The organism is Nesterenkonia sp. NBAIMH1, assembly GCF_007922635.1.
Taxonomy (GTDB): Bacteria; Actinomycetota; Actinomycetes; order Actinomycetales; family Micrococcaceae; genus Nesterenkonia; species Nesterenkonia pannonica.
Genome location: NZ_CP042335.1, coordinates 399,578 through 514,920, shown reverse-complemented (window position 1 = coordinate 514,920; position 115,343 = coordinate 399,578). Strand labels below are relative to the sequence as shown.

The following is a 115,343-nucleotide window of genomic DNA, read 5'->3' as shown; positions in this document are numbered from 1 at the left end:
CTGCGGTGGAGCTGCTGGAGGGCCGGCCGCTGCTGGTCGTGACCCGCACCATGTCCAAAGCATTCGCCATGGCTGGGGGCCGGTTGGGATACCTGGCCGCAGCCCCAGAGGTGACCGACGCGCTGAGGCTGGTGCGTCTGCCGTACCACCTGTCGGTCTACACCCAGGCTGCAGCGTCCGCCGCACTCGACCACGCCGAGAGCCTCATGGCCAACGTGGAGAAGATCAAAGTCCAGCGGGACCGCATCATGGAGGAGCTGCGTGCGATGGGGCTGGACCCCAGTCCCTCGGACGCGAACTTCGTGCTCTTCGGGGGCCTCACCGATGAGAAGGCAGCGTGGAAGCACCTGCTGGCCGACGAGGTGCTGATCCGTGATGTGGGAATCCCCGGCCACCTGCGTGTCACCGCCGGAACTGAGGAGGAGACGACCCTGTTCCTCGACTCACTGCGCACCTTCGTCGGCCGGTAGACTGGGAAGCCTATGGGAGCTGAACTGATTGAGGGCCGTGTTGCCCGTATGGAGCGCACCACCAGCGAATCGCAGGTGCAGGTGCGGATGGATCTGGACGGAACCGGAACCTCCAACATCTCGACGAGTGTGCCCTTCTATGACCACATGCTCACCGCGCTGAGCCGTCACTCACTGATCGACCTGGACATCCAGGCGCAGGGGGACACGCACATCGACGTGCACCACACCGTGGAGGACACCGCCATCGTTCTCGGCGAGGTCCTCCGGACTGCGCTCGGGGACAAGCGTGGGATCCGCAGGTTCGGCAATGCCATGGTCCCCCTGGACGAGGCCCTTGCGCAGGCGGTGGTCGACGTATCGGGGAGGCCCTACCTGGTGCACTCCGGCGAACCGGAGGGCCAGCAGTACCACCTCATCGGCGGTCACTTCACCGGGTCGATGACGCGCCACGTCTTCGAGGCCATCACCTACCACTCAGGAATCTGCCTGCACATGCAGCTGCTCGGCGGTCGGGACCCGCACCACATCGTGGAGGCGCAGTTCAAAGCTTTCGCGCGCGCTCTGCGGGAGGCCGTGGAGTCGGACCCGCGCACAGACGAGGTCCCCTCCACCAAGGGAGCCCTGTGAGCGACAGGCCCACCGTCGCCGTCCTCGACTACGGCTCCGGCAACGTCCACTCGGCCGTCCGCGCGCTCGAGAGCGCCGGCGCAGACGTGGAGCTGACCCAGGACCGCCAGAAGCTGCTCAGTGCCGACGGCCTCGTCGTACCGGGCGTGGGCGCATTCGCTGCGGTCATGGACGCTCTCAACGCCACCGAGGCCCCCCGCTGGATCGGGCAGCGCATCGCAGGAGGCCGGCCCGTGCTGGGCATCTGCGTGGGCCACCAGGTCCTCTTCGAGCGCGGCGTCGAGCACGGCATCGCGGCAGAGGGGCTGGGGGAGTGGCCCGGCGAGGTGACCGCCCTGCCCGAGGACGTGGTGGTCCCGCACATGGGATGGAACACCGTCACCCCTCCTGAGGGCAGCGTCCTCTTCGAAGGCATCGAGGACGAACGGTTCTATTTCGTGCATTCCTACGCGGTCCAGAAGTGGGACTTCGACCAGTCCATCCCGCAGATGCGCGCGCCCGCAGTCACGTGGGCGCACCACGGTGCCGACTTCGTCGCCGCCGTGGAGAACGGTCCGCTCTCCGCCACCCAGTTCCACCCCGAGAAGTCCGGGGAAGCCGGGCAGAAGCTGCTCCGCAACTGGGTCCGCTCCCTGAAAAACTGAACCAGCGGCCGCCCACACGGCCGTCGGCGCACAGACCTGTCCAGACGATGAAAGTGAGTTCCGATGCCTGCACCCCTCGAGCTTCTGCCTGCTGTTGATGTGGAGGGCGGCCACGCTGTTCGCCTCGTGCAGGGCGAGGCCGGTTCCGCCACCAGCTACGGGGACCCGCTGGAGGCGGCGATGAAGTGGCAGCAGGAGGGGGCCGAGTGGATCCACCTCGTGGACCTCGACGCTGCCTTCGGGCGAGGGCACAACCGCGATGTGCTCAAGCGCGTCGTCGAGCAGATGGATGTCCGGATCGAGCTGTCCGGCGGCATACGTGACGATGAGTCGCTGGAGCGCGCACTGGAGTTCGGCGCAGCACGGGTGAACCTCGGCACCGCGGCGCTGGAGGACCCCGAATGGACCGCGCGCGTCATTGAGAGGCACGGCGACGCGATCGCCGTGGGACTGGATGTACGCGGCGAGACGCTCGCCGCCCGCGGATGGACTCAGGAGGGCGGCAACCTGTGGGAGGTGCTCCAGCGCCTGGAGGACGCAGGCTGCCCGCGCTACGTGGTCACCGACGTGACCAAGGACGGCACGCTGCGCGGCCCGAACACCGACCTGCTCGCCGAGGTCTGCCGCCGCACGGAGAAGCCCGTCGTGGCCTCCGGGGGGATCTCCTCCCTTGAGGACATCGCCGCCCTGGCCAAGCTCGTCTCCACCGGTGTGGAGGGCGCGATCATGGGCAAGGCCCTGTACGCGGGCCGCTTTACGCTGCCGGAGGCGCTCGAGACCGCCCGCAGCAGCGCCTGATCGTTCGTATGGCTGAGCGTGCAGAGTCGAAGGAGCTGCCGGCGCACATTGCCAATCTTCTGGACAGCCGGCGTCGCAGCGCGGATGGGCGCCCCGCCGATTCTGCCGGCGTCCCGTGGGAGGGGCGGGACCTCTCCGGCGAGGACAACCCGCTGCACATGTTCGACGGAGACGACGGTCTCACCGCGCCCACCGTCGCGGAGGCGCGCGAGGCGCTGATCGCCGGTGCCGCTGATGAGGCCGGCTTCGTCCGTGCCCTGGCAGGCCAGCGGCTCTTCGCCCCGGTCATCGCGACCGGTCACGGTGACGCGGAGCATGGCGACAAGGAGGCGGACATCTCCCTGGTGACGCTCACGGCCTCCGACGGGCGCGCGGCCATGCCGGTGTTCACGTCGGTTCAGGCGCTCACGGCGTGGCACCCTGAGGCGCGGCCGGTCGCTGCGGAGACCGAGCGTGTGTTCCTGGCGGCACTGGCCGAGGGCGCGGAGCTGGTGGTTCTGGATCCCGGGCCCGCAGATCCGGCTGTGGGCGAGGCGCCTGCCCTGACCTTCGTGGTCCGTCGCCCTGCGGTGGAAGCGGTGGCGAGCGGGGAGGTGTGGCGTCCTGCCTATGAGGATCCGGAGCTCGCGGCTGAGCTGCAGGAGCTGGCCGACGGAGCGCCTGGGGTGGTTCAGCTTCTGATCCAGCCGGGTCCGGGCGTCGTCTCGTTCGCTGCTGATGGGACGCGGGTGCTCGGTGGAGGGCTGGGGCCGGAGCTGCGCATCGGTGTGGTGGTGGAGGCCGGAACCGACGATGTCGGCAGGCGGCTCGCCCTTGCGGCGGTGTCAGCGGGGCTCGAGGAGGCGGCTGTGCTGCGGCGCCGTGCGGATTCGGTGGAAGTCGTGGCGGCCGAGACTGAGTGAGTCCTGTCCTCAGGCGATGTCGAGGTGCGCTTTGAGCTTCTCGGCGATCAGGTGGAGCTGATCGGCCTCGGGGTCGTCCAGTGCGGGGTGGAAGAGCTCCCGGATGTGCTGGGCGTGGAATTTGGAGGCGGCGTCGAATGCCTCGTGACCTGCCGGGGTGAGTCGGGCTGTCATGCCCCGCTTGTCCTCGGAGCTGTTGGACCGCTCGACGAGTCCCTTCTCGCACAGGACCTTCACCTGGTAGGAGAGCCGTGAGGGGGAGAAGATCATCTGTTCGGCCAGCTCGCCCATGCGCAGCGACTGGTTGGGCGCTTCGGTGAGTGTGAGCAGCAGGTTGTAGTCAGTGAGTCTGAGGCCCGTGGCCGCGTGCAGGCGCTTCTCGATGTGCTGGGTCATGAGGGCCGAGGCTTCGAAGAATGACCGCCATGCTTTGGCTTTGGGCGAGTAGCCGGTGAGGCTGCGGCCGCGCTCCTGCTCGGGACGGCTCTCGGCGCTCACGGGCTCTCCTCATTCGTGCGAATCCTACGGACCGTCCAGTATATCGGCATGGTCGAGTGTGGGCCTGCCGGGGGAGGAGGGGCAGGCCCGCACGCAGGCGGCTGACGGGTCAGCTGTCAGTTTCGACGACGTCTCCGCTGGTGACATCGACGTAGACCTCGGTGCCGTCGACCAGTTCGATCTCCCAGACAATGGTGTCGTTGTGGTCGTCCAGTTCGGCGTCCTCAGGTTCGGCTCCGCCTTCGTCCTCTGCGGTGCGAAGTGCGTCGACGAAGTCGATCTCGACGGCCTCAGCCTTCTGCAGGTCGTCGGAATCGAGGTCGTCCTGCTCTTCGTTGGTCACCTCGTAGGTCTCTGGGTCCATCTCGAGCTCGAGCTCAGTGTTCGCCTGGGGGTCCAGGAGGTCCACTTCGATTTCGTCCTGCTCCACCTCGAACTGGCTGACGACGGCGGCGGGGTACTCCTCGGCGATGGCTTCCGCCGCCTGGTAGGCGGGGCGTCACCGTCGCTCTGCTCCTCGCCGTTTCCGTTGGCCTCATTGGCGGCACCGTCTGTGTCCGCGTCGGCGTCCTCAGCGTCGTCCATCGTTCCGTCGTCGTCGGTGGTCTCTGTCTCTTCGAACTCCGCTTCGCCGTTGCTGTCTGCGTCCTGCTCTTCGCCCGGGCCGGGGTTCTCCTCATCGGGGGCGCAGGCGGCCAGAACCAGGGTGGTGGCTGCGGCGGCAGACAGAATGCCGAAGGTTGTGTTCCTGATGTCCATGGGCACAATTCCTACGCGGCGTTTCTGCAGAGGCACCTGTGAATCCCTGAACAATTGCTTGGACCACATGCTCACTGCGTCTGCGAGTTCTTGAGGTGGGCCAGTTGTATGACGCGTGGTCCCTGGGGGCGGAGATGGACGGCGCGCCCAGGTATGGGTCTGGCCAGCAGCGGGACGCTCATGGCGAACGCGTCGGCTTCGGAGCGGTGGACGGGGCTGAGGAGAAGGTTGGCGCCCTGCGCTCTGGCCGTGTGCGCCCACGGCAGCCTGCTGAACACCGCCGGGCTGGGAAGAGCTGAGGCGATGATGCGGGTGCCCGCTGCGGCGGCCTGCTGCAGCAGCGCATGCTGCTCCGGTGTGCACCGGTCAGCATCGTCGACCACCAGGGTGCCTATGTCCACCTCCTCCGGGAGCTCCCATAGAGCTCCGCCCTGGAGATGTGTCGCGCCAGGGGCCAGAGCTGCGAGCAGGCGAAGGGCGGAGGACTTTCCAGTCCCAGCCGATCCGATGACGAGGTTCACCGCACCCAACTCGATATGGGCAGGAAGCAGGGTGAACTGCTCGATACCGATGGTGAGTGGGTCCTCAGCCGCCTCAGGGTTCCCCACCTCGTCGAGGCCGATCCTGTCGGGCAGCGGTCTGATCCTCACCCGGGGCTCACGACGCGGTGGTGACGCGTCGGGAATGTCGGAGACGTTGTTGACGAGCTGAATCTCCACGCCTGGTGACGGAGTGATCGGGTCGATGACGACCCCTTCCCGGCCGCGGGTCGACGCTGCGCAGTTTGGGCCAGAGGTAGCGCGTATCCTCACTGGCTCCGAACGGCAGATAGACCATCGTGGAAAGGCGTGCCCCCAGCTTCCCCATGACGAGTTCGCGTCCGCCCGACACCAGCACTGACAGTCCCGCAGCAGGACCCTCGCCGGCCAGGGTGAGAAGCTCGTGCTCCGCTCCGGTTGACTGGAGGAGAGGGTGCAGCTGGCGGTATCCGCTGATGATCAGTACCAGTGGGGGCCCGTTGGGATCGCTTTCCAGCCGCAGTGTGCTCATCAGTCCACGCAGCTCATGGATCAGGCGTTCCGTCTCCGGCATGGTCTCCGGTGTCGTGTAGGAGGCGACGGATGGGTTGCCCGCCAGATCAGCCAGAGAGCCGTCGCCGTCCACCAGGTGCAGCTCCGGTCCGGCGGGGTGATGGGCCAGCTGACGAGCGGCCGCAGCCAGGGCTCGACCCCCGCCCGCGTCGGGCTCACCGGTGATGCCGAATGTCTGCGCCTCGTGCGGGTCAAGCACCAAAGGCTGCTGCCGCTGCTGCAGAGGAAGGTCGACCAGGCCGAGCTGCGCGGCGGACCCGCCGTCTTCTGCCGCGAGAACGCACTGCAACGGGGGCAGCAGAGGGCTGTGCTGACGTCTCCGGCCCTGAGCGGCGAGCTGCGATGTCAGGTGCGACACGATGCTGCGGACGGGGGTTCCTCGGCTCTGCGCCGGCGAAGGCTGGGAGGCCGGTGCGGCCCGCATTCTCTCGTCGGGCGGGCTCACCTGGGCCGTCTGGAAGAGCTCAGCAGTCGCACCGCCGCGCCGCAGGACGGCCCTTCCCGGCAGGGAGGACGGAATGGCTGCCGCGTCCGGAGTGCCGATGAGTTCGCGCGACTCGTCATCGGTCCGAACCCTGAGGGCCATGGTCGTGCCGATGTTCGCCCGAATATCGGCTGTCACGACCCCCTGCGGACGCTGAGTGGAGAGAATCAGGTGAAGCCCCAGTGACCTGCCGAGTGTTGCGATCCGCATCAGCTCGTCCATCGTCTCCGGAAGTTCGTGCGCGAAGATCCGGAACTCATCGATCACCACCACGATCCGGGCCAGGGGCGGCTCTGGGCACAGACTCCGATACTCGCCGTAGTCTCCTGCGTCGGCATCCAGGAACAGCTTCTCCCGACGAATCAGCTCGCTCCGGATCGACTCTAGGGTCCGTTCTGCCTGAGCCTGCGACAGGTCGGTGACCAGCCCCAGTGAGTGCTCCAGCTGGTTGAGCTGGTGAAAGGTGGCGCCGCCTTTGAAGTCAAAGAGGATGCAGTTCAGCTCCTCGGGTCCATAGCGGCACGCGAGACTGAGCATGAGCGTCTTGACCAGCTCAGACTTTCCTGACCCGGTCGTGCCCCCGATGAGCAGGTGCGGTCCGTCTCCTACGAGGTCCAGCGTCGACGGTCCGCTGCGACCCTGGCCCAGCTCGGCCACCAGGTGCTCCTGCGCGCTCTCGGCGAACAGGTCAGGTGGGAGCTTGGTCCTGCACGTCTCGGGCAGCTCGCCCGCGCCTGCGCCTCCTGCCCACGAGTGGGGGAGGGCTCGGCGCAGCAGCGTCTGCAGGGTCTCGGGCGCCATGCCGTCGAACTCGAGGTTCCATACCTCTTTCGTGGTCTGCTCATTCTCCTGGCGGAGGATGGTGCGGGTGTTCAGATCTGCCTGTAGCCCCGGGGGTGCTGTGCCTGACGGCCTGCGCATGATGACGTGCCAGTCCGCTCTCAGAGCCGACTCCAGGTGTTCGGGGTCCATACCGTCAGCGAAGAGGATGCCCGGCGGTCCATTGCGGTCCAGGTTGAAGCCCTCGTGGCTGCGGAGCAGCGTCACGCCCCTGGCCCGGCCGGTCTCCTCCGGCAGAGCGGAGAACGCGTCCTGCGCAACAGCAATGGGGACGCGGTGAAAGCTGAGCAGCAGCTGAAGCAGAAGCCAGCGCATGCACCGCTCCGTGTCGCGCCGCTCGCCGACCAATGTCGTCACCTCGCCCGGAGTCAGGGGCACCGCCGCTATGCCCTGCGTCTCAAGCAGGACCTGAGGGGCCTCTGTGCTGGGCGAATCGAAATCGACGAGGGCGTGCATCCTGCCCATGCCTATTCGGACTGCTGGACACACATCTGACGTGAGAGCTGCTCGTCCGGTCGGCACGTCGTGCACCCCGCCTGCTTGAACCGTGTGGAGCTCCGGCTCCTCGGCAAGGAGCTCAGCAAGCCTGCCGGGCGAAGGGACACGCTCAGTGCGGCGCCCCCAATCCTCCGCCGAGTTCCGCACTGCAGCGCGGAACCTGCGTCCGCGGCGCCCGGCATGCAGCACGACGACCCCGGCCACGAGCGCACTTGCCGCAGAGAACAGCAGGAAGAACCACATCCCGGTCACCGCCACCATCACGATCCCGATCACCAGGGGGATGCACGCCATGGCAAGAAGCATTCTGTGCTTCCCCTCCGGCGGTCTCTCCTCCGTGCGCCCCGGGGCGGGAGGCCACGTGGTGCGTCCCGACGGTTCGGGCGCGGTACGCACCAGCCGCAGCGAGCTCGCCCCCAGACTCAGCGTGTCGTGCGTGCTGAGGGTGCTCTCGCCCTCATCCGTGAGGTAGCGCACGGAAGTCCTCCCGACGTCCAGGATCCCCTCGTGCCTCGAGACCGCAAGGTCAGCAACCCGCACACTGCTCTGCCCTCTTCCGACGGTGTATCGGCCTCGCCTGAGGGGCAGGATCCGGCCCGCATCCGGACCGGTGTCTACGCAGAGCGCCAACTCCCCGCGCGCCCCGCGGAGAACCGCGGGGACATCGCCCGCAACCACCACCATGCCCGGATGAATGTGGATGCTTCCCGCTTCGAGATCCTCGAGCCTGCGCCCAGCACACGAGAGTGCGCACGCATGGAGCTCCGGCAGGCTGCGCAGAGCTCCGGCGAGCTCCGTGCCCGAAGTGTCGGTCCCGCTTCCCGCTGCATCTACCTGCAGCAGCACCTCTTCAGGCGAAGTGCCCGGGGCGCGGCTGTGCAGAGAGCCCCATTCCTCAGGGCTGAGCGCATCCGGCGTTCGCACCAGGATCAGAGTGAGGCTCATGGGCAGGAAGACTAGGGGTGGCGTGACAAGAACGGACTGCGCGCGCTGCGGCCCTGTGGAGAACTGGCTCCCTGCGGCGTCGGCAGCGAAGTTCTCCACATAGCCGCTTCGGCGTCCTGCAGAATGGGCTACTGTATTCCCAGCGTCGGACTCTGTAACGGGCAGCCCGGCGCCGAATGGGATGGACGGAACGAATTTCAGTGCGCACTTTCTGCTGGGGCAGAAGTGTGCCCTGTGGGGGGAATCTATGGATGCTGCTGGCATTGTCGAGTCGGAAGTGCGCGACATCATTCGCGCACGAGGGATAGATCCGTCTTCGGATCCGGCCGAAGTGCGTCGGCTGGTGGAGAGCTCAGTCGCTGACTATGAGCGCAGATCTCTTCTCGCTCCTCTGCCGGTTCTCCACTCCGGCGAGCACATCGCGGCGGAGATCTACGACAGCGTGGCAGGATTCGGCGAGCTCCAGCCGCTCCTGGACGACCCGGAGGTGGAAGAGATCTGGGCCAATGGGCCCCATGAGATCTTCTGCAGCCGCGGCGGTCGATCGGAGCTGACCTCCGTCACCCTGTCGGACACCAGGATGCGTGATCTGGTGGAACGGATGCTGAAGACGAGCGGCCGCCGCCTGGATGTCTCGTCTCCCTTTGTGGATGCTGCCCTTCCAGACGGATCGCGGCTGCACGTGGTCATCCCGGACATCACGCGACGCCACTGGGCGGTCAATATTCGCAAGTTCATCTCGCGAGCCGCCAGTCTGGAGGACCTGGTCGCGTACGGCTCGCTGAGCCCGAAGGCAGCCGAGTTCCTCAGCCTCGCAGTAGGGGCCGGGATGAATGTCCTCGTATCCGGCGCGACTCAGGCCGGCAAGACGACGATGCTCAACTGCCTCAGCGCTGCGGCCGGGCCGCGGGAGCGCATCGTGAGCGTCGAGGAGATCTTCGAGCTGCAGATACCTCAGCGAGATGTGGTGGGGCTGCAGTGCCGCCAGTCCAGCCTTGAAGGCACTGGTGAGATACCGCTGCGCCGACTCGTCAAGGAGGCGCTGCGCATGCGCCCGGATCGCCTCATCGTAGGAGAGGTGAGGGAGGCGGAGAGCCTCGACATGCTCATAGCCCTCAACAGCGGCCTGCCGGGGGCCGCCACCGTCCACGCAAACTCTGCGCAGGATGCGCTCACCAAGATCTGCACTCTGCCCATGCTGGCTGGAGAGAACATCTCCTCAAGCTTCATCGTGCCGACCGTCGCCTCCTGCATCGACCTCGTCGTCCACTGCGCGCGCACGAGTTCGGGTCGTCGGCACGTTGAGGAGATTCTGGGTGTCTCCGGCCGCCTCGAAGGAGACACGATCGAGACGTGCAGCCTGTTTCTGCATGACGGTGACGATCTTCGCCCCAGCAGAACGGCGCTGTTCGACCACCCCCGGCTGCCCAAGGCAGCCGCCCAGCTCCTGAGAGAGGCGCACCGGTGATGCTCGCGCCGCTGCTCGGAGCTGCGCTGGCAGCCGGCCTTGTTCTCATTCTCTGCTCATTCTGGGTTCGTCCGCCGCGCACCGGTGCACGACCTCGCCGGGCGGGTCCTCTACGACGGCTGCTCGACGAGGCGGGGCACTCCCGGATTCAGCCCGCTGCGGTCGTTGTCGCCGCATTCGCTGGGGCGCTCGCGGTCTTCCTTCTGGTAGCGGGCATCACCGCAGCTCTTCCGCTGGCGGGCTGCTTCGCCCTGTTCGCCGCGGCCGTTCCCTGGGCTGCCCTCCGATGGCAGGCAGCCCGACGTCGGGCCCAGCTTCTCGACCTCTGGCCGGATGCCGTGGACCACATCAGAGCCGGAGTGCGGTCAGGGCTCAGCCTGCCGGAATCCCTGATGCGACTGGCCTCCGAGGGGCCGGATCCTCTGCGACCGCACTTCGAGGAGTTCGGCCGCGATTGGCGAGCTGGGCAGACGCTGCAGACTGCGCTCCTGCGCCTCAAGGGTCGGCTTGCCGACCCCGTTGCCGACAGAATCGTCGCCGCACTGCAGATCACCAGAGAAGTGGGAGGAAACGACCTGGGGCGTGTGCTCAGCACGCTGAGCGAATTCCTCCGCGACCAAGCCAGGACGCGCAACGAGCTGGAAGCGCGGCAATCGTGGACCGTCAATGGTGCTCGGCTGGCTGCAGCTGCGCCGTGGGCTGTCGTCCTGCTGCTCTCCACACAGCCGTCGGCCGCCGAAGCCTATGCAGGGGCTGCGGGCACCGCTGTCCTGCTGTCCGGTCTGGCTGTATCCGTCGTCTGCTACCGGCTCATGCTGCGTCTCGGGGCCCTGCCGCAGGAGAAGAGAGTTCTGGCATGACAGTGCCCCTCCTCATGGCCGTCGGAGCGGGCCTCGCGCTCAGCGCAGGCCTCATGCTCATCTTGGCAGGAAGTCCGGCGATGAATCAGCCGCAGCTGGTCGACCGCGTTGCGCCGTATCTGCGCAGTGCACACCCCGGTCCAGCAAGCCGTGGGGAGCTCTCGGCCCTGCGGGGCGCGGCGAGCATCTTCACACCTCTGCTGAGCGTCGCGACAGCTCAGCTGGAGCGCTTCAGCATCGGCACGAAGCAGCTGACCCAACGGCTTGACCAGGCGGCCTCGAACACCACCGTCAGTCAGTATCGGCTGCAGCAGGTGGCGGCGGCCGGCAGCGCAGGGGCAGCCGCGATGGCGGCCGCCGCGTTCCTGGCCCTATCCGGGGCCTTCGACGGGCTGCTGAGCGTGCTGCTCGTGGCCGGCGGGGCAGTCACGGGCGTCGCGCTGCGCGACCACATGCTGGTCAGCCGCATCAAGCGCCGAAAGGCCGCCATGCTCCGGGAGTTTCCCACCATCGCAGAGATGATGGCGCTCTCCGTAGGGGCTGGCGAATCGGCGCCCGCGGCCTTCGAACGAGTGGTGAAGCTGAGCCGAGGCGAACTGGCCGCAGAGTTCACACGAATGCTCCATCACACGCGATCCGGAGCGAGCTTCCCCCATGCGTGCCGAGAGCTGAGCCGTCGGCTGGATCTGCCGCCCCTCAAACGCTTCATCGACGGGATACTCGTGGCCGTCGAACGAGGCACGCCCCTGGCCGACGTCATGCGTGCACAGGCAGCTGACGTGCAGGAGCTGTCCAAGAGAGAGCTGCTGGAGTCCGCCGGACGCAAAGAGATCGGAATGCTGGCCCCCGTGGTCTTCGGCATCATGCCCCTCACCGTCCTCTTCGCCGTCTTCCCAGGGGCGGCCCTGCTTTCCTTCTGAGCCTGCCTGCTCCCAGACACTCACCGCACAAGATCACAGCCCAACAGCAACGAACGGAGAAAGATGATGAGCACCAACGCCGCACCAAGAGCACTGGCCGAGGACCTGTATCGGGACGAGCGAGGCGACATTCCCGGCTGGGTGATGATCGCGGCGATGTCAGCGATGCTCGTAGCCGGCCTGCTCGCCCTGGCGCAGCCCCTCCTGGGCGAGCTCTTCGAAAACGCGATCAGCCAAGTCCGCCCCTGACTCTCGATGCAAGCATCAGTCCGCCTGCGCGACGAGGAGGGATCCGCCCCGGTCGAGTTCACCATGATGGCTTCACTCGTCGTCATCGTGGTGCTGGCCGTAGTCCACCTGGGACTGGCCCTCCATGTGCGCAACACCATGATCGACGCGGCCAGCACTGGAGCGCGCTTCGGAGCCCTCGCAGACAGAACGCCCGAGGACGGAGCCGAACGAGCCCGTGACCTCCTGGGTTCGTCTGTGGCATCACAGTTCGTCCACGGGGTGACGTCAGAGTCCCTGCTCACGCCTCAGGGAGAGATTCTGCGGGTGCGCGTGGCCGTCGAGGTCCCTCTCATCAGCTGGGCTGTCGATGCTGAGGAATGGGAGGTGGTCGCCAGTGCCCGCATCATTGAGCCCTGATCGCCGCTCGACCGCGCAGTCGAACGCGGATGAGGGCTCGGCCCTCATCGAGTTCATAGCACTGGCTCTTCTGCTGCTGCTCCCAGTGGTGTGGCTGATCACAGCCGCGGCGTCGCTGCAGGCCTCTGCGTATGCAGCGACGGCAGCCGCTGATCAGGCGGCCAGGGTCTACGCTGCGGCAGGAGACCAGGCCCTGGCCGCGGAAGCGGCAGGCGCCGTGCTGCGGGACTTCGGGCTCTCCCCAGAGGCCGCCGACCTTCGACGCAGCTGCTCCGCATCCTGTGAGCCCGGGGCCGTGGTGCACTACACAGTTGACATTGCGGTGCCGCTTCCCGCCGCACCCGAATTCCTCGGCAGACACTCTCAGATGATGACCGTCTCCTCGTCGGCCGCACACGTGCTCAAGGAGCCCGGATGAGCCTCGCGCGTCCGCATGATGAGGGTCAGATCAGCATCCTGACCCTAGGATTCTTCGCCCTGCTGCTCATGGTCTGCGCCGTGGTGCTCGGTGCAACGGCCGTCAACCTGCAGGCACGCCACCTGTTGGCCGCTGCGGACGGGGCCGTGTCCGCTGCCGTGGAGCAGCACGCCGTCGCTCCCGGCTCAGCACCGAGCCTGTCCAGCCAGCAGATCAGAAGCAGTGCGGAGGAGCATTTGAGGCTGCAGGGGCGCACAGCCGCCACGACGGGCTCACGGTTGTGGCGGCGTGGTCGGGCGCTGACGGACAGACGGCGCACCTGCGTCTTGGAGCCCACGCACAGCTGCCGCTCGTGCACCGGATTCTTCCAGCCCGCGTGGAAATCGTTCAGGAGTCCCACGCGCGCATCGAGGTGGGCCGATGAGGCGCGGCGGCCGCACATTCGTTTTTCGTGTGTGTATTTTCTGCGGAATTACCTGTGAACGGCTGAACACTCGCTTGACTGCATGCTCACCCGGTTGCGAGTTCTAGAGGGGGCGATGTATGACGCGTGGCCGCTGAGGGTTCTGGGGCATGGCGCCCAGGTATGGATCTGGCCGTCAGCGGAACGGTCGCGCCGAAGGCGTCGGCCTCCGAGCGGTGGACGCGGCTGAGGGGAAGATTGGTGCCCTGGGCTCCGCTCACTCGCGGCTGGTGCTGGGCGACTTTGCTCTATATCTCTACTTTTCTAGGTTGCGGCCGGACACCCTTTGGCATCACCTGGCGTCTGGGATGAGGCTGATCTGATTGCCTTGGCCAAATCTGCGTACGCGATAGCAGGCCGGGCGTACCGCTCCAGAGTTGATAGCCCGATCGAGGAGCTGCGCCGGTGGATCGCTCAGCAGGAGATCGACCACGGTACCCGCCACGGAAAGGTCAGCCGGGCGCCCGAAGAGATCCGGGCGTTTAGAGCAGAGAACCGCAGATGGGAGGAAACCAGGGAGATCATGCGAAAGGCCCCGATTCTCTTCGCAGGCACAAAATCGCCCCCGACCCCCCTGATCTGCGAGTTCGTCGATCAGCTGCGCGCCGCCAGTTATGCCGACGAGTCGATCGGCGGCATCCTCACCGTTGGGGGCCTCTACGGGCGCCTGAAGATGACCGCCGCAGTATGCCGACGCCTGCCCAAGCCTTTGCTAGGCCCGTGAATATGGGCTCAGTCCCAAGGGCAAGCCTTTGATCCTGGGGTAAGGGTTCAGGGGTGGGATTGGACAGGTGGAGGGCGGGCCGGGACCGAAGGTGCCTTGCTTCAACCCCGGCCCGCTCTGTGCGAGTTCTAGCGCTGCATCAGAGCGAAGACTCCCCAGCCGAGATACTCACGCTGATACCGCGCGTAGCGAGCCGGCTCACTGGTCAGCTCGGCACGTACCTGAGCTGCCAACTCATCTTCGGGATTGCTGTCGAGCCACTGTCGCATGTTCAGCCACTGCGCGGCCTGATAGCGGTCCCAGCTGTCCTGACTTGCAAGCACCATTTCCACGACGTCATAGCCCAGATCCCCGAACTGTTCCATCAGCTCTGGCAACACCAGGAAATCTTCTGTGCGAGTAGCGCCGCTGCCCATAGCGGTTTGCTGATCCGGCACGCGCTGGCGCCAGTAGGGTTCACCGATCAAGATCAATCCGCCGGGGCGCAGGCTCCTCTTCAGCAGTTCAATAGTGCCGGCGACGCCGTCTCCGATCCAGGTCGCACCGATACAAGCGGCCACGTCAACAGGCTCCTCAGAGACGAACCCGGCGGCATCGCTATGGAGGAAGGTGACCTGGTCACTCACGCCGAGTTTGGCGGCGCGGGTGAGGGCGTCTCGGGTAAACACGCTGCTCATGTCTACCCCAGTGCCGGTAACACCATGGTCACGTGCCCACGTGCACAGCATTTCCCCGGAACCGCTGGCCAAGTCGAGTACCCGGATGCCTGGTTCGAGCTGAATGGCTTGACCCAGGGCGGCGAACTTGGCGGGTGTGAAGGGATTATGGATACGGTGATTGCTCTCGCGAATGGAATAGATGCGTGGAATGTCCACGGTCGGTTCTCCTTGAGGTTAATGACATTAAGGCATGGTCGAGACGCAGCCGATTTGAGTCGGCTGCAGCTGCCGGGAACGTCATCAATACACCTCGCTTAACCGCATGAACCTCACCTTGCGAGTATATAGTCTCTCAACGACCGTGCAGGTGAACAACCTTTATGAATCCAACTGGCTTGAGGGTCAGCGGCTTGGTGTCACGTCTAAGGCCCGTCCGCCCGGTAGTGTGGTGACGTTATGGCAGAGACAGACTTTCCCGCCGAGCTGGCCGACCTGCGCGACACCCTGCGCCGCATCACCGAGGTCATCGACCTCGAGGCGCTGCGCGCTGAGGTCGCAGACCTCGAGCAGCAGGCAGCGGACCCCAACCTGTGGGACAACCAGGAGAACGCCCAGCGAGTCAACTCCCAGCTGAGCCACAAACAGGCTCACCTTGACCGCGTCGACAGACTCGGCGGACGCATCGAAGACGTCGAGATCATGGCGCAGATGGCCGCCGAAGAAGCTGACGAAGACACCCGCGCGGAAGCCGTCAACGAACTCGCAGGCATCCGGAAAGCCCTCGAATCCCTCGAAGTCGTCACCCTCATGTCCGGTGAGTACGACGAGCGCGACGCCGTCGTCACCATCCGTTCCGGCGCCGGGGGAGTGGACGCGGCAGACTTCGCCGAAATGCTGCTGCGGATGTACACCCGCTGGGCCGAGACGCGAGAATGGGACGTCAAAGTCTTGGACACCTCCTACGCCGAAGAAGCCGGACTGAAGTCCGCCACCTTCGAAATCAAGGCGCCCTACGCCTTCGGCACCCTCTCCGTGGAAGCCGGCACCCACCGGCTCGTGCGCATCAGCCCCTTCGACAACCAAGGTCGACGGCAGACCAGCTTCGCCGCCGTGGAAGTCATCCCCCTGCTCGAAGGCACCGACTCCATCGACATCGATGAGAATGACCTCAAGATCGACGTCTACCGGTCCTCAGGCCCCGGCGGGCAGTCAGTCAACACCACCGACTCCGCCGTACGCATCACCTACCTGCCCACCGGCACCGTGGTCTCCATGCAGAACGAAAAGTCGCAGATCCAGAACCGCGCAGCCGCCATGCGCGTGCTCGAATCCCGCCTGCTCCTCCTCAAAAAGGCAGAAGAGGCAGCCGAGAAGAAAGAGCTCGCCGGCGACATCAAAGCGTCCTGGGGTGACCAGATCCGCTCCTACGTGCTGCACCCCTACCAAATGGTGAAGGACCTCCGAACCGGCCACGAAACCGGAAACGCCGACAAAGTGCTCAACGGCGAACTCGAAGGCTTCATCGAAGCAGGAATCCGCTGGCGCGGACAGGGCGGAGAGGACTCCTAGTCGAGTGATCCGGTTCGACCAGGTCACCCGCACCTACGGCTCCGGGGAGAAGCCCGCGCTCCACGACATCTCCGTCGAATTCCTGCGCGGAGACTTCGTCTTCCTCATCGGCGCCTCCGGCTCCGGCAAATCAACGCTCCTGCGCATGATCCTGCGCGAAGGCCTCCCCAGCCGCGGCAGAGTCACCGTCGCCGGCCAGAACCTCGCCATGATGCTCGAACGGCGCGTCCCCCAATACCGGCGCTCCATCGGCATGGTCTTCCAAGACTTCCGCCTCCTGCCCGACAGGACCATCTTCGAAAACGTCGCCTTCGCCATGCGCGTCACCGGCGCGAAGCGCACCCACATCCGCCCGCGCGTGACCAAAACCCTGCAACGAGTCGGGCTCGAGCACCTCGCCCGCCGCTATCCCCACGAAATCTCCGGAGGCGAACAGCAGCGCGCCGCCATCGCCCGCGCCGTCGTCAACAAACCCTCCATCCTCCTCGCCGACGAGCCCACCGGAAACCTCGACCCCCGGGCATCAGAGGAAGTCATGAACATCCTCCGGCGCATCAACGACGCCGGCACCACCGTCATCATGGCCACCCACGACCGCGCCATCGTCGACAGCATGTCCCGCCGCGTCGTCCAGCTCCACCGCGGCGAACTCGTCCGCGACGAGCAGCCCGGAACCTACGACCCGCCCGCAGGCTCCCGCGCCTGGAAAGCCCTCATCGCCGAAGAGTCCAGCTCCGGGCTGCGCGCCCAGGACCCCATCCCGCTGCGTACCGAAGCCGTCCCCACCGTCGCAGAGCAAGACCCCGCCGCCTCAGAGCCCAGTGCCACCAGCGCGCCCTCCGCCGAAGAGGCCGACCCCGCTGCCCGCCCCGAAGCGATCTACCGGGTCACCTGGCCCGGCGACGACACCGACGACGAGCACTTCCAAGAAAGAGTCCTTCCCGAAGAGGACGTCGAACCCGACACCGCGCCCAACCCCCGGGTGCCGACGCACACACCCGAAGAATCAGCGGCCCCAGCCGAGGAGCGTCCCCACGCACCGCGCCTCGGCTGGCTCAGCCGCGGAACCGACGAAACCCCCAAGCCGCGCCTCGGGGGAGCCGCCGCCGAATCCGAGGAATCCGAAAGATTCAGCTTCCGACGCGACCCCGGCGGGAGCAACGACGCATGAGCCAGCTCCCATACATGCTTCGCGAAACGGCCGGATCCCTGCGCAAGAACGTGGCCATGGTCGCCTCCCTCGTCCTCGTCACATTCATCTCCCTGAGCTTCGTCGGCGCAGCCGCCCTCATGCAGCTGCAGGTCAACCACATGACCGACGACTTCCACGACCGGCTCGAAGTCAGCCTCTTCCTCTGCACCGAAGAGTCAGCCGAAGCGAACTGCCCCACCGGCGCAGTCACCGACGAGCAGCGTGAGACCGTCGAAGAGATGCTCGAAGACGGAGCCGCTAGCCAATACGTCGACACCTGGCGCTACGAATCCCAGGAAGAAGCACTCGAGAGCTTCGTCGAAGGGCGTGAAGAGAGCGTCAGAGCAGCCGCGCTGACCCCCGAGGACATGCCCGAGTCCTACAGGATCAACCTCCTCGACGCCGAAGAGCATCCCATCGTCAGCGAACTCTTCGCCGGAGTCCCCGGAGTGGAGAACGTCGCAGACCAGCAGGAGGTGCTCGACCAGATCTTCGGCATACTCAACGGACTCACCGTCGTCGCACTGATCATCGCCGCCGTCATGATCCTCTGCACCATCCTGCTGATCTCCACCACCATCCGGCTCTCCGCCTTCAGCAGACGCAGAGAGACATCCATCATGCGCATGGTCGGCGCCTCCAAGTCCATGATCCGCACACCCTTCGTGTTCGAAGGCGTCATCGCAGCCATATTCGGGGCCCTCCTGGCATGCGCGGCCACCTGGGTGATCGCCGAATTCCTCCTCGGACAGTGGCTGCCCACCCAAGTCACCGGAGTCCTCTTCATCACAGGCCTGGACTCCTTCGTGCTCATGCCGGGCCTGCTGCTCATCGCCGTCGCGCTGGCCGGGCTGTCCTCCTGGCTCACTGTGCGCCGGTACCTCCGCGTCTGAGCATTGACGCGGCCGGTATAGTGAACTCCTGGCCTTTTGCCGATCCCGCACGCCCCAGGAGGTGACCAGTGGCTAAGAAGAGCAGCAACGTCAAGAAGAAGAAGCGCGGCGAACGCGATCCCAACAACCACATGGTCGCCCACAACAGGCGAGCACGGCACGACTACGAGATCCTCGACAAGTACGAGGCCGGTCTCGTGCTCACAGGCACCGAGGTCAAATCCCTGCGCGAAGGCCAAGCCTCACTCACCGACGGCTTCGCGGCCTTCGACAACAGTCACGAACTGTGGCTCGAACAGGTCCACATCCCCGAATACCTCAACGGCACGTGGACCAACCACTCCGCCCGCCGAAAGCGCAAACTGCTTCTCCACAGCAAAGAGCTCATCAAGATCTCGCGCCAGATCGAATCCCCGGGACTGACCATCGTCCCCCTCAGCCTCTACTTCAAAGACGGCCGAGCCAAAGCGGAGATCGGTATCGCGCGCGGCAAACGCGAATTCGACAAGCGGCAGACCCTGCGCGAGAAGCAGGACGCCCGCGACGCGCACCGCGAAATGCGCTACCGCAACCGCACCGCCGCCTGACCGCATCCACAGCGCATGAGTGAGGGGAGCCCCGACTGGGGGCTCCCCTCACTCATGCTCAGGCTCCTCGACGATCAGCCGAGGATGCCCACGATGTAGCCGATGAAGAACAGCAGCAGCAGGACCACCACCGCAGCCACCGCGGCGATCATGACCGCGTTCGACTTCGGAGGGGTGCTGGGAGCCTCATGCGGCGGAGTGGCCGTCGCCGAGTTCGAGTCAGGAGGAGTCTCCCCGGGAGCAAGGTCCGTTTCGATCGCAGGCTCGGCGCCCGGGTCCGGGTCCGCGTTGGGATTGCGGTCCGTCTCGTCGCGCCCGTAGCGGGCCTCGTCAGGTCCAGCATGCGCGGCCTGCTCCGTCGTCTCCTGCGGCGCGGGGGAGGGATTCTCCGTCCGGCTGCTGCCGTCGCCCTGCGTATCAGGAGAAAGCGGTCCGCCCGGTGCGTGCGGCTCCGGCTCCTGCTGGTGCTTCGGGGTGTCCTCTGGGTTGGTGCTCATCGCGTCCTTCACCTCTTCATGGTCAACGTGTCCCCATAGGGTAGGGACGAAAAACTGCAGGTCAGGTGCACAGATCCTTCATGCACCCTGGGAATCGCTCGAGAGCGCTCAGCGCGGTCCGCCGAACAGCTCCGCGATGCTGCGCTGCTGGGACTCCACGATCGACGCGGACGCCTGATCGAGCCGCTCGGAGGCCATGTCGGCCTGGTGCCAGAAGGGGTACGCCAAACCGGGACGGCCCACATCGTCGATCTCGCGCGTGTCCTGCTCCGTCAGCTCCACCGACGAGTAGCCCAGAAGATCCTCAAGCTGATTCATCGTCCGAGCGGCCACAGCCACGTTGTGCACTCCGGGCCGGCCCAGGAGCCAGGCGAGAATGACCTGCGGGATCGTCGCCCCACGGCGCCCCGCAACGGCCTCGAGCACATCGACGACGCTGTACAGCTTCTCCCGGTCGCCGACGCGCACCTCCACGCCCGGTCCGTCCTTCATCCGTGCAGGGGACTCCGGCTCCTGACCCCGACGGTACTTGCCGGTCAGTAGGCCCATGCTCAGCGGGGACCACGGCTGTGAGCCGATGCCTGCGTCGAGGCCAGAAGGAATGAGCTCATACTCGGCTTCGCGAGCATAGGGGGAGTAGTGAACCTGCTGGGAGACCGGCTTCACCAAGCCGTTGGCCTCACAGACGCGCAGAGCCTTCTGCAGCTGCCAGCCGGTGTAGTTCGAGACCCCGTAGTAGCGGATCGTACCCTCGCGGACCAAGGAGTCCATCGTCTCCAAGGTCTCCTCGAGCGGAGTCTCACCGTCCCAATGGTGCAGGTAATAGAGGTCTATATGGTCCCGACGCAGGCGCTTCAGCGACCGGTGCACCTCCCGCCGCAGGTGCCATCGTGAGGCGCCGCCGTCATTGGGGCCGTCGCCGATCACCAGACGCCCCTTTGTGGTCACCAGAAAGTTCTCGGGGCTCTCGATCCTCTGCAGTGCCTCGCCGACGACTTCCTCGGCCACCCCTGCGCCATAGAGGTTGGCGGTGTCGATGAGGTTGATCCCTGCATCACGGGCACGGCTGAGCTGGCGGGCCGCCCCGTCGGCGTCGAGATCGCCCATGTGGGTCAGCTCCTCGCCCCGGCCGAAGGTCAGCGTGCCCAGCGCCAGCGGACTCACCCGGAGGCCGCACGTGGGGGAGAGCGGGCGGTAGAAAGGTTCGGAAGCGGTCACAGAGTTCTCCTGATGCGAATCGGTGCATTCAACGTCACTGCACCACCACACACCCGCAGGCTTGGAGGAAGCTCCAGATCAGTCCGAGCCGTTTGATGGGGATCCCTCCGGGCGGTTCGCGTACTTCAGAAGCTGGAACCGGCCGCGGGCGGGCTTGTGCACGCTCTCGGGGTGGTCTTCGACCAGCTTCCAGACGATCCCGTTCGCGGTCTTGGGATGGATCTCCGGGCCCTCCGCCTGGATCGCGCGGAGCAGATCGGCCCACTGCATCCCGTCGGGATGGCGCTCCAGCTCATCGAAGACAATCTTGGTCACCCGCGCGCGGACGCTCACCGGCTTCAGCCTTCCAGGGCCTTCTCATGGTGCGCCGCCTGCTTGCCGGTCTTCTCCGACTCCACGATGTACACGGGATCGTCAGCTGAGGCACGGAACGTCTGATCGGCGAACGTGAGATCCTCAGTGTGCTTGGAGACGACGGTTCCGCAGGTCGTTCCCTGGCTGGTGCTCCAGCTGACCCTCTGGCCCTTCTTGAATGACATCGATGAGCCCTTCTGCTCGTGCGCGCGGCTGCCTACAGGTTCTTGAACTTCTCGCGGCTGACCCACTCCCGGCCTGGGTCTCCGCCCCAGGCGTCCCACGCCACGCGACCCGGGGTGGGGTAGCCCTGCTCGCCCTGGTTGAAGCCCTCAGCGTCGCTGTCCACGGCGTGGCGCTTGAAGTACTGCTGCATCTTCTTGATGTCGCCCTCGGGCACGGGCTCACGGTCGGCCAGCTGCTGGGCGCGCCGGCGGCCCGTGTCGGTGAAGCCTGAGCCAGCCTTGCCGTCATTGATCCAGTCGACTGCGCGCTGCGCCGCGTGCGCGACGTCCTGAGGCGGTTGGTGTCCCGACATGGGCTCAGTCTGCCAGATCACACTGAAGCACCGCCTGAGAGGAGTACACTCAGGGCAGCGAGGGAGTATCCCTGACGCGCTGCGGACGACAGCACGCGGATGCCATTCATCCGCCGGGCGCAGCGGCCGGCTCGGCTCAGGCCAGAGCACGGTGGAGAGACTCGCGACGATGCTCGGCGTCGTCGTGACCTCGAAAGGCGTACTCCATGGACATCCCGATCTGGGTATGGCTCCTCACCGGCACTGCTGTTGTCGGCCTGCTGATCTTCGACTTCTTCGCCCACGTGCGGCACTCCCACGAGCCGACGCTTCGTGAGGCGGCGATATGGAGCGGCGTCTACATCGGACTGGGCGTGCTCTTCGGCGTGCTGCTCATCCCGCTCCTGGGCCCCGACGCGGCAGCCACCTACTACGCCGGCTACATCACGGAGAAGGCGCTGTCGGTGGACAACCTCTTCGTGTTCCTCGTCATCATCTCCACCTTCAACGTGCCCCGCAGGCTCCAGCAGCGAGTGCTGCTGTTCGGCATCATCCTGGCGCTGATCGTCAGGAGCGTCTTCATCCTGCTGGGGGCGGGACTGATCGAGGCGTTCAGCGGCGTCTTCTACCTCTTCGGGGCAGTGCTCATCGTGACCGCAGCGAACATGCTGCGGCGGGAGGTCGGCCCCAAGTCCTCCCACGCCCCACCGAGCGAGAGGGCTGCGGTCAGGGCTCTGCGCCGCTGGGTGCCGATGACGGATCGCTTCGATGAGCACCGGCTGACCGTCCGCGAGGCCGGTAAGAGGGTCGCCACCCCGATGCTGATCGTCATGCTGGCCATCGGCGGCACTGATCTGCTCTTCGCCTTCGACTCGATCCCGGCGATCTATGGACTCACCCAGGAGCCCTTCATCGTCTTCGCCGCCACGGCGTTCTCACTGATGGGCCTGCGCCAGCTGTACTTTCTCATCGACGGGCTGGTGCAGCGTCTGGTCTTCCTCTCCTACGGGCTCACCGCCATCCTGGGCTTCATCGGTGTGAAGCTGGTGCTGCACGCGCTGGGGGAGAACACCCTTTCCTTCATCAACGGCGGTCAGCATGTGCCCGTCCCGCAGGTGAGCACGACGATGTCCCTGGTGGTCATCGTCGGGGTGCTGATCGTAACGGTGGCCGCATCCATCGTCGCCACTCGTTGGATGCCCCACGGTGGCAGAATGAAGGAGGCACAGGATTCGGACACCGATGCGCCTGCGCGCTCCCTGTGACAGCGCCGCAGGCCACAGCTTGAGGAGAGAGACATGAAGGCACTCCGCTACGTCGCCGTCGGCCAGGCCCCTGAGATCCATGAGGTGCCCACGCCTGATCCCGGGCCGGGGGAGGTGCGCGTGCGCATCACCGCCGCCGGAGCCTGCCACTCCGACAGCTTCGTCATGAGCCTCACCGAGGAGCAGTACCAGGCGTTCGGGTACCCGCTGCCGATGACTCTCGGCCACGAAGGTGTGGGCGTGGTGGACGCGCTGGGCGAGGGCACCACGGGCGTTCAGGTCGGCGAGTCCGTGGCCGTCTACGGACCCCGCGGCTGCGGCCGCTGCCATGCGTGCGCTGAGGGCCAGGAGAACTACTGCCCCCATGCGGCCGGTATGGGCATTGTGCCCCCGGGCCTGGGTGTGGACGGCTCAATGGCTGAGTACATGATCGTCTCCGATCCGCGTCTGCTCATTCCCCTGGGCGATCTCGATCCCGTCCAGAGCGTCGCGCTGACTGACGCCGGACTGACTCCATACCACGCGATCAAGGGGTCGCTGGATCTGCTCGTTCCAGGCAGCGTTGCTGTGGTCATCGGGGTCGGCGGGCTCGGGCACATCGCCGTGCAGCTGCTGCGTCGCCTGACCTCGGCCACTGTGGTGGCGCTGGACGTCACCGAGAGCAAGCTGGAGTTCGCCCGAGAGGTCGGGGCGCACTACGCCTACCTCTCCGACGAGAACGCTGCGGAGGCGCTGCGGCGCGACGTCACCAGTGAGCCCGTGACCGCAGTCTTCGACTTCGTCACCAATGAGCCGGTCATGAAGATCGTCGATGCCGTGAGCGGACCGCGGACTGACATTGTGCTGGTGGGCGCCGGCGCCGTCACCCGCCCGGTCGGCCTGCTCGGCCAGCCCTTCGGCTCACGCCTGCGCGCACCGTACTGGGGCTCGCGTCCTGAGCTGATGGAAGTCATCGAACTGGCTCGGACCGGCCAGCTGACCGTTGACACCGAACAGTTCAGCCTCGACGACGCTCCGGAGGCCTACCGCAAACTCCACGACGGTGAGCTGCGGGGCCGCGCGGTCATCGTTCCGTGATCACATGAGGGGCGAGGGCCAGAGGTGTGCTCGCAAGAATGCTGCGGTACGCCCTGCGGTCCGCGGCGCTCGCCCTCGCGGTGATGCTCGCACTCGTGATCTACGGGTTCGGCTGCTCGTGCTCCATGAGGGACTTTTAGTCCTATGGGTGACCTACAGTCGAGGTCTCGTCGCAATCCGGCCGACACTGTGCAACTGAGATGCCATTGAAGGAGGAAAGCGTCTACCGGCGGTGCGGCGAAGGTTCGAATCGATCTGCGCAACGTGGGGTGAAGTATGCTGACATTCGCCTGTAAATTACCTTTGTGTAGCCTGAGATTGTGAGTGTTGGCGCGTGACAAATAGTTCGTCTAAGGAATCCGCACCCTATGGTGCCGAGAGCCCTAAGGGCTTCGGTAATGCACCTGAACCTGCGAAACCGCGAAGCCGCTCTCTTTGTAGCGGCCTTCGCCTGCGGGTGGTCATCTTTCTGGGAGTGGGCGCTGGTCTCATCGCATTCGTGGCAGCGAATAGCGCCAAACTCGGGGACTTTGATAAGGCGCGCGAGGAAGTCGTCACCGCTCAGGTCTACGCGGAGGAACTCCTTAACCAAGCGGGCTCGCTGGAGCCCGAAATAGCAGCCGACCTGCAGGGACGTCTCGCTCACATGGAGGAGCTGCTGGGGCAAGGCGATCCGTCGCTGCTGAGCTTGGGCGTGGATCTCGGGCCTTTGGCCTCGCCAACAGTATGAGAGGGATGGACGTACCAACGGTCTCGCTGGAAGAAGCGGTTGCAAAACGCGAGTCATACGAAGCTCAAGCGGAGGACGCGCAAGATGAGCTTGCTGAGGCAGAGGAAACGCTGGAGTCGACGTCTGGTGAAGTCTCGGACGACGACGTGCACGTTGAGCTGTCCGCGCGGATCGAAGAGCTGAACGAGGCCTTGAACACTGAACCCGATGACACCAACGGAGAGTCTTTTGAGGCCTTGACACTTGAGGTCTCAGGGGCCGTGGACGAGGTGCTTGAAGCGCTAGAAAGCGTTTCGGAAAGCCACGACGCATGGACTCAAGCTGAGAGGGAACGTAAAGAAGCGGAGCGTCAAGCCGAAGAGGAGGAAGCGCAGACCGACCCGGCGAACTACGGATCGCCCTCTGACCGCGAGTGGGCCCTCGTCGAGCGTGACCCGGACTCCTACATGGGCGAGAAGTATGTACTTTATGGGCACGTGACCCAGGCGGACGCTGCGACGGGAAACATTAGCATCCGCGTGAACACGGGTCCGGCTCGAGAGTACCGACGCTACAACTACGACGTAAACACTGTCGTTGTCACCGGACGCGATGACGTCTTTTCTGACGTAGTCAAGGACGACCACGTCAAGATGCTTGTAGAGGTCGGAGGAGCATTTCGGTACGACACCGCAATCGGCGGCTCCACCACCGCCGTGATGGCGACGGCCTTCGATGTTGAGGTAATTGGCCAGTTCTGAAGAACGCGTCAATCCAATCGCGGCCGACGACTGCCTCCGGGAGGGAAGGTCCGGGTCTAGAGGCATCACGGGTGTGCGAACCGACTACTAGCGATCCACGATGCAAGGCGTCGGCTCACCAAGCCCGGGGAGGCTAACCGGCGACCCGCCGTGCTCCCAAATGACCGAGTGAGTGGCAGATGCGAAAGAACGCGAACGACACCTGGGCAGAGCATGACGCAGAATGGAGCGGTCAGCAGGGAAGGCGGTGTGCGTGGGGTCAATGGGTAAAGAGGAGGGCTACCCCTCCCTCGTTCCCCATTGATCTCAAGTCCTATTGGACAAACCCCTTCACAAGGGGACCGCGGGAAGTCCGCTCTACAAGCGCGCTGCCCTTCCATTGCATGGCAAAAACAGGGTGCGGTTAGATGATGCGTCCCTTCCGTAGAGGCTTTGGCTTCAGTGATCTTCGACGATTACGACCCATACGCGAAGTGAGGCCGCTAGGTTGGCAGTCCTCCACCACAAACCTTCACGCGCCTGTCGGGCACTGACGGCAAGGTGGCCTCTGCCCGAGTGGATTCGCCCCTAAGCCGACACTCGGGTACAGCCAGCTTCCGGGTGCTCACTTACTGCCTTCAGCTCCGCCTCAGGAGGCCTGGAGAGTCTTACCCGGGCGGTTCCTAAGTCTCGGACGCTTAGCTATCGCTCCATTCGGGCTCCCCGCTTCTACCACCGAAAGCGCGAGTGACTGATTGTAAGTGCCTCCAAATGTATGGTCGCGATGCAGTTAGTGGAGAAAATCCCTGCAATGACAGGGGATGGGAATCGACACAAAAAGCCCGACTAGGCGAACCTAGCCGGGCAATCTGTGGAGACGGCGGGAATCGAACCCGCGTCCGATCTGGCTTTGCATGGGCTTCTACGTGTAGTCAGCTCATCGCATCTCGACCTCAGGCGTCATACTGACAAGCGCCTGAGCAGGTCCAGCCGCATAAATTGTCGGAATCGGACCCTGCGGCCAGGTCCTCATCCCAGTGGCTATCTAGCTGATGCCAGGCACTGAGTCGATAGCAAACTCAGGCTGACAGACTCGCGGTCGCTGCTGTTATGCAGCGAGGGCGAAGCCAGTGCGCTTAGATTCGGCACTTATTAGGTTGCACAAACGGTTTTAACGTGGTCGCTTGGCATCCACGACACGCTTCCCCATGCTCAACTCAGATCGTCGAAACCGATCGTCCCCATATGCTGTTGCCAAACTGGCCCCGGTTCCCCGGAGACCGTCACTATAGGATAACCGCGAATCCGGGTGCAACATTCCCGCCGGCCGCTAAGCGGTGATCAGGACCCCGAGCACCGCCGCTCCCAGCCCGGCTCCAGCGTGAGCAGCCCACAAGCCGGCAGCCGCCCAGCGCCGCCCGTCCAGCCACACAGCAGCGCCGACCGCAGGGACACCGTCGCGAATGTCGTGAGAGCGCTGAAGACGCCCACTGCGAGCACCGTCGCCAGCTGCTCGTCCAGCCCGCTCCCGGAGACCAGCAGCCCGTACAGGATCCCCGCGCCGAAGCAGCCCAGAGCATTCGCTGCGAGCAGACCTGCGGGCAGGTACCGATCCAGCAGATAGCGGACGGCCGCGCCGAATGCGCCGCCCACAGCTATTCCCAGCACCACAGCAGCGGTCATTCGGAAGCCTCCCGACGCGCATCATCATCCAGCTCCGGCATCCCCTCGCCAGGGTCGATCACTTCGTTCTCATCAGTCGGCTCGGGGACGCTGTCGAAGATGGCTTGGCCTACGGTGATCCCGCACCCGGCGGCCGCCGTGCCGAACAGCACTGCGATGATGAGGTAGGCCATCATCTCCAGAGGGTCAGGGATCAGACTCGGGCCGCCCTCAGCGAAGCTCCCGCCCAGGAGCGACGGGCCAGCCACCACCATGACCGCCGAGAGGGTCGTGAAGGATCCCAGAAGCCCCGTGCCAAGCACCGGCATCACCCAGTCTCCTGGGCGACGGACACGAATCATGCCCACCAGCAGGCCCAATCCCGCCGAGCCTGCAATGTTCACGGCGAACGTCGTCCACGGGAATCGCATCTCAGCCTCGCCGACCAGCTGCCCGGCAGCCAGTCGCAGCAGCGTTCCGGCTGCCCCAGCGGCCGCCACCGCCAGGACCAGGGCTGCAGTCCTCATCGCACCGCTACGACTCATGCGGCAGTGCTCACCCGCACAGCGTGGGCCACGTCGTGGGAGAGGGAGAATCCGGATCCCGCTCCGCCCGCAAGCGTCACCTCACCATCGAGGGCCTCCAGCACCTGCACCGATGATCCGATCGTGACCTGCTGCTCGGCGAGGATCCGCAGGGCCTCGGGCACGGCGTCGTCGACCTGCTCCACCACGGCCTGCGTCCGGCCCGGCACCTGGCACAGGCGAGTCGTCGAGGGGTAGTGCATCTTGAGGTCCTTCGCGGGAATCGGATCGCCGTGTGGGTCCGAGGCAGGACGTCCGAGCCGCTCATCGAGCCTGTCCACAAATACTTCGGAGACGGCATGCTCCAGGCGCTCCGCCTCTTCGTGCACTTCGTCCCAGCCGTAGCCGAGCTCATTGACCAGCCAGGTCTCGATGAGTCGGTGGCGCCGGACCATCGCCAGCGCCAGCCGGTGCCCCGCGTGGGTCAGGCGAATGGGGGCATACGGCTGATGGTCCACCAGGCCCAGCTCCGCCATCTTCTTGACCATGAGAGTCACTGACGGGTTGGAGACCCCGAGCTTCTTGGCCAGTGCGCTGGCAGTGACGGCAGCCCCCTCCCACTCGGCGATGCCGTAGATCGTCTTCGCGTAGTCCTCGACGCTCGTGGTGGCTGCGGGGGCATGCGTGGACTGTCCCTGGGCAGAGGTTCGCGGCATGATGCCCAGTCTACGACGCCGGGGTCCGGCGGCTGCGGAGCCTGCGCACACTCGCCAGTCCGTAGGCGATGACGAACTGAGCGGAGGCGGCGAGCACGATCGAGGCGCCCGTGGCGACGTCCAGCCAGTAGCTCGCATACACACCCACCACCGCCGAGATGACGCCCACCGCCGTGGAGAGCATCAGCATGGTGGTGAACCGCCGGGCGACCAGGAAGCTCGCCGCCCCCGGAATCACCAGCATCGCAACCACCAGAATCACCCCGAGCGTCTGCAGGGACGTCACCGCTGTCAGGGCCAGCAGCACCAGCAGGACCCCATGCAGGACCCCCACCGGCAGGCCGACTGTCCGGGCGTAGGTCGGGTCGAAGGCCACCAGCGTGAAGTCGCGGCGCTTCAGGAGCAGCACCAGCACGGTCAGGGTCCCCAGTGCAGCGACTTGGTAGAGGTCGGTGCGGGACGTGCCCAGGACATTGCCGAAGAGGATGTGCTGCAGGTGGGTGGAGGTCGTCACCGTGGAGATCAGGACCAGGCCGGCGGCGAAGAGCGAGGTGAACACCACGCCGATCGTTGCGTCCTGCTTCAGCCGAGTGGTTCGGCCCAGCGCACCGATCAGCACCACCGCCAGCATCCCGAAGACGAAGGCGCCTGCCCCCAGGGGCACTCCGATGATGAAGGCGAGGACCACCCCAGGAAGGATCGAGTGAGCCACAGCCTCGCCGATGAGCGACCAGCCCATCAGTACCAGCCATGACGAAAGCATGCCGCAGACCGCGCAGGCGACGACGGCCACCAGCAGCGCATTCTGCATGAAGGGGTACTGCAGAGGGGTGAGAATGGCCTCCATCACTGCGCTGACCCGAGCTCTCCGCCGATGGCGGCGCCGAAGGCCAGCGCCAGGTTGGTCTCGGTCAGGACCTCCTCGGGCCGGCCCGAGGCCAGGATCCGGCGATGGAGCAGAAGCACCTCATCGGCCAGGGCCCGCACCCCCTCCAGATGGTGCGTGGACACCAGCACTGCGGCACCGCTGCTGCGCAGTCGCCGCAGCACGCGCGTGATGAGCTCCTCCGATCCGCGGTCGACCCCCGCGAACGGTTCGTCCAGCAGCATCAGAGGTGCCTCCTGCGCGAGGGCGCGCGCCACAAATGCCCGCTTGCGCTGCCCCCCGGAAAGCTGACCGATCCCGCGCTGACGAAGCTCCAGAAGGCTCACATCCGCCAGCGCCTGCTCCGCCGCGGCGCGGTCCGCCGCGGAGGGCCGACGGGTCAGGCCCTGATGGGCGAAACGACCCTGCATCACCACTTCCTCCACGGTGATGGGAAAAGCCATGTCCACCGCATCCTGCTGCGGCACATAGCTGACCCGGTTGTGCCGCCGCGCCGCCGCAGGGCGCTCGCCGAAGAGATGCACCTCCCCGGCAGAGGGAGTCACCAAGCCCAGCAGGACGCTGAAGAGCGTGGACTTGCCTGAGCCGTTGGCTCCGAGCAGTGCTGTGATGCTCCCCGGGCGGAGGCTGAAGGAGATGTCCTCGAGAGCGGTCACCCCCGAATAGCCGGCCGTCAGGGCAGACACCACCGCGGGGTCATGCCCAGGGCCGGCTGCAGAGGTCATTCAGCGGCCTCGAGGATGGTGGTCATGTTGTGCTCCAGCAGGTCGAGGTAGGTGGGTGCGACGCCGTCGGCCTCGGTGAGGGAGTCGACATAGAGGGTCTCGCCGAGCTGGGCTCCTGTGGCCTCAGCGACCTGTCTCTGCGGGCCGTCGTTGACCGTGGACTCGCAGAAGATCGTGTCGACGTCGTGGGTCTGGACGAACTCGATCTGAGCCTCCACCTGCTGGGGCGAGCCCTCATCCTCGGCATTCAGGGGCCACAGGTAGTGCTCCGTGAGCCCGAGATCCTCCGCGGCGTAGCTGAAGGCGCCCTCGCAGGAGACGACGAATATCTCTGAGCCGACGCTCTGGGCGCGCTCCTGGGCACTGGCGGACAGCTCCTCGAGCTGGCCCCGCAGTTCGTCCGCGTTGTCCTCAAAGAGTTCGGCCTCCTCGGGAACCAGATCCGCCAAAGCAGCTTCGATGTTGTCGACGTAGGTCAGGGCCTTCTCCGGAGAGAGCCACGCGTGAGGGTCAGTGGGCATCTCCGCTGAGTCGCCCTGATCATCGGGATGGCCGGGGACGCGCGTAATGGGGTGCGCGTCGATGCCGTCAGTGGCAGTGACCACGGGTGCGTCACCCTGAGCGATGAACTGATCGAACCATTCCTCGAGTCCCAAGCCGTTCTCGATGACCAGGTCGGCGTCGCTTGCCGCAGCCACATCTGAGGGGGAGGGGTCGTACTCATGCACCTCGGCCCCCACCGGGGTGATCGACTGCACCTGCACAGCGTCATCGGCGATGTGAGCGGTTATATCCTCCAGCACGCTGAAAGTCGTCAGCACCAAGGGGTTCTGGGAGTCGGCCTCGGAGCCGTCCTCACCGGCGCAGGAGGTGACAGTCAGGGCCGATGCGAGCAGAGCTGCTGGGACCGCTGCGCGTGGAGCGCATCGCGCGGGGCTCGTTGAGTGCAGCATAGAAAAAACTCTAGTTTAGTGGTGACTAAAAAGTCTACCGATCAGCTGTTCGGCTCAGGCGATGGGTGTGGCCGCGTCGGGTGCCAGCGCTGCCAGAGCCGCCTCGTGGAGGAGGCCATTGGTGGCCAGAGCATTCGCGCCGCTGCACCCAGGGTCTCCGTCCAACGAGGTGAAGCGCCCGCCCGCCTCCGTCACGATCGGCACCAGTGCCGCCATGTCGTAGAGCTCGAGCTCGGGCTCCGCCGCGATGTCCACCGCGCCCTCCGCGACCAGGCAGTAGGACCAGAAATCCCCATAGGCACGCGTTCGCCACACGGTCTCTGTGAACTCTAAGAAGTTGCGCGAGCGGCCAAGGTCTCTCCAGCCGTCCAGGGAGGAGTAGGAGAAGGATGCGTCCTGCGCAGCCGAGACCTTCGAGACGCTGAGCTGCTTGGCCTGCGCCAGCGATTTCCCCGTATATGCGCCGCCGCCCTGAGCAGCCCACCAGCGGCGCCCCAGCGCAGGCGCGGAGACCACACCGACCACAGGCTCACCATGATCCAGCAGGGCGATCAGCGTTGCCCAGACCGGGACTCCCCGGATGAAGTTCTTCGTTCCGTCGATCGGATCGAGCACCCAACGCCGGGGCCCGGACCCTGACTCGCCGAACTCCTCGCCGTAGACCGCGTCGCGTCCGCGCACCCGGCCGAGCTGGCTGCGGATGAGCTCCTCGGCCTGCCGGTCCGCGACCGTCACAGGAGACAGATCCGGCTTGGTCTCCACCTCAAAGTCCAGCGACCTGAAGTAGGACATATTCTGCGAATCCACAGAGTCGGCAATCATATGCGCCAGGCGCAGGTCATCGGTGTAGGGGCTGGAGGCGATGCTCATGAGCTCAGGCTACGTCGACACCTGCACCAGCCGGCATATTTGGGCCCCACGGCGGGCGATTCGCCTCCCTCAGGGCCAAAGTAGGGCAGCAGAGACTGTGTGATGCGGACCTGGCGCTCAGGCGCCGAGCCTCTTCTCCGCCGGGCCCTCCTCTGCGCCGGCGAGCGAACTCAGGAGACCCCGGAGGCTCGCCAGACGAGCGGGCCCATGCTCCCCGGCACCGCCCTGCTCCACATAGGCATCCAGGGCGCACCCCCCGGCGGGAGACTCATGCGTGCAGCCCGGCTCGCAGTCGACAGACCCCTCCACGAGATCCTCGAAGGCGGACAGCACATCGTCAGGGTCAACATGAGCCAGCCCGAAGCTGCGCACCCCGGGAGTGTCGATCACCAGGCCCGTGCTGCCCAGTGTGAGAGCCACCGCGCTTGAGCTCGTATGCCGGCCGCGCCCGGTGACGGCGTTGACGCCGCCGGTGGCCCGATCCGCCCCCGTCAGCTCATTCACCATCGTCGACTTGCCGACCCCCGAATGCCCGATCAGTGCGGTCACATGACCGCTCAGAAGCTCACGCAGAGACGCGACGGAGGCTGGGTCGAGCCCATCGCCCTCCGCCTCGTCAGCACCCGACCGGGCGGACACCACGATCTCCAGGTCCAGTCCCCCGTAGTGGCTCACCAGCCCTGCAGGATCCGAGGCGCTCTCCGCCAAGTCGCCCTTCGTGACGAGAAGGACCGGCCGAATGCCAGCCTCGAAGGCCGCCACCAGAGCGCGGTCGATGAAGCCGGTCCGCGGCTCCGGGTCAGCCGCAGCCACCACAATCAGAAGTTGGTCGGCGTTGGCCACGATGACTCGCTCCGCATCGTCGGTGTCGTCTGCGGAGCGGCGCAGCAGCGAGGACCGCTCCTCGATCCGGACCAGACGTGCCAGCGAGCCCTCGTTGCCCGAGGTGTCGCCGACCAACCCCACCACGTCACCCGCGACCACAGGCGTCCGGCCCTCCGCCGAGCGACGCATGGCCTTGCCTCGCATGGCCGTGACCGGGCGGGAGTCATCAAGCATCGACACGGTGTACCGGCCCCGATCCACCTGGACCACCCTGCCCAGCTCAGCATCGAGATGCGACGGGGCGTCCTTCGTGCGCGGGCGGGATCCCTTCTTATTGGGCCGAATCCTGGCCCGAGACTCATCCCAGCTGTCCCACTTGCTCATAGCGTCAGCTGACCAATGCCGCCCAGCGCGCGGGGAAATCCGGCATCGTCTTCGCTGTGGTGCCGATGTCGTCGACCTCCACACCATCGAGAACGAGTCCCATCATGGCGCCGAACGTCGCCATACGATGATCCGCGTAGGCACAGACCACGGTCCCATGCTGCGCGGGGGCCGTGACGCGGAATCCATCCTCAGTCTCCTCCGCGGATCCGCCCAGGCGACGGATCTCCGCCACGAGCGCCGCAAGCCGGTCTGTCTCGTGGCCTCGGAGGTGCTGCACCGAGGTGAACGTCGTCTCGCCGTCCGCCGCGGCGGCCAGAGCAGCCACCGTCGGGGTCAGCTCGGCGGTGCCGTCCACCGTTCCGGGGCTGACCAGCCTCTCGGGGCCGCGCACCGTCAGGGTGCCGGTGCTCTCCGAGGTAGGTGCAAGAGTCGTCTCACAGCCGAAATCCTCCAGCAGCCGGGGCCAGCGCCGGCCGATCTGCGTCGACTCCAGCGGCCAGCCCTCCATCGAGACCTCGCCCGCCGTCAGAGCTGCCGCGCAGAGGAAGGGGCCCGCGTTCGACAGGTCAGGCTCCACACGCACTGTAAAGCCGGTGATCTCGCCCGGCTCCACCCGCCAGGCGAACGGGGCCGGAGACGATGCGCGAGCACCCACCTCCTGAAGAACCGCCATCGTCATCTCCACGTGCTCGAGCGAGGGAACCTGCGCCCCCGAATGGCGCAGCGTGAGCCCCTCGCGGAACAGGGGCGCGGCCAGGAGCAGCCCGGAGACAAACTGGCTGGAGGCAGAGGCGTCGATGGTGACCTCGCCGCCGACGACGCCCCCTGCGGGGGGATGCACCGTGAAGGGCAGGAACCCGGGCTCTCCGTGCTCCTCGATCTCTGCCCCCAATGCGCGCAGGCCGTCGAGCACCGCTCCCATCGGGCGAACGCGCGCTTCAGGGTCACCGTCGAAGCGCACTGCCCGGCCCGTGAGAGCCGCAACCGCCGGAAGGAAGCGCATGACGGTGCCGGCGAGTCCGCAGTCGATCTCGGCCGGACTGCCATCATCGGGGGCGTCCCACACGATGGGGGAGACCCGCAGCGTCTCCTCACCCTCCGTGTCCGGCATGCGCTCGACCGAGGCGCCCAGCACCTCCAGCCCGGCGAGCATGAGATCCGAATCCCGCGACCTCAGCGGATTGATCACGGTGGCAGGGCCTCGGCCCAAGCCTGCGAGCAGAAGGAACCGGTTCGTCAGCGACTTCGACGCCGGAACAGACACCTGCCCACGCACCGGTGCCCCCGGCCTGGGAGCATTCCAGAACGGGGGCACCGGGGTGTGAGCAGCAGCCTTCAAATTCAGGAGACCCGCTTCTTCGTGGTATTCGCGGCCTTCTCGGCCTTCTTCGCCGCCGAGCGGGCCGTCTGAGAGGCCTTCTTCTCGGCCGCCTTGAACTGCTTCTTGGCGTCGTTCTCCAGGGACTTCAGCGCCTTGGAGGCATCGGCGCCCAGACCCTCAGCCCGCTTCACGGTCTTCTCGCCGAAGCGCGCGCCCTTCTTCTTGGAGCTCTTCGCGATGTGCTCGGCCCTCCATGCCAGGGAAGGCTTGCCGTTGAGATCCACGGAGGCCAGGCCCAGACCGCCCAGGATGCCCAGGTTCTTCACCAGAGACTTGCGCTGCGCGGTGACGTCGTCCGATGTCTCGAGCGAGGCCGTGCGGTACTCCGCGTAAGCCTCCAGGGCGTGGACCTTGGCGAGCGCGAGCGCGGACAGCCGTGGGAACTTGCCGATGGCAAGGGCCGTGCCGGCGGTGATCTCGACGCCTGCGATCACATAGTTGGCCATCTTGGGATTCTGCGCTGCGGCCTCCGCCTGCGGGACGATCGAAGCGACCTCCTCGGTGACGGGCTTCAGCTGCTCGGCCGCCTCGTCCGCGTTGCGCAGGCGGTCCACGCCGTTTGCTATGAAGACGGCTCCCAGCAGGGGGCGGGCAGCTTTGCGGACCAGGGACATCGGAATCCTCCTAGAATTCGACGGCGACAGTAGGTGATCTGTCCAACTCCGTCCCCAATCTACCCATAAGAGCACAGGAATGACATGCGGGGCGTCGTCGTTGTCCCCCATATGACAGTGGCCACCTTGGAGAAGCCTGACGGTGCGCTCGGGCCAGTAGACTCGGATGTGATGAGTGAGTCCAAAGCTGACGCCGCCCACGCCCGGACCGTCGAGATCGACTCCGAACCGCCGGAGAATGCGGAGCTCGACGTCGGAGCGGAGAGCGACCGTGCGCGGCGGGTGCGGTTCGAGCGCGACGCTATGCAGTACGTCGACCAGCTCTACTCCGCTGCCATGCGGATGACGCGCAATCCCCAGGATGCCGAGGATCTGGTCCAGGAGGCGTACACGAAGGCCTATTCGGCGTTCCACCAGTACAAGCCTGGAACGAACCTCAAGGCGTGGCTGTACCGCATTCTCACCAACACCTACATCAACATCTACCGCAAGAAGCAGCGCCAGCCGCACCAGGCCAACACGGACACCGTCGAGGACTGGCAGATGGCGCAGGCCGCCGAGCACACCAGCTCAGGGCTGCGCTCGGCGGAGGCCGAAGCGCTGGACCACCTCCCCGACAGCGACGTCAAAGAGGCCCTGCAGAAGATTCCGGAGGAGTTCCGCTTAGCGGTCTACTTCTCCGATGTCGAAGGATTCGCGTACAAGGAGATCGCGCAGATCATGGACATCCCGATCGGCACGGTCATGTCCAGGCTCCATCGCGGCCGCAAGCTGCTGCGCAGTCTGCTGGCCGACTACGCCCGTGAGCGCGGATTCAGCCGAAAGGAGGGCAAATGATGGGTGAGAGCATCGATCCCGAGAAGGCCGCCCGCGCTGCGGAGGCCATGACGGACTGCCTGAACTGTGACGACGACGAGGCCCAGCAGCGCTTGGAGCGCATCTACGAGTACCTCGACGGGGCGCTGTCCTACGACGACATCCGCGAGGTGCGGTCGCACCTGGAGGGCTGTCCTGAGTGCGCCTCCAACTACGACCTCGAGTGCGTCATCCGGGACACCGTTCGGCGCTGCTGCACCGAGGAGGCGCCGGAGACGCTGAAGGTCACCATCCTGCAGCGGATCAGCACCATCCGCATCGACTCCGGACACTGACCCGAACAGAGAGAAGCCCCGCAGGATCTTGCCCTGCGGGGCTTCTTCTTGGCTTGTTGCTCAGGTGTTTGGCCGCTTGCCGTTGTTGGCGTTCTTCTTGCGGCGGTCCCTGCGCTTGCGTCCTCGCTTGCTCATAGCAGACCTCCTTCAATAGACAGCCGCATCAGTCTAACTCAGTTCGGCAGGGGCTCCCGTATGCCCAGCCAGCGGTACCAGCCTCTGTGCATCACCAGCCACGCAATCAGGGAGTAGGCGGCCTGCCCAGGCTGCCCATCGTTGGCGGCGAGGTCCTCCCTCCACTGGCCGTGGCTGACCAGCGGCGTGAAGGCGTCCACGTAGGTGTGGGAGCGTCGTGTGGCGACATCCTGCCAGGCGCGATTCAGCTCGGCGATCTGCTGGTTCATAGCGTCGTCGAGCGTCGGCACAGGCCCGAGCACCAGGCACCGCACCTCCTCCTGGGCTGCGCGGTCCAATATGTTGGCCAGGTTCAGGCGTGCGCGCGCGGACGTGGTCGCCGAGCTCAGGTCGCGGGCGTTGAGCGTCACCAGAAGGTAATTCTCCGTCTGCTCGCCGAAGCGGCGGCTCGCCTCCTCCTGCCACCGCTGGGAGAGCGCCTCAACGCCCTCATCGGGCACAGCAAGGACGAAGTGCTGCAGATTCACGGACGACAGCGGGGTCTTCGATATGACCCGTCCGAACCATCCCAGGCCTCGTGGGTCTCCGGGGCCAGTCAGCTGCTCATCGCCCACGGCCACCAGACGCATCTGCCGGGTCTCGTGTACATCCTCCATATCGGAAACACTACAGCCCTCGCCTTCCGCAGAAGGCGAGGGCTGAAAGCGCTGCTTGAAGGGCCGGCGCAGGGCCCCTGAGCGGGCGGGGTCAGTCCAGGTGGCTGAACGCCTCACCGAGCAGATCCTCAAGCTCCTTGGCGTGACGCTTGGCCTGCCCGACTGACGTCGCCGCCCCGGACGGCCGCGAGATCAGGCGCACGTCGTGGTCCAGCTGCGGCACGAAGTTCATGCCGAAGAAGGGCCACGGCCCCTGGTTGGAGGGCTCGTCCTGCGTGTAGACGACCTCGGCCTCGGCGGGGTACCTGCCCAGCTCCTTCCTGAGCGCCTCGACCGGCATCGGGTAGAGCTGCTCCAGCCGCACAATGGCTGTGGTGCTGTCGTCCCGCTTGGTCCGAGTCGCCAGCAGGTCGTAGTACAGACGACCGGAGACCAGCAGCACGCGCTTGACCTTCGAGGGCTCGACCGCATCATCAGGGATGACCTCCTGGAACGTTCCCTGAGTGAAAGCATCCACCGAGTCGGCCGCGGCCTTCAGGCGCAGCAGCTGCTTGGGCGAGAACACGATCAGGGGACGCCGCGGTCGAGCAACAGCCTGCCGGCGCAGCAGGTGGAAGTAGTTGGCGCCGGAGGAGGGCATCACCACGGTCATGTTGTCCTCAGCGCAGAGCTGCAGGAACCTCTCCGGACGTCCCGAGGAGTGGTCCGGGCCCTGGCCCTCGTAGCCGTGAGGCAGCAGCATGACCAGCGAGGAGCGCTGGCCCCACTTCTGCTCCGCGGAGGAGATGAACTCATCGATGATGATCTGGCCGCCGTTGACGAAGTCGCCGAACTGTGCCTCCCAGAGGACCAGCGCGTTGGGGTTCTCCACGGAGTAGCCGTATTCGAAGCCGAGAGCTGCGTACTCTGAGAGCAGCGAGTCGTAGATGAAGAACCGTGCCTGGTCCTCCGTGAGGTTCTTCACGGGGTACCACTCATCACCGGTGTCGCGGTCGTGGAACACGGCGTGCCGCTGCACGAAGGTGCCGCGGCGGGAGTCCTGGCCGGACAGGCGCACCTCGGTGCCCTCCATCAGCAGGGAGCCGAAGGCGGCGATCTCCGCGAAGCCCCAGTCGATGCCTCCTTCGCGGGCCATCTTCGCCCGACGCTCCAGCAGAGCCTTGAGCTTCTGGTGCGCGGTGAAGCCCTCGGGGATGTTGGTGTGGACCTCCCCGATGTGTGCCAGCTGGTCCTCGGAGATTGCCGTGTCCGTCGAGCTTCTCTCCGGAGTGTCGGTCTCCTCCTGCGAAGCGGTGGGAGCGAGATCCGGGCTCGTCGACCGCTCGCCGCTCTCGACCGTCGTCACCGGCTGCGTCTGCGCCGCGTGAGTTTCGGTGAAGACGCGCTCCAGGCGCTGACGGTAGTCCTGCAGAGCCTGGTCCGCCTCTTCCTGGGTGATGTCACCGCGTCCCACCAGTGCCTCCGTGTAGAGACGACGGGTAGTGCGCTTGGCCTCGACCAGGTTGTACATCTTCGGCTGCGTCATCGACGGGTCGTCGCCTTCGTTGTGTCCGCGTCGGCGGTAGCAGACCAGGTCGATGACGACGTCCTTGTTGAACCGCTGACGGTAGCGGAAGGCCAGCTGGGCCACGCGCGCCACAGACTCTGGGTCATCAGCGTTGACGTGGAAGATCGGAGCCTGGATGGCCTTCGCCATGTCCGTGGAGTACGTCATGGACCGCGCTGCGGAGGGCGCTGTGGTGAAGCCGATCTGGTTGTTGACCACCACATGCACCGTGCCGCCTGTGCGGTAGCCGCGCAGCTGGGACATGTTCAGCGTCTCCGCCACTACGCCCTGGCCGGCGAAGGCTGCGTCGCCGTGGATGAGCAGGGGCATCACTGAGAAGCTGCTGAGGCTGTCGCTGCCCTGGTTCAGCCTGTCCTGCTGGGCGCGGACCACGCCTTCGAGGACGGGGTTCACGGCCTCCAGGTGGGAGGGGTTCGCAGCGAGGTAGACCCGGGTGGAGTTTCCGCGGTCGGAGGTGAACTCTCCGCGGGTGCCCAGGTGGTATTTCACATCGCCCGAGCCGGTCCCGGCCTCGCGGCCTTCGAACTCGCGGAAGACCTGAGCATAGGTCTTGCCCGCGATGTTGGTGAGCACGTTCAGGCGGCCGCGGTGGGCCATGCCGATGGCCACCTCGTCGAGGCCCTCGTCAGCGGCCTCGGAGAGCATGGTGTCGAGCAGCGGGATCAGCGATTCCCCGCCCTCGAGGGAGAAGCGCTTCTGGCCGACGAACTTGGTCTGGAGGAACGTCTCGAACGCCTCGGCCGCATTCAGCCGCCCCAGGATGCGGAACTGCTCCTCGCGGTTGGGCTTCGAGTAGGGGTGCTCGATCTCCTCCTGGAACCAGTCGCGCTCCTCGGGCGACTGAAGATGCATGTACTCGATGCCGGTGTTGCGGCAGTAGGTGTCCCGCAGCACGCCGAGGATGCGGCGCAGTGTCAGGGTGTCCTTGCCCCCGAATCCGCCGGTGGGCCATTCGCGGTCCAGGTCCCACAGGGTCAGGCCGTGGGTCTCGATCTCCAGGTCCGGGTGGGTGCGCATCTTGTACTCGAGCGGGTCGACCGAAGCCATCAGGTGCCCGCGGACGCGGAAGGCATGGATCAGCTGCTGGATCCGCGCGACCTTGTTGACCTCGTCCTCAGGGTTGACCTGCACATCCGAGGACCACTGGATGGGCTTGTACGGAATGCGCAGCGCTTCGAAGACCTCTTCGAAGAAGCCTTCCTTGCCCAGAAGCAGCTCGTGGATCGTCTTCAGGAACTCGCCGGAGCCGGCGCCCTGGATGACACGGTGGTCGTAGGTCGAGGTCAGTGTGATGATCTTGGAGACGGCGAGCTTGTTCAGGGTCTTCTCTGCCGCGCCCTGGAACTCTGCCGGATACTCAAGCGCGCCGACGCCCACGATGACCGCCTGCCCCTTGGAGAGCCGCGGAACGGAGTGAACAGTGCCGATGCCGCCGGGGTTGGTCAGCGAGACGGTGGTGCCGGCGTAGTCGCCGGGGGTGAGCTTGTTGTCGCGGGCGCGCTTGACCACATCGTCGTAGGCGGCCCACCACTCGGCGAATCCCATCTGCTCCGCACCCTTGATGTTCGGAACGACGAGGGCACGGGTGCCGTCCGGGCGAGGCATATCGATCGCGAGGCCGAAGTTCACGTGTGCCGGGGTGATCATGGTCGGCTTGCCGTCGACGACGTCGTAGGTGACGTTCATCTCAGGGTGCTTCCGCAGCGCCCTGATCATGGCGTAGCCGATCAGGTGGGTGAAGGAGACCTTGCCGCCGCGAGTCCGCTTGAGGTGGTTGTTGATCACGGTGCGGTTGTCGATCAGCAGCTTGGCCGGAACAGCCCTGACGGTGGTGGCCGTGGGAACCTCCAGAGAGGCATCCATGTTCGCGGCGATAGCTTTGGAGATGCCCTTCAGGGGGGTCTTCTTGTCCTCGGCGCCGCTGGACTTGTCGCCGGGGGCTGCCTGGCGCACCGGCTCAGAGGGAATCTGCGCGCCGGTCTCGGCCTTGCGGGTGGTGGGAGTCGGAGCGGTGGGCCGTCCCTGGCTCGACGTCTGCTGGGATACTTGGGCAGTGCGCTGAGCCGCTTCCGGCTCGGCAGGCTTGGCTGTGCTGGGCGTGGTCTCTGCCTTGGACGGTCGCTGGTTGGCGGCGTCCGGCTCAGTGTCGGCGGAGGATGACTTGGAAGAGGTCACCTCCTCCTTGGGAGCGGCCTTCGTGTCGGAGGCGCTCTCCTTCTGCGTGCCGGAGGAGCCGCTCGTCGAGGTCTGGGACTCTGCGCCCTCGCTCTCCAGCCGTTGGAAGATCGTGGCCCACTTGCGGTCCACCGACTCGGGGTTATCCCGGTACTTCTCGTAGATGTCGGCGACCAGCCACTCGTTCCCGGGGAACTCTTCTGCAAGTCGGCTGGAGGTCAGTTCTGGCACGTGGATACGCCTCTTCCCTATCGGCTCGGGGTGCTCCCGGCACGTCGCTGTGCTTAATCTGTGCGAGCGGGCCTTGGCCGCCCGTCTGAGGTGCGAGGTACAGCATAGTGAGTTTCGCCACCGGGATTCCACCGGCGCCGGTATCGTGTCCCGCGATGAAACTGCTCAATGCCCCCGCTCACGATCTCACCTACTCCGACGCGTTCCTCATTCCGTCGTTCTCCGACGCAGGCTCACGCTTCCAGGTGAACTTCGCCGCCGACGACGGCACTGGCTGCTCGACGCCTCTGGTGGCTTCGAATATGACAGCGGTGACCGGCGCGCGGATGCTGGAGACGATGGCTCGCCGAGGCGGGCTCGGGGTGCTGCCTCAGGATGTGCCCGTCGCTGAGGCGGCCGAGACCATCCGCTGGGTCAAGGCCCAGCACCCCATTCTTGAGAATCCGGCGAAGGCCGGAGCCGACGCAGCAGCGCTGACGCTCACGGAGGATGACGTCGCCGACCCGGACTCGCTGCAGCGCGCCTTCGAGCGCATGCACGAGGCAGATGCCCAGAGCGCCGCTGTGTCGCTCAGCGGCGGGGGCGAGGGTCTGCTCACTGCGGCCGGTGCTCTGCGTTCGACGATCTACACGCCCAACCTGGACTGGGACGGCAGGCTGAAGGCTGCCGCTGCAGTCGGTATCAACGGCGACGTCTCCGCACGGGCCGAGACGCTGCTCGCTGCGGGAGCAGATGTGCTGGTGGTGGACACTGCCCACGGTCACCAGCAGAAGACGCTGGATGCGGTCGCTGCGGTGCGCTCGGCGCTGCGCGCCTACCCCGATGTGCCCCTGGTGGCCGGGAACGTGGTGACCGGCGAGGGCGCTGCCGATCTGATCGAGTCGGGCGCAGACATCATCAAGGTGGGAGTCGGCCCCGGCGCCATGTGCACCACCCGCATGATGACGGCTGTGGGACGGCCCCAGCTGAGTGCCGTGATCGAGTGCGCCGAGGCTGCCCATGCCGCAGGTGCCCGGATCTGGGCCGACGGCGGCGTGCGCCACCCGCGCGACATCGCTCTTGCCCTGGCTGCGGGCGCCTCCGCTGTGATGATCGGCTCATGGTTCGCCGGCACCTATGAGGCGCCCGGCGAGCTGCGCACGGATGACGCCGGACGCCAGTACAAGGTCAATTTCGGCATGGCGTCGGCACGAGCCGTGCAGGCCCGAACTGAGGGGGAGGGCGCGTTCGCGCGGGCACGCAAGGCCCTGTTCGAGGAAGGGATATCCGATTCCCGGATGTATATAGATCCGGCCCGGCCCAGCGTCGAAGACCTGGTGGACCAGATCGCCGCGGGCGTGCGGTCGGCCTTCACATATGCCGGCGCCTCCACGCAGGCTGAGTTCCGGGAGAAGGCAACAGTCGGAGTCCAGTCCGCCGCCGGCTTCCACGAGGGCAAGCCTGTCGCGAGCAGCTGGTGAGCGCGGAGAACCATCGTCTTCGTCTCCTGCGCTAGAATCCTGATCCTTATGGAGTATCGACAACGCAGCTGGGGGTGCCTCCGCTAAGTGGAGTGGATACTCCTGGGCATAGGACTGCTGCTCATCCTCGGCAACGGCTTCTTCGTCGCCGTCGAGTTCTCATTGGTGGCTCTCGACCAACCCACCGTGCAGCACGCCATCGACACCGGCGACAAGCGCGCGGTGCCCCTGATGAGGTGTCTGAAGTCGCTGTCCACCCAGCTGAGCTCCTGCCAGCTGGGCATCACGCTGAACACCCTCCTGATCGGCTACGTCTTCGAACCGGCTCTGGGGAGCCTGCTGTCCGGCCCCATGGAAACGATCGGGGTTCCCGATGCAGCGGCGGGCGCCGTCTCCCTCGTCACAGCGATGCTCGTGGCCACGGCCATGACGATGCTGATCGGCGAGCTCATTCCCAAGAACCTCGCGGTGGCGGCGGCCTTCCCCGTCGGCCGGGCGCTGGCCAGGCCCCAGCTGGTCTTCACCATGATCTTCAAGCCGCTGATCATCGTCCTCAACGGATTCTCCAACAAGGTGCTCCACCGGGTCGGCCTGGAAGTCAAGGAGGAGCTCTCAGGAGCACGGACGCCCGAGGAGCTCTCGTCCATGGTGCGGCGCTCCGCGTCGCTCGGAACCCTCGACGAGGACACTGCGGCCTTCCTGGACCGGACGCTGCATTTCTCCGAGCAGACGGCCGCGGACGTCATGACCCCCCGGCCGCGCATGGTCACGGTCGACGCGCAGGCCCCCTTGGTCGAGCTGATCGACACTGCTCGCCGCACCGGCTACTCCAGGTTCCCGGTGCTCGGCGAGGGCGGAGTCGACGACGTGCGCGGACTGGCACACGTGAAGAAGGCGGTCGCCGTTCCGCGCAGCAAGCGCGAAGGCCTGGTGGCAGCGACCGTGATGACGGAGGAGGCTGCCCGCGTTCCGGAGACTCTCCACGTCGATGTGCTTCTCGCCGAGCTGCGTGATGCTCCTCTGCAGGCGGCCATTGTGGAGGATGAGTACGGCGGCACATCCGGTGTGGTGACTTTGGAGGATGTGATCGAGGAGATCGTCGGCGAGGTCGCAGACGAGCATGACCGGCTCGCTCCGGGTGTGCTTCAGGCCGCCAACGGCGACTGGTACTTCCCAGGCCTGCAGCGGCCGGATGAGATCAACCACCAGATTCTCGAGCTCGCGATCCCTGAGGACCCGGCCTATGAGACTGCGGCCGGCTTCGTGCTCTTCAGGCTCGGCCGGGTGGCCGCTGTGGGGGATGAGGTCGATGTGGTCGGAGGGCGGCTCGCGGTGGCTGGGCTCGACGGTCGGCGCATCGACCGACTGCGCTTCATTCCTGACCCGGAGGCTCGACGGGCAGCCCATGAGGCAGCCGCGGAGCGGGCTGAGAGGCTGGCGAAGGAACGCGCAGAGCATGAGCGGGAGAGCGTGGGGGACCAGCGATGACCGCTGACCTGATGGGACTTCTGTGGCTCGTCGTGCTCCTGGCGGGCAACGCCTTCTTCGTGGCGGGGGAGTTCGCAGTGCTTTCGGCCAGGCGCAGCCAGATCGAGCCCAAGGCAGAGGCCGGCTCGGCGCGGGCCCGCACCGCCCTGTATGCCATGCAGCACGTCTCGCAGATGCTGGCCGTTGCCCAGCTGGGCATCACCGTCTGCTCCCTGCTTCTGCTCATCGTCGCCGAGCCGGCCATCCACCACCTCCTCGAGGTGCCGTTCGAGGCATCGGGCCTGCCCGATGAGGCCTCCTACGCGGTGTCGCTGGTCGTGGCTCTGCTGTTCGTGAGCTTCCTGCACGTGACCTTCGGAGAGATGATCCCGAAGAACTTCGCGGTCTCCGTCGCTGATCGGGCGGTCCTGCTGCTGGCTCCTCCCATGGTGCTGCTGTACCGCCTGACGATGCCTGTGATCTGGCTGCTGAACACGTTCGCGAACCTGGCGCTACGGGCCATGCGGGTGACGCCCCGGGACGAGGTCGTATCGACCTTCACGCTCGAAGAGATGGAGTCGATCGTCAATGAGTCCAAGCGCGGCGGCACCGTGACCGATGATGCAGGCCTCATCGCAGGCGCCCTGGACTTCGGCGGCTATCGTGCGGCTGACGTCATGGTGACGGCGGAGCAGGTGGTGACGGTGCCGGAGGACGTGACGCCCCGCCAGGTGGAGAAGGCCGTGGGCCGGACAGGGTTCTCCCGGTTCGTCGTCCTCAACGGCGACGGCGCTCATACCGGATATGTGCACCTCAAGGACGTGATGTCGCTGAACGCCTCAGCATTCGACAGCTCCCTGCCTGTCACGGCCGTACGCTCTCTGGCCAACTTCTCCGCAGCTGATGATCTCGGTGAGTGCCTGGCGTCCATGCAGCGATCCGGCTCCCATTTGGGCCGTGTGCTGGACGAGCATGGCCGAACCATCGGCATCCTCTTCCTCGAAGATGTGCTGGAGACCCTCGTGGGCGAGATCAACGACGCCACACAGGCGAGAGACTCCCGGCGTCAGCACCAGGTGTGAGCCGCGAGCGGGGGCCGCGCCTCAGCGGCAGCTCACTCTGCTGCAGGAACGCTGTCTCCGAAGCCTCGGTCCCTCAGTGCGTCCCTGAGCGTGGCGGCGGCTTGGTCCATCTTCGTCTCGTCCGGGCTTTCGAGAGCGTTCTCGAAGCTGTGGTCGGCCATCGAGTTCGACGGCCACACGTGCAGGTGCAGGTGCGGGATCTCGAAGCCCACGACGGCGAGACCGGCTCGGGCTGAGCCGAACGCCTCCACCTGCGCGGAGCCTATGCGGTGGGCCACGGTCGTCAGGTGGGCCACGAGGTCCTCTGAAGCATCGGTCCACCGGTCTACCTCCTGCCGGGGCACCACCAGGGTGTGCCCATAGGCGAGAGGGCTGATGGAGAGGAATCCGACGCAGGTCTCGTCGCTCCAGATGAACCTGCCGGGGATGTCACCGGCGATGATCTTGCTGAACACAGTGGCCATGCTCCCAGCCTAAGGCGGCGGACGTCCGAGGTGCAGAGCAGATCTGCACTGTTACCCTTCTTGGACCATGAGTGAGACGACGTCACCTCCCACCAAGGGCCGTTCAACCCGTCAGAAGCGCGCAGTGTGGGCTGCGCTGAGCTCCTTGGAGGACTTCGTCTCGGCCCAGGAGCTGCACCGCATTCTCAACGAGCGCGGCGAGAAGGTCTCCCTGGCCACGGTCTACCGGGTGCTGCAGTCCCATCAGGACGAGGGCACCGTGGATGTTCTGCGGCCCGACGACGGCGAAGCAATCTTCCGCCTCTGCGAGCGTGAGGATCACCACCACCACCTGGTCTGCCGGCGCTGCGGAGTCACCGTGGAGTTTGAGGCGCCGGACGTGGAGTCCTGGGCCACAGAGCTCGCAGCCGAGCACGGCTTCACCGACCTGCAGCACACGCTGGAGATCTTCGGCCTCTGCCAGAAGTGCTCGGCCCAGGCATAGTCCGCCCCAGTTATCGCCGCTTGGCCTTCTGGCGCCGTCCGATGAGCAGGCACACCACGTAGATGAGGAAGCTGATCGTGGTGATGTAGGGGCTGATGGGGATGGTGCCGGTGATGGCGATCATGATTCCGGCGACGGCGCTGGTCACACCGAAGGTCATGGAGAGCAGCACCACGGTGAGCGGGCGGTGGCTGATCTTCAGTGCGGCTGCAGCGGGGACTACGAGGAGCGACAGGACCAGCAGTGCGCCGACGACCTGAACACTCATGGCCACGGCGAGCCCCAGCAGAACCATGAAGCCGATGGACACCGCCGAGATCCGCACGCCGCGGGCGGCTGCGAGCTCAGGGTCCACCGAGGCGAAGAGCAGAGGCCGCCAGACCAGCACCAGCACGCATGAGATCAGGACGGCCACCGTGACGAGGGTCTGAGTCTGGATGTCATCGACCCCCACGATCTGCCCCGTCAGCAGCCCGAACTGGTTGGCGCTGCGGCCTTGGTAGAGGTGCAGGAACAGAATTCCCAGCCCCATTCCGAAGGGCATGAGCACGGCGGTGACCGCGCTGACCTCACGATCCTTGATGCTGAGGATCCCGATGAGGGTGGCCGCCGCGACCGCGCCGACGGCTGATCCGGCCACCACGTCGACCCCGATCAGCAGGGCGAGTGCGGCGCCGGCGAAGCTGATCTCAGCTATTCCGTGCACCACCAGTCCGGCGCGGCGCAGAGAGACGAAGACACCGATGATCCCTCCCATGATGCCCAGCACCGCTGCCGTGATCACTGAGTTCTGCACCAATGAGAACAGGTCCCAATACCCGTCCAGGCTGTAGGTGCCGCGCAGGCGGTCCACCAGTGCGAGCGCTGAGGAGGATCCGACGCCGCTCACCGGATGATCCCTTCCTGCGGCCGGGCCTCAGCGCTGAGATGCCCATGGTGGCCCTCGAGATGCTCCGCCATGACCACCAGGCGGCCCTTGTGCTCGATGACATCGACAGGTGCGTCGTAGAGCTCCGAGAGGACCGAGGAGCGCATCACTTCGTCGACGGTGCCGATGCGATGCTGGCCCCGAGCGAAGTAGAGGACCCGGTCGACGTGCTCAATGACGGGGTTGATCTCATGGGTGACGAAGACGACGGATGTGTCGCGCTCCACAGCCTGCCGACGGATCAGCTCCGTGATGGCCTGCTGGTGGTGCAGGTCCAACGAGGCAAGGGGCTCGTCGCAGAGGAGAGCTGAGGGGTCGCCGGCCAGTGCCTGCGCGGTTCTCAGACGCTGCTGCTCGCCGCCGGACAGCAGGCCCACCGGCTGATCGGCGTAGGGGCGAGCCCCGACCTGTTCAAGCAGGGACTCCACGGTGCTGCGGGTACGACGGCTCCTGAACGGCAGGCCCCACCGGTGCCCATCGATGCCGAGAGCCACCAGATCGCGGGCGCGCAGCGGCGTGTCCGCAGGCAGTGGGTGCTGCTGAGGAATGTATCCCACCCGTGCGGAACCTCGTCTGACGGGGGCGCCATTGATCTTTGCAGTGCCTGCTGTGAGCCGCTGAAGTCCCAGCAGGACCTTGAGAAAGGTGGACTTTCCGGATCCGTTGGGCCCCAGCACGGCGAGGAACTCCCCGGCGCGGAGGTCGAGGTTCAGGTCCTGCCAGAGTGGGCGGGAGCCGAAGGTGATGCCTGCTCCCTGCAGGCTCACGATGGGCGTCTGCTCAGCCATCCATCTCCGCCAGGGCCTCTTCGACCGTGTCGATGTTCGCGCTCATCCACTCCTGGAAGTTTGCCGCATCGTCAGGGAGCGTCTCGGTGAACTCGCGGATGATGACGCCGTTCTCCTCAGCCTGGCTGCGAATCCTCTGCGACTGCTGGGTCTCGGTCTGAGGGTTGTAGCTCAGGAGGTCGATCTCTTCGGTCAGTTCGAGCGAATCCTGGTACAGCCGGGGAGAGACGTCGTCGCCGTGCTCCACCGCTGACAGGAACTCCTCCTCCGTGCGGTTCTCGAAGCCTGCATCGTCCAGGAGGTATCCCGACACCGCCTCGGTGGCCAGATAGCTTCTGCCCTCTGCCTCCAATGCTTCGTTGCGCTCGTGCAGCTCCCGGATGTCCGCAGCCAGGGCATCGGCGTTCTCCTGGTAGGCCTCGGCGTTCTCAGGCGCGACATCGCTCAGCCGGTCGGCGAAGTCGCGGACGAACTCCTCCATCTGCAGGAGGTCGTACCAGATGTGCTCGTTCTCAAAGGTTCCGTCCCATTCGTGGGAGTGCTCGTTCTCTCCGGGGATGACCTGGTAGAGGTCATCCTCCATATCGGCGGAGGAGGCGAGCAGCGTGATGAACGAATCGTATCCGCCGCCGTTCGCCACCACCAGATCCGCGTTCTCGACGGCGAGGCGGTCCTGAGGAGTGGCCTCGTAGGAGTGCGGGTCCACAGCGGTCGACTCCACGATCGCCTGCGAGTCGACGCTGCCGCCGGCAATCTGTTCGATGAGGTCCGCATAGACGTCGATGCTGGAGATTACGGTGAGCCCCGTGTCGTCGACATCGGCGTCGCCGGCGGCCTCATCCGTCGCCGTGCCGTCTCCGGCGCAGGCTGTCAGCGCCATGGCCGCGATGCTCAGAACGGCGGCTGTGCGGGCTGTGCGCATGGGGGACCTCCTGCAGATGAGAACCAGTATCGGGAACCCCGACAGCGTACGCCTGCTGAGACTCGTTCTCAACTCATGCCGCGGGCCTCAGCCGCTCGGTCAGCGGCTACGCGCGCCGACTCTGCTTGATCGCCCTGCGAATCCGCTTCGCGCTCACGGTCTGCACGGTGCCCAGCTGCTGAGCGAAGAGACTCACCCGCAGCTCCTCGATCATCCACTTCACCCCCGCAAGGCTCTCCGGCACCGGCAGCTGGGGCGGCACGGCCTCAACCGCCGCGTCGTACTCATCCTCAAGCTCCTGGACCGCCTGCATATCTGTGGTGTCCTTCGCCACGGACGCCCCCTGGCTCAGTCGGTCCAGCCGCACCGCGGCACCCTTGAGATAGCGCGGAACGTGCTGCAGCTGGCGGTAGCCGGTCTCCGTGACGAAGGACGGATGGAGGAGGTGATCAAGCTGTGCGCGCATATCGCTGACCTGGGCGGTGAGCGCCTTCGAGCTCACGCGGTCCAACTGTGCGCGGACCTCTGTGCTGAGGGTGAGTGCCTGGGCCACAGCATCGGTCAGCGTCAGCACCGCCTCGATGAGTTCGGCTCGTGCGCGGCGGGAGACTGCCTCGAAGTCGGCGGCCGTGAACGGCAGCTCCTCAGCGCTTTCGGATGACCCCGGAACCAGGTGGCTCAGAGTCGCCGTGGTGGATTCCGCGACGACCCCCTCGATCTCCCCGAACTGGCCGAACGCCAGCCTCTCGCGGTTCGACAGATGATCGACGACATAGCGCTGAGGCGACGGAAGCACATGCCGCAGGAGAGCCACGAGCCCCTCGCGGTGGGACCGTGCCTGAGCTGCTTCCGAGTCCTGGATGCTCAGCCGGACGCCGTCCTCGTCTCGGGCCAGGGCGGGGTAGCCCGTGACTTCGCGTCCGTCCACCGTCGACGTGACCGTCCGGGGAATGTCCCCGAAGGTCCAGGACTTCTGATGGCGCGCCGTCGTGTCCGCGCCGAGGACAGATGGCCGGCCCCGGCTGGAGCGCTCCCTGCCCGATGCCTGCCGGCTCGGAGAGGGCGAGGGGGCTGCCCCGGCGCCCCCGCCGGTCACGGACCGACCGATGGCCTCACGGTTCTCCCCGCTGAAGCGCACCTGGAGCTCCTCCAGATCCGCCGAGCTGTCCAGCGTTCTGCCCTTCTCGGACGTCACCGCGAACGTGAAGCGCAGGGACTCGGGGAGCGCGTGCAGATCGATGTCCTCGGCATCCACCACGACGCCCTTGAGGCGCCGAAGAGCTGAGGTCAGCGCGGGCACGAAGGGATCTTGGGGAATGTCGTGCTCGGCCTCCAGGAGCTCCCTGGCCTGACGGGCGACGTCGGGGGCCGGCACGAAGTTCTTCCGAAGCTGCTTCGGCATCGAACGGATCAGCGCAGTGATCATCTCGGTGCGCCGTCCCGGGATGAACCATTGGAAGCGGTGGGGCTGGAGCTGGTTGAGGAAGAGGACAGGGACCTTGACGGTCACTCCCGCCTCGTACGCGTAGATGAGCTCCAGGTCCAGACCGTCGTGGTCGAAGCTGCTGGGGAAGGCGTCCAGGTCCACCTGGTCGGCCTCGGGCCGGTACACCGCCTCCTCAGGAAGGTCCAGCAGCTCAGGAGTCTCGTGGCGGACCTTCTTCCACCAGGCGTCGAACGCTCGCTGGCCTGTGACGCTGCGCGGAAGGCGAGCGTCGAAGAACGTGATCAGCTCGTGATCGGCGGCGCGAAGGTCGCGACGACCCGTGCGGTCCTCGAGGTCCGCGACCTCCTGCAGGCGAGCTCTATTGCGCTTGTCGAAGTGATGGCGGGTGCTCCAGTCGCCCTCCACCAGCGCTCTGCGGATGAACTCCTCACGGGCGTGGGCGGGATCGATCTTCGCGTACAGGACTCTGCGGTCTGCGATCAGAGGCACCCCGAGCAGCGTCACCCGCTCGGTGGCCACCGCGGCGCCCTGCTTCGAGGACCACACCGGCTCCGAGTAGGAGCGCTTGACCAGATGGGAGCCCAGATCCTCGGCCCACGCCGGGTCGATCCTCGCCGCGGTCCGGGCCCAGAGCCGGGACGTCTCGACCAGTTCGGCGGCCATCACCAGTGTGTGGTTCTTCTTGAAGAGTCCGGAGCCGGGAAACACCGCGAATCGGGTGCCGCGCGCGCCCTGATAGTCGCGGGTGCGGGGGCTGTACAGGCCGATGTGGGAGAGCAGGCCGGCCAGCAGCGACTGGTGGACGCTGTCATGCGCAGCCACGTGGTCGATCTCGTCTCGAATGCGGATCCGGCGCTCGGAGAGGCCGGACTGCTGAGCGACCTCACCCAGCTGCGTCACGAGGTCCTGCCATTCGCGGATGCGCAGCCAGTTCAGGTGTTCACGCCGGCAGAGCCGACGGAACGCCGACGATGAGAGCTCCGACTGCTGCTCCCTGATGTACCTCCACAGGTTCAGCAGCGCCGAGAAGTCTGAGGCATCGTCCTGGAAGCGCCGATGGAGCTCATCAGCCCGCCCCCGCTCAGCCTCGGGCCGCTCCCGCACGTCCTGGATCGACAGGCCGGCCACCAGAATGGTCACCTCGGTGAGGCAGCCCCTGCGGCCGGCCTCGACCATCATGCGGCCCATCCGCGGGTCCACCGGCAGGTTCGAGAGCTGCCGCCCGACGGTGGTGATGCGGCCTCGGCCGTCCAGTGCGCCCAGCTCCTCGAGCAGGCGCACCGCATCGGTGACCGCCTTGGAGTCGGGCTTCTCGACGAAGGGGAAGTCCAGGAGCTCGGAGGGGGTGCGGACGACTCCCATCGAGGACATCTGCAGCAGCACCGATGCCAACGAGGTCCGGAGAATCTCAGGGTCGGTGAACTCCGGCCGGGATTCGAAGTCCTCCTGCGAGTACAGGCGGATGCATATGCCGGGGCTGGTCCGCCCCGCGCGTCCCGCTCGCTGATCGGCGCTCGCCTGGCTCACGCGTTCGATCGGCAGCCTCTGAACCTTCGAGCGGGTCGAGTAGCGGGATATGCGCGCCGTGCCGGTGTCCACCACATACTTGATGCCCGGCACCGTCAGCGACGTCTCCGCGACGTTGGTGGCCAGGACGATGCGGCGACGGCCCCCGGAGCTGAACACCCGTCGCTGCTCCGCCAAGGAGAGCCTGCCGAACAGCGGCAGCACCTCTGTGCCGCTCAGCCGTCTGTGCACGCTGACCGTCTGCTGGAGAGACTCTGCCGCTTCACGGATCTCTCGCTCACCGGGCAGGAAGACCAGGATGTCTCCTGAGTCCTCCTCGGAGAGCTCGACGACGGCGGCGCTGAGCGCCTCGAGCGGATCCGTCTCCTCATCGGCCGCTTCATGCTCACCGTCGATCTCGGACTCGGGCCGGCCCATCGGGCGGTATCGAATCTCAACCGGGTAGGTGCGGCCCGAAACCTCCACGATGGGCGCCGGTGCGTTGTCGCCGGACGTCTCGGCCTGCCCGAAGTGCTCAGCGAAGCGTTCGGGGTCGATGGTCGCTGAGGTGACGATCACCTTCAGGTCTGGACGCTGGGGGAGCAGCCGCCGCAGGTAGCCGAGAATGACGTCGATGTTCAGCGACCGCTCGTGGGCCTCATCAATGATGATGGCGGAGTAGTTCTTCAGCTGAGGGTCACGCTGAATCTCGGCGAGAAGAATGCCGTCGGTCATCAGCTTGATGTCGGTGTCGGCCGACACTTCGGAGGTGAATCTGACCTGATAGCCCACCGCGTCGCCCACGCTGGTCTCCAGCTCTTCGGCGAGCCGCTCAGCCACTGATCGGGCGGCGAGGCGCCGGGGCTGGGTGTGACCCACCAGCCCATGGTGATGGGTGCCCAGCTCAAGCAGCATCTTAGGCAGCTGTGTCGTCTTTCCCGAGCCGGTCTCGCCGGCGACGATGATGACCTGATTCTCCTCCAGGGCTGCGAGGATCTGGTCGCGCTCGCCTGTGACCGGGAGATGCTCGGGGTAGTTGAGGTCCTGGCGGGTGTAGCTGCGCGTGCGTCTGTCCCTAGCCATGGCCTCCACAGAGTATCGGAATGACGGCGCCTGCCACGATTAGACAGCCGAGGCACGCGTGGGTTAACTTTGTTTTCGCTGTTTCGGCGGTTCGCAGCTCTCCAGGGAGCGACGGCGCGAGTGGCGGAATAGGTAGACGCGCTGGCTTCAGGTGCCAGTGCCTTCACGGGCGTGGGGGTTCAAGTCCCCCCTCGCGCACAGTGCTGAAGCAGCAAAGAATCCCAGGTCGGCATCCGCTGACCTGGGTTTTTTTGTGCCGCGATGCAAATGTGATCCTTGACACACTTTTGCGCCCCAAATAGTCTTCCGGCAGGACAAAGTGGTACTTCTCGCGATTCTGCAGACGCGGCACGCTGGGGGAGTCGCCGTCTGCGTCCGGTTCAGACGACCCATCGAACGAGGAGGTTCCCTATGTCATCTCTGAGTGCTCGAATAGCGGCAGGGCTCGGTGTCACAGCACTTCTGCTGACCGGCTGCGCTGATGCGGAGAACGGCGAGAACGAAGAGGCTGACACCGCCGCCGAGACGGAGGAAGACGCAGCTGCCGAAGGCGAGGAGGCAGGTGACGCCGAGGATGAGGCTGCCGACAGCCCCGAAGACGACGAGGCCGCACAGGATGAGGCGGAGAACGGCGACGAGAATGGAGCCGAGGCCGAGAACGGCGATGCCCAGGCCTCAGAGTGCCGGTTCGCGCCCGACGAAGAGGCTGACCACAGCTACGACGAGGACTCGCTCGGACACTGGGCGCAGGAGGCTGACCTGAGGATCGGCAACGTCGCGGCCGGGGGAGGCCACCACGAGGAGGAGGACTACCCGGACCCGTTCCCTGAGGACGCTGAGTACAGGGATCAGCTCGCTGCCGAGTTCACCTCGCTGACTCACGAGAACTATCTGAAGTGGGAGTTCATCCACCCTGAGGAATGGGGAGACTTTGACTTCGAGGCGGCCGACGAGGTCGTGGAGTTCGCTCAGGAGCATGACATGGATATGCGCGGGCACGCGCTGTTCTGGCACTCCCAGAACCCCGAATGGCTCGAAGAGGCCGTCGAGGACGGCGAGTACACCGAGGATGAGCTGCGCGACATGCTCGAGGAGCACGTCCGCACTGTGGTCGACCGGTACGCAGGGTGCATCCAGCAGTGGGACGTCGCCAACGAGATCTTCGACGATGAGGAGGAGCCGCAGCTGCGGGACGGTCCCGCGGACGAGTCCGGAAACCTCTGGATCCGCGAACTGGGCCCAGAGATCCTCGACGATGTCTTCGAATGGGCCCACGAGGAGGACCCTGACGCACTGCTCTTCTACAACGACTACTCAGTGGACGGCGAGAACGCCAAGTCGGACGCCTACTACGAGCTGATCGAGGAGCAGCTGGACCGTGATGTTCCGGTGCACGGGTTCGGTGCGCAGACCCACCTGTCCATGGAGTACGGCTTCGACGACTCCTACCAGGACAACCTGCAGCGCTTCGAGGATCTCGGCCTGGAGACCGCAGTGACGGAGATCGACGTCCGCGGCATGGTGGAGGACGACGGCTCAATGTCTCAGGAGGACACCGAGGGGGCGCTGCAGCGGTACGAACACGTTCTGGAAGCCTGCTTGGAGCTTGAGTCCTGCAACTCGTACACCGTCTGGGGAACACTGGATGAGCACTCGTGGATCCCCGGCGTATTCGAGGGTGAGGGCGACGCTGCTCTCTACCGCCTCGATGAGAACGAGGAGTGGGAGCGCAAGCCCCAGTACTGCATCCTGCAGCGCACGCTGGTGACCGAGGTCGAAGACGAGGACTTCTGGGAGAACGAGGCCGCGTTCGAGGAGTGCCGCGGCATCCTGGAGGAGTACAGCGTGTGATCCTTCAATCGTGCTGATCACGCCGAGGGGCCCCAGCTGATGAGTTCAGCTGGGGCCCTGGTCTGCATCCGGGGTGCTGCCGCTGCTGTCGGGGAGGAGGATCGCCGGCACGGCGGATAGGACCAGGAGCACTCCGAGCCCCCCGAGCAGGTAGGCCCCGGGCCCCGGCGAGGCGCTGATGCCCATGAAGCTTCCTGCGTGCAGCTCGCCGGCGGTGCCGAGGCCGTTCACGCAGGCCCACAGCCCGACCATGGCACTGATCGTTCCGGAAAGGATGCGCAGCCAGCGTGCGGCCATGAGGAAGGCGGTGACAGCAGCGGCGCCTGCCACGATGAAGCCGATGAGCATGCCGATGCCCTCGCCTGTGGGGGCGTTGGGGTGGAAGTAGGTGACGCCGCGGGATTCGCCGAACCCGGAGAACGTGGCCAGCGGCAGGGAGAGGCTCATGGTCAGCAGGAGCGTCAGCGCGGCGGCAGCGAGGAGGGACCAGCCCGCTGCGCGGGGGAGGCGGCGCGCGCCGGCGGGCGCTCTGCCGGAAGAGGGCGAGGCGGCACCCACAGTCATAGGGTCTCCGATTCTGTTGTTCGGCGCATGCGCCGCAGGACGTGATGGGCGCGCAGTTCGGAGCCCTGCTGATGACCTTAGCGCTCCCGGCGGCGATGCGGGGGCCTTCTCCGCTGCGACACGTGGGGCCGGGGTGCCGCGACGTGTCGCAGCGGTTCCTCCGGTGATTGAGTCGACCGTGTGCTGCGGCTACTTCTTCTTTTCGGACTCCATCTTCGCCTTCACCTCTGAGGCGTAGGTGTCGACGTACTCCTGACCCGAGAGGCGCATGATCTGGTACATGATCTTGTCGGTGACGGCGCGCTGGGCAAAGAGGTCCGGAGCCATGGCGTAGTAGGAGTCGAAATGCAGGGGCTCGCCGATGATCATGCCGACGCGGCGGATCTTCGGCACCCGGTCCTCGATGGGCTGCACTTTGTCTGTTCCGATGAGCGCGATCGGTATGACCGGCACTTCGGCGCGCAGGGCGAGCTTGGCCACGCCGAGCTTGCCTCGGTAGAGCTTGCCGTCGGGGGAGCGGGTTCCCTCGGGGTAGATGCCGAGGAGGTGTCCCTGTTTGAGCGCCTCTTCGCCGTGCCGCAGAGAGTCCGCGCTCGCAGCGCCGCCCGAGCGGTCCATGGGTATCTGGCCGGTGGCGGTGAAGAACCATCGGTTGAAGGCCCCGAAGGCGCCCTTCATCTCCCAGTAGTCCTTCTTCGCGAGGTAGCTCACCGGTCGTGGAACAACGACCGGCACCAGCACGGAGTCGAAGAAGCTGAGGTGGTTCGCGGCCAATATGGCGCCGCCCTCCTCAGGGATGTTGTCCAAGCCCTTGACCCAGGGGCGCCATGCCGTCTTGACCAGGGGTTCGACGGCGAAGCGCTTGGCGTTGATGTAGAACGACGACGTCACAGCATCACCTTAGTCGACGGCCGGTCGGTCCGAGATCAGCGGACGTAGCGGTCAATCTCGAGTCCCTCCTCCGGGATCTCCAGGGTGTCCCCGATGGTGCTCGTCCAGGCCTGCTCGTAGCGCCCGTCGTGGTAGGCCGTCTCGAGAAGGTCATTGAGCCACATGCGGAAGTTGTCGTCGTCCACATCGATGGCGATTCCGTAGGGCTCGTACGTGAATGGCTCACCGACCATGCGGTACTCACCCGGGTTCTCCTGCACGACGCCGGCCAAGTAGGTGTTGTCCGCTGAGAAGGCCACCACGTCGCCGTCGTCGAGCATCTCAAGGCAGTCGTCGACGCTGCTGCGAGCCGTGACGTCAGCACCCATCCACTGAAGCTCCTCCTCGGCGACGGAGTCTTCGAGAGTGCAAACGGGCTCGTCGATGAGGTCGTACTCGCTGCGCACCAGGCTTTCGTTGTACCACCCGGTCAGGATGGACTGGCCTGCAGTGAAGTACGGCCCTGCGAAGCCCAGCTCCTCACGGCGCTGGTGGGTGATCGTGTAGGTGGCGATCACGATGTCCACCTCGCCGTCGTTGAGCATCTCTTCGCGGCTGCCGTCGCCGACGTCGACCCATTCGATGTACTGCTCCTCGATAGCGAGCTCATCGGCGATGATTCGTGCCAGCTCGATCTCGAAGCCCTCGGGGGCCTCTGCGCCGGACTCCTTGAATCCGAAGAGCGGCTGCTCGTAGTTCACTCCGACGCGCAGGCGGTTGGCGCGGCGGAGATCTCCCATAGTGGAGCTGGTTCCGTAGGAGAGCGAGGCCGACTGACCGCCGGATCGGATCGTCGCCAGCAGCTCATCGGCCGTGTCGGGGCTGATGTAGTTCGCACCGGCTTCGCTGTCCGGCACAGCCGCCTCCTCAGTCGACGGGACTGCCTGGAGGGTGTCGCAGGCGCTCAGGGCCAATGCGGCGCCTGCAGCCGCAGCAGCCGTGAGAGCTCGTCGAGACAGGCGGGCATAGGTGTTGAAAGTAATCACAGTGTCGCGTCCCCAATAGAAAAAGTCTGAATGCGCTGAGCATCAGCAGGCAGCCGAAATTGTGCCCACCCTCATGCGCCAGGGATATCGTAGCTGGCCTTCGGGTTCCATGTGAGCCCATTTCGTCCCACCCGTGCCCGAACGCGCTGGGTCGGAGGCGTCTCGCCCGCCACGATCGGCACGCTCAGGCGCCCTCCGTCGGGAGGAAGCGGGCAGGTGGCCAATTCCGTGTAGGTGCACGGGAGGTTGTGCGATTCGTTGAAGTCGAGCAGGGCCGGGTCCTCCGGGCCAGGCTCCGCCACATGGAGGCCCCGCACCGAGCGGCAGTCGTTGGGATCGTTCGACGTGTCGGTGAAGATGGCACGCATCATGCCGGGCGTGTCCGTGGGGAACACGAGCAGGCTCTGCGTGTGCTCGAAGACCTCGAAGCGCACCACTCCGACGGCACCGAACATGCGCGGGTCGGCGTCCTTGTGGGTGACGGGGCCGCGGCGATCCCCGGCGAGACGCTCAAAGTCGGCCCAGACGCGCCACCCGGGATGGTAGGGGTAGAGCTCGGTGCCGGCGTACTCGGTGAGGAAGGGATGATCGGCCATGAGAGGCCGAATGATGTGCTCATCATCGCGCCGCATGAGCTGCAGGGACGTGACCTGCTGGTGCTGGCCAGGGCCCCTCGGGATCTCCATGGTGATGCTCTCACCCTCCTCCAGGGCAGGAAAGAGGTGCTGGGTGGGGAGGTGCCGCCCGTCGATGGTGAGGTATTCGCTCGGGCTGAGGTGGACAAGAGCCGCGGTTCCGACGACGGACCAGGTTCCGGGGACCCCGCTGAAGCGCTCCGGCGTGCCGCTGAGCCAGTACAGACCCGTGGCCGCCAGCTGGCTGCGCGGGGACCGGCGTGCCTGCTCCCGGCGTGCATGCCGAGCGTCTCGGGCGGATTCGGCATCTGATTCGGCGTCGTCGTGCCGGGGGAGAGGTCTGTCGAGTGCTCGACTGGGCTCTGCGGTAGTCATCATGTGGGTGGTGGGCCTTAGGGCGAGTAGAGAGGTGGGAGGCTTTGAGCTCACTGTAGGCCCGGGATCCGCCCCGTCGCCCCGGGTTCTACGGGGATGTCCACGGGTATTTCCTGCGGTCGTGCACCCGGCATCGCATCCCTGCCGTTGTGGGCTAGACTGCTCAGCGCAGCGCCCTACCACCTTGCTGAGCCGTAGATACTTCTTCCGCCGGAGCTTCCCCTCCTCGGCGGCCAGTACGGCATTGATGCTCTCAGCATCAGAGAGGCGCTATGGAAACGCTTTCCCAGATCCTGATCGACCGGGGAGCCTGGACCCAGCAGAACGCCGAGCACCTGCTCAACGGCACTGCTGACGAGTTTGGTCGACTCAAAGAACTGGCCAAACAGGGGACTCTCCCCGAGGAATTGGTCTACGAGGCACGTGCCCAGCAGCTCGGCGTTCCCTTCGTGCGCCTGGACGAGGAGGAGCCCGACCCGCGGGTCGTCAACAAGCTCTCAGTGCGCATGTCGCACGAGCATGAGGTGGCTGCGCTGGAGCTGGTGGCCCACTACGGCACCACGCACGTCAAAGTGGCCATGGTCGACCCCGAGAACGTGGTGGCGCTGGACGACGTCGCCCTCGTGTTCTCCATGCCGGTCTACCCGGTCCTCACCTCGCCGAGCGATCTCCACAGCTTCATCGATCGGCATCATCGCGCCGACTCTGAGCTCTCATCGCTGTCCGACACCATGGCCCAGGAGGATTCGGGAGACGGCTCCGGTGCGCAGGAGGCCATCCAGATCTCTGACGACGCATCCGAGGACGCTCCCGTCATTCGGTTCGTCAACCTGGTGCTCGGGCAGGCCATACGTGACCGCGCCTCTGACATTCACATAGAGCCCGCCGAAGATCAGGTGAGAGTCCGATACCGGATCGACGGCGTGCTTCAGGAGATGCCCTCGGCTCCGAAGCAGATTCAGGCGGGCCTGATCAGCCGCCTGAAGATCATGGCCAGCATTGACATCGCTGAGCGCAGGATTCCCCAGGACGGCCGCATGGCAGTCTCAGTCTCGGGGAGAAAGATCGACCTTCGTGTCGCGACGCTTCCCACAGTGTGGGGCGAGAAGATCGTGATGCGTATCCTCGACCAGTCCTCCACCGCACTGGACATCAAAGCACTGGGAATGTCCGAGCGGAACCTCGAGGTGTACCACCGTGCCTACACCCAGCCCTACGGTCTGGCCCTGATCACCGGTCCCACCGGGTCCGGCAAGTCGACGACCCTCTACTCCACGATCCAGGACGTCGCCAACCCCTGCGTCAACATCATCACGGTCGAGGACCCGGTGGAGTACAGGCTGCCGGGCATCAACCAGGTTCAGGTGAACAACCAGGCAGGACTGACCTTCGCCAAAGCGCTGCGCTCCATTCTGCGCTCCGACCCGGACATTGCTCTGATCGGTGAGATTCGAGATGCGGAGACGGCCACCATCGCCATCGAGGCGGCGCTCACCGGGCACATGGTGTTCTCCACGCTGCACACCAACGATGCCGCGTCGGCTGTCACCCGATTGGGCGAAATGGGCGTCGAGCCCTTCCTGGTCGGCACGGCGCTGGACGTGGTCGTCGCCCAGCGTCTGGTGCGGCGCCTCTGCAGCCAGTGCAAGGAGCCCCACCAGCTGACCCCGGAGGAGGCGGAGTCCTCCGCCCTCTCGTGGGAGCAGCTGGAGCAGGGCGACGCGTATCGGCCGGTGGGATGCTCCGCCTGCGCGGGCACAGGCTACCGCGGACGCGCCGCCGTCCACGAAGTTCTCGATGTGACCCCGGAAATCTCGCGGATGGCCGTGCAGCAGGCTTCGAGCATGGAGATCCAGGATGTCGCCACCAGGAACGGCATGCGCTCGCTGCGCCAGGACGGCATGGACAAGGTCCTCCAAGGGCTGACCACAGTGGAGGAGGTGCTTCGCGTTGTCGTCTGAGCGCCGTCCCGCATATGGCCGTCCGGGCCAGCAGCTGAGCCGCCGTGAAGTGCGTGAGCTCGAAGAGGCAGCGCGGATCACCAACACCCGTCCCGTGGGCCGATCCCACCCGGTCCCCGCCCAGACGCAGAGCAGTGCGCGCCTGTCCCACTTGGAGGACACGCAGCGCGACCTTCCTGCGCAGCAGGAGCGTCCCTCCCACATGGAGTCGACCCAGCAGATACCTGCCCAGGCACCTGCGCAGACCCAGTCGGCGATTCCTGCGGCCGCGCCGCGGCAGCGACGCCCCGGAGCTCCCTCATCGCGTGCGTCTCGGCAGAGCAAGAGTGCGGAGCCCCCGCGCCAGCTGCCCGCCGGGACCGGGCAGCCCGCGCATGGGGCTCAGCCATCACGTCCCATGACTGCAGCCGACCAGTTCGCCGCCCAGAAGGCCGCTCAGGCGCCTTCGACGCGACGCGGTCCCACGACGCTCCGCGACGCGCTCGCGATGGTGGTCGCCGCTGAAGGCTCGGACCTGCACGTCACCGCCGGCCTTCCTCCGATGATGCGGCAGCACGGCAGCCTGCAGCCGATTCCCGGGTTCCCGGTGTGGGATCAGGAGACCGTGGAGCAGGAGGTGCTGGGGCTTCTGCGCGACGATCAGCTGGAGAAGTTCAAGCACGACGGTGAGCTCGACATCGCCTACGAGCTGTCGCCGCAGGCCAGGTTCCGCATGAACGTCTACCGGCAGCGCGGTGCGGTCGGGACGGTGATGCGCTACGTGACCACGAAGATCCGAAATCTCGACGACCTGAACATGCCCCCTGCTGTGGCGGAGTTCTCCAAGCTCTCCAAGGGACTGGTCCTGGTGACCGGTCCCACGGGGTCGGGCAAGTCCACCACTCTGGCCGCGCTCATCGACCGGATCAACCGAACCCGATCCGAGCACATCATGACGGTCGAGGATCCGATCGAGTATCTCCACCCCCACAAGAAGTCGATTGTGAACCAGCGGCAGGTGGGGGACGACACCGAGTCCTTCCAGCGGGCGCTGCGACAGGTGCTGCGTCAGGACCCTGACGTGATCCTGATCGGTGAGATGCGTGACCTGGAGACCATCCAAGTGGCGCTGACAGCTGCTGAGACGGGTCACCTGGTGTTCGGCACCCTGCATACGCAGTCGGCTCCCCAGACCATCGACCGCATTATTGACGTGTTTCCTCCACATCAGCAGAACCAGATCCGTGCTCAGCTGGCTTCGACTCTCAAGGGAGTCGTCTGTCAGACCCTGGTGCCCAAGATCGGCGGCGGGCGAGTGGCTGCGACGGAGATCCTTGTGATGACGAACGCAGTGGCGAACCTCGTTCGTGAGGGTCAGATGCACCAACTGCCGGGTGTCCTGCAGTCCGGTGCCGCCCACGGGATGCACACCTACGATCAGCACTTCATCAAACTGGTGGAGGCAGGCGCCATCACCGTTCGTGATGCAGAGGAGAAGGTGGCGGACAAGGAATCGTTCCGTCAGCGGGTGCAGTCGGTGTTCCGCGGCCGCAGGGATGAGCAGCCGCCTGCGGCCATGCCCGGGTCGCCGTCCTACAGCGGCTACCAGGGCTGGAACGGGCAGGGCTGAGTCATGGCGGATATCAAGACGTTCTCCTACACCGCACGGGACGTGCAGGGAAAGAAGCGCCGCGGCACGATGGACGCCGGTTCGCGGGGCAACGCGATCAGCCGGCTTCAGGATCAGGGCCTCGTCGTGGTCGAGGTCAAGGAATCGTCCGGAACGCTCCTGACCCGGGACATCGAGTTCTCCTTCTTCCAGGCCCCGAGTCTGCGTGATATCTCCATGGCAGTCCGGCAGCTGGCCACCATGCTTGATGCAGGCCTGACCCTCGTTCGGTCGCTGAGCATCCTGGAGCAGCAGACGGAGAACCCCAAGCTCTCCGAGGTGTTCACCGCCGTGCGGCGAGATCTCGAGCGGGGAAGCTCCCTGAGTGTCGCGATGAACAAGCAGACGGGCATGTTTCCTCCGCTGCTGGTGCACCTTGTGGAGTCCGGGGAGGCAGGAGGCTTCCTCTCGGAGGCGCTGGTCTCTGCGGCCGATGCCTTCGACGCGGAGCTGAAGATCAAGGACACGGTGAAATCGGCGATGGCCTACCCAGTTATCGTCATGTCCATCGCGGTGCTCGCGGTGATCGGCATGCTGATCTTCATCGTTCCGGTCTTCGAGGAGATGTTCGAAGGGCTGGGCGGGGAGCTGCCCGCCTTCACCCAGCTGCTGGTGAGCATCTCCAACAACATGCTCTGGATCATGCCCATCCTGCTCGCCCTCGGGGGTGCCGGATGGTTCCTCTGGCGCAAATATGGACAGGATCCCCGAGTGGCAGTGCGTGTTGACGAGTTCAAGCACAAGCTGCCGATATTCGGAAAGTTCTTCCGACAGGTGGCGATCGCACGGTTCACCAAGACGCTCGCCACCACCTTGAAGGCCGGTGTGCCGATCATGCAGTCGCTGATGATCGTCAAGCAGACAGCAGGTTCGCCGCTGGTGCAAGCAGCGGTCGACCGGGTCGCAGTGGGAGTCGGCAACGGTCGCTCGATGGCGACCATGCTCGAGAAGGAAGAGGTGTTCCCGCCTCTGGTGTCGCAGCTGGCTGCGGTCGGTGAGGACACCGGTGCGCTGGACACCATGCTGATGCAGGTGGCGCAGTTCATGGAGCGGGAGGTGCAGCTCACGGCGGAGCGGCTCACCGCTCTGGTCGAGCCGCTGATGATCGTGGTGGTGGGGGCAGTCATCGGGGGCATGGTCGTCGCCCTCTACCTCCCTATGTTCTCCGTCTTCGAGGAGATGATGTGAGTCCAAGCAGGCAGCGAGGAATAGCTCGCTGCAGCTCGGACGAACTCTGCACCTCCGCCAAGTGCGCGCGAAAGGGGTCTCGATTCATCGGGACTCACTGTTTCGTATCCGTAAGATCAATTTAGTTTCCTGATTTAAGTGTCACATCAAAAACCGAAGGAAATATCATGAACTGGTTCCCTGGGCGACTCTCCGTCGTTGGTCTCACCGGCTCAGCGCTGGTTCTCACGTCATGCGGAGCCATGGCGGATGCGGATGAGGGGGCAGAGGCGCAGTCTGCTCAGGCGTCCGAGACGCCGGCCCACGAAGGGTGGAACTTCGAAGGGGGCGATGGGGTGCTCGACTTCGGAGAGGTCCAAGGCAGGCTGAACGGCGGGGGATCCTCCTCGCAGCAGCGTGCCATGGATCATTGGCTTGAGATCTTCGCGCAGACGTCGAGCGCGGAGGTCACCTACTCGCCGGTGGGCTCGGGGGACGGTCGGGCTGGCCTGCTCACGGGTGAGTATGCCTTCGCAGGCACGGACGCTGTTCTGGACCCGAATGAGGTCGAACAGTCGCAGGAGCGCTGCGGACCCCAGGGCGCGTTCCACCTGCCGACCTACGTCTCTCCCATTGCAGTGGCGGTGAACCTTGAGGAGGTGGACGAGCTGAACCTCAGCCCCGAGGTCCTGGCTGACATCTTCTCCGGGGGGATTGCGAGCTGGGATGACCCGCGGATTGCGGAGCACAATGAGGAGGATCTCCCCTCGACTGACATCACGGTGATCCATCGCTCCGACACGTCCGGAACCACCGAGAACTTCACCGAATATCTCGAGGAGGCGGCCTACAACTGGGAGTGGTCGTCCAGCGGCGACTGGCCCGCTGACCTGACGGCCGAATTCGGCTCAGGGACGACCGGAGTGTTGGAGGAGCTGGCCCGGCACGACGGAGGCATCACCTACGCTGACGCCGGTCAGGTGGGGGAGAACGCGCTGAGAGCCTCCCTGGCCGTCGGCGGGGACTACACCGACCCCTCGGCTGAAGCGGCCGCTGAGGCTCTGGCCGCCTCGGAGCGGTCCGATGGAGGGCCGGGCAACGACATGGGCTTTGTGCTCTCTCGCGATACGGAGAGTTCCGACGCATACCCGCTGGTGCAGGTCTCATACACCGTCTGGTGCAACCAGTACGACTCCGAGGAGGAGGCGCAGCTGGCGGCGGCCTTCGCCACGTACCTGGTGTCCGCGGAGGCCCAGAACGCCGCAGCAGATGTTGCCGGGTCCTCCCCGCTGAGCGCAGATCTTCGCGAAGAGGCGCTCGACAGCATTGACCGCATCAGCTGGTGATCTCCGCGGGACCCCTAGTGACTACGGGGTGCCCCGGGGTTCATCACGAGGCCCCGTATTAACTACGAGGTTATATACGGGTTTTATCCAGAAATGCCGTAAAAGCTGAATCTCGCCTGTGAATGCATGCTAGTTTTATAAACAGCTCAGCACCTGTGGTAGGGCGGCTGAGAAGCACGCGAAGCGCGTGAAGGGTTCCCCGCATCTTCGCGGGGACCCTGCGCTCGCAGTGCGTCCCGATTCCCATCTTCACTCTTAGGAAGCACACCTATGTCTACGCTTGACCGCGTCCTCGACGCCCTCAACAAGAAGCGCGCCCAGCTGAAAGAGTCCGAGCAGGGCTTCTCCTGGTCGAGCTCCTCGTGGTCGTCCTCATCATCGCCGTCCTGGCCGCAATCGCAGTGCCCCTGTACCTCTCCTCGGTGGAGACGGCGGAAGAGGCCGCGGCTGACGCCACCTGCTCGAACGCACTCTCCATGTACACCTCCGCCGCATTCGAAGAGGGCGGCTACAGCGCTGGTATGGGTGAGCAGGTCGTCCAGGCACTGAACGGACAGTCCGACGAGTACACGGTCACTGTGGCCGGTGGCGACGGGACAGACAACATCAGCTTCTCGGTGGACTACGGCGGAGATGCGCCGGCCACCTGCGAAGGCGTCTCTATCTGATCCTCGCCGAATCTGGTTCGTTGCATGATGTCGGACCCTCGCCGGTATTTCACCGGCGAAGGTCCGACGCAGCGGGCTTCTTCAGCGGACAATTCCTCGAACAACTCGGAGCAGGCAGATATGAGCACGCGGTTTTCCAACGAGGAGGGCTTCGGCATGGTCGAGGTGCTGGTTGCCATGCTGCTGCTGGGCGTAGCAGCCATCATGGCACTGCCGATGCTCCATATGTCCTTGGAGAACTCACGGTTGACCACCAACGCGGCCGAAGCCTCCCAGCTGATGAACAGCGAAATCTCCCACGTCTCCTCGCGGGAGCACACCTGCCAGGGGCTGGCACAGTGGGCTGCCGCTCCTCCGGAGAGCCCACGCATCACATCTCACGGTGTGGAGCTGGTCGCCGAGCGGCAGATCGGAGCGTGCAGCACTCCAGGCACCGCGAAGGTCACCGTCCGGGTGACCGGCGGCGGGCGCGCCTTCGGCGACGTCAGCACCGTCGTGCGGATCGGTGACGAGGACAGCAGTGGTTAGCCGGATCACCCGTCGCGCGCTGCAGCTGCGCCGCGACGAGAGCGGGCTCAGCCTGGCCGAAATGATCGTCGCCGTCCTGCTCCTGAGTGGGGTGCTGTTCGGCGTCGCCACCATCCTCCAGAACACAGTACGGGGCTACGGGTTCGTCGACGGCGAGACCTCCGCCTCCACTCAGGCGCAGACAGCCGCCCGCACCTTCACAGCGGGAGTCCGCAACGCGGCGCACCTGCAGGTCGACGCGTCCGGCACCGTCGTCCGGACGCAGCACGCCAGCAGCGGCGAATGCATGAGCTGGCGCTTCGCCGACGGGAACCTCTACGGCCGTGCGGGAGGAGGCGGAGAGATCCTCCTGGCGCGAGGAGCCCAAGGGTCCTTCGAGAACGCCGACTCAGAAGGCATCGCCTCATTCCCCGGCGTCACCCTGAGCCTCAGGGTCGACACTAACCGGACCGACCCCGTCGACATCACCACCACCGCATTCCCCGATACCAGAGCGAGGAGAGCAACACATGCTGGAGCAGCTGAACGCCCGCATCCGACGGCTGCGAGCCGTCGACAGCGGCTCCAGCCTCGTCCCCGTGATCGTCACCATCGTCATCATCTCAGCGCTCGGGCTGACCTTCCTCGTCCTCATCTCCAACTCCGTGAGCACCACCAGTGCCACACGAGCCTCCGTCCAATCGTCCTCCGCCGCTGATGCAGGCGTCGAGACGGCCACCAGCCACGTCGACCAGGGATGCACCAGCACCACCCTCACCAACGACGACCCCCAGTTCACCGCAGAGATCCGATTCAGCGCCGCCGAAGACCCCCAGGACGTGGACTGGGACAGCACACCCCTGAGCTGCCCTGACGACGTCGACGGCTGGGTGCACCTGCGTGCCACCGGCGAAGCCGCAGCCGAAGGCATGCGAGACGCCTCGGGCGACGAGCAGACCGCCGAAGCCGTCTACGAATGGATCGCGCCCGAGACCCCGGAGGAACGCCTCGGCAACGTCGCGATGTACGCCGTGCGGGCAGCAGGCTTCAACATCAACATGCAGCCCCACTCCAGCAGCAAGGGCGATCTCATCATCCGAGAGCGGTCCATCACCCGCCCCGTCCAGTGCAACGGCGCCACCATCCCCGGAAGCCTCATCGTCGAAAGCAACCAGAGCGTCGCGCTGCGTGACGGATGCCGTGTCAATGGAGACGTCGAGACCGGAGGAAACCTGGTCATCGAGCGCAACGGCAGCCGGGCCACCTCCGTCGGAGGAGACGTGCTCGTCACTGGCCGCCTCAGCTTCACCGCCGGTGTCGTCGAAGGCAACGTGCGCGTGCACGACCAGACCATACGTCCCCCGAAGGACCGCAGCCGCACTCCAACACCGTCGGATCGGATGCCAGCATCAAGGGCCGGTTCTCCATTCCCCAGGACGCCACTCTCCACCGCCGGCGGATGTACCACAGGCACCGGCTGGAGAGCTCGAGAAGACACCAGCCTCACCGGTCAGCTGTGCGGTCTGCAGCGTCGCGGCCAAGTGGGGAGCACACGAGAGCTCGACCCGCGCAGCAGCGTGGACGTCACCCTCCCGGCGTCATGGAATGGAACTCCTTCAACCCCAGCGTCTCCGACTTCGAAAGCCTCGGATACCAATCTGTCGTGTTCAGCGGCAGCCAGTGCAGCAACACCGGAAATGCCGTCGAAGACGCCCTCAGCACCAACAGCCGCGTGGTCATCGACGCCCGCGGCTGCGCCAACGGCATCCAGCTGGCAGGCACCTCGAGCTGGTTCACATCCCGCCCCTACAACCTCCAGCTCCGCAACCACGTCGTCTTCCTCACCGACAAGCTGGACATGAACCGAGTCAACATCAGCTCACGAGGCGGCGGCAGCTACCAGCTGTTCGCCATCGGACCGACACCGGCGGCAACAACCAGCCCACATGCAGCGGTGGAAGCTTTCGGCTCAACCAAAACGTCAACACCGCCACGAATACACCCATGATGCTGTATTCGCCCTGCAGCGTGACCATCGGCAGCAACAACGACTTCTCCGGTCAGATCTACGCCGGCCGGTACGAAGGCGCCGACACCAACGGCACCGAAAGCCGCTACACCCAGCGCCCGATGGCCATGAACTACGACCTCCTCCCCGGACTGCCCATGGACCTGGACAGCAGAGACAGGCTCCACACTGAGCCCTACCTCGACCTCGAATCAGGCCCCGTGTACTACCGCGACGTAGTCGGCGGTTCATGATGCCGATGCTTCTGACCGTGGGCCTCCTCGGCGGCGCCATCGGATCGTTCGTCAACGTCGTGGCCTACCGGCTGCCGCGCAGCGAATCCGTCGTCGCGCCCCGCTCCGCATGCCCCGCCTGCGGCCACAGAATCCGTGCCTGGCACAACATTCCGATCCTCTCGTGGCTGCTGCTCATGGGACGCTGCCACGACTGCTACCACCCCATACCCTTCCGATACCTGCTCGTGGAGCTGCTCACCGCAGCCCTCTTCGGCCTCTTTGCCTGGCAGCTGGGCGTGCCTGCGGCCCAATATCTCGCACAGGGCGACGTGCTCGCCGGGTCAGGCCACACCATCGTGCTCCTTGCCCACCTGGCACTCATCGGCATCGGCATGGCGCTCGCCCTGATCGACCTCGACACCCACAGGCTTCCCAACGCCCTCACCCTCGGCCTCCTCATCACAGGGGCGGCCTCATTCACGCTCGCCGCAGGTCTGCTCGGCCAATGGGGGCAGCTCGGCCGCGCGGCGCTCGGCGCACTCCTCCTGTTCCTCCTCTACCTATGCCTCTGGCTCATCGCCCCGCGCGGAATGGGTGCAGGCGACGTGAAGCTCGCTCCAGGCCTCGGCCTCTTCCTCGCCTGGCACAGCTGGGGCGCACTCGCCGCCGGAGCCATCGCAGCATTCGCCATCGGAACAGTCTTCGGCCTGGTCCGCGCCGCAGCCACCGGCGAGGGACGCAGAACCAGAATCCCCTTCGGTCCGTCAATGCTTGCGGGCGCGGCACTCGGAATCCTCTGCGGCGGCGCGCTCACCGGGTGGTACCTCGACGTGTTCAGCCTGGCGTCCCACACACCGACCCCCTTCACCCCCCTGGAAGACACCCCATGAGCCCTCTCAAGGCACCCGAACGTGTAGTCGGCATCGACTTCGGCACCAGCTCGGTGCGCGGCGTCGAAGTGACCACCCACCCCAAGAAAGGACCCCAGGTCAGGCGATTCGCGCGGATCGCCCTCCCCTCCGGCGCCGTCGAAGATGGGGAGGTCATGGAGCCGAACACCGTCGGCGATGCCCTGAAGCGCCTCTGGGAAAAGGGGAGCTTCAGCACCAACAAAGTGGCCCTCGGAGTCGGAAACCAACGGGTCCTCGTGCGCCCCTTCACCGTCGACGACCAGCCCGCCTCCCGCGTGCGAGAGGCGCTGCCCGCGCTCGTCGAGGAGATACTCCCCTTCCGCTCCGAAGATGCGCTCATCGACTTCTACCCCATCGAACGCCACCCCAACGACGCCGGTCGTGTCAACGGCCTCGTCGTCGCGGCCGCCAAGCACGCCATCGACGAAGCAGTGCGCGCCATACGCATCGCCAAGCTGCGCACGCACCGTGTTGACCTCATTCCCTTCGCCCTGTCTCGCGTGCACCTCTGGGGCGAATACTCCAACGGTACGATCGCCCTGATCTACCAGGCGCCCTCATCCACCACAGTGCTCATCGCCACAAACCGCGTGCCGCGGTTCGTCCGCATCATTCCCGCCGGAGACGAAGACGTCACCGCCCACATGGAGCAGGTGCTCGGCCTCGGACACGAAGAGCTCACGGCAGAGCTGGCCACGCGACCCCGCGCACAGGACCCCAGCGCTTCAACGAGGCTATGGGGAAGCCAGCGAACAGATCGCCAAAGCAGCCCACGGCACCGCCGGCTACTGGGCCAACAGCACCGGACAGAAGATCGACACAGTTCTGCTGTCAGGCCGAAATATGCACTCGCCCGCCGTCTTCGAGCGATTCGCCGGACTCTTCGGCGACATCACAAAGATCGCCCACCCGACCGGGGCTTCGGCCTCCACGACACCATCAGCGCAGAGGAGATGCGCATCGCAGCGCCCTCTGCAGCCATCGGCCTCGCGATGGGAGGAGAGAGCTGGCTATGAGCCCCGACCCGAACCGGCCAGAAGAGACCTTCGACATCGACGAGCCCCTCGACGAACGCGGACGTGACCTGTGGGCCGCCGCACAGGCCCCTCAGCGACGAGACCGAGGGAGCCCCGCCCCTCGGACTACGAGCCGCTGGCGCCGCCCTCCCAGGACTACTACTACGACAACGCCACCAACACCCAAGACCTCACTGACGCCCTGCGCCTGGCGGCTGAGGAAGGAACCATCGGCTCCGACCTGTGGGAACGTGCCATGGCGATGTCACAGGACGAGACGCGGCGCCCCCAAGAGCACACAGTGCCCGACGCAGGGCCCGCCCGAACCTTCGAGTCTCCAAGCCCACAGCCGCAGGAGCCCCCGCCAGCGCAGCCCCCAAGGGCCCCTGCCAAAGAGCTCGAGCCCTATGACCAGGAGCGACGGGGCTCCAACAGGAAGCGCCCCCGCCTCAGCAGCAGGCGGGGACGGCGGCTTCCCCCGCCGCCCGCAGGAGGCTCCGGACGCTCCTCCGCGGATGAGCCGGCCCGACGTGCCCCGAGGCCCCAATCGCCCAGAGGTCGGAGCATGGCGGACAAGCTGCGGCCGCCGCAGGACGATGAGCGCCCACTGACGCCGAAGGAGCGCAAGCGCCAAGCCGCAGCCCGGGCCAAGAAGGCCAAGGAGGAGGCAAAAGCTGCTGAGCGGGCCAAGAAGCTCGCTGCGCAGTCCGCGAAGAAGCCACGCCGAGCACCAGGAGCGACGAAGAGCGACGCCCGCAAGGCAGCGCAGGCGGCAAAGGCCGAGCACGCAGCCAGGCGCTCGGACAAGGCGGAGAAGCTCCCGCCGCTGAAACGCGACGGCAAGGCGCCTTCGGCCGCTCGCCCGGACCGCGCCCGCGGCTCCGCTGCCGCTGGCGCACAGTCGCGGCCTGAGACCACTGCAGAGCAGCTGAACAATCTCTCAGCAGCCGGACTGGAGAAGAAGAGCAGCCGCGGCACATTCAAGGACCGGCTCAACCAGACGATCGCGCAGAGGAAGAGCCTGCCTATGGGGCTTCCTCCCGCAGTCGACCTCCTGCCGCCCGAGCTTCAGGACGCGAAGCGGACCCGTGCCGCACAGAGCGCCGGCGGCTTCGCCGTGCTGGCGGTCGCCGCCCTCATGGCAGGGCTCACCCTCATCGCGTGGCAGGACGCACGCCAGGCCCAGGCCGAGCAGCAGGCAGCGGAGCAGCTCTCCACCGACCTCACCGCCGCCCAGGCCCAGTTCCAGGAGGCCCGCGAGCTCGCAGACACGGTCGAGGCGCTCGGCTCAGCTGCCGAAGCCGCCACATTCACCCACATCAGCTGGTTCGACATCATGGCCGAGCTGCGACGCAGCATCCCGTCGGACGTGCGCATCGAAGCGCTGAGCATCGACTCAGCAAGCCCGCTGGAGCCCTACGACCAGCGCGAGGGTCCCTACGTCGAAGGGGAGCGGGCGGGGTACATCGAATTCACCGCCCTGTCCGGGGACCTCCCCGAACTGGCCGTCTGGACTCGCGGACTCGAGGACGTCCCCGGATTCGACGAAGCCACAGTGGTGCAGATGGAGGGCGACGAAAGCGAAGGCTACGAGGTCCTCATGCAGCTCCAGCTTCAAGAGTCACTGTTCACCGTCCCGGAGGTCGCAGAATGAGCCCCAAGATTCGAGTGACCCTCCTGGTCACGCTTCTCATCGGCGTACTGGTGGTCACCGCCGGACTGTTCTTCGGAATCATGCCCCAGCGAGAAACGCTGCCGCTGCCGAATCGCAGCGGGGAGACGGCCGAGGCGCACAACGCGCTTCTGCAGTCGCAGCTGGAGCAGCTTGCCGAGGACTCAGAGGCTCTGACCGAACGGCGCGAGCAGTTCGCCCGCCAGCTTCAGGCATTCCCTGAAGAGAACCAGTACGCGCGGTACATCGATGACCTCGACCTCATCGCCGATGAGCAGAGCGTCGAATACCGCGTCATGGAGACGGGGAGAAGGTCGTCTTCGATCTCGGCGTCTCACCGTGGCAGGGCGAAGGCAGCGGGGAATTCGGAGACCTCACCGACAGTGAGGGCACAGGGCCGGACGGTGCCGAGACGCCTTCACCTGCAGACCAAGCGGACGCCGGCGATGAGGGCGACCCCAGGACGGCGCAGGCCTGGGCGTCGGCGACCCCTTCAGCGGACGCGAGCTCGTGGCAGTCCCGGTCGTCATCGAAGTGTCAGGCGGCGCCACCGGAATCCGGCACTTCGTCCGCCTCGTCCAGACGGGGACAGGTACACGACTCTGACCTCCCTGCGGTTCGAGGCATACGGTGACGACGACGAGGACGCGCCGCCCATCGGAGTCGATGACGACAGCGACCAGGACGGTGCCGAGCCTGCCAGCTTCAGCGTCACGCCCCTTCCGCTGAGCCTGCCCATGACCCCGCAGACCGAACCTCCCGCCTCCGAGGACCCCGACGCCGAGGCGGACCCCTCCGACGATGAGGGCTCCGCGCCCGAGGACGAGGAGGACGGCGGCAGCGAAAGCGAACCGGGCTCCCCGCGAGCCTCGGCTCAGGGGCCGGACGTTCTGTTCGGCGAGACCGTCGCCCGCATGGAGGGATACATATGGATTCTGCGCGAGGCCGGAGGAGGGGTCGGCTCCGGCCAGGGAGACGAGCCGCAGCTCGACAGCACAGCTCCGGCAGACGAGGACGACGGAACCGCCCCCGGCACGGACGACACCTTCGACGTCGAACTCTGACCCCATGCGGAGGCCCACGCCTCCGCCCCCAAACCCCATGATGAGGTCCGGCCCATGGTACGGATGGGCCGGGCCTCATCATGACGATGCGAATCCGTAGGTCAGGGTGAAGCGCCCGCTGTGAAGAAAGTAGGACCAGGGCGTGGCGGGACTGCATCAGTCGGGCATACGTGTGCTGATCACCGCCCTGATCCTGGCGACCCTCACCTCTGCGGGCCTATGGCTCAGCGAGCCGCGGACGGATCACCCAGAGCCCGCCCACCATTGGTCCGACGTGGATCAAGCATTCGTCTCGCTGGTGAACCAGGCGCGATCGCAGAGGGGCGTGGAGGCTCTGCAGCAGTGGGAGCCGCTGAGCGCGTCTGAGGCAGGCGCGGCCGAATGGTCATACCTGACGATGAACGTCCAGCACATCTGGCACGATGAGGCGCACATCAGTGCAGGCATGCAGAATGCCGGCTGCCTGTCCGGCGGGGAGAACGTCGCCTACACGTCCAGATCGGGAAGCAGCACGCCCCAGGTGCTCGATGCCGAACGAGTGGCGCAGGAGCTCTTTGCCGGCTACATGGATTCCCCGGGCCATCGTGAGAACCTGCTTCGTCCCAACTACGGCTTTCACGGTTCAGGCACGGTCGTCCACCGGTTCACCACGGACTCCGGAACGGACTACGTGCGGATCTACCACACCCACCGGTTCGGCGTGGACTGCCGATCTGACCAGATGCCGCCGCGCGGCTCGCGAGGCCCACTGTCCATCAGTCCGCCGGCGAACGCCCCCATGGTGTTCCAGGAGGAGAGTATGGTTCCGACTGAGGAGATTCCCTACGCGGCGGCCCCCGAGCCCGGTGCGCAGTTCGACCCCCACAGGGATTGGTTCGCCAGCGTCGTTCCGCCGCTGACGGCCTACTCGATCATCACTCTGACCCTGACTCTCGTCCTGGCGTGCGTGACGCTGGGGACGCTGCACCATCGAAGATCGACCGCCCGCAGGATGCTGACCATGACCCAGTTCAGGCCCGAGTCCTCCTCGCTGCTCCTTCTCGAAGCTCCCTCCGGCAGTCAGCGCGCTGGGGCCAGGCTGCCGCGCGAATGACCGCGGCGGAGCCTCTTCCCACGAAACGATGATGATCTGCCGAGGAAGGTGGCGCTAGGCTGGGGTCATGACTCAGCGACCAGATTCCAACGGCCCGGGACGACGTCCCGTTGCCGGTCGCCCGGTTCCCAAGAACCTCGGCGACAGCGGGCGGCCCAAGGGGCCCCGGAACTTCGGCCCAGCTGAGGACGAGGACGACTTCGTCCCGCCCAACCCGAAGAACCCCCTGGCAAGCTCCAGGCCGGCCATCGTCCTCGGCTGGGGCATGGTCATCATCGGCATCATCGCCCTGGTCTCCGTGCCGTTCATTCCGATCGACTGGCCGTCCCTGCTGGCGCCGTGGATCGTTCCTGGACTCATTGCGCTCGTCATCATAGGACTGATCGTCCTGTTCCTGCAGATGCCCTCGAAGCGCAGCGGCAGCGGCAACGGCGCGCAGCTCTGAACGCTGCTCGCCGCCGAGGACCCCAACAACGCTTACACCGACCCAAGGAGGAGCACGCCGTGCAGGAGATCTCAACGCCAGAGCTCGTCGACGTAGACCCTAAGCTCAACATCACCGATCTCCTCGAGCAGCAGGCTGAGAACGATCCCCACAACGTTCTCTACACCGTCAACGACGGGACCGGAACGTGGCGTGACATCACCGCCGCGGAATTCCGAGCTGACGTCGTCCGCGTCGCTAAGGGCCTCATCGCCTCAGGCGTCGAGCCCGGCGACCGCGTCGCCATCATGTCGACCACCCGGTACGAATGGGCGCTGGTCGACTTCGCCGTCTGGTATGCAGGGGCGGTCTCGGTTCCGATCTATGAGACCTCGGCCGCGTCACAGATCAGCTGGATCCTCAAGGACTGCGGAGCCAAGCTCGCCCTCGTCGAGAACAACGAGCTCAAGGCTGCGGTGGAGGAGGCCGCGCAGCAGGAGGAGCTCAGCCTCATGGGCGTTCTGACGTTCGAGAACGGCGATCTGGAGACCCTGCGCGCCGCGGGCGTCAAAGTCGACGGAGCCTCACTGGGAGAGCGCCGGACCGCCGCATCCGGCACTGACCTCGCCACTCTCATCTACACCTCCGGGACCACCGGCAGTCCCAAGGGGTGCGAGCTGACGCACGGCAATTTCACCGTTCACTGCGCCCAGACCATCGCAGCGATGGATGGAGTGCTCAACAAGGACTCCTCGACCGTGCTCTTCCTCCCGCTCGCCCACGTCTTTGCGCGCTGGGTCTCCGTCCTCTTCGTAGCGATGGGCGGCAAGGTGGCTCACACCTCGAACATCAAGCACCTCGTCGAGGACCTCGGCAGCGTCCGGCCGACCTTCCTGCTCGGGGTGCCGCGCGTGTTCGAGAAGGTGTACAACTCAGCGCACGCCAAAGCTGAGGCCGAGGGCAAAGCAACGATCTTCCTCAAAGCTGTCGACGTCGCAGCCGACTACTCGCTCGCGAGCACCAATGGCCGCCCCTCCCTGATGCTTCGAGCCAAGCACGCAGTCTTCAGCAAGCTCGTGTACTCAAAGCTGCGCACGCGCATGGGCGGCAATGTCACCCACGCGTTCTCCGGCGGCTCGCCGCTGGGCTCGCACACCGGCCACTTCTTCAACGGCATCGGCATCCAGATCATCGAAGGGTACGGACTCACCGAGACCACCGCGCCCGTCACCGGCAACATCCCCTCGATCTACCGCATCGGCACGGTGGGCACTCCGCTGCCCGGGAACTCGATCCGCATCGCAGACGACGGTGAGGTGCTGGCCTCCGGGACGGCGCTGTTCCGCGGCTACTACAACAACGAGGACGCCAACGCCGAGTCATTCGTGACAGACGAGGACGGCACCCGCTGGTTCCGCACCGGTGACCTGGGAGCACTCGATGAGGTCGGCCGCCTCACCATCACGGGGCGCAAGAAGGACATACTGATCACGCAGGGCGGCAAGAACGTCTCTCCTGCCCAGCTTGAGGACGGCATGCGGGCCGACGTGCTGATCTCCCAGGCTGTGGTGGTCGGAGATGACAAGCCCTTCATCGGAGCCCTGGTGACCTTGGACGAAGAGATGGCCCCGGGGTGGTGCGAGCGCCACGGCATCGACCCTGAGACGCCCATCGTCGAGCTCACCGAGCACCCCGAAGTGATCAAGCACGTGCAGTCCGTCATCGACAAGGCCAACGAATCGGTCTCGCAGGCGGAGTCCATCCGCAGCTTCACCATTCTTGAGCAGGATTTCACGATCTCCGCCGGGCATCTCACCCCCTCGCTGAAGATACGTCGACCGGAGGTGATGAGGGACTTCGATGGCGTCGTCGACTCGCTCTACTCACGCGCCGCCGCGGCACGCGAAGCCGCCCATCACGCGCGGGAGCGCGCCGCGAAGGCACGTGACAAGTTCGTCGCCAATATTCAGGAGAGGCGCCACCACGACTGACCCCCGAAGCGCACGGGAGTCCGTGATGTGGGATGCAGGATGGACAATTCGGCGTCGCCGCGCCCGTCACTTAACCTATTTGAGTGACTGAAGCAGAGACCCGCCAGAGCCCCAGCCAGGAATTCAGCAGCACCGAGCCGCTCACGGCTCCGGGAGAGATCCTCCACACCGGCGCGGCCGAGTATCCCGGCCTGGACACGTGGCGCTCTCTGCCGCTCTCCCAGCAGCCAGCATGGCAATCGCACCCGGACTTCGAGGCCGCGTGCCAGCAGCTCTCGGACAACCCTCCGCTGGTGTTCGCCGGCGAGGTGGACCGCCTCCGCCGACGCCTCGCGGCCGTTGCGGAGGGGGAAGCGTTCCTGCTCCAGGGCGGAGACTGCGCAGAGGTCTTCGAGGAGATCACCGCCGAGCGCATCTCCGGGAAGATCAAGACCATCCTCCAGATGGCCGTGGTGCTCACCTACGGGGCCTCAGTGCCTGTCGTGAAGATGGGACGCATGGCCGGCCAGTACGCCAAGCCTCGCTCCTCGGACGAGGAGACGCGAGACGGTGTGACCCTGCCCTCCTTCCGAGGCGACATCGTCAACCAGTACGAGTTCACCGAAGCGGCCCGCATCCCCGACCCCAAGCGGATGCTCCAGGCATACAACAAATCTGCGGCGACGCTGAACCTCATCCGCGCCTTCACAGAGGGCGGGTTCGCCGACCTGCGCGCCGTGCAGCAGTGGAACAAGGGCTTCATGGACAACCCCGCTCACGCGCAGTACCAGCAGCTCGCGGGCGAGGTGGAGCGGGCGGTGAAGTTCATGCACGCTGCCGGGGTCTCGTCGGACTCCCTGAAGCGCACCGAATTCTATGTCGGGCATGAAGGGCTCCTGCTGGACTACGAGCGCGCACTGACCCGCATCGATTCGCGCACCGGCTCCCCGTACGTCACCTCCGGACACTTCATCTGGATCGGCGAGCGGACCCGCGAGCTGGATGGGGCCCACGTGGACTACCTCTCCCGGGTGCGGAACCCCATCGGCATCAAGCTGGGCCCCTCGACGACCCCCGAGACCGCGTTGGAGCTGATCGAGAAGCTCGACCCCAACCGGGAGCCGGGCCGGCTCACACTCATCACCCGCTTCGGCGCATCGAAGATCCGCGACGGACTGCCCCCGGTGGTCGAAGCCGTGCGCGATGCCGGGCACCGGCCCGTGTGGGTGACCGACCCGATGCACGGCAACAACATCAACGCCGCCAACGGCTACAAGACCCGCCGCTTCGACGACATCATGGACGAGGTCCGCGGGTTCTTCGAGGTGCACAAGGCCGCAGGCACCTACCCCGGAGGTGTCCACGTGGAGATGACCGGAGACGATGTGGCCGAGTGTGTGGGCGGCTCAGACCCCATCGATGAGTCAGCCTTCAACGACCGCTACGAGTCGCTCGTCGACCCGCGGCTGAACCATAAGCAGTCTCTCGAGCTGGCCTTCCTGGTTGCAGAGTCGCTCAAGGACATGAGCCGGGGCTGACGCCGGCACCAACCCTCGGGGCGGCCCGCTCAATATGGAGCCGCCCCGAGGCTCTCCTATGGGGAACATGGAATGCTGCGGAGGCTATTCGCCGCCGCCCAGCGACGGGATGATCGAAGGACTGATTCCCAGCTGGTAGGCGACCAGCATCACAACTGCCAGGATGATCATCAGCAGGGCGACTGCCATTCCCTGGCGTGCAGGGGTCGGCGCCGCGAGCTGCACGGCAGGGCGCTGGCGCTCCTTCTTCGTGGCCCCGACTCGGATCGAAGCGTGCGATCCGGGGCTGGCCGACGGGGCCTCCTCATGCACTCCGGTGTCGTCCTCCTTGACGCCTAGGCGGCCGGGCAGAGGCACCTGCGCCACTGTCTGACGCTCCTCCTCGGCGAGGCTCGACGGAGCCTGTGGGCGTGGCGGGGCCGATCGTGCGGTGCCCAGAGCCGTCGTGACGTCCTCATCCCAGCTGCTCGGCTCCACTGTGGTGGGGAAGTCCTCCACCGCATCCATCACGCGAGTGCGGTCCTCCTCCTCTTCCTCCTCGGGAGGGGGCGGGGCCGATGCCTCCTCAGGCTCATCGGAGCTGTCGTGCTTCGCGTGGTCCTCGGTGAGGGGGATCGCTGCGGTTGACGGGTCGGCCGGGGCCGCCGAAGGCTCCTGCCGCGAGCGCCGCTCCTGTGCGCCCCTGAAGTCCAGCTGCTCGTCCGCGAGCTGCTCCTGCACGGCGATGAGGCTCCTAAGCATGTCGTCGGCATGCGTGGGGCGCTCCGTGGGGTCGGCCTGGGTCGCAGCCCTCACCAGCTCGTCCAGCTCCGGTGCCAGCCCGGGGACGAGGGAGGACGGTGCTGGCACTGTCGAATTGACGTGCTGGAAGGCTACGCGCACGGCCGACTCACCGGTGTAGGGCTGCACTCCGGTGAGCATTTCGTACAGGACGATCCCCAGCGCGTAGATGTCGGCACGCTCGTCCGCACCCTCGCCCGAGAGAAGCTCCGGAGCGATGTAGGCGACCGTGCCCATCAGCGTCGATGTTCCGGAGTGGTGCGTCGCAGCGCGCGCCAGGCCGAAGTCGGCGAGCTTGATGCGCCCCTCGGTGGAGACCAGGACATTCTCGGGCTTGATGTCGCGATGGACGAGACCGGCGCGGTGTGCGGCGGAGAGGCCGCCCAAGATCGCCTCGGCGTACGCCAGGGCGAGCCGGGGGGTCATCGGCCCCTTCCTGAGAAGGGTGCGGAGGGTCACACCCGGCACGTACTCCATGACCATGTAGGCCGTTTCGCGGGTTTGGCCCTGGTCGAGGACCTGCACCACGTTCGGATGAGCCAGGCGGGCAGAGTTGCGGGCCTCATTCTCGAACCGGGTGACGACCTTGCGATCCTCCGCCATGTGCGGGAAGAGCACCTTGACCGCGACGTCACGATTCAGGCGCTCGTCGCGGGCCCGATACACCGTGGACATGCCTCCACGGGCGATCCGGTCCTGAATGCGGTAACGACCCTCGATCGTCGAGTCGATCCAGCTGCTCTCTTCGCTCACGTCAGCCAGAGTAACGTGCCCGCGTGCCGCAGGGTTTCAGGCTCTACGAGGTCCGCGCCGCCAAGCGCTGGGCGATCCGGTCGAAATCAGCGGCGACGGAGTCCGAGACCCCCAGGCCGACCAGCCGGCCCGCGACGGCTGCGGACCGCTCCGTCAGCTTGGTGATCTCCTCCTCCACGAGCGTCATCGCACCGCACACCGTCAGGATGTCGCGGGCGTCGGCGACATCGTGCTCGCTCAGCTCAGGGTTCCCGAGCATCGACTCGAGCCGCTGAGCCTCGGCGGGGGAGGAACGATGCAGGCCGTAGGCGATCAGTTCAGTCCTCTTCCCCTCTCTGAGATCGTCCCCGACAGGTTTGCCGGTCACGCTGGGGTCGCCGAAGACTCCCAGCAGATCATCGCGCAGCTGGAACGCTTCCCCGAGCGGCAGGCCGGCCTCCGACAGGGCGCTGCGCAGCTCCTCGCTTCCGTCGGCCAGCGCGCAGCCCAGGGCGATCGGGTACTCCGTGGAATACTTGGCTGCCTTGTACGTCAGCACATTCCGCGCCTGCTTCACCGCCTGCTCCTCGTTCTCAGGGGCTGAGGCGACCTCGGACAGCAGGTCGAGATACTGGCCTGTGATCACCTCGGTATGCATTCGCCGAAAGATCTCACGCGCAGCCGGAGACGGTGGGGCGCCGTCGACGCCCGCGTTCTCGAAGGCTTCGGAGGCCCAGGAGAGGGAGAGATCTCCGGTCAGGATGGCGCCGCTGGTTCCGAAATGAGGTGCTGAGCCGGAATAGCCGCGGTTGGCGTGGAGGTGCTCGAAGCGGGTGTGAGTGCTCGGCTGGCCCCGCCGAGTGGAGGAGCGGTCGATCACATCGTCGTGGACGAGGGCAGCGGCTTGGAAGAGCTCCAGGGCGACGCCCAGCTCGACGAGCGGCCGCGGCGGGTGCTCTGACTCCCCAGCGGCTGCCCGCCAGCCCACCCAGGCCAGTACGGGGCGGAGCTTCTTGCCGCCAGAGGTCAGGGCCAGAAGGGACTCAGCCAGCGACCCTGCCTCTGCAGAGATCTTCACCATTTCGGATCTCTTCTGGTGAAGCACCTGCCGGAGCCGCGCGTTGACGTCGGTGACGTACTCCTCCTGGGCCGGAGTCGTCTCCGGGGCCACCTCGGTCTCGGGGGGAAGGCTGGGTTCGGGAGCCAATGCTTCGGCAGTCTCTGGCTCAGGTGCATGTCCGGGGGTGGGCATACCCTGATCCTATGGCTTCTGCGGAGGGTCTCGACGCTGGACATGCCCGGGGCGGCACCCGTCCCCCTGTCATAGCTCACGCGGATATGGATGCCTTCTATGTGGAGGCAGAGCTGCTGGACAAGCCTGAGCTTCGCGGCCGAAAGCTCATCGTCGCCGGGTCCTCAGGGCGATCAGTCGTTCTCTCGGCATCGTACGAAGCTCGGGCGGACGGTGTGCGTTCTGCGATGCCGCTGAGCCGAGCGCGGCAGATGAGTCCGGACTCCATGGTCCTGGAGCCGAGCATGAGGCTCTACCGCGAAATCTCCTCTGGGATCATGGCTTATTTCGACACCGTCACGGCGGTCAAGGAGCGGCTCAGCGTCGACGAGGCGTTCCTCGACCTCTCCGGTGCCCACAGGCTGCTGGGGAATCCGCAGCAGATGGGGGAGCGCATCAGGTCGGACGTCAGATCCCAGTTCGGACTGCCGATCTCGGTGGGCATCTCAGACCGGAAGTTCATCGCGAAGATTGCATCCCAGCGCGCCAAGCCGGACGGGCTGCTCCTGGTGCCGCCGAGCGAACGCCTTCGATTTCTCCACGCCCTGCCCGTCGAGGCGCTGTGGGGGGTGGGAGCCAAGACAGCGCAGGCGCTTGAAGGTCTGGGCCTTCGGACGGTCGAACAGGTCGCCGACACTCCGCAGGAGGTCCTCCAGCGCAGGTTCGGCGCCTTGGGGGCCCACCTCTACGAGCTCGCATGGGGACATGATCCACGGCCTGTGACGCCGCACCGGCCGGAGAAGAGCATGGGTGCTGAAGAGACCTTCGACATCGACCTCATTCAGGACGCCGATCTCCACGCCGAGCTTCTGGACATGGCCTATCGGGTGGCAGCTCGTCTCCGGGCCTCCGGCTCCTCGGCGAAGGGCGTGGCCCTGAAGCTCCGATACACCGACTTCACGACCCTCACCCGCTCCTCCACTCTCCTCCACGCCACGCAGTCGGCCCCGGTGCTCTACCAGCGAGCTCGAGGCCTGCTCGCCGAGGTCGGGCCGCGCCCCCAGCCGGTCCGCCTTCTGGGCCTCCGGGCCGAAAGGCTCATCCAAGATGCGGGGGAGGTTCAGCTCAGCCTTTCGCTGGAATCAGATGCCGAGCATGCCGCTGAACATGCTGGGGCCTGGGCCAAGGCCGAGCAGGCCCTCGATGCTGTGGCGGAGCGTTTTCCGCGAGCGCGAATACAGCCGGCCTCTGTCATACGGCGGGGCGAATCGGGTCCCTCGCCGTCGGGCGAACCTCCCCCCAGGCTGTGAATGTGCCCATAAGTTGCCTGGAGGCGCACCCCGGCTATGTCCCGCGCCCCTCTAGCCGATAGAATGGTTGATCTAGCACACAGAGTACGTATAGCGGAGGAGCACAGGATGGCACTCTCGGAGCGCGAGCAGCGGCTGCTGCAGGAACTGGAGGAGCAGCTCCAGACCGAGGATCCCGGTTTCGCCAGCCAGCTTCAGGAGCCGGCCGGCGGGAAGTTCAACGTGCGCAATCTGGTGCTCGGACTTCTGCTCGCCGTCGCGGGCATCGGGGTGCTGCTCCTCGGCATCTACCAGCAGTGGATCCCCGTGGGAATCGTCGGCTTCCTCATGATGGGGGCGGGCGGCTATTTCGCGACTGCCGGAGGCTCCTCCCAGGGCGAAGCGCCCGGGCAGGGAGGAAACGGCGACAACGGCGGCGGTGGAGGCGGCGGCGGCCCACGCTCCTCCACACCGACTCCATCCGGCGGGTTCATGAGCTCGCTGGAGGAGAAGTGGGACCAGCGCCGCAACCAGCCATAGGACAGAACGCGCACCGCTGACGGTCTGCCTCTCTCACAGAAAGAGCCCCTCCACTCCGGAGGGGCTCTTTCTGTGTCCCCCCTTCCTTGCAGCGCCTATTCGCCGCCCTCCACAGCACTCTCCACTTTCCTCCCCACAGGCTGCGTGAAGCGCCTCAGGGTTCCCAAAGGCGGTCCTCTTCGGGCTGGAGGACGGAATCCTGAGGCCTCTCCTCCTGCGCAGATGCGCGCAGCGACGAGTGTCCGCAAGGGCCGGGGGGCAGATTGCTGGTCAGGTGGGGGAAAGTGGAGTAAAGTGGAGCGCGATGGGAAGACGAGGCCCCTGATCGACGAAGCGTGGAGGTGGGTGCATGTTCCTCGGCACTCACTCGCCTCGCCTTGACGAGAAGGGGCGCCTCATCCTGCCCGCCAAGTATCGGGATCAGCTCGTGGATGGGCTGGTGCTGACTCGCGGTCAGGAGCGCTGCATCTACGTATTCAGCGCAGAGGAGTTTGCCAATGTGCATCAGCAGATGCGCAAGGCGCCTCTGACATCCCGTCAGGCACGCGACTACATCCGCGTTTTCCTCTCCGGTGCCTCTGACGAGACTCCGGACAAGCAGGGCAGGATCACCATCCCGCCGGGACTGAGGGAATACGCCGGTCTGGGCCGGGAGGTCACAGTCATCGGGGCGGGAGACCGCGCTGAGATCTGGGACTCATCAGCCTGGAACGCCTACCTTGAGGAGAAGGAGAGCGAGTTCTCATCAACAGATGAGGAAGCGATCCCCGGTCTCTTCTGATCAGCAGCAGAGCAGAGCCAACGATTTTTGGGCCAGCTCTCCGGCCGCCCGGAACCACCTGACTTCTCTTCCCCGATGTCAGGCGGACCCCGGAGCGGAAGGGGAGCTGGCCCAACAAAGTTAAAGCCACGGGAGGGTCAATGGTCAGTGCAGAGTCACGATCCGCCGGTGACCGCCACACCCCCGTGATGCTTCAGCGCTGCATCGAGCTCCTCACAGAGCACATTCCCGCCGAGGAGACTCAGGCAGTCATCATTGACGCGACCCTAGGAATGGGCGGTCACACCGAGGCGCTCCTCGAGGCCCACCCCGCCGTCACCGTCATAGGAATCGACAGGGATCCCGAGGCCCACCGCATCGCGGGAGAACGCCTCGCTCGCTTCGGCTCTCGGTTCCAGCCAGCCCGCGCCGTCTACGACGACATAGGGCAGATCGCAGCCGCTCTCGATGCCGAACAGAGGCTCCTCGGCGTCCTCTTCGATCTCGGCGTCTCCTCCCTTCAACTCGACGAGCTCGAACGCGGATTCGCCTACTCCTACGACGCCCCCCTCGACATGCGCATGGACGCATCGGCAGACTCCGATGATGCGAGCGCCGCTGAGCTGCTCGCCGAGGCTGGCGAAGACGAGCTGCGGCACATCATCAGAGCCTACGGCGAGGAGAAGTTCGCCGGCCGCATCGCCCGCAGGATCGTCCAGACACGCGCCAGTCAGCCGCTGCGGACCACCAAGCAGCTCGCTGAGGCCGTGGACTCGGCGATGCCCGCCGCGGCGAAACGCACCGGCGGGCATCCCGCCAAACGAACATTCCAAGCGATAAGGATTGCCGTCAACAGGGAGCTGGACGTGCTGACCGCGGCTCTTCCCGAGGCCTGCGACGCCCTCGCCCTGGGGGGACGGATCGCCGTGATGAGCTATCACTCGCTTGAGGACAGGATCACCAAGCAGGCGTTGGCCAAAAGGACGGTCTCCTCCGCGCCCCATGGGCTTCCTGTGGAGCTGGATGAGCACAAGCCCACATTCCGCAGCCTCACCCGCGGTGCCGAGACGCCAACGTCCGACGAGATCGCCGCCAACCCGCGCGCCGCCTCGGCAAAGCTCAGAGCGGCTGAAAAGATCAGATCCACTGGAAGGGGTGCGGCATGAGCGTTCAGCCTCTCAGCGATCCCGGCCACCGGGCGCGCAAAGACGCCTCAGCAGAGACGCAGAAGCGGCCGGCGCTCCGAGCCCTGCCCAAGGTTCGGCGGCGTCAGCGCGGGATGATGGCCGGAGCCATCATCCTCCTTGCTGCTGCCCTGGCGGCCGTGCTCGGAGTCAACATCCACGTGGCGAATGCCCAATACCACGTGGTGCAGATGCAGAATGAGCACCGCACTCTCGTGCAGGAGAACCAAGCACTCGCCCAGCAGGTCCAGCACCAGGAGTCCCCGCAGGCACTCGCAGACGCTGCAGTCAGTCTGGGCCTGGTCATGCCCGCCATGGCCGGAGCGATCGATGCCGCGTCCGGGGAGATCGCGTCCGATGCAGAGGCCGCCGATCGCGACCAGAGGCCGACCAGCTTCGTCGACGGAGCGGCCGCCCCAGGCGGAGAGCCCGCCGCGAGCACCGACCTCTCAGACGACGTGGTGGACGCACCGAGCGGCATGCTCGGGACCGGCGCGTTGAATACGCTGAGCAGCGGCTCCAGCAGTGACAATGATCAGGATGTTCAGCTCAGCGAAGGGCACATCCCCGCTCCCTCGCTGAGTCCCTGACCATCTCCCTCTCCGCCCTACCACTGACTGACGAGAAGACCGAAAGGCCGTCCACCTTCCATGGCAGCCACCTCCAAAGCCGCAGAGAAGCAGGCCCGCAGCAAGCGGCTGGCCTTCCGCCTGCGCATCGGCCTGGCCGTCGCACTGGTGATGATGGTGCTTCTGGGCGGCCGACTCTTCCAAGTCCAGGCCCTGGACATCGACGGCCACGCCCAGGAGGCGGTCTCCGAGCGGCTTCGAACTGTCGCCCTGCCGGCTGAGCGAGGAGACATCCTCGACACCGAAGGCCGGGTGATGGCGTCCTCGGTGGAGCGCTACGACATCGTCGTCGACCCCCGGCTCACCGCTGACTACACCGTCTTCGACGAGGACTCCGGGCTCAGGCTGCCCGTCACTGTCCGCGAGGCCGCCGAAGAGCTCGCACGGATCCTGGATGAGGATCCGGACGAAGTCGAGGAACGCATGACCCGCGACCCCGACGAGTACCACTGGGTGCCGTTGGCGCGCTCCGTCACACCCGAGCAGCGCGCACAGGCGATGGAGGTCCAGGCACCCGGGGTTTCGGCTGAGCCTCAGTCGGCCCGGACCTACCCCTCTGGTCCCGTGGCCGGGTCGATCATCGGCTTCGTCGGCTCCGACGGTCCGCTCGAAGGCATCGAAGCCGCTCACGACGAGCACCTGACCGGAGAAGACGGAGAGCGGATCTACGAAGTGGGAGCCGACGGGGTGCGCATCCCCACAGCGACCTACGAGGACGTCCCCGCAGAAGACGGACAGGACGTCCGGCTCACCATCGACCAGGACCTCCAGTGGTTCGCGCAGGAGTCGATCGCGTCCAAGGCGAACACCTACAACGCGCAGTGGGGGAACGCCACAGTCGTCGACCTTCGAGAGGGCAGCGAGGGGGAGATCCTCGCCATGGCGGATTCCGGACTCGTGGACCCCTCCTCGCCTGGCGACGCCGAGGAGCTCTTCCGCACTCCTCTGGCGCTCGGGCAGAGCTTCGAACCCGGCTCAGTGGGCAAGACCATCACCTTCGCGGCGGCGCTGGAGGAGGGCGTGGTCGATCCCGAGAGCAGCTTCAGCGTCGGAGACCGGCATACCGTCAGCGGGGAGACCATCCGCGACGCCACCCGGCACGACAGGTTCGATATGACAGCGGCGGGCATCTACGCGCGTTCCTACAACACAGGGACGGTCATGATCGGCAATGAGCTCTCCGAGCAGCAGCGCTACGACTGGATGCGCAAAGCCGGTCTGGGCGAGCCCATCGACATCGGTCTGGGCCTCGAGGGGCAGAGTGCGCTCCGGCCGCCCGAGGAATGGGACAACCGGCAGCCGCTGTCCACGCAGTTCGGACAGGGCTATGAGGCCACGGCCCTGCACAACGTGCAGCTTCACTCGATGCTGGCCACCGACGGAGTCAATCATCCGCTGCGCATCGTCGACTCCTACGTGGATCCCGACGGCACGGAGCACCTCGTGCAGAGCGAGGGAGCGCGGGTGTTCTCGTCGGAGACCTCGGAGCAGATGCTTCGCCTCATGGAGGGCGTGGTCGAATACGGAACAGGCCAGGGAGCGCAGATCGAGGGCTACCGAGTCGGAGGCAAGACCGGCACAGCCCAGGCAGCAGGCGAAGGAGGAGGGTTCGACGGCTTTACGATCAGCTTCGTCGGCGTCGCTCCCATCGAGGACCCCCAGTTCCTGACCGCCATCACTGTTCACCGGCCCAGCGGCGAGTACGGAGACTGGGACCTGTCCGACACCTTCCAAGAGATTATGGAGCACGCTCTGTCCAGCTACGATGTGCCGCCGTCCGGAGATGATTCTGGAGCCTATGATGGTTTCGTGGGCGAACGTCAGGACTATCCGTGGTGACCAGCAGCATCGAGGCGCCGCCGAGGCCGCCCGCATCCCATGCGACGACTGTGAAGGAGCTCGTCGAGCACCTGACCAGCGCGGGACATGCGCCCATTCTGACTCCGGAATCGGGGACCGCCGAAAGGACCCCTCTCACCGGGGCCACGATGAGCCCCCAGCAGGTGCGGGCCGGCGACCTCTTCATCGCTGTGCGCGGGGCACGCGCGCACGGTGCCGACTTCATCGAGGAAGCCTACGGCGCAGGCGCCGCAGCCGTCGTCACCGATGCTGCAGGCGTCGCGAAGGTCAGGGAGGCGCTGGGTTACAGCATCCCCGTCATCGAAGTGAACCGTGTGCGCGACGCAGCAGGACCTGCCGCTGGGGCCGTGTACGGGACCACTCCCACGTCCGATCCCTCCCTCTTCGGCGTCACCGGAACCAACGGCAAGACGACGACGACGTACTTCCTGCGGTCGCTCCTCTCCTCGCTGCTGGCGCCGCAGAGCCGAAGCACCGGACTGATCGGAACCATCGAGATCGCAGCGGGACTCACCCCGGAGACATCCGAACGCATCGCCTCAGATATGACGACACCGGAGGCCCCGGCCCTGCACGGGCTGATGCACCGCTTCCGCACCGAGAACGTCGCCGCCGCGGCCATGGAAGTCTCCAGCCACTCCATCAGCTACAGGCGCATCGCAGGGCTTCACTTCGATGTCGCGGGCTTCACGAACCTTACTCAGGATCACCTTGATCTCCACGGGACCATGGAGGAGTACTGCGCCGCGAAGGCGAAGCTGTTCTCACAGGCACGCACCAGAACCAGCGTGATCACCGTCGACGACTCGTGGGGACATCGGATGGCGGCAGAGGCGGAGGGCCGCGTCATCACCCTCACCACGGCCGGCGGGCCGACCGAGGCCCACTGGTCCGTGGGAGACGTATCGCCTGCGGGACTGGGGAGCGCCTTCACCTTGGAGAGCACTCTCACCGGGGAGCGCATCCGAACCTCCACCGCCCTGCCGGGGGCGTTCAACGTATCCAACGCGGCCCTGGCAGCGGTCATGGTTCTGGAAGCCGCGTCCGATCCCCAGCGGCCCCAGAGATTCGACAGGGAGGACGTCATCCGCGCGCTGGAGCAGAGCCGTCCCTTCGACGTCGCCGTCCCGGGACGGATGCAGGTCATCTGCGAGAAGCCGGCGGCCATCGTCGACTTCGCCCACAATCCGGACGCCATGATTCGCGCGCTGGAGGCCGTCCGAGGTCCCGAACGCTCAGGGAAGCTCATACTGGTCATCGGCGCCGCCGGCGAACGTGACGCGAGCAAGCGCCCCACGATGGGGGCGATCGCTGCGCGGATGGCCGACCACGTCATCATCAGCGACGATGATCCTCACGCCGAGGACCCAGCCCAGATTCGGGCCGGTCTGATGGAGGGCGCCGCCGATGCCGTGGAAGGCGGCGGCCTCACCACCACGGTGGAGGAGATCTTTCCCCGCAGAGCCGCCATCGAAGCAGCAGTCGCCGCAGCGAGCCCCGAAGACACCATCCTGCTGGCCGGACGAGGCCACGAGGACCACCAGGACGTCGGCGGAGAACGCGTCGATGTCGACGACCGCGTCGAGCTCGCCCACGCCCTGCGTGCGAAAGGCTTCGACTGCACCGAGCTTGCCCCGGGGGCCGATTCACGGAAAGGTGTCAGCTCATGATCGCGCTCACCGCCGAAGAGATCGCCTCAGCAGTCGGAGGCCGCCTGCGAGGCGCAGCCAACCCCGAGAAGCTCACCGTCACTCACGCCGACACGGACTCACGAGGCATGCGGGCTGATGCGCTCTTCGTCGCCAAACCCGGAGAGCGCACCGATGGCCACCTCTTCATAGACGCCGCGCTCGAGGCAGGCGCAGTCCTCGTGCTGGCCGAGAGGGAGACGGACTCTCCCAACGGCACTCCGCACCCTGCAGTGATCGTCGAGGACGTGATCCGTGCCATGGGAGCCCTCGCGGCAGAGATCGTCCGGCGGATCCGCGCGCACTCAGAGACCACCGTCATCGGCATCACCGGGTCATCCGGAAAGACAACCACGAAGGACCTGCTCCGCGCCCTCCTCGAGCCGGAAGGTCCGACAGTGGCGCCTCAGGGCTCCTACAACGGCGAAGTGGGCGTTCCCCTCACCATCTTCATGGCCGAGCTGGAGACCCGCCACCTCATCGTCGAGATGGGCGCCGACGCACCCGGCAACATCGCCGACCTGTGCGAGATCGTCCGTCCTGACATCGGCGTCGTGCTGATGGTCGGCTCCGCCCACGCCGGAAAGTTCGGCGGTGCGGACAAGATCGCCCTCACCAAGGGAGAGCTGGCCGCAGGAGCGACCGGTCACGTCCTGCTCAACGCCGATGACTCGCAGGTCACGGCCATGGCAGAGCGCGCCTCGGCCCCCGTCACATGGTTCGGCGAAGCTGCGTCGTCCGAGATCCAAGCGCAGGACGTCACCACCGACTCTGCGGGACATCCGGTGCTCACACTGGCCCACCGTGACGCCGACTCCGCCTCGTCGGAGGGATACCGGATCACCAGTGGCCTCACGGGCACGCACCACGTGACAAACATCCTGGCGGCGGCCGCCGCCGCATACCGTGCTGGCGCCGACCTTCAGACCATCGCAGCCCGCCTGGACGGGCTCGGCCCCTCAAGCCGCTGGCGGATGGAGCGGATCGAGCGGGCAGACGGCGTCACCATCATCAACGATGCCTACAACGCCAACCCCGAGTCCATGCGGGAGGCGCTCAAGACGCTCGCACGCCTGGCGCATCCTGAAGCAGGCGAAGACCGCCGTTCGGTCGCCGTGCTCGGGGCCATGCTCGAGCTGGGCGACGAGCACAACATCGCGCACATCCGCACGGGAGAGACTGTGGTGCGGCTGAACATCGACCGGACGCTGGTCGTCGGCGATGATGCCTACCCCCTCTACCGCGGGGCCGTGGCCGAAGGCTCATGGGACGACGAAGTCCAATGGGTGCCGACCTCCGAAGAGGCGGAGGCCTGGCTGCAGGAGAACCTCCGCCCCGGCGACGTCGTCCTCTTCAAGTCATCGAACGGGGTAGGACTGAGACTCCTGGGCGACCGCGTCGCCGGGCGGGAGGACTCCCAGTGATCGCTGTCGTGATAGGTGCCATGCTGGGGCTCCTCCTCACGCTGTTCGGGACGCCCCTGTTCATCCGGTTCCTCGAAGCTCGAGGCTATGGGCAGTTCATCAGAGACGATGGGCCGACCAGCCACCACCTCAAGCGAGGCACCCCGACCATGGGCGGGGCGGTCATCATTCTGGCTGTGCTGCTGGCCTACGGGATCGCGCACAGCATCGTGCTCCTGTTCGGCGAATCCACCTCCGGACCGACGGTATCGGGACTCCTTCTTCTGCTCCTGATGGTCGGCATGGGCCTCGTCGGCTTCTTCGACGACGCCGCCAAGATCACAAAGAAGCAGTCCCTGGGACTCGGACCATGGTCAAAGATCATCGGACAGCTCAGCGTCGGCTCGGCCTTCGGCATCATGGCGCTGCTGTTCCCCAACGCCCAGGGGCAGACTCCGGGGATGACCATGGTCTCGTTCGCGAGGGAGATCCCATGGCTGGACTTTGCCTTCTTCGGGACGATCGTGGGGGCGATCCTCTTCGTCATCTGGGCCAACCTGATCAACACAGCCGCCACGAACGCAGTCAACCTGACGGACGGTCTCGACGGCCTCGCTGCCGGGGCCACTGCCATGCTGACGGCCGCCTACACGATCATGTCGATCTGGCAGCACAACCAGTCGTGCGGACGAGGACGCTCGGTTGAGGAAGTCTGCTACGAGGTCCGAGATCCGATGGATCTGGCCATGCTGGCTGCAACCATCACCGGTGCGCTCGTCGGGTTCCTCTGGTGGAACACCAAGCCCGCGAAGATCTTCATGGGCGACACGGGATCCTTGGCTCTGGGCGGTGCGCTCGCCGGGTTCGCGATCCTCACGCACACGCAGCTGCTCTTCATCATCCTCGGCGGCCTCTTCGTCATCATCACCTGTTCGGTCATTCTGCAGGTCGGATACTTCAAGCTCAGCGGCGGCAAGCGGATCTTCAAGATGGCGCCGCTGCAGCACCACTTCGAGCTCAAAGGCTGGTCCGAGGAAACCGTCGTCGTGCGCTTCTGGATCGTCGCAGCGCTGTGTGTTGGCCTGGGCATGGCGATCTTCTACGGCGAATGGGTGCTGACTCAGTGACCTCGACGGAACAGCTGCGGGGCTGGGATGCCCCCGCGTGGAGAGGGCTTCGTGCGGTCGTCACCGGTCTCGGGGTGACCGGCTTCTCAGCAGCCGACACGCTCGCCGAACTCGGAGCCGATGTCATCGTCATCGATGCCCAGTCCACCGAGAAGAAGGAGCTCGACGCAGAGACACTGCGCCTCGTGGGCGTGCGAGACATCCGATTCGGCCCGGAGGCCGCCGACGAGATAGCACAGTTCGACGGGTCGGCTCCGGACCTTGTGGTGACCTCTCCCGGATGGAGGCCAGACTCTCGCCTCATCGCATCGGCGACGAACCAGGGCATCCCCGTATGGTCCGATGTGCAGCTGGCCCATCGACTCGGCCCCAGGCCCGAGACCCTCGCAGCCCGAGGCGGCCCCCTGTGGCTGACCGTCACCGGCACCAACGGCAAGACCACGACTGTCAGCCTGCTCGAGGAGATGCTCCTCGCAGACGGCCGACGCGCAGTGGCCTGCGGGAACATCGGCATGCCGATCCTCGACGCGATCCGTGATCCCGAGGGCTTCGACGTGCTGGCAGTAGAGCTCTCGAGCTTCCAGCTCCACTACACGGAGGCCCTGAGCGCAGCGGCCTCAGCAGTCCTGAACATCGCCGAGGATCACGTGGACTGGCACGGGTCCTATGGGAGCTACGCCGCGGCCAAGGCGAAGATCCACCACGGCACTCGCACCGCCTGCATCTTCAACACGGCGGACGCCGCGACCATGCATATGGTCGAGCAGGCTGACGTCGCAGAGGGATGCCGAGCCATCGGCTTCACGCTGGACACCCCCGATGTCTCGCAGGTCGGTCTGGTCATGAGTGAGGGGGGCGAAGGCATCCTCGTCGACCGGGCCTTCCTCGACAACAGGCGGCACGAGGCGGTGGAGCTGGCAACGATGTCTGACTTCGGCGGTCTTGCTCCGAAGCATCTCGTGGAGAATGCCCTGGCAGCCGGGGCTTTGGCCCGGGCGGCCGGAGTCTCCCCGGAAGCAGTGCGTGCCGGCATCCGCTCCTACGAGGCGGCGGACCACCGCATCCAGCCTGTCGCCCGTCAGAACGACATCCTGTGGATCAACGACTCCAAGGCGACAAACCCCCATGCCGCTCAGGCGTCCCTGGTCTCCTTTCCCCGCATCGTCTGGATTGCAGGCGGTCTGCCCAAGGGCGTCGACTACGACCCGCTCGTGCAGGCCGCTGCGGACCGTCTTCAGCATGTGATTCTGCTGGGACGAGATCCTTCCCCGCTTGCCGAGAGCCTTGCGCGACACGCGCCGCAGGTGCCGGTCACGTCAGGGTTCGACGGCGAAGATGGTCACGACGCAATGGAGGCGGCCGTGCGTGCCGCACAGCGGATCGCCCAGCCCGGGCAGACAGTGCTGCTGAGCCCTGCTGCAGCGTCCATGGACCAGTTCGCCTCCTACATCGCACGCGGAGAAGCCTTTGTGCGGGCCGTAGCGGCAGTGATCGAGCAGGACGACGACTAGCCCGACAGGAGGGGCCGAGATGAGCACCACTGCACGCCCCGGCCTCTCCGTGGTCGAGGACGACGAAGACCACGTGTCCGACGGCTCCGCCGGCCGTGCATGGCGCGCGGACAGAGACAATCGCCGCCGCGAACGGGTCCGCGGCATCTGGCAGTTCTTCGAAGGCGGGAACCCCTATACCAACTACTGGCTGGTCCTGGGGGCCACCGTCGCGCTGGCCGCCATAGGGCTGACCATGGTCCTATCCTCCACATCGGTCGACGCCGACGGCAACTCCTTCACCACCTTCACGCGGCAGGCATCATGGGCAGGGCTGGGCGTCATCGGCATGCTTCTGATGACCCTGGTGCCTACGCGGTGGCTCGGAGGCATCGGGTGGGTCATGATGATCGCCTCAGGCGTGATGCTGTGCCTGGTTGCCTTCACTCCGCTGGGCTCCACGGCCGGAGGCTCCACCAACTGGCTGGAGATCGGGCCGGTGCGAGGCCAGCCCTCAGAAGTCGCCAAGCTGGCCCTGATTCTGTGGGGCGCCTCTGTGCTCGCCAAAAAGGGACGGCTCGTCGAGCGGTTCACCCACTGGATGATGCCCTTCGTGGCGCCCGGCGCGCTCACCGTGCTGGTGCTCGTGCTGGCGGGCGGCGACCTGGGCACCAGCATCGTGATCACGATGATCGTAGGCACGCTGCTCTTCGCAGCCGGGGTCAAGATGCGATACTTCCTCTTCGCATCCGGACTCGCAGCGGCAGCGGGCGCTCTCCTGATGTGGATGACTCCCTACCGCATGATGCGCGTCTACGCCTGGCTGGGCATGAACTGCGATCACCCCACAGAGCCCTGCCACCAGACCCAGCAGGGCTTCTACGCTCTGGCCTCCGGCGGCTTCTGGGGGGTCGGATTGGGCCAATCGCGTCAGAAGTGGGCGTACATTCCTGAGGTGGAGAACGACTTCATCTTCACGATCATCGGTGAAGAGCTGGGCCTTCTGGGCACAGTGCTCGTCCTGGGGCTCTTCATGACCCTCGTCGTGGGAATCTTCAGAATCGCCTCAGCCTCCAAGGACCACTTCGTGCGACTGGTGTGCATCGGCATCGCCGCGTGGCTCGTCGGACAGGCGTTCGTCAATATCTCCATGGTCACCGGTCTGATCCCGGTGGTCGGGGTGCCGCTGCCCTTCATCTCCTACGGAGGCTCAGCGCTGACGATGGCGATGCTGGGAATAGGCGTCGTGCTGAACTTCGCCCGGCGGCAGCGCCTGGAGGCGATGAAGCCCCGAGGCAGAAGCCGAGGGGCCAAAAAAGCTAAGGGCACTACACTGTCATCGCCGAGGGCCTGAGGCGGCTTTCGATCCCGTGCACCTCCAGACCTGAAACGCTGACATATTCCACAGGAGCCAGAGACACTCATGCGTGATCCCTCGATCGTGCTTGCCGGCGGCGGGACCGCTGGGCACATCAGCCCTATGCTCGCCATTGCGGAAGCACTCGGACGCCTGGCCCCCGAGTCCCGCTGCACCATCATCGGTACCCCGGACGGCCTGGAGACTCGACTGGTGCCCCGAGCCGGGTACCCGCTGCGCACCATCGACAAGGTGCCCATGCCCCGCCGTCCCGGCCGCGACGCGCTGCGGTTCCCCGGGCGATTTCGCAGGGCCGTGGAGGAGTCCAAGCGCATCCTGACCGAGGAGAGCGCCGCAGCAGTCCTCGGTGTGGGCGGATACGTCTGCACCCCCGTCTACGTGGCGGCGCGGCGGCTCGGCATCCCCGTCGTCATCCACGAGGCGAACGCCCGCCCGGGCTTGGCCAACAGGGTGGGCGCACGCGGGGCGCACTTCGTCGGATCAGCCTTCGAGGACACGCCCCTGAGGTCGAGCCAGTGGGTCGGCATGCCGATGAGCCGAGAGATCTCGGAGATGGGGCGCATGGACTCCTCTCAGGCGGCGGCTGCTCGCGCTGAGGCTCGCGAACAGCTGGGACTCGATCCGGAGCGGACCACCATGGTGGTCACCGGGGGCTCCTCCGGGGCTCTGAATCTCAACAGGGCGATCGCCTCCGCTCTGCCGCAGCTGCTGGACACCGGGGCGCAGGTGCTTCACCTCACGGGCAGGGACAAAGCGGTGACGGACGAGGCCGGAAGGCCCCTGACCGCGGACGGATACGTCCAGCGCGAGTATCTCGAAGGCATGCACCAGGCCTACGCAGCGGCCGACCTGATGGTCGCCCGCGCCGGAGCCGCGACGGTGTGCGAGGCTGCCGCCGTGGGAGTGCCCGCAGTCTTCGTGCCGCTCCCCATCGGCAACGGGGAGCAGGAGCTGAACGCCCGCGGCCTCGTCGACGCAGGGGGTGCTCTTCTGGTGAAGGACGAACACTTCACACAGCCGTGGATCATGCGCAACATTCGGCCGCTGCTCGCTGACCCGCGTCTGCTTCTGACGATGCGGGAGCACGCGGCCGCCAGAGGCATCACCGACGCGGACGAGCGGATGGCACAGGCTGCGCTCTCAGCTGCCGGAGCCGAGGCCCCGGCATGAGTTCGCTGAGCCAACTGGGACGTGTTCACTTTCTGGGCATGGCAGGCGTCGGGGTATCCGCCATCGCTCGTCTGATGCTCGCCGAGGGTGTGCCGGTCTCCGGCACCGACGGCAAGGACCTCCCCGTGCTGAGGGAGTTCCGCGACGCCGGGGTGCCCGTTCGTGTGGGCTACGCCGAGGACAACATCCGCTCGGTGGAGGAGGAGACCGGCACCACCATCGACACCGTTGTTGCGTCCTCGGTGGCCAAAGCCGGCCGCAACGTCGAGTACGACGCCGCAGCGGCTGCAGGCAAACGCATGCTCCACCGCTCAGAGGGGCTGGCCGCGTGCATGTCCGCCAAACGCGGCATCGCCGTCGCGGGCACTCACGGCAAGACGACCACCTCGTCCATGACCGCAGTGATGCTCAGCGCAGCGGGGCTGGAGCCCAGCTTCGCCATCGGAGCGACCGTGTCCGGCTTCGGGACGAACGCGCAGGCAGGGGCCGGTCAGTGGTTCGTCGCCGAGGCCGACGAGTCGGACGGAACGCTGGTCAACTACTGTCCCGAGATCGCCATCGTCACCAACGTCGAACCCGATCACCTGGACCACTACGCAAGCGCCGAGGAGTTCGAGCAGGTCTTCGTCACGTTCGTGGGGAACATCCTTCCAGGGGGCGCCCTGGTGCTCTGCGCGGATGACGACGGTGCCCGCAGCCTCGGACGCAAGGTCGCCGGAGGACTGGAGTCGAAGGGCGGCTCCGTGCTCACCTACGGGTTCGCCGCCGATGCCGGCCTTCGGCTGAGCGACCACAGCGACGGAGCGGACGGGCAGCGATTCACCCTCAGCTGCCACGATGAGACCGCTCAGGTGGTGCTGGCCGCCCCAGGGAGGCACAACGCGCTCAACGCAGCTGCGGCAGTGGGCGCAGGCCTGTGCGCGGGCATGGCGCTGAGCGACGCCGCAGAGGCGGTCAGCTCGTTCGCCGGCAGCTCCCGACGCTTTGAGAAGCGCGGAGAGATCGCCGGGATACGCGTCATCGACGACTACGCCCACCATCCGACGGAGCTGGCGGCGGTCCTCTCGGCAGCCCGCAGCGCGGTCGGAGCCGGCGCGGTCCACGCGATCTTCCAGCCGCACCTGTTCACCCGCACCGAGGCTTTTGCGAAGGAATTCGGCGAGGAGCTGCGCAGGGCGGACACCGCTGCCGTGCTGGAGATCTACCCGGCCCGCGAAGAGCCCATCGAGGGAGTCACCGCGGAGCTCCTGGGACACCCCGTGCTGCAGCGGCAGGCGGCTGTCGACCAGGCGGTCAGGGCTGCGCAGCCAGGCGACATCATCCTCACGCTGGGCGCCGGTGACGTCACGGAGCTCGGAGACGACATCGTCGAGGGTCTCAGGCAGGCACGGCCTGCAGAAGGCGGAGCCGTCGATGGTCCCTGAGGAGGGCACCTCCTCGGAGGACACCTTCCAGGAGCACGATGATTCGCCTCTGACCTTCCCCGAGCCCGAGAACGTAGGGCGGAGACGGCACCGGCGCCGCGCTGCGGCCGCCCTGGCCTTAGCCCTGGGACTCCTCGGGATCGCTGTGGCCGTCGTCTGGTTCTCCCCGCTGCTGGCCCTGCGCCATGTTGAGCTGGAAGGATCCGACCTGGTCTCAGAGGCCCGCGTCGAAGAGCTTCTGTCGGACCTGCACGGCAAGCCCCTGCCTCAGATCGGAGCCGACGATGTGGCCCAGCGGCTCAGCCAGGAGAATGCAGTCGACGAGGTCCGGACGCGGGCGGAGCTGCCCGACACGCTCCATGTAGAGATCACGGAGCACCCGCCCGTCGCACAGGTGACCGGAGACGACGGAGTGGAGCTCTACAGCGAGCACGGTGAGGTCATCCGTGGGGCCGACGACCCCGAGGCTCTCGACGACGACAGCTACGCGGTGCCGGAGATCTCCTCCCAGGCCGCGCTCCAGGACGAGCGGGTCTTCGAATCGGTGGTCCAGGTCCTGGGAGAGCTTCCCGCAAGCGCCCGCGCGGAGCTCGAGTCCGCATCGGCGGAGACCATCGATTCTGTGACCCTGGAGCTTTCCGACGGGCGCACGATCCTCTGGGGCGGCGCCGATCAGGGGCCTGCCAAGGCAGAGGTGCTCGAAGCGGTGCTGATGAGCGAGGACGAGGCTCTGACCGAGGCTGAGACGATAGACATCTCCACACCGAGCACCCCCGTGACTCGCTGAGCCGCGACCAGGACACGCTAAGGTTCATGTCCGGGTGCAAAGTGGCGGTTGCCCGTAGCCTGGCAGAGAAGAAAAATGGCAGTCAGTCTGGGCTCCGAGAGATTTAAGGACGTACAACGTGGCAGCACCCAACAACTACCTGGCCGTGATCAAGGTCGTCGGCATCGGCGGCGGTGGAGTCAACGCCGTTAACCGCATGATCGAGGTGGGCCTGCGCGGCGTGGAGTTCATCGCCATCAATACGGACGCTCAGGCGCTGCTGATGTCGGACGCCGACGTCAAGCTGGACGTGGGGCGCGAGCTGACCCGCGGCCTCGGCGCAGGAGCCAACCCGGATGTGGGCCGTCAGGCCGCTGAGGATCACGCTGAGGAGATCGAAGAGGTGATCCGCGGTGCGGACATGGTCTTCGTCACTGCCGGCGAAGGCGGCGGCACGGGCACCGGCGGAGCCCCCGTCGTGGCTCGCATCGCTCGTTCCCTGGGCGCCCTGACCATCGGAGTGGTCACCCGACCCTTCACCTTCGAGGGCCGTCGCCGCGCCACATCGGCCGAGACCGGCATCGAAGCGCTCCGGGACGAAGTGGACACCCTCATCGTCATTCCCAACGACCGGCTGCTCTCGATCAGCGACAAGAACGTCTCCGTTCTCGACGCGTTCCGATCAGCTGACCAGGTCCTTCTCTCCGGCGTGCAGGGGATCACCGATCTCATCACCACACCCGGTCTGATCAACCTCGACTTCGCCGACGTGAAATCAGTGATGCAGGGAGCCGGATCAGCGCTCATGGGCATCGGATCGGCCAATGGCGAGGACCGGGCCGTCAAGGCCGCGGAGCTCGCTATCGCATCCCCTCTGCTGGAGGCCAGCATCGATGGTGCGCACGGTGTGCTCCTCTCCATTCAGGGCGGGTCCGACCTCGGACTGTTCGAGATCAACGAAGCCGCGCGTCTGGTCCAGGAGGTCGCGCACCCTGAGGCGAACATCATCTTCGGCGCAGTCATCGACGATGCGCTCGGCGACGAGGCGCGGGTGACCGTCATCGCGGCAGGCTTCGACCAGCCCGACGTGACGTCCAAGCCTGCGGCGCCGCAGCCTGTGCACCAGTCCTCTCAGCGTTCGTCCCCGCAGTACGGCTCGCCTGTGGCGCCCGTGGCGGGTGCGACAGCCGGCGGCTACGCAGCGTCGGCAGCCTCGCAGGACACAGCGCCTACACCGCGCCCCGACGCAGCCCAGCAGCGTGGACACAAGTCCTCGGAGGAGGAGCAGCTTCCCGAGGTTCTCGAGTCCGACTACACCGGAAAGAGCGACGACGAACTCGACGTTCCCGACTTCCTGAAGTAGAAGAGTGTTCTACTGGCGCGGGGAGCACGAGGGCGTTCAGCTCGGCTTCACGTCGGCCGAAGCCGGCAATCTGGCTGCGCACGTCGGCTCGGCGGACGCTGCCCGTCGAAACCGAGTTGCCCTCGAGAGGGTGACAGGCTCTCTGCGCTTCCTGAATCAGACCCACTCTGCTGACGTGCACGACGCCCTGGAGCCGACGGACAGTCCGCCCTCGGGTGACGCGTGGGTGTGCGAAGACGGCAGCGTCTCGCTGGCCGTGGCTGTGGCCGACTGCCTGCCTGTGCTGCTGGTGGGCGGCGGCCCACGAGGCCCCGTCACAGCGGCGGCGCATGCCGGTCGGAGCGGCCTGATGGCAGGTGTCCTGGAGAACACGGTGCGCGCCATGCGCCAGCGCCGGGCGCAGAGCATACGAGCGTGGATCGGGCCGGGTGCCTGCGGCAGCTGCTATGAGGTGCCCCAGGAGATGGTGAACGATCTTGCCTCGCACCGACCGGGCCTTGCCTCCCTCACACGGTGGGGGACGCCCGCACTGGACCTGCGCGCGCACGCGGCCGCACTCCTTGAGGAGCAGTCAGTCGATGTGCACGATGTGGGAGGGTGCACCATCGAAGAGGCTCGACTCTTCTCCCACCGCGCCGCGCAGAGCCGGGGCGCCCCTGAGGGCAGGCTCGCCGGGGTCGTGTGGAAGCCATGAGCGACCCCCGCAGCCAGGAGCTCTCGAAGAGCCTCGCCGCGGTGAACCGCCGCATCGATGCGGCGGTCGCCTCAGCCGGACGCAGCGTCGCTCCCGAGCTCATCGTGGTGACCAAATACTTTCCGGCCGAGGACGCAGTGCGGCTCGTTCGGCTGGGCGCAGCGCAGCTGGGCGAGAACAAGGACCAGGAGGCGGCCGCCAAGGCGAAGCAGGTCGCTGAGCAGCTGGAGAATGAGTCGCCCAGGTGGCACTTCATCGGCCAGCTGCAGTCCAACAAGGCCAAGTCCGTGGCCCGATATGCCCATGCAGTCCACTCGGTCGACCGCGGCAAGCTGGTCGCACCGCTGAGCAGAGGGGTCCTGGCCGCGCTGGAGAGCGGTGAGCGGACAGGCAGCCTTCAATGCCTCATCCAGGTCGATCTTCGCCGGTCGGCGCCGGACGACGGCCGCGGCGGCACCGCACCCGATGCTGTGCTGGGCCTCGCGGAGCGCATCGCCGAGGCTGAGGGCCTGGAACTGGGCGGACTGATGGCTGTGGCCCCGCTCGAGGAGAGCCCGCTGCAGGCCTTTGAGAGGCTGGCCGAGCTGTCGCAGCGCCTCCAGGAGGAGCATCCGACGGCCGCTGCCATCTCGGCAGGCATGAGCCAGGACCTCGAAGACGCGATCCAGTGCGGGGCGACACACCTGAGAATCGGCCGCGATGTGTTGGGAGAGCGTCCAGCCCCCCGGTAAGGTCATCTTCACCGACACGTGAATAAGACACTTCGTCTGAAGACCGATGCCACTCTCAACCTTCCCCAGGAGAACCCCATGGCTGGTGCTTTCAAGAAGACCATGATCTACCTCGGCCTAGCCGACGGTGACGACTATGCTGAGGACAGCTTCGGCAGCGAGGACCGTTCCCCTCGCTCGCAGCAGTCCTCCGCCGCGGAGCGTCCCGCAGAAACCAGGCAGCCCGCCGCTGCCGCACCAGCGCCCAGCGCGGCCCACAGTCGCGAGGCGGTGTCCGCCGAGAGCGCCCGCGACAATGTCGTCTCGCTCTCGGAGCGCCAGCCCGCTGGTCAGATGGAGCACCACACCGGCTCCTACAACTCCACCAACCTGGCCGTGGACCCCGACTACCGTGCGCCGGTGACCCCCATCAAGCGTGCCCCCTCTTCCCGGGACGAGAGCGAACCCATGCGAAAGATCACTACTGTTCACCCCCGCTCCTACAACGACGCGAAGGTCATCGGTGAGTCCTTCCGCGAGGACATTCCCGTGATCATGAACGTCACGGAGATGGGCGAGGCTGAGGCTAAGCGCCTGGTGGACTTCGCAGCGGGCCTCGTCTTCGGCCTGGGCGGTTCGATCGAACGGGTCACGAACAAAGTCTTCCTGCTGACTCCGAAGAATGTCGAGATTCTCGCCGAGGAGCAGGCAGCGCTGGCCGAGCCGGATGCCCAGTTCTTCAACCAGTCCTGATTCGGTCCAGGGTCAAAGGCGGTAGGCTTCCCTCCGATGGATCTGATACTTGCTTCGCTGTGGCTGCTGCTGGGCGTCTACCAATTGGCGCTGATTGTGCGCATCATCTTCGATATGTCGCAGCAGTTTGCTCGACAGTGGCGTCCCAAGGGCCCGTGGCTCATGCTGGCTGTCGGAACGTACGCCGTCACCGACCCGCCCATTCGCTGGCTGCGGTCGAAGATCCCGCCTCTCCAGCTCGGGGGGATCGCCCTGGACATGGCCTTCATCATCGTGTTCTTCGCGGTGATCGTCCTTCAGGGGATCCTGATCTCGTTCGCGTGAAGAAAACTGCCGGTCGGCGCTCTGACCGGCAGTTTTTCGCGTGGCGGAGCTTCAACCTTTGAAACCCGGACTTGAAGGTTCGGGTCGAGGGCCTGACGCCGGTCTGGGTATTCTTTCGTCCAACGTGCTTTTGATGTCCCGTTCCGAAGCTCTGCCAGCCACTGATTACGAGGTGACTTGAGAATGGCTCTCACTCCCGAAGATCTCCTGAACAAGGAGTTCCCGGAGACAAAATTCCGTCCCGGCTACGACAAGGACGAGGTGGATGACTTCCTTGACGAAATTGTCGTCGAGTGGCGCCGCCTGATCCAGGAGAATGAAGACCTCGCGGCGAGGAACGAGTCCCTCCAGGAGCAGCTGGACAACGATCCGCGGCACGTCGAGCCGGACAGCCTCAGCGATGCTGGCCTGTCAGGCTACGCAGGCACCGACAGTGAGATGACGGGCACCCTTCCCGCCCAGGACGAGTCGGGACCTCGGGCAGACCCCAGCGTCACGGCCTACCCGGACTACGAGCTCGGCACTCGCCCCGCTCAGGAGCGGCCCGCCCCTGCGACGCCCGTCGAGGATCAGGCGAATTCTGCGGCCGGGGTTCTCGCCATGGCGCAGAAGCTGCACGATCAGTACGTCTCCGAAGGTGAGGAGACGCGCGCCGCCTACATCGCTGAGGGCGAGCAGACCCGCGATGCCTACATCGCCGAGGGCGAGAGCAAGCGGGCTGAGCTGATCAGCGACGGTGAGAGCACCAAGGAGCAGCTGGTCAGCGAGGGCACGTCGAAGCGGGACGAGCTGGTGAACGAGGGCGAAACCAGGCGCACAGAGATTCTGACTGACGCTGAGACGCGCGCTGAGAACATGATCGAGGAGGCTGAGCTCACCTCGACACGCACGCTCAATGCGTTGGAGCGGAAGAAGTCTGACCTGGAGAGCCGCGTCTCCGAGCTCACCGGCTTCGAGCGCGACTACCGCGCACGTCTTAAGGACTACATCGAGAGTCAGCTCAATGACCTCAACTCAAAGGGCTCCATCGAGAAGGAAGCCTCCAGCTGACGGACGCGTAGACTGGTGGAGATGTCCGAGATCTCCACAGCGCCCCAGAGGCGCAGACCGAGCAGACGGGCCGCGATCCTCCTTGCAGGAGGTATCGCGGCCCTCGCTTTTGCCCTTGACCAGGCCTCCAAGCTCTGGGTCGAGCAGACCCTGGCCCTTGGTGAGCAGATTGATGTGCTGCCTCCTGTTCTCTACTTCAGGCACCACCTCAATCCCGGGGCCGCCTTCTCCATGGGCACCGACTACACATGGATCTTCACGCTCATCCAGGCCACCGTCCTGGTGCTTGCGCTGTGGTGGTTCCGTCGTCTCGGCGGCTCCTGGCTGTGGGCGCTGGCACTGGGAGGCCTGGCCGGGGGAGTGGCCGGCAACCTCACGGACCGGCTCTTCCGACCCATGGCGCCCGGGGACGGGGGCGATCACACATTCGGCCTCGGGGCAGTCGTCGACTTCATCGGGGTGCCGAACTTTGCGGTGTTCAACGTAGCTGACAGCTTCATCGTCTGCTCGATCATCGGTCTCTGCGCGCTGATGATCTTCGGCTGGGGGATCGACGGAAGCCGGGAGAGGGCTGAGGCCTCCGACAAGGATGAGACTCCGGCGTCATGAGCGGCGAGGCGGCGCCTGGCAACGAGGCTGCAGCTGATGCGTGGAGTGCAGACTCTGCGTCGGAGCCGATGCTCCAGCATGTCCCGGCAGAGCTGGGCGGAGCCCGAGCCGATGCGGTGGTCGCGGCGCTGCATGAGATCTCCAGGACGGAGGCTGCGCAGTGGATCTCCGAGGGTCGGGTCCTCTGGGGCCAGCACCGCAGCCAGGCAGGTGCCCAGCACTCGCGGGCAGCCGGTGCCGCCGTGAAGAAGTCGGATCGGCTGCCGGTGGATGCGCTCATCCGCGTCGATCGCCCTGTTCCCGAAGATCTGTTGAAGGTGGAGGCTGTGGAAGGTCTGAAGCTGCTTCATGAGGACGGCGACATCGTCGTCGTCGACAAGTCGACCGGAGTGGCCGCCCACCCATCTCCGGGGTGGAGAGGCCCCACGGTGGTCGGGGGGCTGCTCGCCCTGGGCGTGGAGATCGCCACTTCCGGCGCGCAGGAGCGTCGCGGCATCGTCCACCGACTCGATGTTGGGACCTCGGGGGTGATGGTGGTGGCGAAGACCGAACGTGCCTACAGCGCGCTCAAGGACGCTTTCCGGGATCGCACACCGCATAAGCGCTACCACGCTCTGGTCCAGGGGCTGCCCGACCCCACTCAGGGCACCGTCGACGCGCCGATCGGAAGGCATCCCGGCCACGAGTGGCGGTTCGCTGTGGTGGAGGGCGGTCGCCCGGCCCGCACGCACTACGAGCTGATTGAGGCCTTCGGCCGCGCCTCCCTGGTCGATGTTCGACTTGAGACGGGGAGGACGCACCAGATCCGCGTCCACTTCTCCGCCATGGGCAGGCCCTGCGCCGGTGACCTCACCTATGGCGCAGACCCGGCCTTGGCTGCCGAGCTCGGGCTCACCCGCCAGTGGCTTCATGCCGTTGAGCTGGGATTCGCCCACCCGGCCTCGGGCGAGTATGTGGAGTTCCGCAGCGAGTACGCGAATGACCTGTCCGAGGCCCTGGCTATTCTTGGAGACTAGGAGGAGGCGCTGGTGAGTAAGGACTTTGTCCACCTGCACAATCACACCGAGTATTCGATGCTCGACGGTGCTGCGAAGATCGGAGAGCTCTTCGAGCAGACCAAGAACCTGGGGATGAACGCGGTCGCCACCACGGACCACGGATTCATCTTCGGGGCGTATGAGTTCTGGAAGACTGCCCAGCAGTACGACGTAAGGCCCATCATCGGGCTCGAGGCCTATCTCACGCCGGGAACTCACCGCACGGACCGTTCGCGCGTGCGCTTCGGCGACGGGGTGGACGACGTTTCGGGTGCCGGGGCCTACACCCACATGACGATGTGGGCTGAGAGCACCACGGGTATGCACAACCTGTTCCGTGCCAGCTCCCTGGCTTCGATCGAGGGCTATTTCTACAAGCCTCGTATGGACCGCGAGATTCTCCAGACCTACGGCAAGGGCCTCATCGCCACCACCGGGTGCGTCTCCGGAGAGATTCAGACGTGGCTGCGTCAGGGGCAGTATGAGCAGGCGAAGCGCGCAGCCGGGGAATTCCAGGACATCTTCGGCAAGGAGAACTTCTTCTGCGAAATCATGGACCACGGCATTGAGATCGAGCGCCGTGTGCAGAAGGAGCTCATCCAGCTGGCCCGAGAGATGAACATGCCGCTGGTGGCGACCAACGATCTCCACTACACCCATGCGCACGACTCGAAGGCGCACGGCGCGCTGCTGTGCGTGCAGTCGAACAACACCCTGGATGACCCCAAGCGGTTCAAGTTCGACTCGGATGAGTTCTACCTGAAGTCCCCCGCTCAGATGCGCGAGCTCTTCAGGGACTTCCCGGAGGCCTGCGACAACACCCTCGCCATCGCGGAGCGGTGCCAGGTCGAATTCCACGAGTCCAACGGCGAATACATGCCGCGCTTTCCGGTGCCGGAGGGCGAATCGGAGGAGTCCTGGTTCGTCAAAGAGGTCGAGCGGGGGCTGGCCTATCGCTATCCCTCCGGAATCCCGGACGCGGTGCGGAAGCAGGCCGAGTATGAGATCGGCGTCATCCTTCAGATGGGCTTCCCCGGCTACTTCCTGGTGGTGGCGGACTTCATCAAGTGGGCCAAGGAGAACGGGATTCGAGTCGGACCCGGGCGAGGCTCCGGCGCAGGCTCCATGGTGGCCTACGCGATGCGGATCACCGATCTGGACCCGCTGCAGCACGGTCTCATCTTTGAGCGCTTCCTCAATCCCGAGCGCGTCTCGATGCCGGACTTCGACGTCGACTTTGACGACCGCCGCCGCTCCGAAGTCATCGACTACGTCATTCGCAAATATGGGGACGAGCGGGTGGCGATGATCGTCACCTACGGCACGATCAAGTCCAAGCAGGCGCTGAAGGACGCCGCCCGCGTCATGGGCGAGCCCTTCCAGACCGGCGAGACGCTGACCAAGGCCATGCCTCCGGACGCGCAGGGCAAGCCGATGCCGCTGGGCGACATCGAGAACGACAAATCCTCCCGCTACAAAGAGGCGCAGGAGATGCGGGAGACCATCAACGGGGACCCTCGCTATCGGGAGATCTTCGACCTGGCGACGGGCCTGGAGGGGCTGAAGCGTCAGTGGGGAGTCCACGCCGCTGGCGTGATCATGTCTTCGGACCCCCTGATCGACATCATTCCGCTGATGAAGCGTGAACAGGATGGTGCGATCATCACCCAGTTCGACTACCCCACCTGTGAGACGCTCGGGCTCATCAAGATGGACTTCCTGGGCCTGCGCAACCTCACCATCCTTTCGGACGCCCTCGAGAACGTGAAGCTCAACCGAGGGGAGGACATTGACCTCGAGATGCTCGGCGTCGACGATCCCGCCTCGTACGAGCTGCTGGCGAGCGGCAAGACCCTGGGCGTCTTTCAGCTGGACGGGTCAGGGCTGCAGTCGCTGCTGAAGGCGATGAAGCCGGACAACTTCGAGGACATTTCGGCGACGATCGCGCTGTACCGGCCCGGTCCGATGGGAGCCGACTCCCACACCAACTACGCCAAGAGGAAGAACGGGGTCCAGGACGTCACCCCGATCCACCCGGAGCTCGAGGAGTCGCTCTCCGACATTCTCGACACGACCTACGGTCTGATCATCTATCAGGAGCAGGTCATGGCCATTGCTCAGAAGGTGGCCGGGTACAGCCTGGGGCAGGCAGACATTCTGCGTCGCGCGATGGGCAAGAAGAAGAAGTCTGAGCTCGACAAGCAGCAGGTCGGCTTCTTCGAGGGCATGAAGGCCAACGGCTACTCGGAGCAGGCAGCGCAGACGCTGTGGGACATCCTTCTGCCCTTCTCCGACTACGCATTCAACAAGGCCCACTCGGCCGCCTACGGCCTCATCGCGTACTGGACCGCATATATGAAGGCCAACTACCCGGCCGAGTACATGGCGGCCCTGCTGACAAGCGTCGGTGAGAACCGTGACAAGCTGGCGATCTATCTCGCAGAGTGCCGACGCATGGGCATCACGGTGACCGCACCGAGCATCAACGAGTCGGCGCTGACGTTCACGCCGGTGGGCGATGACACCATCCGCTTCGGCATGGGCGCGGTCCGCAACGTCGGGACGAACGTCGTGGCGGGAATGGTCAGCGCCCGTCAGGAGCAGGGAGCGTTCGAGAGCCTGGGCGACTTCTTCAAGAAGGTCCCCATGCAGGTCTGCAACAAGCGCACAGTGGAATCCATGATCAAGGCCGGTGCCTTCGACGAGCTGGGCCATACTCGTCGAGCTTTGGTCACCGTGCACGAGCAGGCCATTGACCAGGCGGTGAAGCAGAAGAAGGACTCGCAGCAGTATGAGACCGACATCTTCGGCGCGTTCGCCGCGGACGATGACGAGCTCAGCGGCTTCGATGCGGTGCCGGTGCCGGAGCTGCCGGAGTGGGATAAGAAGGACAAGCTGGGCTTCGAGCGCGAGATGCTAGGCCTCTATGTCTCGGACCACCCGCTCCAAGGCTTGGAGCGAACCCTCTCCCACTACGCCGACAGGTCCGTGGCCTCAGTGGTGAGCGAAGATGGCCCTGCTGATGGTGCGACGGTCGTCATATGCGGCATGATCACGGGTCTGCAGCGCAAGGTGGCGAAGTCCGGCAACCCCTATGCCCGGGCCGAGATCGAAGACATGGGCGCCTCGATCGAGGTGATGTTCTTCGGCAAGACCTATCAGGCGGTCTCGATGGTTCTGGCTGAGGACCTCATCGTGGCCGTGAAGGGGCAGGTGGACCGCCGTGAGGACGGCGGCGTGGTGGTCAAGGCCCAGGACGTGACAGTCCCTGAGATCACCGACGACGGCGGCTCTGGTCCGCTGGTGCTTGCGCTTCCGGTGCAGAAGGCTACGGAGAAGACCGTTACGGAGCTCGGCGATGTGCTTAAGGCTCACCGAGGGACATCGGACGTCCACGTGCGGCTGCTCACCGGAGATCGTGTGGAGATCATGCGCCTGGGTGAGGACTACAAGGTCGACCCCTCGCCCGCGCTCTACGGCGATCTGAAGGTCCTGCTGGGCCCCGCCTGCCTTGAGGTCTGATCAGGGCACAAGATGTAGTTGAACCTTGCGGTGGCCGACACAATATGTGGCGCGTAGGCTCTGAACCAGGAGACGAAGGAGGCCCCCGCACATGCACTGCCCGTTCTGCCGACACGATTCGTCACGAGTTGTGGACTCGCGCACCCTGGACGACGGCTCCGGCATCAGGCGTCGGCGTCAGTGCCCGGTGTGCTCAAAGCGCTTCACCACGGTCGAGACCACGAGTCTGACCGTTGTGAAACGTTCGGGGGCGGCTGAGCCGTTCGACCGCTCGAAGGTCATCAACGGTGTCAGGAAGGCCTGCCAGGGGAGACCCGTCTCAGCCGATGATCTTGCCGTGCTGGCCCAGGAGGTGGAGGAGGCGATCCGCGCCTCCGGCAACGCCGAGGTGGATGCCAACGACGTCGGCCTCGCCATCCTTCGCCCGCTGCGTGCCCTCGATCTCGTCGCCTATCTGCGCTTCGCGAGCGTATACCGGGGCTTTGAGAACCTCGACGACTTCGAGGAGGCGATCGATGAGCTGCGCCGGGAGGAGCACGAGCCTTCGGGCAGCGGTGCCACAGTGGTCCAGCCTCGGTTCGGTTTCCGGTAGACTCAAGGACGCAGCCGGCGGCCGGGTTCTTCAGGGGAAGGTTGGACCCGGCCGCCGGTTTCTTCGTATGTGCGGGTACTCTGCGGAGCGGCGCATCCGCTGGGACGGCGCGCGGCATCGGAGGGATGTCACATTGAGCGGGCCTCGGGGGCATTCACTTCCGCACGCATGCCGCTGCAGTTAGGGTGGCTCCGGTTGCCTATTGGCCGCACGACGAAGGCGATGGCCCTGTGAACGGGATGATCCAGGGGGAACTTTGCACAGACAAGGACGGAACAGGCGATGGTCGCTGCTGACTACCCCTTTGTAGGTCGCCGCGACGAACTGCTCAGGATTCGCGCAGCAGGCGAACGGGTTCGGCGAGGACAGTCGCAGTTCGTGGTCCTGGAGGGTCTCGCCGGCGTGGGCAAGACAGAGCTGATGCGCCGGGCCCGTGACAGCTTCCCGGAATGGCCGGAATACGGCGTCGTCCTCAGCCGCCACCAGAGGGCCACTCACAGCGCGGTCCTGCACGGACTGTTGGAGGGCAGCGCGGTTGCCTGCGACGAAGCCAGCGTCGAGGAGATCGCTGCGAAGCTTCTTCGCGGCGCGCAGGAGTTCGAGGCTCCGATGATCGTCTCCATCGGAGAGCTCCATCATGCCGATGATTTCTCCGCAGAGCTGCTGTGGCAGGTCCTCAGCACATTGGTGGACAGCCCCGTGCTCGTCCTGATGTCCGCAGCGCCCAGCGCCCGCCCTGAGATCCGGCGCCTTGCCCAGCTGGCACAGGTCAGTCCTCAAGGCACCCACATTGCCCTGGCCCCTCTGACCCTGGACGACGTGAAGGACTATCTGGGCATCTGCACCGGCTTTGCCGTCAGCCGCGAGGCGGCCGCCAGGGTCCATCGCGCCACAGACGGCTATCCGCTCCTCGTCCGCTGCGTAGGATCGTGGCTGCAGTCGACTCCTATGGGCCGTCGCGGCATCGACCAGGCGATTCGACACGCGCTGGAGCACGAGGACCTCCTTCACATTCGCACTCAGCTCGACATCAGCCTGGAAGGTGTCGGGGAGCCGACGGGCCGTGTGCTCGACATCCTCGCCACGGCTGAGACGCCGATCTCCGAACGGAATCTCGAGAGCATCCTCGGTGAACGGATCTGCCCGCGGGAGCTCGTTCAGACCGGGATGGTGCGCTGGGATGACGCTTCCTGCGGCTACGCGCTGAGGATGCGTGCCGCAGGCCGCGGACTCATCGGCCGCCTCAGCTGCAAGGAGCGCCGCGATCTTCATCTGGCCCTTGCCGCGGTGCTCAGCGGCCGCGAGAGCATGCACCATCAGGTGGCCGCCGCACAGCTCGATCCTGAGGCAGTGGCAGCAGAGCGTCTCCACGAGCAGCTGGTCGAAGCTGGCCGCGAGGCGGCTGAGGCAGGTGACTGCGGCGAGGCTTTCGAGCTCGTGCGCCTCAGTGCCAGACTGCGTCCCGACGTCGAGGGCCTCACACGGTTGGGGCTGCTCGCGGTGTCGGCTGACCGCCGGAAGGACCTGGTCGAGTTCGAACCGGCTGTGCGCGCCCTTCCGGCCTCGGCGGGCCGTTCGGCTCTTCTGGCGATGCTGAGCATCCAGCGGGCCGACCCGCAGGGTGCCCTGAAGGAGCTGGATAGGCGTACGGACCTCTCAGGGGAAGAGTCAGGGCTGCTTCTCTACGCTCAGACACTGTCGGATGTGTGCGGACACCTGATTCTTCTCGGGGTGCCATCCATCCTCAGGGCACGCTGAGCCGCACTCTCGAAGCCGTGGAGCGGCACCAGGAGAGACTGCGCAGCGAACGCGCGAAGCAGCTGTCGTCGGGGCAGGACATCGAGCCCGCATGGGATTTGGGGTACGCGGCCGGGCTGCACGGAATGCTGACGGTCTGGCGAACAGTGGAAGGCATCAGTCCCAAATCGGTCACGGCGGGGCTGCAGACCATCGCCGCTCACGTTGAGCTCCTGAAGAAGTTCCCGGGCACTGAGCGCCCACGGGCGATCCTGCGCAGCCTGCGCGGAACCAGGATGGCCCAGTTCTCGGAGCACCGCGAGGCGCTCGGCGAGCTGACGCCTCTGACGAATCTTGGGGAACGGACGCCTACTCGCTCCAGGCGCGCGCTCAGACGGCGCTGCTGCTCTTCAACGCGGGCAAATGGCGCGAAGCCCACGAGACGGCCGAGGCCGCCGCAGGAGAGGCGCTGCTCGACGATGAGAACGGCGCGTCGCTGCTGGCATATGCGCTCACCTGTCTGGTCCCTGCAGCCCGTGGCCAGGTCTACAAAGTTCAGCCGGTGATCCGACAGCTCGAGGAAGCTCCCCTGTCAGGTCCCCTTGTGGAGGGCGTCCTGTGCACCGTGAAAGCATGGGCGGCCATCTCAGAGGGCGCGCACAGCGAGGCTGCGCAGCACCTGCTCTCAGCGCGCAGCGCATCGAGCGGATGGTGGCTGGTCGGGCTCGAGCCGCTTCTGCTCCTGGCCAGAGAGCTGCACTGCTCCGAGTGGTCTGAGCTTCTCCCTGGGCTGATGCGGTCCGCCTCCCAAGACGTCCCCAGCCTGGTGGGCTCCCAACTCGCAGTGCTGGAGTACCTCAAAGGGTTCGAGTCCTGGGGTCAGGGCGAGCCCGGCCGTGCCATGGAGAGCTTCGTCAGAACCCTGAAGTTCTTCGACAGGCAGCCTCCGCTGCAGGCCTCACAGGCAGCCGTCGAAGGCGGCGGGTTCCGACTGCTCCGTGCGATGATGGGCCTCGATATGGCTGCTCTGTTCGTTGAGCACCGCGAGGCTCTCCCCGCACATCGTTCGCTCGCACTCGAGATGGTCGTCTGGTCTGCAAGCGTCTTTCAGGCGTGCGGCAGCCAGACCCTCTTCGAGGCCGCCTCGGAGCTCATGGACAGGGTGCGGACCAGGCGGAGCGACGCCCCCGCTCCGCCGACAAGCCCGATCCAGGCTCCGCCCGTCCAAGAGACCGCGCACTCAGCTGCTCCGGTGCCGCAGATCGGCGGGGACGGGCCGCCGCTGACCGATGTGCTGGAGCACCTCTCGTCGCGAGAGCAGGAGATCGCGTTCGCAGTGGCTGAGGGCAACACGAATCGCGAGGTCGCCGAAGATTTGGTCATTTCGGTGAGGACTGTGGAATATCATGTGGGGAACATTCTGCAGAAGCTGGATCTGGAGTCCAGGAAAGAGCTCCGCCAGCTGCTCAGAGCCGCCTCGGTCGAGCAGCGGGCGTAGGGGAGCTGCTTGAATTCCGCGGTGGAACGGCTCTGGGCATCACATCTTCTTGGAAGGACGGACAGTGAGCTCTGTGCGCGCATTCACCGGGCGTGAGGCAGAACTGGCGGCGATCGCCAAGCAGGCGAGCGAATGCGCTGAGACAGGGACCCCCCGTGTGGTGCTGATCGAAGGGCCTCCCGGGATCGGCAAGTCGGCACTGGTGCACGAAGCCCTGCGGGTGGTCGCGCCGGACTGGCAGTCCCACGAAGTTCACTTTGATCCGAGCGACGCTGACCGTCCCCTCGACGCTGTAGTCCAGTTTCTGAGATACGACGCCAGGGCTGACGCGCCTCGTGACGTGCCCAGACTCGTACAGATGCTTCTGGACCAGATTCAGCGCCTCGCCGAGCCGTTCGTGATGGTGGTGGAGAACCTGCACTGGGCCGATGACGGCACACGGGACGTGCTCTATCAGACGGCACGGGATGCCGCGCGCTCACCCTTGCTTGTCATCGCCACCGTTCAGCCGCAGCACCACGAGTCCGTGTCGCGGTTCGGGCGCCTGGCCGATGCGCATTCCACCAGCGTGCACCTGGTGCTGGAGCCGCTGCGTGCTGACGAGATCAGGCAGAGGCTGGTCGACGCCAGCGGGCTTCCCGTGGGCGCGCCGGTCGCAGAGAGAGTGCTGCAGGCCACCGATGGCTTCCCAGCCTTTGTGGACCACGTGGGCCGCTGGCTGGCGAGCTCGGGCCCCGGCGTCAGCCGGCACATCGATGACGCCCTGGAATCGTTCGGCGACGGTGGGGGCCCTTCGGGGAGCTGAAAGGCGGCCTTGCTCGTGCGCTGCTGCACTGCGACGACGGCACCAGAGTCCTTCTGGACCTGCTGGCTGCCGCGGACCGAGAGCTCTCGATCGCGGATATGCGGGCCGTCCTCGGCGTGACACCCGTGACGGAGGGTCTTCAGGACTGTCCGCTTGTCGCCAGCAGAATGGGCCGCTTCGACCTTCGCTACAGTGTGGTCCGGAGCGCGCTGCGTCGCCTGATTCCGCCGGAGCGACTCGCGGCGTATCACGCAGCGTTGGCCGAGATCAGCGACTCGAGCAGGAGCTTCCTGCACCTGGCGCAGTCGGCGCAGCTCAACGGCGAAGAGACGGATGGGCTGATCCCTCAGCTGCTGGATGCGGCCGCGGACAGCGTGGCGTCGGGAGAGCGCAGAGGCGCCCTCGAGCTGACGTCCGCCACGTGTGAGATCGTGGAATCCCCGGCGGCGCTGGAGAGCTTTGCGAGGGCTGCCCTGCGAGCCAAGCGCAGCAGGCGGCTGCGTCAGATCGCCTCCGCCGCTGACCGTCTCCCTCCGGGAGTCCTGAGATCGGCCCTTCGCGCTCGCCTGCACCTCGATGCTGGCCGCTTCGACGCCGCTCAGTTCGAGCTGAACCGGGTGACCGACTTCTCCGGCGCCTCGACCGAGGCGACCCTGCTGTTCGGCGAGGTCGTGTGCATGCTGGCCCGGGTTCAAGCCGCGCTCGGCGACTTCAGCGTCATGCACGGGCTTTTCCGGATCGTCCTCGCTCAGCTGGCTGTCACGGAGCGAGGTCTCTCGGAAGGTCGTCAGCCGGCCCACACTGCTGCTCGTGCGCGGACCGATCTCATCAACGTCCGTGCCATGGTGAAGATGTGGTCAGCTCTCGCCGGATGCGAAGGCCCGCGTCTCGCCTCGGCCCATTCCGTTGTCGGGCAGATGCTGATGGACCTGGAGCTGCAGCCGGGGACCGAGTCCGCACAGGCCATGCTCAGGACCATCAGGGGCGCAGGCCTGAGACAGATGGGCGCGCGGGCTGATGCCGTCGAGGATCTGGAGTGGGTCAGCCGTCACCACTGGCAGTACCTGGAGGACGGAGCGGTGACGTACGCCAGGGTGCAGCTTGTGTACGCGCTCTTCGACGCAGGCCTGTGGGACGATGCCGCGGAGCTCGCCCTCGAAGCTGCCGGGTCGGTGCTGCTGGACGGGGAGGACCCTGCCGCGATCATCGCCTATGGCGTGGTCGCCCTCGTGCCGGCCTGCAGGTCTCAGCTGTCGGAGTGGGAGCGGACTCTGCAGGCAGTCGCAGATGTCGGGGAGCGCGCGGGCCCTATGGCCCAGGCGGCCCGATTCTACGCATTGGCGTGGGATGCGATCGCCGGCGCGGACCATGAGCGGGCGGTCGGTTTCCTCTTGAGAATGCACGGCGCCGGCCGCTGGTGGAGGGGAGGGGTCACGTCCGGGATGCTGCTGGCCCGTTCGTACTTTCACGCAGGCCAGCCGAGCGCCATCCCGGCGCTGCTCCGGGATCTGGAGTCGAACTCGGCGGCGGTCGAACGCACCCGCTCCTTCGCCTCCCTCTACCTTCAGGGGCTGGGCTCATTGGGGAGGGGCGCGCTGAGGACGGTGTGACATCTCTTCTGGCGGCACTCGATGAAATGACCACGGAGCCGCCGCTTCGGCGCGGCATGCCGGAAGGAGAAGGCGGCGGCTACAGGATCTTCCGCGCGCTGCTCGCCATGGACATCGGGCAGGCTGTCTCTGAGAATCACACCGGGCTGGCCCATCACGAGGAGCGGGCCGGTAAGCTGCTCGCGTGGGCAGTGCAGGTCTGGCAGAGCTGCTCGTCCCCGAGTCTCACAGTGCAGGCCCAGGCTCTCCTCACGGCGCTGACCTGCCGCGCAGAGAAGGATCAGAAGGCGGCAGAAGCTGACCGTCCCACTATCCACGTGTACAGCGGCGCTGACGTGCCCACCGCGCCGATGCCTATCGTGCCGACCGCCGACGCCTATCCGACCGGTTCCATGCAGCGGGTCATCTACGACCTGCCCACCTCGGTGCCCGACGAAGCCGTGCGGATGATGTCCGCTCTGACCGCGCGGGAGCGCGAAGTTGCGCTGCTGGTCGGCCAAGGGCTGACGAACAAAGACATTGCCCAGGACCTGGTGCTCTCCGTCCGCACCGTCGAGTTTCACGTGACCAACGTCCTCGGAAAGCTCAGCCTGAGATCGCGGCACGAGCTGCGCCGCATGCTGCAGCCACGAGGCCTCACCACCTGACACCCCCCTGTGCCTGCCTGATGATCGGGGCTAGTATTCGCATACGCTTCGTCTCCTGATCGAAGGGGGCCTCTGTGTCCGATGCTCTCCATGGCCTCCTGGCTCGCCACGTCGAGACTGGGACGATGCCTGGGGCCGTCGCCAGCTGGGGGAAGGATCATCATCCGATCAGCGTCGGACGTGATGCACCGGGTGGGCAGCCTCTGCGGACGGACTCGATCTTCCGCATCCAATCGATGACGAAGCCCGTCGCCGCAGTGGCGATGCTGCGCCTGGTCCAGGACGGACTGATCGGTCTGGAAGATCCGATCGCCGCCTGGATGCCTGAGCTGGCCGAACCTCGCGTGCTCTCCCGCCCCGACGCCGCTCTGAGCGACTCGGAACCTGCACAGACCCCGATCACCGTGCGCCACCTGCTCACCAACCAATCAGGCTTCGGCGTCATGACCACGGACTCCCCGCTGAAGCAGGCCATGGTCGCGGCGGGAGTTGAAGCAGGTGCGGCGCCGGTGGCCCTAGGGGCTCAGGACTGGCTGAACGCACTCTCGGCCCTGCCCCTCGCCTTCGAGCCGGGCCGCGGATGGCGCTACCATCACTCCTTCGGTCTGCTGGGAATCCTGCTCGGACGTCTCGGCAGGGGCAGCACGCAGCGCGTGCTTGCTGACACGGTGTTCACTCCGGCGGGAATGGCCGACACCGGTTTCAGTGTCCCGCCCGCTCAGGCGCACCGTCTGATTGCGGCATTCCGGCACCGGGGTGAGGGGTTCGAGGAGTCTGAGCCCCCGGGAGAGGGCTTCTACTGCGCCCCTCCGCCATTCGATGTCAGCCACTCCGAACTGGTCTCGACGCTGTGGGATTATCACGCGTTCCTCCGAGCGCTGCTTGATGGTCGTCTGCTCAGCCCCGAATTCAGGGACGAGCTGCGCAGCGACCAGATCCCCTCTGGCTCAAAGACGGCTGAGAGCTTCTACCCGGGCTTCTGGGAGAGCACAGGCTGGGGGTTTGGGGTCTCGGTCGTGACAGGGGGACCCTGCCGCGGTCGGTTCGGCTGGTCCGGCGGACTCGGCACCGACTTCTTCGTCGACCCCGACGGCAGGATCTGCATCGTCATGACCCAAGTGGAGATGAACGAGCGGGTGTTCGGTCTGCTCGCAGAGCTTCATGCGCTGGGTCCGGTTTAGCGCCTGCCCTGCCGCATCCTGCGGTCTCTTGGGGCGACCACGGGGGATTCCCCGTGCCATGGTCCGATGGTCTCCCCGTGAAGCACCTGCATCCCCCCGTGATCAGTACCTGAGAGTGCCATTTTCCGGGTCACAGCGACCATTTGGGGGCTAGCGTGATCTCTGGCGGATGAACGGGAATTCAAACGCTGGAACGTCATAAGCACTCTGATTTAGGGGAACTTGGGAATGGTTGAAAAGCAGGGGGATCAGCGGGACAGGGCTGCGCGGCGCAGGAACGGGCTGCGCCGCGCAGTGCTGAGCTCAGCGGCTGCGGTGACGATCACCGCAGTCAGCGCAGGTGCAGCAGCACCAGCCATGGCGCACGGGCCGAAATGGCTGGAGGGCGGCAAGCAAGTCAGCGCAGAGGCTAGTATTGAGATCGTAAACAACGAGATTGTTACCGGAAGTCATTGGGATTCGAAGCGCCTCATCGGTTCAATCTTCCACCTGGATGGCAAAGGCCTGAGCAAGCAGACGAAGGCTACTCTCACCAACCGGGGAGCTCTGTTCGACATCGAAGTGGGCGCCAAGGGGTACCGCACGGTCACTGTCAACGCTGAGGCGCAGCTGGGCCTGAAGTTCCGCTCCGGTCACTGCACCGACAAGAAGACCAACCTCAGCCACGCGATTCGGCTTTGGGGATGACGGCGCGTTCAGCTTCAAAGTGAAGAAGGGCGCCGACATCATCTGCCATCTGAAGAACCTCCCCGTCGAGAAGCCGA

At 65.9% G+C, this 115,343-nt stretch carries 110 protein-coding genes, 1 tRNA gene and 1 other RNA gene (2 of these 112 running past the window's edge); 77 read left to right on the top strand and 35 right to left on the bottom strand.

Features of this window, described 5'->3' with window-relative positions; translation table 11 throughout:
* From FS388_RS02415 to FS388_RS02395, 5 genes are all read left to right on the top strand, one after another.
* Window positions 1-470: the final stretch of a histidinol-phosphate transaminase gene (locus FS388_RS02415; protein WP_146339350.1), read on the top strand. 664 nt of this gene lie to the left of the window's left edge; only the last 470 of its 1,134 coding nucleotides appear in the window; its start codon lies beyond the left edge, outside the window; it ends in the stop codon at window positions 468-470.
* A 12-nt stretch (window positions 471-482) separates the two neighbouring features.
* Window positions 483-1,100, top strand: a complete 618-nt coding sequence (hisB, locus tag FS388_RS02410; RefSeq protein ID WP_146339348.1) for an imidazoleglycerol-phosphate dehydratase HisB — start codon at window positions 483-485, stop codon at window positions 1,098-1,100.
* Window positions 1,097-1,744 (top strand): imidazole glycerol phosphate synthase subunit HisH, encoded by a 648-nt coding sequence (gene hisH, locus FS388_RS02405; protein ID WP_146339346.1) that lies wholly within the window; start codon window positions 1,097-1,099, stop codon window positions 1,742-1,744. Before hisB ends, hisH begins: the two co-directional genes overlap by 4 nt.
* Before the next feature lie 63 nt (window positions 1,745-1,807).
* Window positions 1,808-2,542 (top strand): bifunctional 1-(5-phosphoribosyl)-5-((5-phosphoribosylamino)methylideneamino)imidazole-4-carboxamide isomerase/phosphoribosylanthranilate isomerase PriA, encoded by a 735-nt coding sequence (gene priA / locus FS388_RS02400; protein WP_146339344.1) that lies wholly within the window; start codon window positions 1,808-1,810, stop codon window positions 2,540-2,542.
* 8 nt (window positions 2,543-2,550) lie between these two features.
* Window positions 2,551-3,444, top strand: coding sequence for an SseB family protein (locus FS388_RS02395; protein ID WP_146339342.1), 894 nt, complete (start codon window positions 2,551-2,553; stop codon window positions 3,442-3,444).
* 9 nt (window positions 3,445-3,453) lie between these two features.
* Here FS388_RS02395 and FS388_RS02390 read toward each other — a convergent pair whose 3' ends face one another.
* From FS388_RS02390 to FS388_RS02375, 4 genes are all read right to left on the bottom strand, one after another.
* On the bottom strand, window positions 3,454-3,942 hold the full coding sequence (locus FS388_RS02390; protein ID WP_146339340.1) for a MarR family winged helix-turn-helix transcriptional regulator: 489 nt from the start codon (window positions 3,940-3,942) through the stop codon (window positions 3,454-3,456).
* Window positions 3,943-4,051: 109 nt separating this feature from the next.
* Window positions 4,052-4,372 carry a PepSY domain-containing protein gene (locus tag FS388_RS02385; RefSeq protein ID WP_146339338.1) on the bottom strand — a complete coding sequence of 107 codons (321 nt, stop codon included), beginning with the start codon at window positions 4,370-4,372 and terminating at the stop codon, window positions 4,052-4,054.
* Window positions 4,373-4,772: 400 nt separating this feature from the next.
* Window positions 4,773-5,351, bottom strand: coding sequence for a hypothetical protein (locus FS388_RS02380; RefSeq protein WP_146339336.1), 579 nt, complete (start codon window positions 5,349-5,351; stop codon window positions 4,773-4,775).
* Between the two features lie 7 nt (window positions 5,352-5,358).
* Window positions 5,359-8,559 carry an FtsK/SpoIIIE domain-containing protein gene (locus FS388_RS02375; RefSeq protein ID WP_168198566.1) on the bottom strand — a complete coding sequence of 1,067 codons (3,201 nt, stop codon included), beginning with the start codon at window positions 8,557-8,559 and terminating at the stop codon, window positions 5,359-5,361.
* Between the two features lie 247 nt (window positions 8,560-8,806).
* On the opposite strand from FS388_RS02375, the gene FS388_RS02370 reads away from it, so the two are divergent.
* From FS388_RS02370 to FS388_RS02340, 8 genes are all read left to right on the top strand, one after another.
* The gene (locus FS388_RS02370) at window positions 8,807-10,027 is read left to right on the top strand and encodes a CpaF family protein (protein ID WP_146339332.1); all 1,221 of its coding nucleotides are present in this window, start codon (window positions 8,807-8,809) and stop codon (window positions 10,025-10,027) included.
* Window positions 10,027-10,887 (top strand): type II secretion system F family protein, encoded by an 861-nt coding sequence (locus FS388_RS02365; RefSeq protein ID WP_146339330.1) that lies wholly within the window; start codon window positions 10,027-10,029, stop codon window positions 10,885-10,887. The genes FS388_RS02370 and FS388_RS02365 overlap by 1 nt, the downstream gene beginning before the upstream one ends.
* Entirely contained in the window at window positions 10,884-11,807 is a 924-nt protein-coding gene (locus FS388_RS02360; RefSeq protein ID WP_146339328.1) for a type II secretion system F family protein, read from the top strand. The genes FS388_RS02365 and FS388_RS02360 overlap by 4 nt, the downstream gene beginning before the upstream one ends.
* A gap of 63 nt (window positions 11,808-11,870) precedes the next feature.
* Entirely contained in the window at window positions 11,871-12,056 is a 186-nt protein-coding gene (locus tag FS388_RS02355) for a hypothetical protein (RefSeq protein ID WP_146339326.1), read from the top strand.
* A gap of 6 nt (window positions 12,057-12,062) precedes the next feature.
* Window positions 12,063-12,455: a TadE/TadG family type IV pilus assembly protein gene (locus tag FS388_RS02350; protein WP_146339324.1), complete on the top strand. Its 393-nt coding sequence runs from the start codon at window positions 12,063-12,065 to the stop codon at window positions 12,453-12,455.
* Complete coding sequence (locus FS388_RS02345; protein ID WP_146339322.1) at window positions 12,433-12,873, top strand: hypothetical protein; 441 nt, start codon at window positions 12,433-12,435, stop codon at window positions 12,871-12,873. Before FS388_RS02350 ends, FS388_RS02345 begins: the two co-directional genes overlap by 23 nt.
* Window positions 12,870-13,355, top strand: a complete 486-nt coding sequence (locus FS388_RS13115) for a pilus assembly protein TadG-related protein (RefSeq protein WP_210410221.1) — start codon at window positions 12,870-12,872, stop codon at window positions 13,353-13,355. The genes FS388_RS02345 and FS388_RS13115 overlap by 4 nt, the downstream gene beginning before the upstream one ends.
* A 504-nt stretch (window positions 13,356-13,859) precedes the next feature.
* Window positions 13,860-14,060 (top strand): hypothetical protein, encoded by a 201-nt coding sequence (locus FS388_RS02340; RefSeq protein ID WP_146339320.1) that lies wholly within the window; start codon window positions 13,860-13,862, stop codon window positions 14,058-14,060.
* Between the two features lie 128 nt (window positions 14,061-14,188).
* On the opposite strand, the gene FS388_RS02335 is transcribed toward FS388_RS02340, so the two are convergent.
* Window positions 14,189-14,935: a cyclopropane-fatty-acyl-phospholipid synthase family protein gene (locus FS388_RS02335; RefSeq protein ID WP_146339318.1), complete on the bottom strand. Its 747-nt coding sequence runs from the start codon at window positions 14,933-14,935 to the stop codon at window positions 14,189-14,191.
* A 240-nt stretch (window positions 14,936-15,175) separates the two neighbouring features.
* On the opposite strand from FS388_RS02335, the gene prfB reads away from it, so the two are divergent.
* The 4 genes from prfB to smpB all read left to right on the top strand — a co-directional run bounded on the left by prfB (window position 15,176) and on the right by smpB (window position 18,960).
* Window positions 15,176-16,288, top strand: coding sequence for a peptide chain release factor 2 (gene prfB / locus FS388_RS02330; RefSeq protein WP_146339316.1), 1,113 nt, complete (start codon window positions 15,176-15,178; stop codon window positions 16,286-16,288).
* Window positions 16,289-16,292: 4 nt separating this feature from the next.
* Complete coding sequence (gene ftsE, locus FS388_RS02325; RefSeq protein ID WP_146339314.1) at window positions 16,293-17,459, top strand: cell division ATP-binding protein FtsE; 1,167 nt, start codon at window positions 16,293-16,295, stop codon at window positions 17,457-17,459.
* Window positions 17,456-18,373: a permease-like cell division protein FtsX gene (gene ftsX, locus FS388_RS02320; protein WP_146339311.1), complete on the top strand. Its 918-nt coding sequence runs from the start codon at window positions 17,456-17,458 to the stop codon at window positions 18,371-18,373. Before ftsE ends, ftsX begins: the two co-directional genes overlap by 4 nt.
* Before the next feature lie 68 nt (window positions 18,374-18,441).
* Window positions 18,442-18,960 carry an SsrA-binding protein SmpB gene (gene smpB / locus FS388_RS02315; protein WP_146339309.1) on the top strand — a complete coding sequence of 173 codons (519 nt, stop codon included), beginning with the start codon at window positions 18,442-18,444 and terminating at the stop codon, window positions 18,958-18,960.
* 74 nt (window positions 18,961-19,034) lie between these two features.
* Here smpB and FS388_RS02310 read toward each other — a convergent pair whose 3' ends face one another.
* From FS388_RS02310 to FS388_RS02290, 5 genes are all read right to left on the bottom strand, one after another.
* Entirely contained in the window at window positions 19,035-19,457 is a 423-nt protein-coding gene (locus FS388_RS02310) for a DUF6480 family protein (protein ID WP_146339307.1), read from the bottom strand.
* A gap of 108 nt (window positions 19,458-19,565) precedes the next feature.
* Entirely contained in the window at window positions 19,566-20,675 is a 1,110-nt protein-coding gene (locus FS388_RS02305) for an aldo/keto reductase (RefSeq protein WP_146339305.1), read from the bottom strand.
* Between the two features lie 78 nt (window positions 20,676-20,753).
* Window positions 20,754-21,008 (bottom strand): hypothetical protein, encoded by a 255-nt coding sequence (locus FS388_RS02300; RefSeq protein ID WP_146339303.1) that lies wholly within the window; start codon window positions 21,006-21,008, stop codon window positions 20,754-20,756.
* Between the two features lie 5 nt (window positions 21,009-21,013).
* Window positions 21,014-21,214: a DUF2945 domain-containing protein gene (locus FS388_RS02295; RefSeq protein ID WP_146339301.1), complete on the bottom strand. Its 201-nt coding sequence runs from the start codon at window positions 21,212-21,214 to the stop codon at window positions 21,014-21,016.
* A 32-nt stretch (window positions 21,215-21,246) separates the two neighbouring features.
* Complete coding sequence (locus FS388_RS02290) at window positions 21,247-21,567, bottom strand: hypothetical protein (RefSeq protein WP_146339299.1); 321 nt, start codon at window positions 21,565-21,567, stop codon at window positions 21,247-21,249.
* 206 nt (window positions 21,568-21,773) lie between these two features.
* On the opposite strand from FS388_RS02290, the gene FS388_RS02285 reads away from it, so the two are divergent.
* The 4 genes from FS388_RS02285 (at window position 21,774) to FS388_RS02270 (ending at window position 25,358) form a co-directional block, all read left to right on the top strand.
* Window positions 21,774-22,811: a TerC/Alx family metal homeostasis membrane protein gene (locus tag FS388_RS02285; protein ID WP_146339297.1), complete on the top strand. Its 1,038-nt coding sequence runs from the start codon at window positions 21,774-21,776 to the stop codon at window positions 22,809-22,811.
* 33 nt (window positions 22,812-22,844) lie between these two features.
* Window positions 22,845-23,888: an NAD(P)-dependent alcohol dehydrogenase gene (locus tag FS388_RS02280; RefSeq protein WP_146339296.1), complete on the top strand. Its 1,044-nt coding sequence runs from the start codon at window positions 22,845-22,847 to the stop codon at window positions 23,886-23,888.
* 499 nt (window positions 23,889-24,387) lie between these two features.
* On the top strand, window positions 24,388-24,618 hold the full coding sequence (locus FS388_RS02275; protein ID WP_146339294.1) for a hypothetical protein: 231 nt from the start codon (window positions 24,388-24,390) through the stop codon (window positions 24,616-24,618).
* Between the two features lie 5 nt (window positions 24,619-24,623).
* Complete coding sequence (locus FS388_RS02270) at window positions 24,624-25,358, top strand: hypothetical protein (RefSeq protein WP_146339292.1); 735 nt, start codon at window positions 24,624-24,626, stop codon at window positions 25,356-25,358.
* Between the two features lie 848 nt (window positions 25,359-26,206).
* On the opposite strand, the gene ssrA is transcribed toward FS388_RS02270, so the two are convergent.
* The 11 genes from ssrA to FS388_RS02215 all read right to left on the bottom strand — a co-directional run bounded on the left by ssrA (window position 26,207) and on the right by FS388_RS02215 (window position 34,880).
* Window positions 26,207-26,580: a transfer-messenger RNA gene (gene ssrA, locus FS388_RS02265) on the bottom strand.
* A 98-nt stretch (window positions 26,581-26,678) separates the two neighbouring features.
* Window positions 26,679-27,020, bottom strand: a complete 342-nt coding sequence (locus FS388_RS02260; RefSeq protein ID WP_146339290.1) for a CrcB family protein — start codon at window positions 27,018-27,020, stop codon at window positions 26,679-26,681.
* Window positions 27,017-27,526 (bottom strand): CrcB family protein, encoded by a 510-nt coding sequence (locus FS388_RS02255; protein WP_168198565.1) that lies wholly within the window; start codon window positions 27,524-27,526, stop codon window positions 27,017-27,019. Before FS388_RS02255 ends, FS388_RS02260 begins: the two co-directional genes overlap by 4 nt.
* Before the next feature lie 14 nt (window positions 27,527-27,540).
* Window positions 27,541-28,239 carry a metal-dependent transcriptional regulator gene (locus FS388_RS02250; RefSeq protein WP_168198564.1) on the bottom strand — a complete coding sequence of 233 codons (699 nt, stop codon included), beginning with the start codon at window positions 28,237-28,239 and terminating at the stop codon, window positions 27,541-27,543.
* Window positions 28,240-28,249: 10 nt separating this feature from the next.
* Entirely contained in the window at window positions 28,250-29,086 is an 837-nt protein-coding gene (locus FS388_RS02245; protein ID WP_146341830.1) for a metal ABC transporter permease, read from the bottom strand.
* Window positions 29,086-29,850, bottom strand: a complete 765-nt coding sequence (locus tag FS388_RS02240; protein WP_146339286.1) for a metal ABC transporter ATP-binding protein — start codon at window positions 29,848-29,850, stop codon at window positions 29,086-29,088. The genes FS388_RS02245 and FS388_RS02240 overlap by 1 nt, the downstream gene beginning before the upstream one ends.
* Complete coding sequence (locus FS388_RS02235) at window positions 29,847-30,803, bottom strand: metal ABC transporter solute-binding protein, Zn/Mn family (protein WP_146339284.1); 957 nt, start codon at window positions 30,801-30,803, stop codon at window positions 29,847-29,849. Before FS388_RS02235 ends, FS388_RS02240 begins: the two co-directional genes overlap by 4 nt.
* A 54-nt stretch (window positions 30,804-30,857) precedes the next feature.
* Window positions 30,858-31,673 carry a histidinol-phosphatase gene (gene hisN / locus FS388_RS02230; protein WP_146339282.1) on the bottom strand — a complete coding sequence of 272 codons (816 nt, stop codon included), beginning with the start codon at window positions 31,671-31,673 and terminating at the stop codon, window positions 30,858-30,860.
* A gap of 117 nt (window positions 31,674-31,790) precedes the next feature.
* The gene (gene rsgA / locus FS388_RS02225; RefSeq protein WP_146339280.1) at window positions 31,791-32,882 is read right to left on the bottom strand and encodes a ribosome small subunit-dependent GTPase A; all 1,092 of its coding nucleotides are present in this window, start codon (window positions 32,880-32,882) and stop codon (window positions 31,791-31,793) included.
* A 4-nt stretch (window positions 32,883-32,886) separates the two neighbouring features.
* Window positions 32,887-34,149, bottom strand: a complete 1,263-nt coding sequence (gene aroA / locus FS388_RS02220; RefSeq protein WP_246836270.1) for a 3-phosphoshikimate 1-carboxyvinyltransferase — start codon at window positions 34,147-34,149, stop codon at window positions 32,887-32,889.
* A 77-nt stretch (window positions 34,150-34,226) separates the two neighbouring features.
* A complete protein-coding gene (locus FS388_RS02215; protein WP_168198563.1) occupies window positions 34,227-34,880 on the bottom strand; it encodes a DoxX family protein in 654 nt (217 codons plus the stop codon).
* A gap of 171 nt (window positions 34,881-35,051) precedes the next feature.
* Here FS388_RS02215 and FS388_RS02210 point away from each other — a divergent pair, with 171 nt between their 5' ends.
* Both FS388_RS02210 and rsrA read left to right on the top strand, forming a co-directional pair.
* The gene (locus tag FS388_RS02210) at window positions 35,052-35,717 is read left to right on the top strand and encodes a sigma-70 family RNA polymerase sigma factor (RefSeq protein ID WP_246836269.1); all 666 of its coding nucleotides are present in this window, start codon (window positions 35,052-35,054) and stop codon (window positions 35,715-35,717) included.
* Between the two features lie 47 nt (window positions 35,718-35,764).
* The gene (gene rsrA / locus FS388_RS02205; RefSeq protein ID WP_146341827.1) at window positions 35,765-36,031 is read left to right on the top strand and encodes a mycothiol system anti-sigma-R factor; all 267 of its coding nucleotides are present in this window, start codon (window positions 35,765-35,767) and stop codon (window positions 36,029-36,031) included.
* 60 nt (window positions 36,032-36,091) lie between these two features.
* Here rsrA and FS388_RS13405 read toward each other — a convergent pair whose 3' ends face one another.
* The 3 genes from FS388_RS13405 to FS388_RS02195 all read right to left on the bottom strand — a co-directional run bounded on the left by FS388_RS13405 (window position 36,092) and on the right by FS388_RS02195 (window position 40,795).
* On the bottom strand, window positions 36,092-36,166 hold the full coding sequence (locus FS388_RS13405; protein ID WP_371708771.1) for a 50S ribosomal protein bL37: 75 nt from the start codon (window positions 36,164-36,166) through the stop codon (window positions 36,092-36,094).
* Window positions 36,167-36,204: 38 nt separating this feature from the next.
* Window positions 36,205-36,822, bottom strand: coding sequence for a GDSL-type esterase/lipase family protein (locus tag FS388_RS02200; RefSeq protein WP_146339276.1), 618 nt, complete (start codon window positions 36,820-36,822; stop codon window positions 36,205-36,207).
* Between the two features lie 91 nt (window positions 36,823-36,913).
* Entirely contained in the window at window positions 36,914-40,795 is a 3,882-nt protein-coding gene (locus FS388_RS02195; RefSeq protein WP_146339274.1) for a multifunctional oxoglutarate decarboxylase/oxoglutarate dehydrogenase thiamine pyrophosphate-binding subunit/dihydrolipoyllysine-residue succinyltransferase subunit, read from the bottom strand.
* Between the two features lie 155 nt (window positions 40,796-40,950).
* Between FS388_RS02195 and FS388_RS02190 the strand changes: the two genes are divergently transcribed.
* The 3 genes from FS388_RS02190 (at window position 40,951) to FS388_RS02180 (ending at window position 44,804) form a co-directional block, all read left to right on the top strand.
* Window positions 40,951-42,255 carry an IMP dehydrogenase gene (locus FS388_RS02190; RefSeq protein ID WP_146339272.1) on the top strand — a complete coding sequence of 435 codons (1,305 nt, stop codon included), beginning with the start codon at window positions 40,951-40,953 and terminating at the stop codon, window positions 42,253-42,255.
* Window positions 42,256-42,342: 87 nt separating this feature from the next.
* A complete protein-coding gene (locus tag FS388_RS02185) occupies window positions 42,343-43,743 on the top strand; it encodes a hemolysin family protein (protein WP_146339270.1) in 1,401 nt (466 codons plus the stop codon).
* Window positions 43,740-44,804: a hemolysin family protein gene (locus tag FS388_RS02180; protein WP_146339268.1), complete on the top strand. Its 1,065-nt coding sequence runs from the start codon at window positions 43,740-43,742 to the stop codon at window positions 44,802-44,804. Before FS388_RS02185 ends, FS388_RS02180 begins: the two co-directional genes overlap by 4 nt.
* Before the next feature lie 32 nt (window positions 44,805-44,836).
* On the opposite strand, the gene FS388_RS02175 is transcribed toward FS388_RS02180, so the two are convergent.
* Window positions 44,837-45,268 (bottom strand): HIT family protein, encoded by a 432-nt coding sequence (locus FS388_RS02175; RefSeq protein ID WP_146339266.1) that lies wholly within the window; start codon window positions 45,266-45,268, stop codon window positions 44,837-44,839.
* A gap of 67 nt (window positions 45,269-45,335) precedes the next feature.
* Here FS388_RS02175 and FS388_RS02170 point away from each other — a divergent pair, with 67 nt between their 5' ends.
* Window positions 45,336-45,752, top strand: coding sequence for a Fur family transcriptional regulator (locus FS388_RS02170; RefSeq protein ID WP_146339264.1), 417 nt, complete (start codon window positions 45,336-45,338; stop codon window positions 45,750-45,752).
* Window positions 45,753-45,762: 10 nt separating this feature from the next.
* Here the strand turns inward: FS388_RS02170 and FS388_RS02165 are convergent, their stop codons facing one another.
* The 4 genes from FS388_RS02165 to hrpA form a co-directional block, all read right to left on the bottom strand.
* On the bottom strand, window positions 45,763-46,641 hold the full coding sequence (locus FS388_RS02165; protein WP_246836268.1) for a metal ABC transporter permease: 879 nt from the start codon (window positions 46,639-46,641) through the stop codon (window positions 45,763-45,765).
* Window positions 46,638-47,468 (bottom strand): metal ABC transporter ATP-binding protein, encoded by an 831-nt coding sequence (locus FS388_RS02160; protein ID WP_210410219.1) that lies wholly within the window; start codon window positions 47,466-47,468, stop codon window positions 46,638-46,640. Before FS388_RS02160 ends, FS388_RS02165 begins: the two co-directional genes overlap by 4 nt.
* Window positions 47,461-48,390, bottom strand: a complete 930-nt coding sequence (locus FS388_RS02155) for a metal ABC transporter solute-binding protein, Zn/Mn family (RefSeq protein ID WP_146339262.1) — start codon at window positions 48,388-48,390, stop codon at window positions 47,461-47,463. Before FS388_RS02155 ends, FS388_RS02160 begins: the two co-directional genes overlap by 8 nt.
* 106 nt (window positions 48,391-48,496) lie before the next feature.
* Entirely contained in the window at window positions 48,497-52,426 is a 3,930-nt protein-coding gene (gene hrpA, locus FS388_RS02150) for an ATP-dependent RNA helicase HrpA (RefSeq protein WP_146339260.1), read from the bottom strand.
* A gap of 114 nt (window positions 52,427-52,540) precedes the next feature.
* Between hrpA and FS388_RS02145 the strand changes: the two genes are divergently transcribed.
* Both FS388_RS02145 and FS388_RS02140 read left to right on the top strand, forming a co-directional pair.
* A tRNA-Leu gene (locus FS388_RS02145) sits at window positions 52,541-52,624 on the top strand.
* 213 nt (window positions 52,625-52,837) lie between these two features.
* Window positions 52,838-54,277, top strand: a complete 1,440-nt coding sequence (locus FS388_RS02140; RefSeq protein WP_146339258.1) for an endo-1,4-beta-xylanase — start codon at window positions 52,838-52,840, stop codon at window positions 54,275-54,277.
* A gap of 45 nt (window positions 54,278-54,322) precedes the next feature.
* On the opposite strand, the gene FS388_RS02135 is transcribed toward FS388_RS02140, so the two are convergent.
* The 4 genes from FS388_RS02135 to FS388_RS02120 form a co-directional block, all read right to left on the bottom strand.
* The gene (locus tag FS388_RS02135; protein WP_146339256.1) at window positions 54,323-54,841 is read right to left on the bottom strand and encodes a hypothetical protein; all 519 of its coding nucleotides are present in this window, start codon (window positions 54,839-54,841) and stop codon (window positions 54,323-54,325) included.
* 189 nt (window positions 54,842-55,030) lie between these two features.
* Window positions 55,031-55,732: a 1-acyl-sn-glycerol-3-phosphate acyltransferase gene (locus FS388_RS02130; RefSeq protein WP_146339254.1), complete on the bottom strand. Its 702-nt coding sequence runs from the start codon at window positions 55,730-55,732 to the stop codon at window positions 55,031-55,033.
* Between the two features lie 35 nt (window positions 55,733-55,767).
* Window positions 55,768-56,757: a transporter substrate-binding domain-containing protein gene (locus FS388_RS02125; RefSeq protein WP_146339252.1), complete on the bottom strand. Its 990-nt coding sequence runs from the start codon at window positions 56,755-56,757 to the stop codon at window positions 55,768-55,770.
* Between the two features lie 71 nt (window positions 56,758-56,828).
* Entirely contained in the window at window positions 56,829-57,770 is a 942-nt protein-coding gene (locus tag FS388_RS02120; RefSeq protein ID WP_146339250.1) for a DUF1684 domain-containing protein, read from the bottom strand.
* A 269-nt stretch (window positions 57,771-58,039) separates the two neighbouring features.
* Between FS388_RS02120 and FS388_RS02115 the strand changes: the two genes are divergently transcribed.
* From FS388_RS02115 to FS388_RS02035, 16 genes are all read left to right on the top strand, one after another.
* Window positions 58,040-59,728: a GspE/PulE family protein gene (locus FS388_RS02115; RefSeq protein WP_146339248.1), complete on the top strand. Its 1,689-nt coding sequence runs from the start codon at window positions 58,040-58,042 to the stop codon at window positions 59,726-59,728.
* Entirely contained in the window at window positions 59,718-61,337 is a 1,620-nt protein-coding gene (locus tag FS388_RS02110) for a type IV pilus twitching motility protein PilT (protein ID WP_246836267.1), read from the top strand. Before FS388_RS02115 ends, FS388_RS02110 begins: the two co-directional genes overlap by 11 nt.
* Window positions 61,338-61,340: 3 nt before the next feature.
* Complete coding sequence (locus FS388_RS02105; protein ID WP_146339246.1) at window positions 61,341-62,564, top strand: type II secretion system F family protein; 1,224 nt, start codon at window positions 61,341-61,343, stop codon at window positions 62,562-62,564.
* 167 nt (window positions 62,565-62,731) lie between these two features.
* The gene (locus FS388_RS02100; protein WP_146339244.1) at window positions 62,732-63,889 is read left to right on the top strand and encodes a phosphate ABC transporter substrate-binding protein PstS; all 1,158 of its coding nucleotides are present in this window, start codon (window positions 62,732-62,734) and stop codon (window positions 63,887-63,889) included.
* Between the two features lie 362 nt (window positions 63,890-64,251).
* Entirely contained in the window at window positions 64,252-64,557 is a 306-nt protein-coding gene (locus FS388_RS02095; RefSeq protein ID WP_146339242.1) for a hypothetical protein, read from the top strand.
* Between the two features lie 120 nt (window positions 64,558-64,677).
* On the top strand, window positions 64,678-65,085 hold the full coding sequence (locus FS388_RS02090) for a type II secretion system protein (protein WP_168198562.1): 408 nt from the start codon (window positions 64,678-64,680) through the stop codon (window positions 65,083-65,085).
* Window positions 65,086-65,594: 509 nt separating this feature from the next.
* Entirely contained in the window at window positions 65,595-66,926 is a 1,332-nt protein-coding gene (locus FS388_RS02080; protein WP_146339236.1) for a polymer-forming cytoskeletal protein, read from the top strand.
* 142 nt (window positions 66,927-67,068) lie between these two features.
* Window positions 67,069-67,326 carry a hypothetical protein gene (locus FS388_RS02075; protein ID WP_146339234.1) on the top strand — a complete coding sequence of 86 codons (258 nt, stop codon included), beginning with the start codon at window positions 67,069-67,071 and terminating at the stop codon, window positions 67,324-67,326.
* Entirely contained in the window at window positions 67,323-68,198 is an 876-nt protein-coding gene (locus FS388_RS02070) for an A24 family peptidase (RefSeq protein WP_146339232.1), read from the top strand. The genes FS388_RS02075 and FS388_RS02070 overlap by 4 nt, the downstream gene beginning before the upstream one ends.
* Entirely contained in the window at window positions 68,195-69,235 is a 1,041-nt protein-coding gene (pilM, locus tag FS388_RS02065) for a type IV pilus biogenesis protein PilM (protein ID WP_146339230.1), read from the top strand. Before FS388_RS02070 ends, pilM begins: the two co-directional genes overlap by 4 nt.
* A gap of 70 nt (window positions 69,236-69,305) precedes the next feature.
* A complete protein-coding gene (locus tag FS388_RS02060) occupies window positions 69,306-70,889 on the top strand; it encodes a hypothetical protein (RefSeq protein ID WP_146339228.1) in 1,584 nt (527 codons plus the stop codon).
* Window positions 70,886-71,971: a hypothetical protein gene (locus FS388_RS02055; RefSeq protein WP_146339226.1), complete on the top strand. Its 1,086-nt coding sequence runs from the start codon at window positions 70,886-70,888 to the stop codon at window positions 71,969-71,971. Before FS388_RS02060 ends, FS388_RS02055 begins: the two co-directional genes overlap by 4 nt.
* 142 nt (window positions 71,972-72,113) lie before the next feature.
* Window positions 72,114-73,064 (top strand): CAP domain-containing protein, encoded by a 951-nt coding sequence (locus tag FS388_RS02050; protein WP_146339224.1) that lies wholly within the window; start codon window positions 72,114-72,116, stop codon window positions 73,062-73,064.
* A gap of 67 nt (window positions 73,065-73,131) precedes the next feature.
* Complete coding sequence (locus FS388_RS02045) at window positions 73,132-73,509, top strand: DUF2207 domain-containing protein (protein ID WP_146339222.1); 378 nt, start codon at window positions 73,132-73,134, stop codon at window positions 73,507-73,509.
* 59 nt (window positions 73,510-73,568) lie between these two features.
* Window positions 73,569-75,479, top strand: a complete 1,911-nt coding sequence (locus FS388_RS02040; protein ID WP_146339220.1) for a long-chain fatty acid--CoA ligase — start codon at window positions 73,569-73,571, stop codon at window positions 75,477-75,479.
* 83 nt (window positions 75,480-75,562) lie between these two features.
* Window positions 75,563-76,996 carry a class II 3-deoxy-7-phosphoheptulonate synthase gene (locus FS388_RS02035; RefSeq protein WP_371708532.1) on the top strand — a complete coding sequence of 478 codons (1,434 nt, stop codon included), beginning with the start codon at window positions 75,563-75,565 and terminating at the stop codon, window positions 76,994-76,996.
* Between the two features lie 84 nt (window positions 76,997-77,080).
* On the opposite strand, the gene FS388_RS02030 is transcribed toward FS388_RS02035, so the two are convergent.
* A complete protein-coding gene (locus tag FS388_RS02030) occupies window positions 77,081-78,529 on the bottom strand; it encodes a protein kinase (RefSeq protein ID WP_146339218.1) in 1,449 nt (482 codons plus the stop codon).
* Between the two features lie 43 nt (window positions 78,530-78,572).
* Entirely contained in the window at window positions 78,573-79,760 is a 1,188-nt protein-coding gene (locus FS388_RS02025) for a polyprenyl synthetase family protein (protein ID WP_146339216.1), read from the bottom strand.
* A gap of 11 nt (window positions 79,761-79,771) precedes the next feature.
* Between FS388_RS02025 and dinB the strand changes: the two genes are divergently transcribed.
* The 32 genes from dinB to FS388_RS13110 form a co-directional block, all read left to right on the top strand.
* On the top strand, window positions 79,772-81,049 hold the full coding sequence (dinB, locus tag FS388_RS02020) for a DNA polymerase IV (RefSeq protein WP_146339214.1): 1,278 nt from the start codon (window positions 79,772-79,774) through the stop codon (window positions 81,047-81,049).
* Between the two features lie 108 nt (window positions 81,050-81,157).
* Window positions 81,158-81,568: a DUF3040 domain-containing protein gene (locus FS388_RS02015; protein WP_146339212.1), complete on the top strand. Its 411-nt coding sequence runs from the start codon at window positions 81,158-81,160 to the stop codon at window positions 81,566-81,568.
* A 349-nt stretch (window positions 81,569-81,917) separates the two neighbouring features.
* Complete coding sequence (gene mraZ, locus FS388_RS02010; protein WP_146339210.1) at window positions 81,918-82,349, top strand: division/cell wall cluster transcriptional repressor MraZ; 432 nt, start codon at window positions 81,918-81,920, stop codon at window positions 82,347-82,349.
* Window positions 82,350-82,489: 140 nt separating this feature from the next.
* Window positions 82,490-83,494, top strand: a complete 1,005-nt coding sequence (rsmH, locus tag FS388_RS02005; protein WP_146339208.1) for a 16S rRNA (cytosine(1402)-N(4))-methyltransferase RsmH — start codon at window positions 82,490-82,492, stop codon at window positions 83,492-83,494.
* A complete protein-coding gene (locus tag FS388_RS02000) occupies window positions 83,491-84,102 on the top strand; it encodes a hypothetical protein (protein ID WP_146339206.1) in 612 nt (203 codons plus the stop codon). Before rsmH ends, FS388_RS02000 begins: the two co-directional genes overlap by 4 nt.
* Window positions 84,103-84,162: 60 nt before the next feature.
* Window positions 84,163-85,980: a penicillin-binding protein 2 gene (locus FS388_RS01995; protein ID WP_146339204.1), complete on the top strand. Its 1,818-nt coding sequence runs from the start codon at window positions 84,163-84,165 to the stop codon at window positions 85,978-85,980.
* Entirely contained in the window at window positions 85,977-87,671 is a 1,695-nt protein-coding gene (locus tag FS388_RS01990; protein WP_246836266.1) for a Mur ligase family protein, read from the top strand. The genes FS388_RS01995 and FS388_RS01990 overlap by 4 nt, the downstream gene beginning before the upstream one ends.
* Window positions 87,668-89,113: a UDP-N-acetylmuramoyl-tripeptide--D-alanyl-D-alanine ligase gene (murF, locus tag FS388_RS01985; protein ID WP_146339200.1), complete on the top strand. Its 1,446-nt coding sequence runs from the start codon at window positions 87,668-87,670 to the stop codon at window positions 89,111-89,113. The genes FS388_RS01990 and murF overlap by 4 nt, the downstream gene beginning before the upstream one ends.
* Window positions 89,110-90,219 carry a phospho-N-acetylmuramoyl-pentapeptide-transferase gene (mraY, locus tag FS388_RS01980; RefSeq protein ID WP_146339198.1) on the top strand — a complete coding sequence of 370 codons (1,110 nt, stop codon included), beginning with the start codon at window positions 89,110-89,112 and terminating at the stop codon, window positions 90,217-90,219. Before murF ends, mraY begins: the two co-directional genes overlap by 4 nt.
* The gene (gene murD, locus FS388_RS01975) at window positions 90,201-91,730 is read left to right on the top strand and encodes a UDP-N-acetylmuramoyl-L-alanine--D-glutamate ligase (protein ID WP_146339196.1); all 1,530 of its coding nucleotides are present in this window, start codon (window positions 90,201-90,203) and stop codon (window positions 91,728-91,730) included. The genes mraY and murD overlap by 19 nt, the downstream gene beginning before the upstream one ends.
* Before the next feature lie 19 nt (window positions 91,731-91,749).
* On the top strand, window positions 91,750-93,063 hold the full coding sequence (ftsW, locus tag FS388_RS01970) for a putative lipid II flippase FtsW (protein WP_146339194.1): 1,314 nt from the start codon (window positions 91,750-91,752) through the stop codon (window positions 93,061-93,063).
* Window positions 93,064-93,132: 69 nt separating this feature from the next.
* Complete coding sequence (gene murG / locus FS388_RS01965) at window positions 93,133-94,257, top strand: undecaprenyldiphospho-muramoylpentapeptide beta-N-acetylglucosaminyltransferase (RefSeq protein WP_146339192.1); 1,125 nt, start codon at window positions 93,133-93,135, stop codon at window positions 94,255-94,257.
* A complete protein-coding gene (gene murC / locus FS388_RS01960) occupies window positions 94,254-95,681 on the top strand; it encodes a UDP-N-acetylmuramate--L-alanine ligase (protein ID WP_146339190.1) in 1,428 nt (475 codons plus the stop codon). Before murG ends, murC begins: the two co-directional genes overlap by 4 nt.
* Window positions 95,671-96,468 (top strand): cell division protein FtsQ/DivIB, encoded by a 798-nt coding sequence (locus FS388_RS01955; protein ID WP_146339188.1) that lies wholly within the window; start codon window positions 95,671-95,673, stop codon window positions 96,466-96,468. Before murC ends, FS388_RS01955 begins: the two co-directional genes overlap by 11 nt.
* Window positions 96,469-96,586: 118 nt before the next feature.
* Window positions 96,587-97,810, top strand: coding sequence for a cell division protein FtsZ (ftsZ, locus tag FS388_RS01950; RefSeq protein WP_146339186.1), 1,224 nt, complete (start codon window positions 96,587-96,589; stop codon window positions 97,808-97,810).
* A gap of 4 nt (window positions 97,811-97,814) precedes the next feature.
* Window positions 97,815-98,504, top strand: coding sequence for a polyphenol oxidase family protein (locus tag FS388_RS01945; RefSeq protein WP_146339184.1), 690 nt, complete (start codon window positions 97,815-97,817; stop codon window positions 98,502-98,504).
* The gene (locus tag FS388_RS01940; RefSeq protein WP_146339182.1) at window positions 98,501-99,235 is read left to right on the top strand and encodes a YggS family pyridoxal phosphate-dependent enzyme; all 735 of its coding nucleotides are present in this window, start codon (window positions 98,501-98,503) and stop codon (window positions 99,233-99,235) included. Before FS388_RS01945 ends, FS388_RS01940 begins: the two co-directional genes overlap by 4 nt.
* A 78-nt stretch (window positions 99,236-99,313) precedes the next feature.
* Window positions 99,314-99,967: a cell division protein SepF gene (locus FS388_RS01935; protein ID WP_146341822.1), complete on the top strand. Its 654-nt coding sequence runs from the start codon at window positions 99,314-99,316 to the stop codon at window positions 99,965-99,967.
* Between the two features lie 36 nt (window positions 99,968-100,003).
* On the top strand, window positions 100,004-100,291 hold the full coding sequence (locus tag FS388_RS01930) for a YggT family protein (RefSeq protein WP_146339180.1): 288 nt from the start codon (window positions 100,004-100,006) through the stop codon (window positions 100,289-100,291).
* 183 nt (window positions 100,292-100,474) lie between these two features.
* Window positions 100,475-101,341 carry a DivIVA domain-containing protein gene (locus FS388_RS01925; protein WP_146339178.1) on the top strand — a complete coding sequence of 289 codons (867 nt, stop codon included), beginning with the start codon at window positions 100,475-100,477 and terminating at the stop codon, window positions 101,339-101,341.
* Window positions 101,342-101,362: 21 nt separating this feature from the next.
* A complete protein-coding gene (locus FS388_RS01920; RefSeq protein ID WP_210410218.1) occupies window positions 101,363-101,950 on the top strand; it encodes a signal peptidase II in 588 nt (195 codons plus the stop codon).
* A gap of 68 nt (window positions 101,951-102,018) precedes the next feature.
* Window positions 102,019-102,966 (top strand): RluA family pseudouridine synthase, encoded by a 948-nt coding sequence (locus FS388_RS01915; protein WP_146339176.1) that lies wholly within the window; start codon window positions 102,019-102,021, stop codon window positions 102,964-102,966.
* Window positions 102,967-102,978: 12 nt separating this feature from the next.
* A complete protein-coding gene (gene dnaE / locus FS388_RS01910) occupies window positions 102,979-106,509 on the top strand; it encodes a DNA polymerase III subunit alpha (protein WP_256369557.1) in 3,531 nt (1,176 codons plus the stop codon).
* A gap of 91 nt (window positions 106,510-106,600) precedes the next feature.
* On the top strand, window positions 106,601-107,101 hold the full coding sequence (gene nrdR / locus FS388_RS01905) for a transcriptional regulator NrdR (RefSeq protein ID WP_146339174.1): 501 nt from the start codon (window positions 106,601-106,603) through the stop codon (window positions 107,099-107,101).
* 282 nt (window positions 107,102-107,383) lie between these two features.
* Window positions 107,384-108,859 carry an ATP-binding protein gene (locus FS388_RS01900; protein ID WP_146339172.1) on the top strand — a complete coding sequence of 492 codons (1,476 nt, stop codon included), beginning with the start codon at window positions 107,384-107,386 and terminating at the stop codon, window positions 108,857-108,859.
* Window positions 108,860-109,400: 541 nt separating this feature from the next.
* A complete protein-coding gene (locus FS388_RS01895; RefSeq protein ID WP_146339170.1) occupies window positions 109,401-110,336 on the top strand; it encodes a helix-turn-helix transcriptional regulator in 936 nt (311 codons plus the stop codon).
* A 64-nt stretch (window positions 110,337-110,400) separates the two neighbouring features.
* A complete protein-coding gene (locus FS388_RS01890; RefSeq protein WP_168198561.1) occupies window positions 110,401-111,141 on the top strand; it encodes an AAA family ATPase in 741 nt (246 codons plus the stop codon).
* Between the two features lie 116 nt (window positions 111,142-111,257).
* On the top strand, window positions 111,258-112,751 hold the full coding sequence (locus FS388_RS01885; protein ID WP_146339166.1) for a hypothetical protein: 1,494 nt from the start codon (window positions 111,258-111,260) through the stop codon (window positions 112,749-112,751).
* Between the two features lie 26 nt (window positions 112,752-112,777).
* Window positions 112,778-113,398: a response regulator transcription factor gene (locus tag FS388_RS01880; protein ID WP_146341819.1), complete on the top strand. Its 621-nt coding sequence runs from the start codon at window positions 112,778-112,780 to the stop codon at window positions 113,396-113,398.
* Between the two features lie 74 nt (window positions 113,399-113,472).
* Window positions 113,473-114,579 carry a serine hydrolase gene (locus tag FS388_RS01875; RefSeq protein ID WP_146339164.1) on the top strand — a complete coding sequence of 369 codons (1,107 nt, stop codon included), beginning with the start codon at window positions 113,473-113,475 and terminating at the stop codon, window positions 114,577-114,579.
* A 228-nt stretch (window positions 114,580-114,807) separates the two neighbouring features.
* Window positions 114,808-115,266: a hypothetical protein gene (locus FS388_RS01870; protein WP_146339162.1), complete on the top strand. Its 459-nt coding sequence runs from the start codon at window positions 114,808-114,810 to the stop codon at window positions 115,264-115,266.
* A 19-nt stretch (window positions 115,267-115,285) separates the two neighbouring features.
* Window positions 115,286-115,343 carry the beginning of a hypothetical protein gene (locus tag FS388_RS13110; RefSeq protein ID WP_210410217.1) on the top strand. Its footprint extends 380 nt past the window's final position, so 58 of the gene's 438 nt are visible here — the first part of the coding sequence; it begins with the start codon at window positions 115,286-115,288; its stop codon lies off the right edge, out of view.

Coding starts and splice junctions, on each gene's coding strand:
- FS388_RS02155 (WP_146339262.1), bottom strand. CDS start 48,390: ATGCGCACAGCCCGCACAGCCGCCGTTCTGAGCATCGCGGCCATGGCG.
- FS388_RS02350 (WP_146339324.1), top strand. CDS start 12,063: ATGCAAGCATCAGTCCGCCTGCGCGACGAGGAGGGATCCGCCCCGGTC.
- FS388_RS02370 (WP_146339332.1), top strand. CDS start 8,807: ATGGATGCTGCTGGCATTGTCGAGTCGGAAGTGCGCGACATCATTCGC.
- dinB (WP_146339214.1), top strand. CDS start 79,772: ATGGCTTCTGCGGAGGGTCTCGACGCTGGACATGCCCGGGGCGGCACC.
- FS388_RS02045 (WP_146339222.1), top strand. CDS start 73,132: ATGACTCAGCGACCAGATTCCAACGGCCCGGGACGACGTCCCGTTGCC.
- FS388_RS01930 (WP_146339180.1), top strand. CDS start 100,004: ATGGATCTGATACTTGCTTCGCTGTGGCTGCTGCTGGGCGTCTACCAA.
- FS388_RS02025 (WP_146339216.1), bottom strand. CDS start 79,760: ATGCCCACCCCCGGACATGCACCTGAGCCAGAGACTGCCGAAGCATTG.
- FS388_RS02245 (WP_146341830.1), bottom strand. CDS start 29,086: ATGGAGGCCATTCTCACCCCTCTGCAGTACCCCTTCATGCAGAATGCG.
- FS388_RS02080 (WP_146339236.1), top strand. CDS start 65,595: ATGCTGGAGCAGCTGAACGCCCGCATCCGACGGCTGCGAGCCGTCGAC.
- FS388_RS02365 (WP_146339330.1), top strand. CDS start 10,027: ATGCTCGCGCCGCTGCTCGGAGCTGCGCTGGCAGCCGGCCTTGTTCTC.
- FS388_RS02240 (WP_146339286.1), bottom strand. CDS start 29,850: ATGACCTCTGCAGCCGGCCCTGGGCATGACCCCGCGGTGGTGTCTGCC.
- FS388_RS02340 (WP_146339320.1), top strand. CDS start 13,860: ATGCGAAAGGCCCCGATTCTCTTCGCAGGCACAAAATCGCCCCCGACC.
- FS388_RS02250 (WP_168198564.1), bottom strand. CDS start 28,239: ATGCCGCGAACCTCTGCCCAGGGACAGTCCACGCATGCCCCCGCAGCC.
- FS388_RS01915 (WP_146339176.1), top strand. CDS start 102,019: ATGCTCCAGCATGTCCCGGCAGAGCTGGGCGGAGCCCGAGCCGATGCG.
- FS388_RS02255 (WP_168198565.1), bottom strand. CDS start 27,526: ATGAGGACTGCAGCCCTGGTCCTGGCGGTGGCGGCCGCTGGGGCAGCC.
- FS388_RS02090 (WP_168198562.1), top strand. CDS start 64,678: ATGAGCACGCGGTTTTCCAACGAGGAGGGCTTCGGCATGGTCGAGGTG.
- FS388_RS02270 (WP_146339292.1), top strand. CDS start 24,624: ATGGACGTACCAACGGTCTCGCTGGAAGAAGCGGTTGCAAAACGCGAG.
- FS388_RS02100 (WP_146339244.1), top strand. CDS start 62,732: ATGAACTGGTTCCCTGGGCGACTCTCCGTCGTTGGTCTCACCGGCTCA.
- hisB (WP_146339348.1), top strand. CDS start 483: ATGGGAGCTGAACTGATTGAGGGCCGTGTTGCCCGTATGGAGCGCACC.
- FS388_RS01870 (WP_146339162.1), top strand. CDS start 114,808: ATGGTTGAAAAGCAGGGGGATCAGCGGGACAGGGCTGCGCGGCGCAGG.
- FS388_RS02200 (WP_146339276.1), bottom strand. CDS start 36,822: ATGGAGGATGTACACGAGACCCGGCAGATGCGTCTGGTGGCCGTGGGC.
- ftsW (WP_146339194.1), top strand. CDS start 91,750: ATGAGCACCACTGCACGCCCCGGCCTCTCCGTGGTCGAGGACGACGAA.
- FS388_RS02235 (WP_146339284.1), bottom strand. CDS start 30,803: ATGCTGCACTCAACGAGCCCCGCGCGATGCGCTCCACGCGCAGCGGTC.
- FS388_RS02115 (WP_146339248.1), top strand. CDS start 58,040: ATGGAAACGCTTTCCCAGATCCTGATCGACCGGGGAGCCTGGACCCAG.
- priA (WP_146339344.1), top strand. CDS start 1,808: ATGCCTGCACCCCTCGAGCTTCTGCCTGCTGTTGATGTGGAGGGCGGC.
- FS388_RS01920 (WP_210410218.1), top strand. CDS start 101,363: ATGTCCGAGATCTCCACAGCGCCCCAGAGGCGCAGACCGAGCAGACGG.
- murD (WP_146339196.1), top strand. CDS start 90,201: ATGGGTGCTGACTCAGTGACCTCGACGGAACAGCTGCGGGGCTGGGAT.
- FS388_RS02280 (WP_146339296.1), top strand. CDS start 22,845: ATGAAGGCACTCCGCTACGTCGCCGTCGGCCAGGCCCCTGAGATCCAT.
- FS388_RS02135 (WP_146339256.1), bottom strand. CDS start 54,841: ATGACTGTGGGTGCCGCCTCGCCCTCTTCCGGCAGAGCGCCCGCCGGC.
- FS388_RS02070 (WP_146339232.1), top strand. CDS start 67,323: ATGATGCCGATGCTTCTGACCGTGGGCCTCCTCGGCGGCGCCATCGGA.
- FS388_RS02160 (WP_210410219.1), bottom strand. CDS start 47,468: ATGGCTGAGCAGACGCCCATCGTGAGCCTGCAGGGAGCAGGCATCACC.
- mraZ (WP_146339210.1), top strand. CDS start 81,918: ATGTTCCTCGGCACTCACTCGCCTCGCCTTGACGAGAAGGGGCGCCTC.
- FS388_RS01955 (WP_146339188.1), top strand. CDS start 95,671: ATGGTCCCTGAGGAGGGCACCTCCTCGGAGGACACCTTCCAGGAGCAC.
- FS388_RS01940 (WP_146339182.1), top strand. CDS start 98,501: ATGAGCGACCCCCGCAGCCAGGAGCTCTCGAAGAGCCTCGCCGCGGTG.
- FS388_RS01880 (WP_146341819.1), top strand. CDS start 112,778: ATGACCACGGAGCCGCCGCTTCGGCGCGGCATGCCGGAAGGAGAAGGC.
- rsrA (WP_146341827.1), top strand. CDS start 35,765: ATGACGGACTGCCTGAACTGTGACGACGACGAGGCCCAGCAGCGCTTG.
- ftsX (WP_146339311.1), top strand. CDS start 17,456: ATGAGCCAGCTCCCATACATGCTTCGCGAAACGGCCGGATCCCTGCGC.
- FS388_RS01995 (WP_146339204.1), top strand. CDS start 84,163: ATGGCAGCCACCTCCAAAGCCGCAGAGAAGCAGGCCCGCAGCAAGCGG.
- prfB (WP_146339316.1), top strand. CDS start 15,176: ATGGCAGAGACAGACTTTCCCGCCGAGCTGGCCGACCTGCGCGACACC.
- FS388_RS02055 (WP_146339226.1), top strand. CDS start 70,886: ATGAGCCCCAAGATTCGAGTGACCCTCCTGGTCACGCTTCTCATCGGC.
- FS388_RS02355 (WP_146339326.1), top strand. CDS start 11,871: ATGATGAGCACCAACGCCGCACCAAGAGCACTGGCCGAGGACCTGTAT.
- FS388_RS02375 (WP_168198566.1), bottom strand. CDS start 8,559: ATGAGCCTCACTCTGATCCTGGTGCGAACGCCGGATGCGCTCAGCCCT.
- murG (WP_146339192.1), top strand. CDS start 93,133: ATGCGTGATCCCTCGATCGTGCTTGCCGGCGGCGGGACCGCTGGGCAC.
- FS388_RS02140 (WP_146339258.1), top strand. CDS start 52,838: ATGTCATCTCTGAGTGCTCGAATAGCGGCAGGGCTCGGTGTCACAGCA.
- FS388_RS02015 (WP_146339212.1), top strand. CDS start 81,158: ATGGCACTCTCGGAGCGCGAGCAGCGGCTGCTGCAGGAACTGGAGGAG.
- murF (WP_146339200.1), top strand. CDS start 87,668: ATGATCGCGCTCACCGCCGAAGAGATCGCCTCAGCAGTCGGAGGCCGC.
- murC (WP_146339190.1), top strand. CDS start 94,254: ATGAGTTCGCTGAGCCAACTGGGACGTGTTCACTTTCTGGGCATGGCA.
- FS388_RS01900 (WP_146339172.1), top strand. CDS start 107,384: ATGGTCGCTGCTGACTACCCCTTTGTAGGTCGCCGCGACGAACTGCTC.
- pilM (WP_146339230.1), top strand. CDS start 68,195: ATGAGCCCTCTCAAGGCACCCGAACGTGTAGTCGGCATCGACTTCGGC.
- hrpA (WP_146339260.1), bottom strand. CDS start 52,426: ATGGCTAGGGACAGACGCACGCGCAGCTACACCCGCCAGGACCTCAAC.
- FS388_RS02190 (WP_146339272.1), top strand. CDS start 40,951: ATGAAACTGCTCAATGCCCCCGCTCACGATCTCACCTACTCCGACGCG.
- nrdR (WP_146339174.1), top strand. CDS start 106,601: ATGCACTGCCCGTTCTGCCGACACGATTCGTCACGAGTTGTGGACTCG.
- FS388_RS01935 (WP_146341822.1), top strand. CDS start 99,314: ATGGCTGGTGCTTTCAAGAAGACCATGATCTACCTCGGCCTAGCCGAC.
- FS388_RS02290 (WP_146339299.1), bottom strand. CDS start 21,567: ATGTCGGGACACCAACCGCCTCAGGACGTCGCGCACGCGGCGCAGCGC.
- rsgA (WP_146339280.1), bottom strand. CDS start 32,882: ATGAGCAAGTGGGACAGCTGGGATGAGTCTCGGGCCAGGATTCGGCCC.
- FS388_RS02170 (WP_146339264.1), top strand. CDS start 45,336: ATGAGTGAGACGACGTCACCTCCCACCAAGGGCCGTTCAACCCGTCAG.
- rsmH (WP_146339208.1), top strand. CDS start 82,490: ATGGTCAGTGCAGAGTCACGATCCGCCGGTGACCGCCACACCCCCGTG.
- FS388_RS02395 (WP_146339342.1), top strand. CDS start 2,551: ATGGCTGAGCGTGCAGAGTCGAAGGAGCTGCCGGCGCACATTGCCAAT.
- FS388_RS02000 (WP_146339206.1), top strand. CDS start 83,491: ATGAGCGTTCAGCCTCTCAGCGATCCCGGCCACCGGGCGCGCAAAGAC.
- FS388_RS13115 (WP_210410221.1), top strand. CDS start 12,870: ATGAGCCTCGCGCGTCCGCATGATGAGGGTCAGATCAGCATCCTGACC.
- FS388_RS02360 (WP_146339328.1), top strand. CDS start 10,884: ATGACAGTGCCCCTCCTCATGGCCGTCGGAGCGGGCCTCGCGCTCAGC.
- FS388_RS02295 (WP_146339301.1), bottom strand. CDS start 21,214: ATGTCATTCAAGAAGGGCCAGAGGGTCAGCTGGAGCACCAGCCAGGGA.
- hisN (WP_146339282.1), bottom strand. CDS start 31,673: ATGAGCATCGCCTCCAGCCCCTACACCGATGACCTGCGCCTGGCGCAT.
- FS388_RS01925 (WP_146339178.1), top strand. CDS start 100,475: ATGGCTCTCACTCCCGAAGATCTCCTGAACAAGGAGTTCCCGGAGACA.
- FS388_RS02285 (WP_146339297.1), top strand. CDS start 21,774: ATGGACATCCCGATCTGGGTATGGCTCCTCACCGGCACTGCTGTTGTC.
- FS388_RS02180 (WP_146339268.1), top strand. CDS start 43,740: ATGACCGCTGACCTGATGGGACTTCTGTGGCTCGTCGTGCTCCTGGCG.
- FS388_RS02215 (WP_168198563.1), bottom strand. CDS start 34,880: ATGTCCCTGGTCCGCAAAGCTGCCCGCCCCCTGCTGGGAGCCGTCTTC.
- FS388_RS02210 (WP_246836269.1), top strand. CDS start 35,052: ATGAGTGAGTCCAAAGCTGACGCCGCCCACGCCCGGACCGTCGAGATC.
- FS388_RS02105 (WP_146339246.1), top strand. CDS start 61,341: ATGGCGGATATCAAGACGTTCTCCTACACCGCACGGGACGTGCAGGGA.
- FS388_RS02075 (WP_146339234.1), top strand. CDS start 67,069: ATGATGCTGTATTCGCCCTGCAGCGTGACCATCGGCAGCAACAACGAC.
- FS388_RS02120 (WP_146339250.1), bottom strand. CDS start 57,770: ATGATGACTACCGCAGAGCCCAGTCGAGCACTCGACAGACCTCTCCCC.
- FS388_RS02310 (WP_146339307.1), bottom strand. CDS start 19,457: ATGAGCACCAACCCAGAGGACACCCCGAAGCACCAGCAGGAGCCGGAG.
- FS388_RS02260 (WP_146339290.1), bottom strand. CDS start 27,020: ATGACCGCTGCTGTGGTGCTGGGAATAGCTGTGGGCGGCGCATTCGGC.
- FS388_RS02175 (WP_146339266.1), bottom strand. CDS start 45,268: ATGGCCACTGTGTTCAGCAAGATCATCGCCGGTGACATCCCCGGCAGG.